Origin of the sequence: Calidithermus chliarophilus DSM 9957 (assembly GCF_000430045.1) — a bacterium.
GTDB classification, from domain to species: Bacteria; Deinococcota; Deinococci; order Deinococcales; family Thermaceae; genus Calidithermus; species Calidithermus chliarophilus.
In genome coordinates this window covers 349,901-463,688 of the sequence record NZ_KE387027.1, presented here as the reverse complement: position 1 = coordinate 463,688, position 113,788 = coordinate 349,901, and the positions used below count along the sequence as shown (strand labels likewise).

The following is a 113,788-nucleotide window of genomic DNA, read 5'->3' as shown; positions in this document are numbered from 1 at the left end:
CGCCCTCGACGTCCCCGGCACGTACGAGTACATTTGCACCGCCCACGGGAGCTCGATGGGCGGGAAGATCGTTGTAAAGTGAGGTCACCATGAAAAAAATTCTGACGTGGGTCCTGCTGGGATCGGCTACCGTCCTTCTCTCCCTCGCCCTCGCCCGCCCGCCCTACCGCACCCAGGCGGTTCAGCAGTTCCATTTGAGCCCGAGCATCACCTGCCAGTTCTGCCACGTCAACGCCAACGGCGGGGCCCCCTGGAACCCCTTCGGCGAGCTGGTTCGCGCCAACTTCAAGGGCACCATCAACACCGCCCTCTACGAGGCCCTCAAGGCCATGAAGGACTCCGACGGCGACGGCTACCTCGACGCGCTCGAGGTCTTCGCCGGCACCCTGCCCGGCAGCCCCGACAGCAAGCCGCTGGTGGACGCCGCCTTCCTCAAGGCCAACTTCGACAAGGCCGGCGGCGTGGACCTCTACAAGCCCGCGCAGTAGCGCCCCGGCGCGACCCGGAGCACTCCCTTCGGTCGGGTTAGCCCGTCACCGTTCGGTGACGGGCTAACCGAATCGGGCATCAGGCCCGGTGCCAGTCCTGCAAGGAGCACACCTCGAGCCCGCTCTCCCGCGCGCGCTTGACGGCCTCGAGGCTCCAGCGGGCGCCCTCGAGGGTGGTGATGAAGGGCTTGCCGCTCTCCACGGCGCGGCGCAGCTCGGGGTGGGCTTCGAGCGAGATCAGGAGGTCGTAGTCGTCGTCCGAGATCTCGAAGCCCGCCTCCAGCCATTCGGCCCGTAGGGACGACGCGCGCGTCGTCCCTGCAGCATCACCGATAATCCGCACTTTCCCGGAAAGCGGCAGCTTCTGGTTCACCCCCACCTCGGCACGGTAGTAGGCCAGGTAGGGGTCGCGGTCGATGCCCATGCTCTCGCCGGTCGAGCGCATCTCGGGGCCGAGCACCGGGATCACGCCGGGGAACTTGAGCCAGGGGATCAGCACCTCCTTGACCGAGTAGAAGTCGGGCGTGGGGTCTTGGGTGAAGCCCAGCTCCTCGAGGGTCTTGCCCACCGCGATCAGGGCCGCGTACTTCGCCAGCGGGTGGCCGATGGCCTTGGAGACGAAAGGCACGGTGCGCGAGGCGCGGGGGTTGGCCTCGAGGATGTAGACGGTGCCGTCCTTGAGCGCGTACTGCACGTTGATGAGCCCCCGCACGCCCACCGCCAGGGCCAGCTTGCGGGTGTAGGCCTTGACGGTCTCGAGCTGCTCCGGCGTGAGGCCGATGGGCGGCAGCACGGTGGCCGAGTCGCCCGAGTGCACCCCGGCCCGCTCGATGTGCTCCATGACGCCCGCCACCACCACCCGGCTTCCGTCGCACAACGCGTCCACGTCGAGCTCGAGGGCGCCCTCGAGGTACTGGTCCAGCAGGATCGAGGGGCGCTCGGCGAGCGCGGCGTAGATGCCGCTCAAGTACCACTGCAGCTCCTCGGGGCCGCGCACCACCTGCATGGCCCGCCCGCCCAGCACGTAGGAGGGTCGGGCCATCAGCGGGTAGCCGATCTGCTCGGCGAGCTTGAGGGCCTCGTCGGGGGTGCGGGCCACCGCGCCTTTGGGCTGGGGGATGCCCAGCTCGGCGCACAGGGCGTTGAACTCGGCGCGGTCCTCGGCCTTGTTGATGGCCTCCCAGGAGGTGCCCAGCAGCCTCACCCCGGCGTCGGCGAGCTTCTTGGCGAGCTTGAGGGGGGTCTGGCCGCCCAGCGTGGCGATGACGCCGACGGGGCGCTCGTGCTCGGCGAGGTTGAGCACGTCCTCGAGCGTCAGCGGCTCGAAGTAGAGGCGGTCGGCGGTGTCGTAGTCGGTGCTCACCGTCTCGGGGTTGGAGTTGACCATGATGGTCTCGTAGCCCTGTGCCCCGGCCTCGCCGGGCCGCTCAGGCGGTATCACGGCCTCGCGCAGCGCCCACACCGCGTGGACGGTGGCGTAGTCGAACTCGACGCCCTGCCCGATGCGGATGGGCCCCGAGCCCAGGATCACCACCTTGGGCTTGTCGGTGGCGCGCACCTCGTCCTCGAGCTCGTAGGCCGAGTAGTGGTAGGGCGTGTAGGCCTCGAACTCGGCGGCGCAGGTGTCCACGGTCTTGTACACGGGCTTCGCGCTCGCCGCCACGCGCTCCTTGCGGGCCACCGCCTCCGAGACGCCCACCAGCTCGCCGATGCGGGCGTCGGAGAGGCCCAGCCCTTTGGCGTAGCGCCAGTCCTCGCGGTCCTCCAGCCGCCACTCCCCCTTCCCCAGCGCGCGCTCGGCCTGCACGACCTCCTCGAACTGGTGCAAGAACCAGCGCTCGATCTTGGTGGCCTGGTAGAGGTCTTCCACGCTCACGCCCCGGCGCAGCAGCTCGAGCACTGCATAAATTCGCGTGGGGCTGGGGTAGAGCTTGGTGAAGAGCTCGGCGTCGGTGAGGTGGGCGAACTCGGCGCGCACGTCGCTCTCGAGGCTGCGCAGCGCCTTGCCGAAGGCCTCCTTGAAGGTGCGGCCGATGGCCATGACCTCCCCCACGCTCTTCATCTGGGTGCCCAGCCGGTCGGAGAAGCCGCCGTGCACGTTGGGCAGGGTGTTGAACTTCTCGAAGGCGAAGCGCGGGATCTTGACCACCACGTAGTCGATGCTGGGCTCGAAGGAGGCGGGGGTCTTCTGGGTGATGTCGTTGGGCAACTCGTCGAGGCGGTAGCCCACCGCCAGCAGCGCGGCGATCTTGGCGATGGGGAAGCCGGTGGCCTTCGAGGCCAGCGCCGAGGAGCGCGAGACGCGGGGGTTCATCTCGATGACGATCATGCGCCCGCTCCTGGGGTCGACGGCGAACTGGATGTTCGAGCCGCCCGTCTCCACGCCGATCTCGCGGATGATGGCCTGCGCCGCGTCGCGCATCTTCTGGTACTCGACGTCGGAGAGGGTCTGGGCGGGGGCCACGGTGATGGAGTCGCCGGTGTGCACGCCCATGGGGTCGACGTTCTCGATGGAGGTGATGATGACCACGGTGTCGTTGTGGTCGCGCATGACCTCGAGCTCGAACTCCTTCCACCCCACGATGCTCTCCTCCACCAGCGCCGAGTGGGTGGGCGAGAGCGAGAGCCCCCGGCTCAGGATCTCGACGAACTCGGCCTCGTCGGCGGCGATGCCGCCCCCGGTGCCGCCGAGGGTGAAGCTCGGGCGCACCACCACCGGGTAGCCCGTGACGCTGCGGGCGAACTCCAGGCCCTCCTCGAGGCTGTGCACCATCTTGCCGCGCGGCACGTCGAGCCCGATCTTGAGCATGGCCTGCTGGAACTCCTCGCGGTCCTCGCCCTTCTTGATCGCCGCCGCGTTGGCCCCGATGAGCTCGACGCCGTACTTCTCGAGGATCCCCTGCTCGTAAAGCTGCATCGCCAGGTTGAGCGCGGTCTGGCCGCCCAGGGTGGGCAGCAGCGCGTCGGGCTGCTCCTTGGCGATGACCTTCTCCAGGAACTCGGCGGTGAGGGGCTCGAGGTAGGTGCCCTCGGCCAGGTCGGGGTCGGTCATGATGGTGGCCGGGTTGGAGTTGACCAGCACCACCTCATACCCCACCGAGCGCAGCGCCTTGACCGCCTGGGTCCCCGAGTAGTCGAACTCCGCCGCCTGGCCGATGGTGATCGGGCCAGAACCGATGATCAGGATCTTCTTGATGTCCGTGCGTGCTGGCATCGCGTCCTCAGCTCTCCAGCCGGTCAGCCTACCACCTTTGGCCGCACGCGGCTCTAAGCGGCCATGCTACCCGAATAAAGATGCCCAATTCAAGCATAAAGTCGCGGGCCGGGCGTGGGTGGGTGCTGGCCGTACGCAAGGAGCGTGTGGCTCGCGGCAGACGGCGGTAAGCCGTCAGCTTTCAGCCCTCAGCCGTCAGCTTGTGACCTGCGGTGCCCCCTCCCCGCCAGCATCGAGGGCCAAGGGGTTTTACGTTTTACGTTTTACGTTTTACGTTTTGCGTTTTGCGTTTTACGTTTTGCGTTTTACGTTTTGCGTTTTGCGTCTTGCGTTTTGCGTCTCGCGTCTTGCGTCTTGCGTCTTGCGTCTTGCGTACGACGTACGACCTGCATCAGACGTACGACCCGCGTTAGGCGTTCAGCTATCGGCTATCGGCTATCAGCTATCGACCACCGACATCCACCATATAAACTGCCGTGCGAGTGAGAACCTTCGCCCTCGCCACCTTCTGCGCGGCTACCGTGCTGCTGATCCCCCTCGAGGCCTGGCTCCCCGGCACGATCGCCTTCGGCCTGAGCGGCTGGGCGGTCTGGCAAAGCCGTGACGCGGCCTTCCGGCGGCGCATGGGGGTGCTGCTGGGCTGCATCCTGCTGCTGGCGCTGGCCCCCATCAGCACCGACACCCGGCCCGTCAAGTTCCTCACGCTGGGGCTCCCCTTCCTGGCGGTGATCGCCCTGCCGCCCCTGCTGCTGCGGCGCAGCGACCCCGGGTTGCTCAGCTTTCACCTGTGGCCCCGGCACTTTAGCTGGCTCGAGTTCGGCTACGTGCTGCTGTCGGTCCCGCTGGCCTGGGCCGCCTTCCGGCTCTACTTCGGGGTGCTCTCGCCCGAGGTTCCCTTCAACTGGAAGCTGCCGCCCGAGCCCGCGAGCGGCCCGCTGCTCACCCTCTTCGCCGGGATCAACCTGGTGGGCGTCTGGGACGAGCTGTTCTTCATCAACACCTGCTTCGCCGTCCTGCGCTCGCTCTTCCCCTTCTGGAGCGCCAACCTGGCGCAGTCGGTGGTGTACACCTCGGTGCTCTACGACATGGCTTTCCAGGGCTGGGGGCCGCTGTTCGTGTTCTTCCTGGCCGTCACCCAGGGCATCATGTTCGAGCGCTCGAGGGTGCTGGTCTACGTGCTGGTGGTGCACCTGATCGTGGACTACTTCCTGTTCCAGGAGATCGTGGAAGCCTACTACCCGGCCTTCTCGGTGTGGTGGCACCCCTGAAGCTCGATAATGGCCCCATGAAGCACTGGATGCTGGCGATACTGGCCGCACTGGCCCCCCTTGGCCTGGCGCAGAAGCCCTTGCAAACCCTGTCCTGGGGCGGCTACGGCGTGCGGATCGAGGGCAAGAGCGAGGGGGAGCAGGTAGCGCGGGTCATCTCGAGCGGGCGCACCCGGCTCGAGGTGCGGGGCTGGCGGCTGGAGGCCTCGCTGGTCGAAGTCACCGGCAAAGCCCCCAAGGAGCTGCTGCTCACCGACTACTCGGGCGGGGCACACTGCTGCTTCACCCACTACCTCTTCACCCAGGAGGGCGGGCTGCGCAACCTGATGTTCGAGGAGTGGGGCGACGGGGGCATCCAGGAGGTGCGAGACCTCGACGGCGACGGGCGGGCCGAGCTGATCACGCTGGGCGTGTACTCCTACTTCGCCGGCCTCTCCTTCGCCGACTCGCCCGGCGTGACCCGCGTCTACGCCTACGACGGCATCCAGTTCTACGACGCCACCCGGCAGTTCCCCGCCCGCAACCTCCAGGAGATGCAGCGCTACCAGAGCGCCTTCCTCGAGGCCCGCAAGTCGGGCGACGCCTTCGGCATGAAGGGCAGCGCGATGGGCTACTGGGTCAACGCCCTGGTCATCGGGCGCGGAGCCGCCGCCAAGGGCTGGCTGATGCAGAACGCGCCGCTCGAGGTCAGGAAGTGGCTGCTGGACAACGAGGAAGCCATCCTGAACAGCACTTCGGCCGTGCGGATCAGCTATAACCGCACGCTGCCGCCGCCGGAACGGCGTTGAGGAGGCCAGTGGCTCGTGGCGCGTAGCCCGTAGTGAACCGGCCTGGAGCCTAAGCACCTCCGACGTATGTTTGTCGTTTGCCGGGGCCCCACGGTGAGCGCAAGTCCTTGCTGAAGCCCTCGAACAGCTTTGCCTCGGTATGGCTATGCGACAAGCTCACCGTGGGGTGACTTAAAACCCCAGCTCCACCGCGGCCTGCTTGAGGACTTGGGCGCTGTGCCCCAGGGCCTGGCATTCGGAAGGGGAAAGCTGGGGCTCGAGGGTCCTGAGTACCCCGCTCGCCCCCAGGATGCGCGGCAGGGACAGGGCCACCTCCCTCACGCCCTCCACCTCGGGGGTGAGGGTCGAGAGGGTGAAGGCCGAGCGCTCGTCGGTGAGGATGGCCCGCACCAGGCGGGCGAGCCCGGCCCCGATGCCGTGGTAGGTCGAGCCCTTGCCCTCGATGATGCGGTAGGCGGCGCGGCGAACGCCGTCGTCGATGCGGCGGCGCACCTCCTCGTCCAGGCTCTTCCCGCTCTGGCGGGCGAACTCCTCCAGCGCCACCCCGCCCACCTCCGCCCCCGACCACACCAGCACCTCCGAGTCGCCGTGCTCGCCCAGCACGTAGGCGTGCACCGACTGCGGCGAGACCTCGAGCCACTCCCCCAAGAGGGCGCGGAAACGCGCGGTGTCGAGGATGGTGCCCGAGCCGATCACCCGGCTCTCCGGCCTGCCCGAGATGCGGGTGGCGACCTGGGTCATCACGTCCACCGGGTTGGTCGCGATCAGCAGGACGGCCTCGGGGGCGGCCTCGAGGACGGCGGGGATCACCTGCTCGAAGACCCGCGCGTTGCGGCCCAGCAGCTCGAGGCGGGTCTCCCCCGGCTTCTGCCCCACCCCCGCCGCGATCACCACCACCGCCGAGCCCTCGAGCGCCCCGTAGTCCCCTGCCCGCACCCGCACCGCGCGGGCGAAGGGGGTGGCGTGCAGGATGTCCTCGGCGTGGGCCTCGGCCAGCTTGGGGTTGTGGTCCACCAGCACCAGCTCGCTGCCCACCCCGCCCAAGGCCAGCGCGTAGGCCGCGCTGCTGCCCACCATCCCCACCCCCACCACCCCGATCTTCATGCCTGCCATTGTGCCACGGGGCAGCCTCGAGCCGGACCCCGGCGGTAGACTCCGCTCAGGAGGCCCGCATGAATTACCGCTACATGGGCAAAACCGGCCTGCGGGTGAGCGAACTCTGCCTGGGGGCCATGACCTTCGGGCGCGAGTCCAGCGAAGAGGAAAGCGTACAAATCCTCGACCGCTTCGCCGAGGCCGGGGGCAATTTCATCGACACCGCCGACGTTTACGGCCAGGGTACCTCCGAGGAGATCCTGGGCCGCTGGCTGGGGGGCCAGCGCCGCGAGGACTGGGTCATCGCCACCAAGGTGCGCTTCGCCATGGGCAAGGGCCCCAACGACGCCGGGCTCTCACGCAAGCACATCCTCGACGGGGTGGCCGCCAGCCTGAAGCGCCTGGGCACCGACCACATCGACCTCTACCAGGTGCACGGCTGGGACGCGAGGACGCCGCTCGAGGAGACCCTCTCCACCCTCACCGACCTGGTGCGCCGCGGCTGGGTGCGCTACGTGGGGGCCAGCAACCACACCGGCTGGCAGTTGCAAAAGGCCATCAGCACGGCAAAACACCACGGCTGGGAGCCCTACACCTGCCTGCAGCCGCAGTACAACCTCCTCAGCCGGGGCATGGAGTGGGAACTGCTCCCGGTCTGCCTCAACGAGGGCGTGGGCATCATCCCCTGGAGCCCCCTGCGCGGCGGCTGGCTCAGCGGCAAGTACCGCCGCGGCATGAGCGCCCCGCCCCCAGGCAGCCGCGTGGACGAGGCCGAGCGCAGGAACTGGGGCGAGAAGTGGAGCAACATGAACAAAGAACCCACCTGGCTCGTGCTCGACGCCCTGCACGAGGTCGCCGAACAAAGCGGCAAGCACCCCGCCTCCGTCGCCATCAACTGGCTCCTCCAGCAGCCCGGCGTCACCGCCCCCATCATCGGCGCGAGGAACCTAGAGCAGCTCGAGCCCCTCCTCCAGGCCACCGGCTGGACCCTAACCCCCGAACACCTCCAACGCCTCGACGAAGCCAGCCGCCCACAGCCGATCTACCCCTACGACATCGCGGATTGGGCGATGGCGGGGCGGTAGGGGTCGATGGTCGATAGCTGATAGTCGATAGCCGATAGCCGATAGTCGATAGCCGATAGCCAAACGCCCTTCGGGATTAATGTGCCCGCCCCATAGGCCGACTACAGCCCCACTTCCCCGCGGAAGGGCGCTCGGTGGTCGCTGCCGTGCCCCGGCCGGGGTGTGCGGCTCACGCGGGAGGGGGTGGGCGGGGTGGCGCAGACGGGCATGCCGCCGGGCCTCAGTGCCCGCGTGTGCGGGGGTGCGGGCCGCACCTTGACCCGGCGGCATGTCCGCGAGGGGGTGGCCGTAGGCCATACCGGCTCTGCCGGTAACCTGGAGTCCCTCGGAGGGTGAGAGGGGGAGCAGGTTTCCGGCGTATGCCGGGTCGCGTACCGCGATGCCCCCGCCACGTGGAATGGCCTCCCCCTCCGGCCCCTGACGGCGGAGCGGGGGACACCAAACCAAAGCACCACAAACCAACCCCTCCCCACGGAAGACACAGCAGGAGCGTTAAGCTATCCCCGTATGGTCGAGGTACGCTCGCGCTTCGTGACCTTTCACCCCCCCGCCAACGCCCGCTTCCTGGTAGGCGATTTCACCGACTGGGACAAGCGCCCCATCCCCATCTCAGGACCGCTCACCCTCGAGTTCCCCCCCCACGCCTACGTCGAATACGCCTTCCTCGACGACCAGGGCAAGCCCTTCCCCGACCCCGACAACCCCCACAAGGCCCAGAACCCCTGGTGGACCTACCCCCGCGCCGTCGAGCTCCCCGGCTTCCGCTACGAGGCCCCGCCCCAGGCCAGCGGCGAGGGCAAGGGCGTGCACCGGCACCGGCTCGAGTCGGCCACCTTCGGCAGCACCCGGCGCTACTACGTCTACGAGCCCTCCCAGACCCCCCGCACCACGCTCTACATCCAGGACGGCGTGGCCTACTACCGCACCGCCCAGTTCGCCGACATCGCCGAAGCGCTGTGCGAGCACGGCGAGATCGAGCCCGTGCGCATGGTGTTCATCGAGCCCGAGGACCGGCGCAGCGAGTACTGGTTCAACCCTAAGTACGAGCAATTCCTGCTCCGGGAGATCATCCCCGCCGTGGAATCCCACTACGGCAAGACCGAGCGGAAGGGGCTTTGGGGCGCCAGCCTGGGCGGGGTGGTCTCGGCCTGGCTGGCCTTCCGCAACCCCCAGCTTTTCCAGGTGGTGGGCACCCAGTCGGCCTGCCTGACCCTCGAGCCCGGCGGCGACGACAGCTACACCGCCCCTGAGTGGCTTACCCAGCAGTACGCCGGCGCCGAGCGCCTGCCGCTGCGCTTCTACTGCGAGACGGGCCAGATCGAGTGGCTCTTAGCCCCCAACCGCCGCTTCGCCGCGATGCTGCAGGACAAGGGCTACCCCCACGCCTACCTCGAGCGCCCCTCCGGCCACAATTGGATGACCTGGCGCCAGGGGCTGGCCCCGGGCCTGCGCTACCTCTTCGGCAAGGCCCGTTAGAGCAGCAAAAAGCCGTCTGGGACAGCAAAACGCGGTTCGCCCCCACTCGCCGTTTTTTTAAGCGCGGTTACCACTGTAGCAGATTTTCGCCTTGGCGTCACCAGGGCGTAGCTCGCGGTGCGCCGCGGGGTTTGGGGCTACCCTGGTACGGATGGGACTTGCCGAAGCTATCCTCGCGATCGTTATCATCGTCGCCCTCGAGGCGATTCTCTCCGTCGACAACGCCATGGTGCTGGCGGTGATGGTCAAGCCGCTGCCCCCTGAATTGCGCAAGAAGGCACTGCTGTACGGCATTATCGGGGCCTACGTGCTGCGCGGTCTGGCCCTGCTGTTCGCCACGGTGATCATCAACATCTGGTGGATCCAGGTGCTCGGCGGCGTCTACCTGATCTACCTCGCGGTGAAGTTCTTCCTGAGCCGCCAGTCCGACGAGATCCGGTCCCCCGAGGAGGAAGTCAAGGCCTCCGTCCAGCAGTCCTTCTGGCGCATCGTGGTGATGGTCAACGTCGTGGACCTGGCCTTCGCCATCGACTCGGTGCTGGTGGTGGTGGCCTTCAGCAAGGTGTTCTGGGTGATCTTTACCGGCGTCGCCATCGGCATCCTGCTGATCCGGCTGGCCGCGGGCTGGATGGTGCGGGTGATGGAGAACTACCCCCGCCTCGAGCAGGTCGCCTACGCGGTGGTGGGCTGGGCCGGGCTCAAGCTCACCCTCGAGGGCTGGAACCTGGGCGCTGAGGTGTGGCTGCACAACGAGGCCCTGGCCCTGCACCTGCCCAAGGAGCTGTTCCTGGGCGTCACGCTGCTGATCCTGGTGGTGGGCACGCTGTGGGCGCTGCGCTCGAGCGACCGCTCCCCCAGCAGCACCTGACCCCCTCCCCCTCGCTTCGCCCCTTTCCGCCGCCACGCCTTCCGTGGCGGCTTTACGTAAAGCCGTGCCTTTGGGAGGTTCGACGTGGAAATCGGACAAGCGCTGACGGTAATCGGCATCCTGATCGTGCTCGAGGCCATCCTCTCGGCCGACAACGCCATGGTGCTGGGGGTCATGGTGCGCAAGCTGCCCCCGCCCTGGCGGCAGCGGGCCCTGTTCTACGGCATCGCCGGGGCCTACGTGCTGCGCGGGCTGGCGTTGGTCTTCGCCGCGCTGCTCATCGAGTTCTGGTGGGTGCAGGCGCTGGGCGCGGTCTATTTGCTCTACATCGCCTTCAAGCACTTCTTCGGCAAAAAGGCCAGGCCCGCCCACGCCCCCGAGGAGCTCACCGCCGGCGGGGTGCTCAAGAGCGTCACCCCCCGCCAGTTCTGGACCATCGTGGCCCAGATCGAGCTGGCCGACCTGGCCTTCGCCGTGGACTCGGTGCTGGTGGCAGTGGCCCTCTCCGACAACATGGCGATCATCTTCACCGGGGTCTTCGTGGGCATCCTGGCCCTGCGCTTCGTGGCCGGGGTCTTCGTGGGGCTGCTCGAGCGCTTCCCCCGCTTCGAGGCGGTGGCCTACGCCATCGTGGCCCTGGCCGGGGCCAAGCTGGCCCTCGGCGGCTGGGACAAGTTCGCCAAGGAGGTGCTCAGCCGCCCCGAACTCGTCAGCGGCATCGACAAGACCCAATTCTCCTTCTTCATCCTGGGCGCTTTGGTGCTGGGCACGATCTGGGCGGTAAGCCAGCGGAGGGAGCGGTTGGGGAGCGAGGAACGGGTCTAGGGTAATGGGGGCTCGTGGCCTGTGGCTCGCAGTTGCCCCTCCCCGGTCCTCCCCGCCCGCAGGGAGGGGTATCCCCCCTAGCCCCCCTTGCTAAGGGGGAACAAGGCGTCTTGCGTTTTGCGGTTGGCTATCGGCTATCGGCTATCAGCTATCAGCTATCGGCGTTGGGCGTTCGGCTACCGGCATTCAGCGCCCGGCATTACCCCACCCCACCTGGAGTATCTTAGTGCCGTGATCGTCGTGCTAGGCATCCTGGCCTACCTCATCGGCTCGCTGCCGCTGGGGTACTGGGCCGTTCGCCGTCTGAGCCATCAGGAACCGCGCTGGGCCTCGGCCTACAACCTGGGCCTCGAGAACGCCCTCAAGCAACTGGGTGCGGGGCCGCTGGTGCTGGCCTCGAGCCTCGACTTCCTCAAGGGCCTGCTGGCCGTGCTGCTGGGAAGGGGGTGGGGGCTCGAGGGGGGCCTGCTGCTGGCCCTGCTGGCTTACCTGGGCCACCTCTATCCCCCGCCCGCCCTCACCTCGGGCACTACGCTGCGCGGGCGCGGCGGGTTCGTTCTGCTGGGCATCCTGGTGGGGCTGTCCTTCGCGGGGCTGCCCTACTGGGCCACCGCCCTCCCTCTGGTCGTCGCCGCCGCCGCGCTGGTCGCTACAGGTTGGATGACCCTGGCCGGGTTATCCGTGGTGACGCTGCTGGCGCTGGGGGTGCTGGGGCTGGGCATCGCCGCCTGGGCCAAGGTGGCCGCGCTGGCGCTGCTGGGGCTGGCGCTGTGGCGCTACAAGGAGAACATCGGGCGCATGCTCGAGGGCACCGAACCCAGGCTGGGCGAGCCCCTGCCCCTCCCGTCGGAGAAGCAGGCGGTGTGCGCCTTCATGATCCACCCCCTCACCCTCGACGACCTCTTCCAGAGCCCGCGCTTCCGCTGGTTCAAGCCCCTGGTGGACCGGGGCTGGGTCTCGCAAAGCCTGCTCGAGCGCTTCACCGCCCTGATCCGGCCCATGAAGAACGGCGAGCTGCGCGGCATCAAGACCGCCGACGGGCGCGAGATCCGCTGCTACCTCATCTCGGCGCCGCTGCTGCCGCACCAGATCACCTCCAACCCCGAACTCGCCACCCAGAAGGCCATCCAGGCCGCGCGGCTGGCCAAGGAGCTCGGCTGCACGGTGCTGGGGCTGGGGGCCTTCTGGAGCGTGGTGGGCGAGAAGGGCAAGCGGGTGCAGGAGGCCGTGCCCGAGATCGAGATCACCAACGGCGGGGCTTACACCTCCGGCACCGTCAAGGCCGCCATCCCCGGCATCATCGCCCACTTCGGCCAGACCGGCCGCGACCTGCGCCAGACCACCGCCGCGGTGGTGGGCGCCAACGGCGTGGTGGCCTTCGGCATCGCCCGGCAGATCGCCCCGCTGGTGGGGAAGCTGATCCTGGTGGGGCGCAACATGGAGCGCCTGGAGAAGAGCGCCGAGAGCCTGCGGAAGAACCTCGAGCGCAAGGGCCAGGTGCCCGATCTCGTCGTCACCACCGACATCGCCGCCATCAAGGAGGCCGACCTCGTCTTCAGCGCCACCTCCGACCCCCAGGCCGTGATCTTCCCCGAGCACGTCAAACCCGGCGCCTGGATCTACGACGAGGGCGTTCCCCCCGACGTCCACGAGAGCGTGAAGAAGCTCCCCGGCGTGCGGGTCATCCCCGGCGGGGTGGTGCGCCCGCCCGGCGCCATGACCGGCAACCTCAACCTCCACTTCGGCGAGGGCGCGGTGCCTGCCTGCCTGGCCGAGACCATGATCCTCGCCGCCGAGGGGGCCTTCGAGCGCAAGAGCCTGGGCGGGGAGACCAAGAGCGAGAACATTCAGTTCTTCGTCGAGCGGGCCGAGGCGCTGGGTTTCAAGGTGGTGGATTAACGCGCCTACGGCCTTTGCCGGGCTGGGGCGGCAGCAACGGCGTGACCACCGCACACTGCTGATCGTTCAGCCGGGTGTCGTCCACCCCTTCAACTCAGCCCATTCCTGCATTCTTGGACCACTTGATGTCAATCCCAATCCCTCAATGACTGGGATAGGGGCGAGCATCACGGTTTTAAGGCTGGGGCGAAGCCAGAAATATGCAGCCGAGAGGGTAGAAGTCGCGATCCGCAACAGCGTATGCGAGTAGCATATGGATAATATGCGCCGTTTTATCCCTGGGGTGGCTCTGATCGTTTGCATTACGTTGTTGGCACTGCTGTGAGAGTCGACTTACGATGTTTCTGAGTTTTGGGATTTAGGGGCATATGGAGAAGTACGCGTGATCACCCAGCCTCGGATCCCGCAACTATCTCCGTTAACCGCGAGGGTTGTATTTCAGTTCAGACCGTCTAAAGATTCCAAGTGGCAGGAGATCTTCCGGCAACCGATCACGTACCTCGCCGAGGAAACACTAACCGAGCGCTTACTTCTCGAGCGGGTCGTAGATGCCCTGGATGACGGGAGAATAAGGATCACCTTCAACCATACAGTTGCGATCAGCAGTTCTAACCGTACGGATTGGACTGTTACCCACTTCAAGGAACCGGTGGACCCATGACATAAGGGCACTATAGGAGACCAATGCACCACACGATTGTAGTTCTGGGGCTGCAACCTAGACCGGGGAGGTGAGAATGAAGCTCAATTAGAGCATCAAGAATCCCAGAGGGGCGTATGTGCAAGACTGGTGAACGAGGCGTCAGCGACTCTGGAGGGTTCCGTGCGCATAATGGGTGATCAACCAGCCAAAGTTATCGACGTACTCGGGACGCTATCCCTTGGCGCGAGTCTGTTGATGATGGTACTCATCCCCTTCAATGAGTATTTCCCGTTTGTCGGCAGAACTTTCTTTACAGACGCCTATCTATTCCTTGCTGTCCCGTTTCTCGTCTATTGCGGCTGGGCGTGGGGTGACCTGTTACGGCATGGGTCATTCTCTATGGCCTTGAAGGTTATGTTCGCGGTTATCATAGCCATCATCTTGCTGCTCGGCCTCCCTACCGCGATAAACCCCTTCCCCCATCGGCTGATATGGCAAATGCCGGCATTTGCCGAAACTGGGCTGGGCTGGGTGATAACTGCGGTGGTTCTTCTGACCCCTGCTGTGCTTGGAGTAAGGGTCTATAAGAAATTGAGATGGGGGTGGCTCGCGGCCATCCTCGTGTTCGTAGTTTCTCCTGTAGCTATCTTCGGACTTTGGTACTTTGGCCCGTGGGAGCTGCAATAGCGAACCCGCCATGTTACCGTGGATTCCTAGCTGTATATATTGCGCCGTAAATACACTCCTTCATAGACCTCTCCTGGCTTTAGATCTCTAGCGGTCATCGGAGGTATCACCGTGGCATCCCGACAGGGGCTGAACATGAAATGCCTTCAACACCACATCACCGCATCATTCGTGAGAGCGTGAGGTGATCGGTGTTATAGCGTCGGGAATCCCGGAGGGCCGTATGCACGACTAGTGAACGAGGTGTCAGCAACTCTGGAGGGTTCCATGCGCACAGTAGTTGATCAACTGACCAAAGCTGTCGACATGATCGGGATATTGTCTCTCAGTACGAGTCTGATAGTACTGATACTTACTCCCTATAATGAATATTTCCCGTTTGTCGGCAGAAGTTTCTTTTTAGATGTCTATCTACTCCTCTCTGTCTCGTTTCTGGTCTATTGCGGCTGGGCATGGGGTGACCTTTTACGGCATGGGTCATTCCCTGTGGCTGTAAGGGGCGTGTCCGCGGCTACTATAGCCATCGTCTTGCTGCTCGGCCTACCCAATGGGATCAATCGCTTCCCTGAGCGGCTGATACGGCAAATGCCACCAACCGTTGAAACTGGGCTAGGCTGGGCAATAGCCGCGGTGGTTCTTCTGACCCCTGCCGTGCTTGGAGCAAGGGTCTACAAGAAGTTGAGATGGGGGTGGCTCGCGGCCATCCTCGTGTTCGTAGTTTCTCTTATAGTTATCTTCGGACGTTGGTACGTTGGCCCGTGGGATCTGCAATCTGCGTCGTGAATACGCCCCTTCATAGACCCCCTCCCCGCTTTAGATATCTAGTTCGTGATCATCGGAGGTATTACCGTGGTATCCCAATACGGGCGGAATATGAAGTGCCTTCAACATCACATCGCTGCATCTCTGTTTGCGGTCTTAGCAGTCTGCTACCCCAGCGACGGCTCAGCCCCCTAGGTCGAGGTCCAGTCCCCCGCTAACGGCGCCACCGTCTCAAGCACCGTGGGCGCGCTGCCCTTGGGTATGGCCCCGGCAACCTGGAAAAGCGCCCTGGTAAACTGCTCGAGAGCTTATTTAACGTCAACTCGCCGACCTCGCGGAAGAAGAAATCCGTGACCTTGTAGCCAAAGTAGAGGAGTTTATCCGTGCCACCGAACCCTTCCTTACTCCTGTTGAGCCCCACGAGGTTTGAAGCCGCCTTCCTCGAGGGCAAAGGCAAGCCCTTCAGCTACCGGGGCCGCGCCGGGATCAGGGGGCAGGGGTGGGTGTGGCTCGAGTGCGGCATCGGCAAGACCAACACCGCCATGACCCTGGCCGCCTACGCCCAGCGGCACAAGGTCGGGCGGGCCCTGCTCTTCGGGATCGCCGGGGCCTACGCCGAGTCGGGGTTGCAGGTCGGGGACGCGGTGCTGGCCGAGCGCGAGATCCAGGCCGACCTGGGCATCAAAGACGGGGGGATGAAGGGGATGGGCTTCCCGACGCTCGTCGTGGGGGGCCCTGAAGCGCCGCCCCTGCACTTCCACAACCGCTTCCCGCTGGACAAAGCCTTCACCGCGGAGCTCCGGGCCACGCTGGACCTTCCGGTGCGGAGCTTCCTGACCCGCGACCTGGTGTCGGAGAACCCCACCGAGGCCAGGGAGCTCTCGCGCAAGTGGGAGGCCGACGTGGAGAACATGGAGGGCGCGGCCTTCGCCCAGGCCTGCTTGTGGCTGGGGCTGCCCGGGGCCGAGCTGCGCGCGGTGTCGAACGTGGCGGGGGTGCGCGACAAGGCGCAGTGGCGTGTCCGGCAGGCGGTGGAGGCCCTCGAGGCCGCCCTCGCCCGGCTCCTCCGGTAACATCGGACCATGATCGACATCACCCGCCGCCTCTACGAAGGGCACCCCGTCTGGCCCGGCGACACCCCTTTCACCCTCGAGCCCGTCTCCAAGATCGCCGAGGGCGACTCGGTCAACGTGAGCAAGCTGACCACGACCACCCACCTGGGCACCCACCTCGACGCGCCCTACCACTACGTGGAGGACGGGGGGAAGCTCGAGAGCGTGCCGCTCTCGGCGCTCATCGGCCCCTGCCAGGTGATCGACGCCCGGGGCCAGCAGGCCCTCGACGCGCCTTTCCTGCACTCGCTCGAGCTGCGCGCCGAGCGCGTGCTGTTCTACACCGGCCAGCCCGACGAGTGGCGCGACTTCCCCCGCGAGTTCACCCACGTCCTGCCCGCCGCCGTGGACTACCTGGCCGAGCGGGGCGTCAGGCTCTTCGGCACCGACTGCCCCAGCGTGGACCCCCTCACCTCCAAGGACCTGCCCGGCCACAAGGCCTTCGCCCGCAACGGCATCTACATCGTCGAGGGCCTGGCGCTGGGGGCGGTGAGGCCGGGCGAGTACGAGCTGATCGTGCTGCCGCTGCGGCTCGAGGGGGCCGACGCCTCGCCGGTACGGGCAATTCTGCGCTAGAACTTCAGGACCGCGCTCACCCGGGCTTTGAGCGCATACCCGGGGGCGTTGATCGCGCGGCGGTATCGCTCGTAATCCGGGTCACCGGGGCACACCGGGTAAGCCGGAGCACCCTCGGAATAAATGCAATTGTCCGGGTAGAAGTCCAGGCCGATGTCCGTCCGGACGAAGAGTACGCCCGAGACCAGGTAATCCAGCAGGAAGCCTGCCCCGTACCCCAACGCCGGAGTCTGTCCGGGGCCTGCCCGGCCCATGCTCGTCGCGTGGCTGCCGTTGGCTACGACCTCCCCGCCGTACCAGTTGAACCGTAAGCCCACGTAGGGCGAAACCTGGAGGGGAAGCTCGGGGGTCACTAAAGCCCACAGCAAGTCCGCCTCGGCGCCCATGCTAAAGGCATAGTCCGTGCCCATCCCGCCGGACTCGCGCACTGAACGCTTGTACTCGCCCCAGGTCATCGTGGAGTCGTAGGGGGCGTCGTCGTTGACGAGTTGGCCTACGGCGCCGTGCAACCCGAGCCGCATCCCCAGCGGCGAACCGCCGATGCGCTCAAGGCCGAGGCTGAGGTTGCCGCTCCAACCGGTGTAGAACCCCGCCCCCAGCTCGAGCGAAAACTGCGCCAGCGAGGGAGCTGCCATAGAAGCCGTCAGGGCGATAAGAGAAATCAACAACTTCCGCATCGTGAAACCTTTCAGGGTGCCATTCCCAGAAGCACCCTGAAAACCACAGCACTGGGCCGGACCTGCGGGCGTTCATCTGTTACAGGCGCCGCTCGAGGAAGTCCGCCAGCAGGCGGTAGGTGCGGATCTTGCCCTGGATGTCCCCGCCGGGGCCGTGGCCCTCGTCGCCGAACTCGTGGTACTCGAAGTCCTCGCCCTCGCGCTTGCCCAGTTGCAGCAGCCGGTCACGGAAGACGCGGGCCTGGCTGATGGGGCAGCGCGGGTCGTTGGTGCCGTGGACGATGAGGAGCTTGGCCTTGAGCTGGTGGGCGAACTCGACGGCGCTGCGGTCGCGCCACAGGGCGTGGTCCTTCTCGGGGTCGCCCATCTGCTGGCGCAGGTAGTACTTGAAGTGCTCCATGTCCTCCTCGTAGAGCAGGTGCAGGTCGGTGATGCCCACCCAGGGCACGCCCACCTTGAAGACGTCAGGCTTCTTGGTGACGGCGATGAAGCTCATGAAGCCGCCGAAGGAACCGCCGAAGATGCCCACCCGCTCGGGGTCGACGTAGGGCAGCGACTTGAGGTAGTTGGCCCCGGCCACCACGTCCTCGAGGTCTCCCCCGCCCCAGTCCTTGAGGTTGGCGTCGCGCCAGGCGGTGCCGTAGCCGGTGGAGCCGCGGATGTTGGGCTGGAGGATCACGTAGCCGCGGTCCGCGAGGAACTGGGCGTAGGGGTCGAAGCCGCGGAAGAACTGGGCGGTGGGGCCGCCGTGGACGATGACGAGCGCGGGCAGCCTGGCCCCCGGCGCCACGTCGCGCGGCCTGTAGAGGATGGCCGGGACCTGCTGGCCGTCGAAGGTGGGGTAGCGAACGTACTCGTCCTCCACGAACACGGCGGGGTCGATGGAGCCGTACTCAGCGGGCAGCAGCACCTCGCAGGCGTCGGTCTGGAGGTCGTAGAGCAGCAGCTCGGGGCGGCGGCGGGCCGAGGAGTGGGCGATGAGCAGCTTGGTGTCGTTCAGCACGAAGCTGGTGCCGAAGGCCATCCCCCCGGGCAGGCGCAGGGTGCGCTCCTCGCCGGTGGAGACGCGGTAGAGCACCGGGAAGATGCTGGAGTCCTGGTTGCGCAGCGTCACCAGCCACTCGCCGCTCTTGGAGAAGCTGCCGGCGTACTCGTCGGCCTGGTCGGTGCCCGGGCCCAGCCAGCGCACCTCGCCGGTCTCGAGGTTGAGGATGCCGGGGCGGTTGTTGCCGCTGGCGTCGGAGGTCACGGCCACGTGCACGCCGTCGGGGTGCCAGTCGGCGATCTGGTCCTGCGAGCCCTCGCGCACCGAGAAGACCTTGCGCACCTCCGAGCCGTCGTCGCGCACGAGGTAGCCGTCCTGGTTCTTGAGGTTGGGCGACTCGTTGGAGGCGAAGGCCAGCCACCTCCCGTCGGGGCTCCAGCGGCCCGCGAAGGCCGGGGCCTTGAAGCGGGTGAGCTGCTTCCACTCGTGGTTCTCGCTGGCGAGCTCGAGCACGAAGACGTTCATCTGCCCGGCGCGGTTGCTCATCACCGCCATGCGCCGGTTGTCGGGGTGGACCTCGCCGGCGTACTCCTGGGTCTTGGGGTCGTGGTTCATCTGGATGACCCGGCCGGTGGCGAGCTCGAGCTTGAAGAGGTTGTTCTGCTCGTCGCCCTGGTGGTCCTTGGCGAAGATGATCTCGCGGTCGTCGCGGGTCCAGACGAAGCCGGCCCGGAGCTGGCGCGGGGCCTGCCCGTCGGTGAGCTGGCGCACCTCGCGGGTCTGGAGGTCCATCACGTAGAGCTCGAAGCGCCCGGTCTTGTCCCAGTAGAAGGCGATCCGGTCCCCACTCCAAGAGGGCGTGACCGCGGCGAAATTGGGCAGGCGAGCCAGTTCTTCCAGCGGGATTCGTTCTTTGACCATGGCTCAGGCTACCGCCCGCCCTACTTGAAAAACAATCAGACTTCCTGCGGAAATCGTCGGTAACCGGTAGCCACGGCAGACATGGCGCTTCACGGTAGCTGGCGGGTAATTTCGCGAGAGGTCTATTCCCTTACCAACGTTCACCCTGCCGCGCGGCCTTGACGCGCTTGAGCTGGGCCACGATGAGGAAGCTCACGATGAAGAGCAAAAACCAACTGGTGAACTTGCCGGGGTGCACCAGCGTCCACTGGGTGGCCTGGTCGGGGTACTGCCAAGCGCCCAGGTAGGTGGCGATGTTCTCGGCCAGCCAGATGAAAAAGCCCACCAGCGCGAAGCCCAGCTTGAGCGGCAGCCAGAAGGACACGCCGCCTACGGTGAAGTAAACGCGGGTGCGCCAGTAAGCCACGAACACCGCCAAAATCAGCACGTAGCGCAGGTCGAGGGTGTAGTGGTGGGTGAAGAAGTTGAGGTAGATCAGCGCGGCGAGGACGACGTTGAGGCCGGAGGGCGGGAAGTTGGTCAGGCGCAGCTCGAGCCGCCGCCAGGCCTGGGTGATGTAGCTGGCGACGCTGGCGTACATGAAGCCCGAGTAGAGTGGAACGCCCAGGAGCTTGCTGTAGGCGAAGTCGGGGTAGGCCCACGAGCCCATGGCGATCTTGAAAACCTCCATGGTGGTGCCCAGCACGTGAAAAAGCGTGATGACCTTGAGCTCGTCCACGCTCTCCACCCGCAGCCACCACACCATCGCCACCTGCATCCCGACGCAGGCCAACAGCATGAAGTCGTAGCGCGGCAGCCCCGGGATCTCCACCACCTTCGACAGCACCAGCATGGCGAAGATGAAGGCCGGGAAAAGGCAGGAAGCGGCTTCCTGATAGGCGAAGTGTAGCAGCAGGGACAGAGGACGGGGGATGACGCGGCCCCGGAGCATGGCAACCAGCCTAACAGGCCTCGAGGCCGGGGCGTGGCGCAAATGGCTAGCTCGAGGCGTTCGTACCCACCAGCGCGACCTGATCCAAGAAAGCCGTGATGGCCCGCTCGAGCATCGCGTACACCTGCTCGAAGGCCTCGAGGTCGTCGTAGTAGGGGTCGGGGACCTCTCCCCCGCCCGCGAGGTCCATCACGGGTCGGATCTTCGCGTGCGCCTGGGGCAGCATCCGGCGCAGGGTTGCCAGGTTCTCCCGGTCCATCACGAAGATGTGGTCGTACTCCGCGTCCCTGGCGCTCACCTGCCGGGCGCGGTGGGCGAAGGAGGCCCCGTGGCGCTCCAGCACGCGCCGGGCTCGAGGGTCGGCTTCCTCCCCCGCGTGCCAGCCCCCGGTCCCGGCGGAGTCCACCTCGAAGCGCCCCTCGAGCCCCCGCTCCCGGACCAGCTTGCGAAATATCCCCTCCGCCATCGGCGATCGGCAGATGTTGCCCATGCAGACGAACAGGACTCGGGTCATACGGGGGTCATTGTACGGCGGGGGTTGATAGCCGATAGCCGAACGCTAAACGCAAGACGCCCTTTCCTTACCCCCCTTAACAAGGGGGGCCGGGGGGGATACTCCCTCCCCGTGCGCGGGGAGGGTGGGGGCGGGACTCCCGGACTACTCGCCACGAGCCACTAGCCGCTAGCCACGAGCTGACCGCTGACGGCTGAAGGCTGACCGCTTCACTTCAGCTTCACGATTACGCCCTCGTCCGGCCGCAGCTCGAGCACCCCGCCCACCGCGCCGTAGCGGTCCAGGTGGGTCGAGACCAGGATTTCGCCGGCGGGGACCGAGAGCTGCTTGGGTTCGGGGGTGAAGTTGAGCGCCACCAGCACTTCGCCGCCGCGCAGGTAGGCGAACACGCCCTCGGGGCTCTTGTAGGTCTGGTAATTGCCCTCGAGCAGCGCCGGGGTTTCGCGCCGTACCACCAGCAGGGTGCGGACCAGCGCCAGCATGGACTCGCTGTCGGCGTCCTGGGCCTCGACGTTGCGCCCCGCCCCTGCCGGCGGGGGCAGGTAGTCGGTGTTGACGGGGAGCCAGGGCTCGGCGGTGCTGAAGCCGGCGTGGGCGTGGGGGGTCCACTGCATGGGGGTGCGCTCGGGGTCGCGGCCCGGGTCGAGGCCGTGCTCGCCGTGGACGTTCTTCTGGCGCAGGGCGGCGGGGTCTTGGATCTTCTCGGGGGGGATGATGCCGTCCACCATGCCGATCTCGTCGCCGTAGTACCAGGTGGGCGAGCCGCGCAGGCTGAAGAGCATCATGGCCGCGACGCGGGCCTGGGCGTGGCCGATGCGGGTCGCCAGGCGGTGCTGGTCGTGGTTGCCCAGCACCCAGTTGGGCGTGGCCCACGGCGGGAGGCTGGCCTCGTACTCCTCGACGATGTGGCGGATGTTCTCGGCGGTCCAGTGGTTCATGCCCCGGAAGATGAGGTGGAAGTTGAAGGGCAGGTGGCAGCCGGGGCGCTCGGCGGTGCCGTAGTAGGGCATGAGCTGGTCGTAGGGGAGGTAGATCTCCCCCACCATCATGCGCTCGTTGCCGGGGGTGGTGAACTCGTCGAGGACGGCCCGCATCTCCTGCACGATCTCGCGGGTCTCGGGCTGGTCCTCCATGTAGATGTGGACGTGCCGCCCGCGGTCCCACTCGCCTTCCTTCCAGAAGGGGTTCTCGGGCTCGTCGCGGAATTGCTCGTCCTCGACCAACAGCCACATCACGTCCACGCGGAAGCCGTCCACGCCGCGCCGCAGCCAGAAGCGCATGGCCTCGTAGGTGGCCTGGCGCACCTCGGGGTTGCGCCAGTTGAGGTCGGGCTGCTCGGGGAGGAACTGGTGCAGGTAGTACTGGCCGGTGCGGGGGTCGAGGGTCCAGGCCGGGCCGCCGAAGTAGGCCATCCAGTTGTTGGGGGGGCCGCCGTCCGGGGCCGGGTCGCGCCAGACGTACCAGTCGCGCTTGGGATTGTCCAAGCTTGAGCGCGACTCCTGGAACCAGGGGTGCTGGTCGGAGGAGTGGTTGGGCACGAAGTCGATGATCACCTTCAGCCCCAGCCGATGGGCCTCCTCGAGCAGCCGGTCGAAGTCGGCGAGGGTGCCGAAGATGGGGTCTACGTCGCAGTAATCGGCGACGTCGTAGCCGAAGTCCTTCATGGGCGACTTGTAGAAGGGCGAGAGCCACACGGCGTTCACGCCCAGGTCGCGCAGGTAGCCCAGCCGGCGGCGCACGCCCTCGAGGTCGCCGATGCCGTCGCCGTTGGAGTCCTGGAAGCTACGGGGATACACCTGATAGATCACCGCGGTCTGCCACCACAACCGTTCGCTCGTCACGCCCACAAGCATATCCTTTGTCTCTCATAAATAAACCCCGGCCCGCGCGGGGGTCGGGGCCGGGTCGAAAGGCGGGTCAGAAGGCCGCCAGGCAGACGAGGGCGAAGGCCGCCAGGGCGAACGCCAGGAACAGCCAGGCCAGCTTGCCGGTAGGGACTGAGGGGACGTTGTCGGTGAACTTCCAGTCCATGCCTCCAGGGTAGGGCGGGAGGAACTCGAGGCCGGGTCATTTGGCGCGGGTTCCACCGTCCGGTGGAGGCCCCCCGGCAAGGCGGTGGAGCGGGCCGGGGCAGCCCCCGACAGGACTATCCCCGGCGGGCGGCGCGGGATTGAGAGGCCCGGCCCAATTTTCACTCCCGCGATACTGCGGGGGTGCGGGCTCGAGGCGGGGCCGGGGGATAAACCGTCCATGAGGGTTTTTCCGTTCGCAATACAGAACCAAGCCAGCGACCCGATTAAGGATGCCTCAAGCTGCGCCCTCTGGCGCGTGTGCTAGGTTCGAACATGAGCGTAAGGGGGAGACGATGAGCAAAGGCGTGAACTTGACCCTGGCCGCCGGGCTGCTGCTCGTGCTGGCCGCCTGTACCGGCGGCTTCGGCAGCAACGAGCGGCCCCCGTCGGTGGATAAAGGCGGCGTGGTGCACCCCATAACCACCCAGTACGGCATCCAGCCCACCCTGCTGGCCCGCTACTACCACGTCAGCGAGCACAAGGATGAGGACGGCACGCTGAGCCTCGAGGCGGGCTACGGCGGCGTGCGCTACAAGCCCCGGCAGTCGAGCTTCAAGGGCTTCGAGGGCTGGGACGAGCTCGCGGTGCCCTCCTCCGAGAGCATCCGCGCCGACTGGCTGCGCCTGACCCTCAACCGCGACGCGCGGGTGGCGGTGGTCTGGAAGATCGACCCGGTGCCGCTGTGGCTCATCGGGTGGGAGCGGTCGCCGATGCCCGACGGGCTCACCGCCTTCGTCAAGGACTTCAAGAAGGGCGAGGTCGCCTTAGGCGGCCCCGGCAAGAACAACGGCAAGTACACGGTGCTCCTCGCGGAGGCGGGCGGCAAGCCCTCCGCCGCGCCCGCCCTACCGCCCGGCGTCAGCGAGAAGCCCCTGCCCAACACCGACTGCCCCTCGTGGCTGCACGACACCTGGCGCGTGGTGGGCCCCGACGGCAACGAGTTCCAGGGCTGGCACCCCCAGATCGACCCCGTCTACTGGTGCTACTACCGCCACGAGCACAACTCCGACCCCGGCCTCATCGGCTACAAGGCCGCCTTCACCTACGTGGCGCTGAAGAACCAGAACCAGCCCGAACGCGGCGAGGGCTTCAAGGGCTTCGCCATCCGGGACGAGGCCAAGCAGATCGGCTGGTACATCAACCTGCACTCCGAGACCAGCACCAGCCAGCGCGTGTGCGCCCGGGTCCACACCGTCACCCTGGCCGCCACCGACCTGCGCACCGGGCAATTGCTGCTCGAGCTCGGCTACAAGGGCGACTTCGGCTTCTCGAGGGAGAACGACGACTCCGAGCAGTTCATCACCCCCGACGCCTGCCCCGACCAGGCCAAGATCGCCCAGGAGACCGACGCCTCCAAGCGCATCCGCGTCGCCAGCGACGGCAACGGCGGCTACGAGCAGTGGGACGGCGGCTGTGAGCCCGCCTTAGGCATGGAGTGCGGCGACCGGGTGATCGGGGTCGACATCCAAAACCCCGCCACCAGTTGCGCCGACTACAAGTGCAGCAGCCTCATCATCAACGACGGCTCCTCCACCCGCCGCACCATGAGCGTCCGCAACCTCAAGGTGTCCTACGTCGAGTCCCTCGACCTCTCCGACGGCAAGAAGGACGGCTACTTCTACACCGACGTCTACGGCCTCAACCCTGGCCTCGACCCCGCCAACCCCGGCGCGGTGCGGCAGTACGTCAAGCCGGGCCTCTCCATCAGCCTCGACGGGCACTTCACCACCGAGGACGCCTGGCGCGGGCTCTACGTGCGGGACGGGAACAACAACGACGTGGAGCTCGAGGGGAGCCTGGGGTCGATCAACTAAAAATGGTCGATGGTCGATAGCTGATAGCCAAACGCCGAACGCCTTTGGTAGGGCCGGGTCTTGGACCCGGCCCTTTCGACGATCGGCGGCTTGTGCAGGGAGTCTTGTCGCTCGAGGGGGCTAGTAGCTCCACTGCACCCGGCAGTCTTTCTGCGGCATCCCGGAGGTGCGGTTTTCGCTGTTCATTCCCCGGCCGTAGATGTAGAAGAAGGGCTTGTTGTCGGTGATGCCGCTCTTGACCGAGATGGTGAACTGGGCGCTCCCGGCCCCTTCCACCACCTGGGTCAGGGGGGAACCATCCACCCCCACGGTGCCGCTTTCGAACTTGAGCTGGACCTTGGCCACCTGCCCCTTGAGGTTTTCCACGGTCACGGTCAGGGTGGCCTGCCCTCCTTTAGGCACCGAGAACGGGCTGGGGGTGCAGGTCATGGTGAAGTCGTTGGTCACCACCCCACCGCCCCCGCCGCCCGGCCCCCCCGTCCCGCCACAGGCCGCGAGCGCCACCACCAGGGATAGCCACAACCACTTGCGCATATCCCTCAATCTAGCCAGGCCACGGGCTCGAGCACGCCAGGGTTAACGAAGGCTCAAACGATAGGCCAGGTTTAGGAAGGGGGCTAGTGGCCCGTGGTTGCCCCTCCCCGTCCCTCCCCGCGTGCGGGGAGGGGGTATCCCCCCAGCCCCCCTTGCCAAGGGGGGTGAAGAAGGGACGTCTCGCGTTTCGCGTCTGGCGTTTCGCGTCTGGCGTTCGGCTATCGGCTATGGGCTATCAGCTATCGGCGTTGGGCATCCCGCGTTCGACCACCCCCCGACCATCAAGTACACTGTTGCCTTGTATGGCTTTAGGAGTCGGCATCGTCGGACTGCCCAACGTGGGCAAGTCCACCCTGTTCAACGCGATCACCAAGGCGGGCGCGCTGGCCGCCAACTATCCCTTCGCCACCATCGACAAGAACGTGGGGGTGGTGACCCTGCCCGACGAGCGCCTCGAGGCGCTCGCCAAGCTCTTCGTCAAGGGCGACCGTAAGCCCCCCATCGTGCCTACCTACGTGGAGTTCGTGGACATCGCGGGGCTGGTCAAGGGCGCCCACAAGGGCGAGGGGCTGGGCAACCAGTTCCTGGCCAACATCCGCGAGGTGGCGGCCATCGCCCACGTGGTGCGCTGCTTCGAAGACCCCAACGTGGTGCACGTCTCGGGCAAGGTGGACCCCCTCGACGACCTCGAGACCATCAACACCGAGCTGGCCCTGGCCGACCTGCAAGCCCTGGAGAAGCGCCTGGACAAGCTGCGCAAGACCGCCCGCGTGGACAAGGATGACAAGGCGCTGCTGGAAGTGCTCGAGCCCCTCCTCCCCCACCTCTCGCAAGGCCAGCCCGCCCGCACCTACGCCCCCGCCGACCCCGAACTCTTCGCCAAGGCCGCCCGCGAGATGGGCCTGATGACCGCCAAGCCGGTGATCTACGTCGCCAACGTGGCCGAGGAAGACCTGCCCGACGCCACCGGCAACCCCAACGTCGCCAAGGTGCGCGAGCGGGCTGGGGCCGAGGGGGCCGAGGTGGTGGTGGTCTCGGCCAAGATCGAGGCCGAGCTGGCCGAGCTCGAGGACGCCGAAGCCCAGGAGTACCTGGCCTCGCTAGGGCTCGAGGAGTCCGGCCTCGACCGCCTGGTTCGGGTAGCCTACCGCGTGCTGGGCCTCATCACCTTCCTCACCGCCGGCGAGAAGGAGGTGCGGGCCTGGACCATCCGCCAGGGCACCAAAGCCCCCCAGGCCGCCGGCGAGATCCACTCCGACCTCGAGCGCGGCTTCATCCGGGCCGAGGTCATCGAGTGGGACAAGCTGGTTGCCGCCGGGGGTTGGGCACAGGCCAAGGAAAAGGGCTGGGTACGCACCGAGGGCAAGGAGTACGAGGTTAAGGACGGGGACGTGATGTACATCCTCTTCAATGTGTGAGGGTGGTCGATAGTCGATAGCCGATAGCCGATAGCTGAACGCCGAACGCCCTTTGTTTACCCCCCTTAGCAAGGGGGCCAGGGGGGATACTCCCACACGCCACGAGCCACGAGCCACAAGCCACAAGCTGATCGCTGACGGCTGACGGCTTCCCCGGAGCCGTCTTGGCACAAAAATCACAATGAATTCCATAGCGCCCCGATAAGCTCTACAACCGATGATCACGATGTACACCACCGCCTGGTGCTCCGACTGCAAGGCGACCAAGGCCGCCCTCGAGCGGCTCGGCCTGAGCTACACCGAGGTGAACATTGACCAGCACCCCGAAGGCGAGCGCCTGGTGTTGCAGGTCAACGCCGGTCGCCGCAGCGTTCCTACCCTGGTCTATGGCGACCAGGCGGCCTCGATGAGCCGCTTCTCGGTGATGAAGCTGCAGCAGTGGCTCGAGCAGGTGGGGTTGCTCGAGCCTGCGCGGAACTGAGCGGGACCTGAGACGCCGGGCGCGGGTCGTACGTCGTACGCAAAACGCAAAACGCGAGACGCAGGCCACGAGCCACAAGCTGCTTCAGTACGGCAAAGGCCAGGTGCGGAAGTAGTCGCGGATGCGGCCCCACAGGCCGACGAGGCCTAAGGGCTCGAGGATCAGGAACATCAGGATCAGCACCCCGAAGACCACGTTGCGCCAGGCGGCGAAGGACGGGGCGAACTGGGGGCCGAAGGCGCCCACGATGGCGTTGAGCACCTCAGGGATGAGCACCACGAAGGTCGCGCCGAGCACGGCGCCGAGCACGGTCCCGGCCCCGCCCACGATCACCATGGCGAGGTACTGGATGCTGAAGGTGAGCACGAAGTTCTCGGGGGTGATGGACTTGTAGAGGTTGGCGAGCAGGCCCCCGGCGATCCCGGCGTAGAAGGCCGAGACGGCGAAGGCGGTGAGCTTGGCGCGGGTCAGGTCCACGCCGGAGAGGCGGGCCGAGAGGTCGTTGTCGCGTACGGCGTACCACAGGCGGCCCGCGCGCGTCGAGAGCAGGCGCTTGGCGTAGAAGAAGAGCGGGATGGCGAAGAGCAGCACCAAATACCACAGCGCGTCGGCGCCAGGCAGGGGGATGCCCAGGAACTCGGCGGGCGGCAGGGTGCGCCCCCGGATGCCGCCGGTGACGGCTTCCCAGCGCTTGAAGACGTAGTCGGCCAGGAATTGCAGGGCCAGGGTGGCGATGGCGAGGTAGGCCCCCTTGATGCGCAGCGAGGGCAGGCCCAGCACCACGCCGATCAGGCCCGCCAGCACCCCGCCCAGCAGGATGCCCACCACCGCCAGCGGCCCGGCCAGGTGCGAGGCGGTGTAGGCCCCGATGCCCAGGAAGGCGGCGTGGCCCAGCGAGATCTGCCCGGCCCCGCCCACCAGCAGGTGCAGCCCGAGCGCGCCCACGGCGGCGATGGCGATGAGCACCACCACGTACATGGGGTAGGGCGGCAGCAGCAAGGGCAGCAGCAACAACAGGGCCAGGGCGACCCACAGCCAGAAGCGGCCCATGGGGGTGCTGGCGTAGGCCTCGTCCTGGCGGTAGGTGGCCCGCACGGTGCGGGCGAAGGTGCGGCTCCAGCGGTCGGTGAGGGTCTGGGAGAGTCGGAACAGCATGGCTACCTCCCCACCAGTTCGCCCACTTCGGCGATCGAGACGGCGGCCTCGAGCTTGCCCTCGCCCTCGAGGTAGCGGATGGGGAGCTCGAGCACGGCCTGGTCCTTGCCCTCGTAGAGCGCGGCGATCAGCGAGGCGTAGCGCTCCTCGACGGTCTTGCGCTTGACCTTGCGGGTGCGGGTGACCTCGTCGTCGTCGGGGTGGAGTTCCTTGGGCAGTATGGCGAAGCGGCGCACCCGCAGCTCCTCGGGCAGCGCGGCCGAAGCCTGGGCGATCTCCTCGGAGATCAGGCGGTAGACCTCGGGGCGGGCGGCCAGGCTCTGGTAGGTGGTGAAGGCCAGGCCGCGGCGGCGGGCCCAGTTCTGGGTGTTCTCGGGGTCGAGCTCGATGAGCGCGGTGACGTAGGGGCGCTTATCCCCGATGATGACCACCTCGCGGACGTAGGGGGAGTACTTCAGGCGGTTCTCGAGGAACTGCGGCGAGAAGCGGGTGCCGCTGGCGAGGGCCCCCACCTCCTTCAGCCGGCCCAGGATCACCAGGTGCCCGCGCTCGTCGAAGAAGCCGGCGTCGCCGGTGCGGAACCAGCCGTCGGGGGTGAAGGTCTCGCGGGTGGCGGCCTCGTTGCCGAAGTAGCCCACGAAGACCTGCGGCCCCCGCACCTGGATCTCCCCCTCCTCGCTGATGCGCACCTCGGTGTTGACCAAAGGCTGGCCCACGGTCTCGGGCGGGGCGTCGCCCGCGCGGTGGGCGCAGGTGTTGGCGGCGGTCTCGGACTGGCCGTAGTACTGGCGGATGTCCAGGCCCAGCGCGCGGTAGAAGGTGAAGACCTCCGGCCCCAGCGGGGCGCCGCCGGTCACGGCCACCCGGCAGGCCGCCAGGCCCATGCGGGCGCGGATGGGGCGGGCCACCAGGGGATAGGCGAGGGAGCGGGCCAGGTCCAGCCCGAACCCGACGCGCTCGCCACGGAACTCGAGCTCGGCGGCCTTGAGCAGCACGCCCATGCCCCAGCGGTAGAAAGCCTTCTTGAGCCAGTGCGCGTCCTCCATGCGGCTGCGCACGAGGGCCAGGGCGTCCTCCCACAGGCGCGGGGGGGCTAAGTAGAAGTCGGGCTGGACCTCCTTGATGTCGGGGATGACGGTGGCGGGGTCTTCGGGGAAGTGCAGCACCACGCCGCCGAGCAGGCCCTGCACCACCGAGAGCATCTGCTCGCCGATCCAGGGCAGGGGCAGGTAGCTATAGACCCACTCCCCGCCCCGCAGCTCGAGCGAGTGGTCCACCGCGTGGTAGCCGGCCTCGAGCTGGGCGTGGGTCAGCATGGCGAGCTTGCTGCGGGCGGTGGTGCCCGAGGTGGGGGCCAGCAGGGCCACGGTGCCGGGGCCGATCTTCTCCAGGGCCGCCTGCACGACCTGCCGGGCCTCGGGCGCCTCGCCCTGCGCGACCACGCGGGAATAGGGCCAGATCTTTTCGCCCCAGTAGCGGCTCATCCCGGCCTCTTCCCACACCACCACGAAGCGCAGCCGGTGCAGGTGGGGCAGCACCTTGTCGAGCTGTTCCTCGTCGGAGACCACGATGCCCTGGGCGTTGGTGAACTCGAGGAAGTAGGCCACCTCCTCGGGCATGGCGTCGGCGTAGATGCCCATGGGCATGGCCCCTAGAGCCTGGGCGGCCATCTCGGCGGTGACCCACTCCGGCGCGTTGTGCCCCAGCAGGGCCAGCACCCCGCCCGGCTCGAGGCCCAACTGCCCCATCCCCCCGGCCAGGCGCTGCACGTTATCCCAGAACTGCGCCCAGGTGGTGGTCTCCCACACCCCGTAGCGCTTGACCCGGTGGGCGGGCAGGCCGGGGGTGGTCTGGGCCCGGCGGGCCAGGGCCTCCAGCAGCGTCCCCCGCATCTAGGCCGACCTCCCCAGGTAGGCTTCGGCCACGCGCGGGTTGTCGCGCACCCCGCCGGGCTCGCCCAGGTAGAGCACCTCGCCGTACGACATCACCAGCACGCCCGTGGAGAGCTCGAGCACCGCCTTGAGGTCGTGCTCGACCAGCACCATCGTCACGCCCCACTCGCGCCGCGCGTCGAGCAGGAAACGGGCGAGGTCCTGCTTCTCCTCGAGCGAGAGCCCGGCCATGGGCTCGTCGAGCAGCAGCAGCTTGGGCTTGCCGGCCAGGGCGCGGGCCACCTCCACCCGCTTCTGCAGGCCGTAGGGCAGCGCCCCGGCGTGCTTGTGGCGGTGCGGGGCGAGGTGCAGGTAGTCCAGGACTTCCTCGGCCCAGCGGCGGATGGCCCACTCCTTGCGGGTGTCGGGGGTGAGGGCGCTGTAGGCCCCCATCGCCAGCTCGGCCCCCAGCTTGACGTTGTCCAGCACGCTCATGCCCCGGAAGAGCTCGAGGTTCTGGAAGGTCCGGCCCAGCCCCCGCCGCGCCCGCTCCTGCGGCGAGACCCCGCTCAAATCCTCCCCCAGGAAGCGCACCGTGCCCTGCTGGGGCCGGTAGAGCCCCGAGAGCACGTTGAGCAGGCTGGTCTTCCCCGCCCCGTTGGGCCCGATAACCGCGAAGAAGTCGCCGGGGTTGACGGTGAAGCTGACCCCGTTGAGGGCGCGCACCCCTTTGAAGGCCAGGGCCAGGTCGTGGGCCTCGAGGATGGGGGTCATGGGGCCCTCCGGAATGCCGATAGCTGATAGTCGATAGCCGATATCCAAAGATGAGAGGCCAGTGGCTCGTGGCGCGTGTTTCGTGGCCTGTAGTGAAAAGCTTTCGACCACGGACCACACACCACCGGCCACGAGCAGTCTTTTCGCGCTCGGCGTTTAGCGTTTAGCGTTTTGCGTTTTGCGTTCGACGTTCGGCGTCGGGCGTACGACCTCTTCACACCCACCTCTTCCTCCTGCGGTAGCGCTTGGCCTCGGCGAAGCCGCCGGAGGCCCCGGCGCCAAGGTAGAACTCCATCACGTCGGCGTCGCCCTGGGCGGCCTGGGTGCTGCCCTCGAAGGCCACGCGGCCTTGCTCGAGCACGTACACCCGCTCGACGAGGCTGAAGGCGGCGCGGGCGTTCTGCTCGACCAGAATCAGCGTCAGGCCCTTGTCGCGGCGCAGCTCGCCCAGCACGCGCATGACCTCCTCGACCAGCTTGGGCGAGAGGCCCAGGCTGGGCTCGTCCACCACCAGCACCTTGGGCTCGGTGAGCAGGGCCATGCCCAGCAGGAGCATCTGCTGCTCGCCGCCCGAGAGGTAGCCGGCCTGCTCGCGCCGCCGCTCGTAGATGCGGGGGAAGCGGGCGAAGACCTCCTCGGTGATGGCGCGGGCCCGCGCCGCGGGGAGCTTGTGCGCCGCGGCGGTGAGGTTCTCCAGCACGGTGAGGTAGCGGAAGACGGGGCGGCCCTCGAGGATCGGCGTGAGCCCCAGCGCCGCCACCTTGAGCGCCGAGGCGTGGGTGATGTCCTGGCCGCTGAGGGTGATCTTGCCGTCGAGCACGCGGCCCTCGTACTGGTGCAGCAGCCCAGCGATGGCCCGCACCAGCGTGCTCTTGCCCGCGCCGTTGGGGCCCAAAAGCCCCACCGCCTCGCCGGGCTCGGCCCGCAGCGAGACGCCGTTGAGGGCGAGGATCACGCCCCGGTAGACCACCTTGAGGTTTTCGACGTTGAGGGAGGCCATAGCTAGGTCTTACGTCTTACGTCGTACGTGGGAAGATTGAGGATGTCGGTAGCCGATAGCCGAAAACAGAAACAGGGTGTAGGGGCAGGCCCCTGTGCCTGCCCTTTGGGTCGCAGTCGGTGCCACTTTCTGCTTCCTCCGCCTAAACCCGCTCGATACGGCTCTGGCCGAAGAGACCGTAGGGCCGCAGCAACAGCACCAGCAGCACGATCACGAAGGGCAGGGCTTCGGTGATGCCGGGGAGGGGGCCCTCGAGGTAGGCCGTCGAGAGCGCCTGCACCACGCCCAGCAGCAGCCCGGCGATCACCGCGCCCGGCACCGAGTCCATGCCGCCCAGGATCGCCACCGGGAAGACCATCAGGCCCAGCGCGATCACGTGGAAGCCGGGCCCGCTGGCCGAGGCCAGCAGCACCCCGCCCAGCGCGGCCAGCGCCGCCGAGAGGCCCCACACGATGCCCACCATGCGCGGCGCGTTGATGCCCAGCGCCAGCGCCGCCGTCTCGCTCTCCGACACCGCCCGCACCATCACCCCGTAACGGCTGTAGCGCAGCAGCGCGATCAGCAGCAGCGCCACCCCGATTCCCACCGCGATGCCCCACATCGAGCGGGCGGTGAGCACCAGGCTGCCCAGGACGATGGGCTGGCCCGGCAGTTCGCCGTTGTAGGCCTTCTGGTCGGCGCCCCACACCAGTTGGGCCGCCCCGTCCAGCGTCGCCACCAGCCCGATGGTCGCCATGATCACCGCCACCACGTTGCGCCCCAGCAGGGGCCGCACGAAGCCGCGCTCGATCAGAAGGCCGAAGAGAAAAGCCACCGGCAGGGCCACCAGCATCGCCAGGGGCAACGGGAAATTGAAGGGCGGGACGTTGAAGGTGTAGACCAGGTAGGCCCCCACCAGCAAAAACTCGCCGATGGCGAAGTTGACCACGCTGGTCGCACGGTAGACCAGCACGAAGCCCAGCGCGATCAGCGCGTAAAGCGCCCCGGTGGCCAGGCCGGTGATGAGGAACTGCGGCAGGAGGGATAGGTCCATCGCGGTGTGGTTTGAGGAAGGTTCTCCTACGGGCGAACCCCGCCCCTTCAGGGGCCGGGTCGCCGCCGGGCGCGCCCGGGTTCAGGCCAGCGACACCCAGTCGGTGATGGCGTCGAAGCGGCCGGTCTTGACGTTGGCGCGGTAGAGCTTGGTGTAGGGCAGGCGGTGGTTGACGAAGCGCATCGAGCGGATCAGGCCGCCGGTGTCCCAGTCGCCCATGTTGTTGAGGCTCTCCACCACCCCGGCGCGGTTGAGCTTGCCCGCGGCCCCGGCGCGGCGGTAGGCCTCCCAGATGGCCGAGCAGGAGGTGTAGGCGCCGACGTAGTAGGTGGTCTTGTAGGCGTTGTCCTTGCCCTTGCCGGCGCGGAACTTCTTGAGCCGGTCGATGCCCGCGGCCAGGTTGTCGTACCAGTAGGGGTTGTGGTAGGCCACGATGAAGCCGTCGGCGGCGGCGCCGGCCCGCTGCATGAGGGCGAGCTCGGCGGAGTAGTAGGTGCCCATGAAGATGGACTTCATGCCCTGCTCCCGCGCGGCCTTGACCAGCACCGGCTCGACGGTGAGCACGTAGCCGTGGCAGATCACGAAGTCGGGGTTGGCCTGCCGCAGCTTCAGCGCCAGGGCGGTGGCGTCGGGGACGGCGAGCGGGGTGACTTCCTCGGCCACGATCTCCATGCCCAGCTTGGGGGCCTGCTCCTTGACGTAGGGGATGGGGTCCTTGCCGAACTCGGAGTTGGAGTAGGCCAGCGCGACGCGGGCCTTGCCCTTGGTGCGGCGGATCTGCTGAAGGAGGGCGGCCATCATGTCGTTGTAGGTGGGGCCGAAGACGAAGATGGTGGGGTAGGTCTTGGGGTCGGCCAGCTCGGTGGAGAAGGAGGTGGCGGTGTAGGGCAGTTGCAGGCGGGCGATCTCGGGGGCTAGGGCCTTGGAGAGGCCGGTGGAGTCGCCGTAGACGAAGAGCAGCTCGTCCTCACGCTCGCGGGAGATGATGCGGTTGAAGGCCGCCGTGCCCTTGGAGACGTCGTAGCCGGTGTCCTCGACGATGAGCTCGACCTTGCGCCCGCCCACCCCGCCGCGCACCTCGTTGAAGTAGTCGGTGGCGTCGCGCAGGCCCTCGAGCCCGGCCTGCCCCGCGAAGGCGAAGGGGCCGGTGAGGGGGTAGAGCACCGCCATCTTCAGCGGGCGGCTCTGCGCCAGGCTGATCGCCAGCGGGGAAAAAACCGTCGAAGCCGCCAGAGCCGATTTGAGAACTTGCCTGCGAGTCGTCTTCATGCACGCCTCCTTGACCGTACCCCAGCCGGAAACCCAACACCGAGCCCACTTCCCCGACCGAGGCTTTAGTTGTGACGTGCCGCAAGCATATCAGTTTTTGGCGCGGTGGGAAGAGGGGGGTAGCCTACACACCTACACCAGTCTCCCCCTCCGGATTGCACGCTGACATACCCCCTGCGGGGCCCCGCGGGATAAGAATGTTGGGGACTCGAGGAGGTCGCTATGAGCATCAAGGACGTCGCGTTCAACACCAAGGCCCTCGTGGGCGGCGAGTGGGTGGGGACCCCCCGGACCTTCCCGGTGAGGAGCCCCTACAGCGGGGAGGTGATCGCCGAGGTGGCCGACTGCGGCGAGGCCGAGGCCCGGCAAGCCGTCGAAGCTGCGGCACAGGCCTTCGAGAGCTGGCGCAACACCACCGCCTACGAGCGGGCCGCGCTGATGAAGCGGTGGCACGCCCTGATCCTGCGCGACGAGCAGGACTTAGCCCGCACCATCGCGCTCGAGATGGGCAAGCCCGTGAGCGAGGCGCTGGGCGAGGTGCGCTACGCGGCGAGCTTCATCGAGTGGTACGCCGAGGAGGCCAAGCGCGTCTACGGCGAGACGGTGCCCAGCCAGTTCGCCCACAAGCGGCTGTTCGCCCTGCGGCAGCCGGTGGGTCCGGTGTACGGGGTCACGCCCTGGAACTTCCCCGCCGCCATGGGCACCCGCAAGATCGGGCCGGCCTTCGCCGCGGGCTGCACCTTCATCCTCAAGCCCGCCGAGCAGTCGCCGCTCACCGCGCTCAAGCTGGCCGAGCTGTGGCTCGAGGCCGGCGGGCCGCCCGGGACCCTGCAGGTGCTCCCGACTTCCGACCCCGTGGCCCTCACCCGGGTCATGATGGCCGACGAGCGCGTCCGCAAGGTCACCTTCACCGGCTCCACCGATGTGGGCAAGATCCTCACCCGCCAGAGCGCCGACACCCTCAAGCGCATCTCGATGGAGCTCGGCGGGCACGCCCCCTACTTGGTCTTCGAGGACGCCGACCTCGAGCAGGCCGTGCGGGACGTGGTGGCCTGCAAGTTCCGCAACGCGGGCCAGACCTGCGTGTGCACCAACCGCGTCTACGTGCACTCGAGCATCGCCGAGCCCTTCAGCCGCAAGCTGGCCGAGGCCGCCTCCGGGCTCAAGGTGGGCGATCCCCTCGACCCCAGCACCCAGATCGGGCCGCTGGTGGACGCGCAGGGCCTCGAGAAGGTCCGTTCGCACGTCGAGGACGCCAAGGCCAAGGGCGCCACCGTGCTCACCGGCGGCGAGCCTGCCGGCGGCCTGTTCTTCGCCCCCACCGTGCTGTCGGGCGTGAGGGAGGGCATGAGGATCCTCACCGAGGAGACCTTCGGCCCCGTGGCCCCGGTGATCACCTTCGAGACCGAGGAAGAGGCCATTCGGGCCGCCAACGACACGCCCTACGGCCTCGCCGCCTACCTCTGGACCCGCGACCTCGGCCGCGCCATCCGGGTGGCGGAGCGGCTCGAGTACGGCATCGTCGGCGTCAACGACGCGGTGCCCTCCACCGCCCAGGCCCCCTTCGGCGGTGTCAAGCAGAGCGGCTTCGGGCGTGAGGGAGGGCACTGGGGGCTCGAGGAATACCTGTACGTGAAGTACGTCTCGGTGGGGGTGGGTTGATGGGGTCGAGGGTCGATGGTCGATAGCCGATAGCTCATAGCCGATGGCCGGACGCGGGGCGCGGGTCGTACGTCGTACGTCCTACGTCGTACGCAAGACGCAAAACGCAAGGCGCCTTGTCACCCCCCTTAGCAAGGGGGGCTGGGGGGGATAAACCCTCCCCGCCGATGGGCAGGGATTCCTTTCGCCACAAGCCTTTAGCTGACGGCTGATAGCTGACGGCTTACAGCTTACGACTCGTCGTTTACCGCCAGCTTGCGGCTCAACAACTCCTGCAAAAGCTGCGGGTTGGCCTGGCCCTGTGTCTCGCGCATCACCTGGCCGACGAAGAAGCCCATCAGGCCGGTCTTTCCGGCGCGGTAGGCGGCTACTTTGTCGGGGTTGGCGGCGAGGACGCGCTCGACGACGGGCTCGAGCGCTCCGGCGTCGCTGAGCTGGCGCAGGCCCTTGCGCTCGACGATGGCTACGGGGTCTTCACCGCCCTGCTGGGCCTCGGCGAGCACGTCCTTGGCGATGCGGGTGTTGATGCTGCCCTCCTCGAGCAGCCGCAGCAGCGCGGCGAGTTGGGCGGGTGCTACCCGGACCTGCTCCTCGCGGATGGCGCTGCCCAGGTCGTTGACCACCCAGCTCGCCAGGGAGCCGATCTTGCCGTGCCGGGCCGCCTCACTCAGGTAGGCCTCGAGCCGCGGTTCCCGCGCCAGCACCAGCGCCTCGGCCTCCCCGACGCCCTGCGCCTTGAGGCGCTCGAGGCGCTCCTGCTGCTCGGCGGTGAAAGGACGAGCGCTCGTCCTCGTGAGGTCGGGGGCCTCGTGCGGGTGTTCGGCCTTCGGGGCCTTCGGGCGTTCGGCTTTCGGCGCCTGGCGCTCGGATTCCTTGCCCCAGGTGTCCTTCAGCGTCACGATGCGGTTGAAGACCAGGGCTTCGGGGTGGGAGTCCAGGGGGTCGCGCCAGAAGTAGCCGCTGCGCTCGAACTGGTAGCGGGTGTCGGGGGGGTCGGCGGCCACGCTGGGCTCGACGTAGCCGTGCACGACCTCGAGGCTCTTGGGGTTGACGAAGCTGAGGAAATCCCGCTCCTCCTGGGGCCCGGGGCCCGCCCCCTCCTCTTCCTCCTCGTGCTCCTTGGCCTCGGCCTCGGGGTGGGGCACGCTGAAGAGCCGGTCGTAGAGGCGGAACTCGGCCCTGAGGGCGCGCGAGGCGCTGACCCAGTGGATCACGCCCTTGGCGCTGGCCCCCTCGCCCAGCAGGGTGCAGTGCAGCTCGACGACCTCCCCGGCGTCGTCGGTCTGGTAGCCGTCGCAGCGGATGATGCCCGCGCCGCGCAGGCGCACCGTGCCGCCGGGGGTGAGGCGCTTGAAGCCGGGGGGCGGCTGGAGGGCGAAGTCGTCGTGCTCGATGTAGAGCTCGCGGGTGAAGGGCACCGCGCGGGTGGCCCCCTCGGGCCGGACGCGCCGCCCGTCGGGCAGGGCCACGAGGCCGTCGGGGGATTCCTGCACCACGTCGTGGGGCCAGTAGGCCAGGTGCAGGGTCTCCTCGTGGCCGTCGGGAAGGTTGGTGAGCACCACCTTGAGGGGGCGGGTCACGGCCATCACCCGGGGGGCGCGGCGGTTGAGGTCGTCGCGGATGGCGTGCTCGAGCAGCCCGATGTCCACGGTGCGGTTGGTGCGGGAGATGCCCACCTGCGAGGCGAAGGCCCGGATGGCCTCGGGGGTCACGCCCCGGCGCCGCTGCCCGGCCAGGGTGGGCATGCGCGGGTCGTCCCAGCCGCGCACGTAGCCGCCCGCGACCAGCTTGCGCAGCTTGCGCTTGGAGACGACGGTGTACTCGAGGCTGCGCCGCCCGAATTCATACTGGTAGGGGCGCTCTGCTCGCTGTTGGTCCTGCTGGGGGCGCTCTGCTCGATGTTGGTCGCGGATGCCTTCCCACAGGTGCTCCATCAGCCAGTCGTAGATGGCGCGGTTGTCCACGAACTCCAAGGAGCACAGGCTGTGGGTCACGCCGTCGAGGGCGTCGGCGGTGGCCTGGGCGAAGTCGTAGGAGGGGTAGATGCACCACCGGCTGCCGGTGCGGTAGTGCTCGGCGTGGACGATGCGGTAGAGCACCGGGTCGCGCAGCTTCATGTTGGGGCTGGCGAGGTCGATCTTGGCCCGCAGGACGTGGGCCCCGTTGGGGAATTCGCCCGCGCGCATCCGGGCGAAGAGCTCGAGGTTCTCCTGCACGCTGCGCTCGCGGTAGGGGCTGGGGGTGCCGGGCTTGTCCACGCTGCCGCGCAGGCGGGCCATCTCCTCGGGCGAGACGCTGTCCACGTAGGCCAGGCCGCGCTCGATGAGGCTCACCGCCATGCGGTAGAGCTCCTCGAAGTAGTTGGAGGCATAGCTGGTCTCGCCCCACTGCCAGCCCAGCCAGCGCATGTCCTCGATGATCGAGTCCACGTACTCCTGCTTCTCGGTCTCGGGGTTGGTGTCGTCGAAGCGCAGGCGGCAGCGGCCGCCGTAGTCGTGGGCGATGCCGAAGTTGATGTAGCTGGCGATGGCGTGGCCTAGGTGGGCGTAGCCGTTGGGCTCGGGGGGGAAGCGGGTGACCACCCCGGCGTAGCGGCCGGCCTCGAGGTCAGCGTCGATGATCTCGGTGATGAAGTTGGGGCTGACCATGCGGCGTCCGGGTTCGGGGGGGCTCTCAACGGTGCTCATACGTCACTGAGTTCAAGCATACACGCTGCCTTGGGCGGCGAAAGAGACGCCCGTAGCCAAAGCTCAGAACCGCTTCAGGCCATCCACAGCCGCCGGGCGCAAGGTGAGGCCATGAAGACCAGAGCCACCCTCCCCAAGCCCCAGCACCCCGACCCCCGCCGCCAGCCGCCGGAAATCCCCGAGCCGCCCGGCAAGCCCGGCACCCCCGAGCAGCCCCCCCAGAAGCCGCCCGGGCCCGAGATCCCCGACCCGCCGCGCCACCCGGACCTGCCCGAGGTGCCCGAACCCCCGACCAACCCCGACCTGCCGGACGTTCCCGAGCCACCGAGAGACCCCACGCAACCGCCGAGCCCGGGGGAGCCCCAAGCGCCGGTGACGGAGCCTGAGCCGAAGCCAGTTCAGAGGTGAGGGGGGCGGTAGCCGGGCGCTGGGGGCGGGTCGTACGTCTCATGGAGGTCGTACGTCGTACGCTGAACGCCGAACGCAAGACGCAATACGCCCTACTACCCCCCTTAGTAAGGGGGGCTGGGGGGATATCCCCTCCCCGCACGCGGGGAGGGACGGGGTGGGGTCACCACAAGCGACGAGCCTTTCGCTGACGGCTGCCCTCACCTGCCACGCACACCCCCATACCCGCTATGCTCTGCCTTGTGCAGCAAGGGCTCGAGCGCAAGGGCTGGCGGGCGGTGGCCGAGGTGTTCGGGGTGTTCCTCCGGCTGGGGCTTACTTCCTTCGGCGGGCCGGTGGCCCACCTGGGGTACTTCCGCGAGGAGTTCGTGCGGCGGCGGGGCTGGCTCGACGAGCAGGGTTACGCCGACCTGGTGGCGCTTTGCCAGTTCCTGCCGGGGCCGGCCAGTTCGCAGGTGGGGATGGCGGTCGGGATGTACCGGGCGGGGCTGGGGGGCGCGCTGGCGGCGTGGGCGGGCTTCACGTTGCCCTCGGCGGTGCTGCTGGTGCTGTTCGCGCTGGGGGTGGCGCGGCTGGAGGAGTTGGGTTCGGCGGGTTGGCTGCACGGGCTGAAGGTAGTGGCGGTGGCGGTGGTGGCGCAGGCGGTGTGGGGCATGGCCCAGAGCCTCACCCCCGACCGGCCGCGCGTCACGCTGGCGGTCGTGGCCGCCGCCGTGGCCCTGCTGTGGCCGGGCTCGCCGGTGCAGGTGGCGATCATAGCGGCCTCGGGCGTGGTAGGCGCCTGGCTGCTGCGGGGGCCGGTGAACGCGGCCTCGAGCCCCCTCCCCCTGCGGCTGGGCGCTCGAGCGGGCGCGCTGTTCCTCGCCCTGTTCTTCGCGCTGCTGCTCGCCCTGCCCCTGCTGCGCCAGACCCCGGCCCTGGCCCTCTTCGACAGCTTCTACCGCTCGGGGTCGCTGGTCTTCGGGGGCGGGCACGTGGTCCTGCCGCTGCTGCAGGCCGAGGTGGTGCCGCCCGGCTGGGTCGCGGAGGAGGCTTTCCTGGCCGGGTACGGGGCGGCGCAGGCGGTGCCGGGGCCGCTGTTCACCTTCGCGGCCTACCTGGGCGCGGTCAACCGGGTGGGGCTCGAGCCGCTGGCCGGGGCCGCCATCGCCCTGGTTGCTATTTTCCTGCCCGCCTTCCTGCTGGTCGCGGGCACGCTGCCCTTCTGGAACCGCCTGCGAAGCTACGCCGGGGTGCAGGCCGCCCTCCGGGGCGTCAACGCCGGGGTGGTGGGCATCCTGCTGGCCGCGCTCTACACCCCGGTCTGGACCAGCGCCGTCCACAGCCCGGCCGACTTCGCCCTGATGCTGGGCTGCTTCACGCTGCTGATGCACTGGAAGGCCCCGCCCTGGCTGGTGGTGCTGCTGGCGGCGGGGGTGGGGGTGCTGCTGGGGTTGTAGAACGCCGGGCGTGGGTCGTACGTCGTACGTCCTACGTCGTACGCAAAACGCCAAACGCAAGACGCCTTGTTCCCCCCTTAGCAAGGGGGGCTGGGGGGATAAACCCTCCCCGCGGGCGGGGAGGGACAGGGAGGGGCAAACCACACGTCATGAGCTTTTCGCTGACGGCTGACGGCTTACCGCTTCCCGCCCCACGCCTTCAGCTCCCCACTCCCGCCCGGTATTCTTGAACCATGCGCCTGCACCCCGAAGTTCAGCAAGCCCTCGCCGACAACCGGCCGGTGGTGGCCCTCGAGTCCACCGTCATCACCCACGGGCTGCCCCGCCCTGCCAACCTCGAGCTCGCCCGCAAGATGGAGCGGGCCGTGCGGGAGGAGGGCGCGGTGCCCGCCACCATCGCCATCCTGGACGGGGAGATCTACGTGGGGCTCACCGACCAGCAGCTCGAGGCCGTCGCCTTCGCCGCGCAGGTGGAGAAGGCCAGCCTGTGGAACCTGGCGGCCATCATGGCCCAGCGCAAGCACGGGGGGACCACGGTGGCGACCACGGCCTTCCTGGCGCACAAGGCCGGGATCTCGGTCTTCGCCACCGGGGGCATCGGCGGGGTGCACCCCGCGGGCAGCGGGCAGGCCTCCTACGACGAGTCGGCCGACCTGTTCGAGCTCTCGCGCACGCCCATCGTGGTGGTCTCGGCGGGGCCGAAGAGCATCCTCGACCTCGCGGCCACCCTCGAGCGCCTCGAGAGCTTCGGCGTGAGCTTGCTGGGCTACAAGACCGACAAGCTCCCGGCCTTCCACACCCGCGAGTCCCCCTTCGAGCTGCCCGCGCGCGTGGAGAGCCCCGAGGAAGCCGCCGCCGTGTTCGCCCAGGCCCGCCGCCTGCTGCCCAGCGCCACGCTGGTGATGAACCCGGTCTCGCGGGGCCTCGAGTGGGCCCAGGTGCAAAGCTGGGTCGAGCAGGCCAACCAGGAGGCGGCCCGGCGGGGCATCTACGGCAAGGCCCTCACCCCTTTCCTGCTCTCGAGGCTCGCCGAGCTCTCGGGCGGGGTGACGGTGGAGGTCAACCTGCGCCTGCTGGAGGAAAACGCCCGCCTGGCCGCGCGCATCGCCGGGGCACTGGCCCAGCTCATCGCTTAGCGGCTTAGAATATTCCGAGATGTGCGAACTGGGATACCGTCTGCGCCAAGCCCGCGAAGAGCAGGGGCTCGACCTCACCCAACTCGCCGAGCGGCTCAAGGTGCGGCGGGCCATCCTCGAGGCGCTGGAGGAATGCCGTTACCAGGAACTGCCTGAGCCCCCGCTGGCCCGGGGCTACCTCAAGCGCTACGCCCAGGCGCTGGGCCTCGACCCCCAGCCCCTGCTGATGCTCTACCCGGCCAGCCCGGGCATGAACCGCACCGTCGAGGTGCCCCCCAAGAGCCGCATCCCCACCCGCACCCCCCGCCGGGCCTGGCTGTGGGTGCTGCCCCTGCTGGCGATCCTGGCGGCAGCGGCCTTCTGGTGGTACTCCACCCGCCAGGAACCCCGCGGTGAGGCCGCGCCCGTCGCTCCCGTGGCCCCCGCCCCCAAGCAGGTCATGCTACGGGTGAACAGCGAGCCTGCGGGCGCGCGGGTCTACCTCGACGGCTTCCTGCTGGGCAACGCGCCCATCCAGGCCCCGGTGGAAGTGGGCGAGCGGGTGCTCCGGGTCGAGGCCCAGGGCTACGCGCCCAAGCAGCAGACCCTCAACCTGCTCACCGACCAGAACCTCACGGTGCGCCTCGAGGTCGCCAAACCCCCGGCCGCCCCCCAGGCCACCCGGCCGGCCGGGACCACCCCCGCGCCCACGGCCCAGCCTAGCGGCAATACCCTGGTCCTGCGGGTCGAACAGACCTCCTGGATCCGGGTCACCACCCTCGACGGCCGCCAGCTCTACGAGGGCACCGCCCGCCCCGGGACCCAGCTCTCCTTCCCCCTGCCCGTCAACGTGCGCACCGGCAACGGCGGCGGGGTTCGGGCCGTCGTGCAGGGCCAGGACCGCGGCCTGATGGGGGGCGTCGGGCAGGTGGTGCAGCGCCGCTTCGGCAACCCGCCGGCGTCCAACCCGTAAAAGCGGGGCGCGCCCTGCGAAGGTGAGCAATTTCCGGTCTGGCGGGTGAGCACCCTCCCGGGCCACACTTGCCCCGTACAGGAGGCAAGCCATGGCCGTTCCCGGACAGGTGCTCAGCGACCCCACGACCCAAACCCGGCTCATCGTGCGCCGTACCGCCCGCGACAGCGGCGGGCGGGCCCTCGAGGTCGAGGTCTTCTACCCCCCCGGCGCGGGCCGGGAGGCCAACCGGCCCCACTTCCACCAGACCTTCGAGGAAGGCTTCGAGGTGCTCGCGGGCGCGGCGACTTATGTGCTGAACGGGAAGGAGCACACCGCCCGGGCGGGCGAGCGCTTCCGCATCCCCCGCGGGGCGGCGCACCTCAACCCCTGGAACGCGGGCACGGAGCCCCTGCACCTGCGGCAGCTCATCGAGCTCGACTCCCCCGACCGCCGCACCCTTGAGGCCTTCGAGGACTTCTTCGAGACGCTGTTCGGGCTGGCGCGGGAGGGCAGGACCGGGGCTAAGGGGCAGCCGCGCTTCTTCCAGGCGGCGGTGCTGCTGCGCTCGCTCCAGCCGAGCTCCTACGCCGCCGGGGTTCCCGTCCCGCTGCAGCAGGGCCTGTTCGGCCTCTTGGGCGGGGTCGGGCGCCTGCTGGGCTACTCCAGCCGCTACGCCCGCTTCGCGGTGCCGGGTGAGGAGTACGAGGCCCCCGGGCCCGCCCGGGCCAACGACTACCACTTCCTCGACCGCTGGCTCGTCCCGGCCCCCCTCGAGACCGCCTGGCGCTACGTCCAGAACGCGGAGGACTACCCCCGCTGGTGGAGCTCGGTCTACGACCGGGTGACGCTGCTGGCGCCCGGCGACGCCGCCGGCGTGGGCAAGCGCTACGCGATCGTGGTCCACGGCGCCCTGCCCTACAAGCTGCGGATGCGCCTCGAGAGCACCCGCGTGGAGGAGCCCTACCGCCTGGAGGTGCGGGCCGAGGGCGACCTGGAGGGCCGGGGCATCTGGCGCCTGCGCGCCGTGCCCGGCGGCACCGAGGTGACCTACGACTGGAAGGTGCGGGCGACGTACCCCCTGATCCGGGCCCTCTCGCCCGTGCTCCGGCCGGTGTTCGAGTACAACCACACGTGGTGCATGACCCACGGCGAGCGCGACCTGCTGCGGGAATTGTCGGCCGTACCCGGGTCGGTGGTGGCGCAGGAGAGTTAGGGGACATGCCGGGCGTCCTCGAGCCCGTGGCCGACGAGGTGCGGTAAGGGATTCTGGGCCGAGTTGTCAGCCCAGTGGACTTCAGCGCAGCGCCCCGACCACCTCGGGGAGGGTGACGTCGGGCTCGAGGTAGGAGAAGTGGTCGGAGCCCACGGTGAGCAGGGCGGGCTGGGGCTGGCGCTGCGGGTCGAGGCTGTGGACGCTGGCGACGGAGGCGGCGAGGTCGTTGGGCTGGCCCAGGAACACGCTGGGGGCCACGAAGCGGATGGCGTTGGGGAAGTTGTCGAGGATGCGCTTGACCAGGCTCTTGGCGCTCGAGCCGCGCTTGACGGAGGCGGTCCCGGCGATCACGGTGTAGGGCAGCGCGGGGTCGGGGCTGTGGCCCAGGGTCTTGAGGAACTCGGAGCCCGGCTGCATCTCGTCGAGGGAGTTGTCCACCGCCTCGATGGCCCCCAACAGGCCCCCCACCAGCCGCAGCGGCCAGGCCAGGGCCGCCGCGCCGTTCATGCCCAGGGCCAGCGCGGTGGAGGCGAACTGCTGCACGCTGGCCCAGGGGGAGCCGCCGCTGGGGGTGCCCATCACGATGAGGTGGTCCACGAAGGCCTTCCCGCCCTCCTGCTCGATCATCCAGCGCGAGACCAGCCCGCCCATCGAGTGCGCGACGACGTGCAGGGTCTTGCCGTCGTCGGGGCCGAAGCCGGCGGCCTCGAGCTTCTGCCGCAGCAGCCGCCCGTTGTCCTTGATCGAGGTGTGGATGTTCTCGTAGTCGAAGGCCAGCAGCAGGTCGTAGCTCTCCTGCAACGCCGCCTCCCCGTCGCCTAGCCGGACCTTGCTGCTCGCACTGTAGGCCAGGTCCTTGGTGTGGCCCAGGATGCCGTGCACGTAAAGCAGCACCTTCTTGGCCCCGGCCACCTTGGCCCGGACCTTCGCGGCGTCGGGCTCGTACTCCACCTTGCCCAGCTCGGGCACGGTGATGGCCGAGAGGCGGGGGTAGTCGAAGGGCAGGCCCAGCTTCTGGCCCACCAGCTTGAAGAGCATCAGCTTGACCGAGTCGATGAGGCCGCGCTCCCCGGCCAGCGGGGCGGGCGCGGGGGTGGGGAGGCGCTCAAGCCGCACGTAGCTGCCCCCGGCCTCGCCCTTGGTCTGGAGCGGGCCGCCGAAGCCCAGCGGGAGCCAGAGCTTCTGCTTCGCGTCGTAACCCACCGCGATCAGCCGGTCGCGCTCACCCAGGGGGAGGTCGAACTCCAGCTCCAGCGGCTGGGCCTCGCTCACGGCCTTGGGGTCGTTGATCTCGCTGAGCTCGAGCGCCCCCAACCCCGCGTCGCGCCCCTGGGGCGGGGTGAGGCGGAAGGGCTCCACGCCCTCGAGGTCGGGGAGGTAGGGCGGCAGGTTGGCCCCGCCCCGCGTGGCCTGGGGCAGCCCGATCAGGCGGGCGCGGGCCTGCAGGGCCGGGTGGGGCCGCACCCGCACGCCGTTGCCCAGCTCGGCCACCTGCTTGCCGACCTCGGCCTTGGGTGTGGGGCGCAGGGTGGTGACGCTGAGGGTGAGGGCGGCCCAGTCGGAGAGCTCGGCCTCGCCCTCGGGCTCGAGCCCGATGTGGCGGGTGCCCACCCGGCGCATCAGGCGCTCGAGGGAGTTGCGCGAGGAGCGCGTGGCGGCGGCCTCGCGGTCGAAAGGCGAGTCCAGGGGGGGCTGGGCCAGCAGGGTGGCGTCGAAGGGCCGGTCGCTGACGACGAGCTTGATGAGGTCCTGGGTCTGGGTGATCCCCGCCTCCCACCACTCCTTGGGCACGCGGGTGTAGACCGGCTGGCCCTTGTTGTACCAGAGTTCCTGGCCGGGCTCGAGCTTCAGCACCCCCCCGCCCTCCTCCAGCGGCACCACGACCTCGAAGGACTCGCTGAGCACCAGCAGGCCCACGTAGAGGGCCTGCTGCGAGGCGTTCTTGAGGCGCAGCTTGAAGGCGGGCTGGAACCACTTCTCCCCTTCCAGGCGGTACTCCAGCCGCAGCTCGTGGCCCCGGACCCGCTCGAAGCGCTCGCTGCCGGGCTTGCGGGTGGTGGGGCCGCTGAGCGAGCGGTAGAACTCGGCCGCGACGGCCCCCTCGAGCCCGCTGCCGGGGTTGGCGAGCGCCGCGGTGGCCTGCCAGCGGGCGATGTGCTCGAGGCGCTCGGCCAGCTTGCGCGCCGCGTCGGGCTCGTCGAAAGGCAGGGGCCGGATCAGGGGGCGCTCGGAGTGGGGGCGGGTGAGGGTGTAGGCGCCCCCCTGGGCCAGCAGCCGCAGGCCGGGCTCCTGCTTGCCCCTGGCCTCCGCCACCAGCAGCGAGGCTTTGCCGCCGGGGCCCTGGGTGGCGAGGGCCCCCCGCACGGGCTCGAGCCGGGCCCCCTCCCCCTCGAAGGCCACCGCCAGCGGCGGCAGGGGCGTGGCGATCACCTGCGCGGGGTAGGTGAGCTTGGGGTCCAGCCTGGCTTTCCCTACCTCGAGCCTCGAGCGCGCGGGCCAGACCTCGACCACCGTGGCCTCGCCGAGGGCCTTGTCCGGCGAGCCCCACTCGGCGGGGGTGCTGCCCGCCGGGAAGACCGCCATCACGGTGCGCTCCTTGCCCGCACCCTCCGCGATGCCGTGCACCGCGCCCCCGTCCATCACCCAGCCCAGCTCCTTGTCGTGGCTGAGGGTGTAGTAGGCCGGGCGGGGCTGGACCGCCTCGCCCAGGAACAGCCGGTCGAGGGCTTGGGGGGGCACCTCGAGCTGCGGGGTCTGCTGCCGCACGGTCTGGCTCAGCTCGGCCCCCGCCCGCTTGACGAGGTCGCGGTAGGTCAGGCTCCCGCCCGCCAGGGCCTTGAGCAGCGCCACGCTGAAGGCCCCCCGGTCCTTGCCCTGGTGCTGCACCTCCTTGGCCGTCTCCGAGGCGTGGCAGGCCGCCAGCAGCAGGTGCCGCTGCGAGAAGCCCAGCCAGTCGGCGGTCTCGTCCCCCGGCTGGTTGGCGAAGGCTTTGCCGACCTCGAGCACCCCCTCGAGGTAGGTCTGGAGGGGCCGCGCCCGCACGTCGAGCGGGGCTCGCCGCACCCGCAGGCCGTCCTCGAGGGCCGCCCGGGTGCCGCTGCCCGAGTGGCAGCAGTCGAGCACCACCACCACCTCGGCCCCCTTGCCTGCCACCTCCTCGATCAGCAGCGCCAGCTCCTTATCCGCGAGGTCCTGGCCGCTGGGCGTGCGGCTGTCGTAGCACACCAGCGTCTCGTTGCGCCGGTCGGGCTCGACCTTCCAGAACTTGGCGTCGGCCATCTCCTGCGAGCCGTGCCCGCTGTAGTAAAACAGCGCCAGGTCGCCCGGCCCGGCCTGGCCCAGGTACTCCCGAAACCCCGCGATCACCGCCTGCCGCCCGGCCTCCCGGTCGAGCAGCTTGCGCGGCGTCTGCAGGGCATAATCCCCCCCGACCCGCTGGCGCAAAAACTGCTCGACCGCCTCGATGTCGTTGACACACCCGCCCAGCTTGGGCACGGGCGAAGGGTAGTCGTCAATTCCCACCAGCAATGCGAAGAGTTTTTTCGCCATGGTTCACCTCTTGAGTGGGTCGATAGCTAATAGCTGATAGCCGATAGCTGAACGTCCAACGCCGGGCGCGGGGCGTACGTCGGATGCGGGTCGTACGTCGGATGCGAGACGCCAAACGCCAAACGCCGAACGCAAAACGCAAGACGCGAGACGCCCTAGACCCTCGACGCCGGCGGGGAGGGACGGGGAAGGGTCAGCCACGGGCCACGAGCCGCATGCCGCCGGCCACCCACTGCCCCTCACCGCACCACCGCCCCCGGATAGGCGTAGAGCACGTAGGCCAGCCAGGTGGAGTTGTCGCGGTTTTCGGGCTGTGCGTCGCGCACCTTGAGGCGGGCGCGGCGGAAGCTCTCGGCGACGGGCTGGTTGTTGCGCAGCAGCTCTTCGTAGAAGGCCTGGGTGAAGCCTAGGGCCAGGTCGTCGCGCACCTCCCAGGCCGCGCCAACGAAGGCGGCCACCCGCGCCGAGCGGACCAGGCGCTCGGCCCAGCCGCCCAGGCCGGTGAGGGTCTGGCCCAGGCGGGCGCCCTCGCAGGCGTTGATGAACACCAGGGGGCGGGGGCGCTTGTGGCCGAACTCCACCTTGATCTCGGAGGGTTGCAGCCTGCCCCCCTCGAGCACGATGGCCGAGTCGTCGGCGTCCTGGGCGTCGAAAATGCCATGGGCCGCGACGTGCATGAGGGTGAAGTCGAGGCCCTCGAAGGCGGCCAAGGCCTGCTCGGAGGTGCGGCAGGGGGGCAGGGCCTCGAGGCCGTCGCGCAGGGTGGGGAGGGTCTGGTAGAAGTATTCCTCCTCGTCCTCGAGGAAGGGCAGGGGCGGCTGGACCTTCTCGGGGTCGGGGGCCACCGCCACCACCTTCTGCACGCTGAGGTTGGTGGCGGGGCCGCCGCTGTCGAGCCAGCGGGCCATGCTGAAGCGCTCACACCAGAAGGGCTCCTGCTCGGGCACCCCGTCCACCTTGCGGTAGGGCTTGACGATCTCCCAGGGGATGTGGGGCTCGCTCGAGCGCACCAGCAAAAACCGCACCTTATCGCGGAAGTCCCAGTAGGCCGCCTGGAGTTCGGGCGGGATCAGCAGGTCCCACAGATCGTTGCCCAGGTGCTCCAGCGCCTCGTGCTGGCGGTCCTTGGCCTCCCGCGCCATCTTGCTCAGGCGCTCGTACACCTTCGCCATCTTCTGCTCGGGGGCCTGCCGCAGCGTCACCCGGCCCCGGGGCCCGGTGAGGTGGCTGAGGCTGTCCTGGTAGCTCTCGAGCTCGAACTCGAGCACCTTGGGCTGGGTGGGGTGGATGCGCACCCGCAGGATCAGGTCGGGCTCGGGGCCCTCGGGGTCGCTGAGGTCGGCGGTGTCCGTCACGCGCACGGTGACGGCGGCCACCGGGTTGGGCATCACCTCGATCCGCCCCTTGACCGTGGCGACCGGGCGTTTCTTGTACCAGAACTCGGCCATCAGGCTCAGCGGCCCCACCTTGAGCGGGATGAGGGTGAGGGTCTCGAGCGAGTCCTGGCCCGCTTGCAGGGTCAGCGGCTTGGAGTCGCCCTCGGGGAACAGGCAGTCGGTGGCCCGCACCACCACCTTCACCGGCTCGCCGGGGTCGTCGAAGCTCACCCCTTCGCCCCCGCCCTCGGGCGGCTCCTGGCGCAGGGCCAGGGTGAGGGTGAGGGGGGTGTTCACCAGCGCCACGTTGGGGTATTCCATCCCCGGATAGCGCAGCAGCGGCCCCTTGCCCGGCGGCTCGGCCCTGGGACCGTTGGCGAGCTCCAGCGGACGGCTCTCCAGGCGGGGCGGCAGCTCGGGCAGGGGCATGGGCGGGGCATGGGGCGGGCTGGAGCGGTCGGGTATCCCCTTGGTCTCCTCGATGACGGGCCTCAAGAACTCGAAGTCCAGCCCCTCGAGCCGCCGCAGAAAGTCCCGCGCCGCCGTCTCCGGCCGCTGTGGCACCCCCGCGAGAAACTGTGCGTAGATCTCCTGCAGCCGCTCCTGCAGCTCGGGCGGCATCTGGCCGATGTAGCACTCGAGCAGCCGCACCACGTCTGGCACGGCGTAGATCGCCTTCGACTTCAGAATGACCCTCCCCACCCCCCACCCCCCGGCAACGACGGAAGCGAAAGCGAGACGGCTTGCCTGTGCGAACTACGCTCGAGTGTAGCCCAGGCACGTTACACCGGCGTTACGGCAGCCGACCCGTGGCCTATGGCTCATGGCGTGCGGCTCGTGGCTGACCCCTCCCCGTCCCTCCCCGCCGGCGTCGAGGGTCTAGGGCGTCTCGCGTCTTGCGTCTCGCGTCTTGCGTCTTGCGTCTTGCGTCTTGCGTCTTGCGTTTGGCGTCTTGCGTCTTGCGTTCGGCGTTTGGCGTTTGGCGTCTCGCGTACGACGCACGACCCGCGCCCGGCTATCGGCTATGAGCTATGGGCTATCAGCGCTCAGCTACCCCGGCACCAGATGCAGATACTGCGGCTTGAGCGACACCTCGATGGTCCGGCCCACCTCGAGCCCCAGCCGCTCCTGCACGTGGCGCGGCAGCAGCAGGTCGAGCTCGAGCGGGCCGCTGAAGCGCCCGCGCAGGCCCAGGCCCTCGGGCTTGAGGCTCAGCAGGGTGCCGCTGAGGAGGTTGTCCTGCACGGGCAGTTCGGGGCGGCGGTCGGGGCGCACGACGATCACCTCGTCGGAGCGCACGCAGGCCACCACCGGCTGGCCGGGGCGGGCCCAACCCGGGCGCCTGGCCCGCAGCCGCACGCCGCCGCAGGCGATCCAGGCGTTCTCGCCCTCGAGGCCCTCCACCACCCCCCGCAGGAAGTTGCGGAAGCCCACCAGCCGGGCAGTGCCCAGGTCTACGGGGTGGGCGAAGACCTCGGTGCTGCTGCCCTGCTGGATGAGGCCCCTAGCGCTCAGCACCGCCACGCGGTCGGCCTGCTGGGCCAGCCAGGGGTCGTGGGAGGCGGCCAGGGTGGGGATGTTCAGGTCGCGCAGCGAGGCCAGCACCTCGGAGAAGACCTCCTCGCGCGTCGCCACGTCGAGGGCGCTGGTGGGCTCGTCGAGCAGCAGCAGTTGGGGCTCGCGGGCCAGGGCCCGGGCCAGGGCCACGCGCTGCTGCTGCCCGCCCGAGAGCTGGCGCGGGTAGCGCGGGGCCAGCGAGGGGATGCCCATGAGCTCGAGGAACTCCAGCGCCTTCGCCCGGCGCCGCGCGGGCGGCAGGTGGGCCAGGGGGAAGGCCACGTTCTCCAGCGCGCTCAGGTGGGGGAAGAGCGCGAAGTGCTGGGGCAGGTAGCCCACCGGGCGCTGCTCAGCCCGCAACCCCGCGAAGGGCCGGCCCCGGGCGGGCAGCAGCCCGGCCAGGGCCTTGAGCAGGCTGGTCTTGCCCACCCCGCTCTCCCCCAGCAGCACGGTGAAGCCCTGCACCTGCAGGGCTATCTCGAGGCGGACGGGGTGCTCGAGGACGTATTCGACTTCCACCTAGCCTCCAACGAACGGATCGCCAGCAGCAGCCCGAAGGCCAGCCCCACCAGCACCAGCGCCACCCGGTTGGCCTCCTCCAGCCGCAGGGCCTGGGTCAGCTCGTAGATGTAGATCGACAGCACCTGGGTCTCCCCCGGCAGGCTCCCCCCCACCATCAGCACCACGCCGAACTCCCCCAGCACGTGCGCGAAGACCAGCAGGGTGCCCGACAGCAGCCCCGGAGCGGCCAGCGGCAGCACCACCTCGCGCAAAACCCGCCAGCGGCCCGCCCCCAGCGTGCGGGCGGTCTGGAGCAGGTCGTCGTCGATGGTGCGGAAGGCCTCGCGGTAGTTCGACAGCGCCAGCGGCAGGTTGAACACCACCGAGCCGATCAGGATGCCCTCGAAGGTGAAGGCCAGGCTCAGCCCGAACCACTGCTGCAAGGGCCCGTTCTTGCCCAGCAGCAACAGCAGGTAGAAGCCCAGCACCGTGGGGGGCAGCACCAGCGGCAGCAGCAGCAGCGTCTCGAGCAGCCCCCGCCCCCGGAACTCCCGCTTCGCCAGCACCCAAGCCAGCGGCCCGGCCAACAGCAGCAGCGCCAGCGAGGTCAGCAGCGCCAGGCGGAGGGTCAGCAGCAGGGGCTCGAGCATCAGAGCGAGGAATCGGGGGTCTGGTAGCCGTAGGCCTTGATGATCCGCGACGCCCCGGGCGAGCGCAGGAAGCCGTAGAAGGCCCGCACCTCGGGGCGGCCGCGGCCCCGCACCACCAGCACCCCCTGGTCGAGGGGGTCGTACAGGCGCTGGGGCACGACGAAGACGCCGCCCTTGCCCTTGAAGGCGGGGGTAAACACCGCCGAGTAGGCGATGAACCCGGCGTCGGCAGCGGTGAGGGTGAGCTGCGCGGCCTGCGCGACGTCCTGGGCGAAGACCAGGCGGCCCTTGAGCAACTCGTAGAGCTTGCTGGCCTGCAGGGCCTGAACCGCCGCCTTGCCGTAGGGGGCCGTCTCGGGGTTGGCGATGACCACGCGCCGGAACCAGGGGTCGCGCAGCGCCTCGAGCCCCTTCACCGCCGCGCCGGGGACGAACAGCGCCAGCTTGCCCCGCGCGTAGACCCGCAGGGTGCCGGGCTCGGCCAGGTTCTGGGCCTCGAGGGCCTTGGGAAAGGTCATGTCGGCGGCCAGGAAGACGTCGAAGGGGGCCCCGTTGACGATCTGCTGGGTAAAAGCCCCCGATGAGCCGAAGCTCGGCACCACCCGGACGCCGGGGTTGGCCTTGGCGAAGGCCCGGACGATCTCGTTGAAGGCGTCGCGGAAGTTAGCGGCCACCGCCGCGCGCACCTCCTGGGCCTGGACCAGCCCCAACCCCAACACCATCGTCAAAATCAGCAAGCGCAGCATGGTTTGTCCCAGTCTAAGCCACCTCGTGACCCGCGTGTGAGGCGGGCGCAAGACCGCGGGGTGAGGCGCTTCGCCAGGTGCGATAGGATGGCAGCCGTGGAAAGCCTTCTGGTCAAGATCGGCGGCAGCCTCAAGGGCGCGGCCGAATTGCTCGACGAGGTCGCCGCCTACCCCGGCCCGCTGGTGCTGGTGCACGGCGGGGGCCCCAACATCGGGGAGTGGCTGGGGCGCATGGGCTTCGAGACCCGCTTCCATAACGGCCTGCGCGTGACCCCGCCCGAGCAGATGGAGGTGGTGGAGATGGTGCTCTCCACGCTGGGCAAGCAGCTCGCCCACGGGCTCAGCACCCGCGGGCGCAACGCCGTGGCCCTCACCGGGCGCGACGCGGGGCTGCTCGAGGCCCGCCTGCTCGAGCCCGAGCTGGGCCGGGTGGGCGAGGTGAGCGCGGTCAAGGCCGAGGTGCTCGAGTGCCTGATCCGGGCCGGCATCACGCCGCTGGTGGCCCCCATCGGGCTCGAGGCGGGGGGCTCGGTCAACATCAACGCCGACACCGCCGCCGGGGCCATCGCGGGCGCCATGGCCCTTCCCGCCGTCTTCCTCACCGACGTGACGGGCGTGCTGCGCGACCCCAAGGACCCCGCCACCCGCTACGCCCGGCTCACCCGCGCCGAAGTGCAGGACCTCATCGCCCAGGGCGTCATCTCCGGCGGCATGATCCCCAAGGTGGAAGCGGCCCTCAACGCGCTGGACAAAGGCGCCCCCTGGGCCGCCATCGCCCGGGGCGAGCGCGGCGTCCTGCAGGGCGTGCTGAACGGGGAGGCCGGGACCCGCGTCGTGCTGTAGCGGCCCCTTAGCCCCCTCCGCTCGGGATGACCCGTGACCGGGTCGCCCCCGGGAAACTTATAATCCCCCCTGATGCGAGCCATCCTGATGGAGAGCCGGGGCGGCCCCGAGGTGCTGCGCTACGGCGAGATCGAAACCCCCCGCGCGGGGGCAGGCCAGGTCGCGGTGCGGGTGCGGGCGGCGGCCCTCAACCACCTCGACGTGTGGGTGCGCAAGGGCACCGCCAGCCCCAAGCTGCCCCTGCCCCACATCCTGGGCTGCGACGTCGCGGGGGTGGTGGAGGAGGTGGGGCCCGGGGTCGAGCACCTGCGGACCGGCGAGCCGGTGGTGGTCAACCCCGGCGTCTCCTGCGGGCGCTGCGAGCGCTGCCTGAGCGGGCGGGACAACCTCTGCCCGCAGTACCAGATCCTGGGCGAGCACCGCTGGGGCGGCTACGCCGAGGTGGTGGTGGTGCCGCAGGCCAACGTGCTGCCCATGCCGCCCAACCTAGGCTTCCCCGAGGCCGCCAGCCTCCCCCTGACCTTCCTCACCGCCTGGCAGATGGTGGTGGACAAGCTCCAGGTGCGCCCCGGCGAGGACGTACTGGTGATGGCGGCGGGCTCGGGGGTCTCGGTGGCGGCCATCCAGATCGCCAAGCTGCACGGGGCGCGGGTCATCGCCACCGCCTCCAGCCCGGCCAAGCTCGAGGCCGCCCGCTCCCTGGGCGCCGACGAGACCGTGAACTACCTCGAGCCCGGCTGGAGCAAGCGCGTGCGCGAGCTCACCGGCGGCAAGGGCGCCGACGCGGTGGTAGACCACACCGGCGCCGACTTCTGGCAGGAGGTCCTGCGCTCGACCGCCTGGGGCGGCCGCATCGCCGTAGCCGGGGCCTCCTCCGGCTACGAGGCCCTCACCCCCATGGCCCACATCTTCTACCGCCAGCTCACCGTCTACGGCTCCACCATGGCCTCCAAAAGCCGCCTCTTCCCCATCCTCCAACTCGTCTCCGAGGGCAAGCTCAACCCCGTGGTCGGCGCGGTGCTTCCCCTCGAGCAAGCCACCGAAGGCCACCGTTTGCTCGAGGAGCGCAAGGTGTTCGGGAAGGTGGTTCTGACGGTGGAGGGGTAGCGAAAAGCGATCAGCTTTCAGCCCTCAGCCGTCAGCTTTCCCACCCACCCCCTGCCCCTCCCTCCAGCCGGAGGGAGGGGATTTTTTTGCGTCTTGCGTCTTGCGTCTTGCGTCTTGCGTTTTGCGTTTTGCGTTTTGCGTTTGGCTATCGGCTATGGGCTATCAGCGTTCAGCGCCCTCACAACACCTTCTCCAAGCACAGCGTCGGGTACATCACCCCCTTCCACCCGAACACCGAGCGCTTGAACTGCCGGTAACCCCGCTTACGGTAGAGCAACTGCGCCCCCACGTTGTCGGGCTCGACCATCAGCGTCACGCGGCGGAGGCCGCGCCCCACCGCCTCCCGCTCCACGCGCGCGAGCAGGGCGCTGGCGATCCCCAAGCGGCGGTAGTCAGGACGCACCTCGAGCGCCTGGATGTAGCCGCTGTGCTCGTCGGCGAGCTCGGGGTCGGGGTGCTCGAAGAGCAATTGCACCGTGCCCACGATGGCCCCGTCCAACACGGCCACCCACAGCACCCGCTGCCCCACGAAGTGCGCCTCGACCTCCCCCTGCACGATCTGGTAGCTCACCTCGTCCTCCCCGCGCCAGGCCAGGAAGTCTTCGGCCTGGTGCGGGTGAAGCGGGGTGATCTCGAGGACAGCCATGGGCGCGCCGGGCTCCTGGGTCAATGATAGGGGGAGGTAATCCGTGGGAAGTTAAAGGCAGGTGACAGCAGCCGAGAGGTCTGTGTCTCGTGGTGAACCCTGCCCCGCAGGCAGGAAGCAGGAAGCGGTAAGCCGTCAGCGGAAGGCCCGTGGCGTGTGGCTCGTGGTTTACCCCACCCCAGCCCTCCCTGCGCACGGGGAGGGGGTATCCCCCCCAGCCCCCCTTGCTAAGGGGGGCGACAAGGCGTCTTGCGTCTTGCGTTTTGCGTCTTGCCTTTAGCTATCGGCATTCGGCATCCCGCCCTCAATAACACTCCTTCCCCACGCAGTTCTCCCGCACCACGTTGGGCCCCTGCACGTACTCCTTGGGGCCGACCAAGCCCACCAGGCCCTCAGGGCCGAGGGTGCGGATCTTGTTGCCCTCGAGGGTGTAGCGCCCCACCTGCCCGAAGGCCCGGTTCTCGCAGTTGCCCGCGGCGGTGTTGGCGTCGATGAGGTGGAAGCCGGTGGCGTAGTTGACGCGGTTGTTGCGGATGATGTGGCCCACGTTGGGGTAGATGAACGTGCCCCAGCGGTTCGAGCAGCGCCCGTCGTTCTGGGTGAACCACTCCACCCGCCGCGTCACCTCGTTGTTCTGCACCAGCACCTGCTCGGCGGTAAAGCCCACGGCGGTGTGGGTGCCGCCGAAGGTGTTGCCCTCGACCACGATGAACTGGCCGTTGCGCTGCTCGTGCTTCTGGATGCCGTTGGCCGGGCGGTCGAGGTCCTGGCTGAAGTCGTCGTTGGTGAGGAAGAGCAGGCCGCCGCTGCCGAAGCTCGAGGCGAACGTCGCCCCGATCACCCCGCCCCCGTGCAGGCCGTCGAGGTAGACGGCGTAGGGCGACTGCCCCTCGAAACTCCCGCCGCGGATCCACACGTTGTCGATCATGGCGTGCCCCGAGACCAGGCCGGGGTGGTGGATGCCGGGGTCGAGGTTGAGGGTGCTGCCGGTGAAGGTCAGGTTGTCGAGCACCACGTCGCGGATGCCCGCTACGGTGAGGAGGGGCGTGGGGATCTCGCCGTAGCCGTCGAAGGTGAGGTTCTTGAGGTAGATGTTGCCCGGGCGGTTCTGCGCGGTGCGGCGGCAGAGGTCGTGGTTGGGGTCGTAGTCCTTGACGATGCAGTTGACGAAGTCGATGTAGGTTTTTATGGCCGGGTTCTTCGCGCCCTTGGGGATGGCCCCGTAGCCCCCGCTCAGCAGGGCCCGGCCCTGGATGCGCACGGTGCCGGGCTCGTCGGCGACGAGCTGGATGTTACTGAAGCCGCGGGTCACGAAGGACTGGCGGTAGACCCCGGGGCGCAGCTTGATGGTCACGCCCGAGTCGCGGTAGCGGTCGATGACCTCCTGGATGCTCTGCTCGGGGCCGATCTCGACCACGCGGGGGAAAGGCCGGACGCCCCCGACGGGGATGCCCCCCGGCGCGGCGGGGTTGAGGGGGTGGTTGGCCCACCAGGCGTCCACCGTGCTGCGGTAGTTCACGGCCACCCGGGGCACCCCCGGCTTGCCGGCGGGCACGGCCTGGCCCAGCACCGCCCTCAGGCCCAGCACCAGCGCCAGAGCGAGGAATATGCAGGTCTTGACGGCGACGCTCACGAGCTAAATCTACAGACACGCCGTCTGAGTTTTGTGGCTTTGGACATAAGCCAGGGCCACCCGGACGCTGTGCGGCTCGGATTCGTCCAAAAGGTACACCTCCACGCCCTGCGCCAGCAGCGCCTTGAAGAGCTCCTCCTTCGCGCGCCAGTCTGCCGCCGAAAATAAACTCAGTTCATAGTGTGGCAACCGCCCGCCGAGTGCCCCGGCCCCCTCGAGGCTGCTGAACAGCAAGGCCGCCCGGTCGTCCTCGGCTGGCCCCAGCCGCAACAGGGGCTCCTCGAGGCGGCCCGCGTAAAACAGCGGCGCGTCCAGGTGATCCACGACTTCCACATTACCGCCTCATGACCCTGTTATGATGGAATTTGTGAAAGTTGCCCTGTTCATTGACGGATCGTATATGTACAACGCCGCCAAGCGGCTGGGCTGGAACGTGGACCACCGCCGGGTCATCGCCCAGTTTGGTCCCGCTGATGACCTCTACAACGCCTTCTACTACGCCCCCCTGACCGACCCTGACGACGAGCGGCAGCAGAAATTCCTCGACGCCCTCATCTTCATGGGGTACACGGTGCGTAGCCGGGAGGTCCACGGCGAGCCCCGCTTCGAGGCGCTGCTGGCTACCGACGCCCTCACCACCGCCCCGCGCTGGGACCGTGCCATCGTGGCCACCGGCGCCAGCGAGCTCTCCCACACCTTCTCGGCCCTGCGGGCCATGGGCAAGGAGATCCACCTCCTCGGCGTGCCCGAGCTCACCGACCTCGAGCTGCGCAACCAGGCCGACCGCTACCTCGACCTGCGCGAGATGCGCGAGCAGCTCGAGCGCCAGGGCGGCGGGCGACGGGTATACCCCAGCATCGAGCCCCTGCCCGAAGGCCAGGGGGAGACCCAACCCACCCCCACGCGCGGGGTCTTCGACTCCCTCGAGGAAGAGCTCTAGGCGCCTGAGCCGTGCGGACGCACCCGCTGCCCAGGTCCTGGGCCCGCCCCGTCAACCTCCGCACCCCGGTCGTGGGTGCGGTTTTGCTGGTGTTGCTGTTGCTGCTGGGCCAGGGACGCCCCCTGCCGCTCGTCGAACCCCAGCAGAAGCTGTCCCTGCGCCAGGTGCTGGCCCACCTCGAGCCCTCCCGCCGGGAGGCCGTCGTGCAGGAGTTCCTGGCCCTCAAGGCCTCCGCCGAGATCCTGACGGGCCGCCCGGGCGCCCAGGCCGTCGGCCGCCTGCTGCGCCTGGAGCTCTACAACCAGAGCTACGGCCGCCCCTCGGCCTTCGACGACCCCGAAGGGGCGCTGGCCGCCTCGAGGCGCTGGCTCGAGGTCCTCGGGGCCCTCAAGCGGGGGCAACCCCCCGACACCCGCGACCTGCCGCTGGCCCTGCAGCACGTCCTCCCCCACCGCGAAGCCATCCGCCGGGCTGCCCAGGGCCTGCACTTCCCCTCGGGCGTGCTGGCCGCCATCGTGGACAACGAGCAGTACGGCGGCGACAAGGCGCTGGGCCTCTCCCGCGGCATCCGCTCCCTCGCCGACGGCCTGGCCGAGAGCCTCAGCGAGAGCACCGGAAGCGCCGGTCTGCTCGCACGCACCCTGGGCCTGGCCCAGATGTCCTGGGAAGACGCCCTCAAACAGCAGCCCCGCCTCGCCCGCTTCGCCGCCTGGCCCTACCCCACCTTCCCCCAGACCGAGCTCGAGGCCCGCCAGGCCCTCGAAGACCCCGCCGCCAACCTCCTGCTCACCGCCTCGAGGCTGCGCGGCTACTTCAATGCCGCCTTAGGCCTCCCCCGCGACCACACCCGCTACCTCGCCGGCCACTGGCTCTACTACCTCGGCCCCGCCTGGCACAACTGGCCCACCGGCGCCCAGCAACAAGCCACCTGGCCCTACGCCTTCCACGGCTTCTTCAAGGGGCTGTTCTACCAAGCGCTGTTCGCCACCCGGTAGCACGGCGCAGAAGCCCGTGGCTCGTGACGAAAAGCACCCCAGCCCCACCCCGGCCCTACCCATCGCCGGGTAGGGGGTATCCCCCCCAGCCCCCCTTGCTAAGGGGGGTGACAAGGCGTCTTGCGTCTTGCGTCTTGCGTCTCGCGTCTTGCGTTTGGCGTTGGGCGTTCGGCTATCGGCTATGGGCTATCGACCATCGACGTTCAGCGCTGGACGTACGACGTACGACGAGGGCGGCCCATAGGCCGCCCTCTAAGGAAACCCAGCCCTACTTCACGAACAGCATCTCGCGGTAGCTAGGCAACGGCCAGTGCTTGTCGGCGACGATGCGCTCGAGGGCGTCGGCGGCCTTGCGCACCTCCTGCATGGCCGGCAGCACCTTGTCGCGCATGTGGTAAGCCTTCTCGTGCACGGTGTCGCCGCCGAGGTCGGCGTTGTGGATCTTGAGGCACTCGAGCGCGTCGGAGAGCGCGTCGGCGGCACGGGCCACCTGCTCGAGGGTGCGGCCCAGGGCCTTCGAGTTGGGCACCTCGACCTCGGAGAGCTCGGCCAGGTAGGCCAGGGCCCCGGGCAGGATCTGGGTCTGGGCCACCCACTCGGTGGTCTCGCCCTCGATGTTGACGGTCTTGAAGTACTGGTCGTACATGATCTCCTGGCGGGCCTCGATCTCGCGCTCGTTGAGCACGCCGTACCTGGAGAACAGCTCGACGTTCTTCTCGTCGGTCAGGCGCTCGATGGCCTCGAGGGCGGTGCGCAGGTTGAGCAGCCCGCGCTTGGCCGCCTCCTTGTGCCAGGCCTCGGAGTAGCCGTCGCCGTTGAAGACGATGCGGCTGTGCTTCTTGTAGGTGGACTTGAGCACCTCCTGCAAGGCCGCCTCGAAGCTCTTCTTTTTCTTCATCAGCGCCTCGACCTCGCCGGCGAGGGCGTCGATAGACTCGGCCACGATGGTGTTGAGCACGGTGATGGGCATGGAGATGCTCTGCGAGGAGCCCACCGCGCGGAACTCGAACTTGTTGCCGGTGAAGGCGAAGGGCGAGGTGCGGTTGCGGTCGCCGGAGTGGCGGGGCAGGGCGGGGAGCACCGGGGTGCCCAGGCCCAACAGCCCGGCCGACTTGCCCGCGACGCTCTTGCCGCTGACGATGCGCTCGAAGATGTCGGTGAGTTCGGCGCCCAGGAAGATCGAGATGATGGCGGGCGGGGCCTCGTTGGCGCCGAGGCGGTGGTCGTTGGAGGCCGAGGCCACGCTGATGCGCAGCAGGTCCTGGTGCACGTCAACGGCCCGGATCACGGCCGCGCAGAAGAACAGGAACTGCATGTTCTCGTGCGGGGTGTCGCCGGGCTCGAGCAGGTTGAGCCCGGTGTCGGTGCCCATGCTCCAGTTGCAGTGCTTGCCCGAGCCGTTGATGCCCGCGAAGGGCTTCTCGTGCAGCAGGGCCACCATCCCGTAGCGCCGGGCGGTGTTCTTCAAGGTCTGCATGATGAGCTGCTGGTGGTCGGCGGCGATGTTGGAGTGCTCGAAGATGGGGGCGATCTCGTACTGGCCGGGCGCGACCTCGTTGTGGCGGGTCTTGACCGGCACGCCCAGCGCGTAAAGCTGGTGCTCGACGTCGGTCATGAAGGAGAGCACCCGGTCGGGGATGGAGCCGAAGTAGTGGTCCTCGAGCTCCTGCCCGCGCGGGGGCTTGGCCCCGAAGAGGGTGCGCCCGGTCATGACGAGGTCGGGGCGGCGGTAGTAGAACTCCTCGTCGATGAGGAAGTACTCCTGCTCGGCGCCCAGGGTCGAGGAGACTTTGGTCGCGTCGGTCACGCCGAAGAGCGCCAGCGCCCGCAGGGCGGCCTTGTTGAGCGCCTCGATGGAGCGCAGCAGGGGGGTCTTGAGGTCGAGCGCCTCGCCGGTCCAGCTCGCGAAGGCGGTGGGGATGCACAGGGTGGCCCCGTTGGAGTGGCGCAGGATGAAGGCGGGAGAGGTGGGGTCCCAGGCGGTGTAGCCCCGGGCCTCGAAGGTGGCGCGCAGCCCGCCGGAGGGGAAGCTCGAGGCGTCGGGCTCGCCCTGGATCAGGTCCTTGCCGCTGAACTGGGCGATGGCCGAGCCGTCGCTGGTGGGGGCGAGGAAGGAGTCGTGCTTCTCGGCGGTGGCGCCGGTGAGGGGCTGGAACCAGTGGGTGTAGTGGGTCGCGCCCTTCTCCAGCGCCCAGGTCTTCATGGCCAGGGCCACGGTGTCGGCGATGGCCGGGTCAAGGGGGGCCCCGCGCTCCATGGTGGCCTGCAGGGACTTCCATACCGGTTTGCTCAGGCGCTGGCGCAACTCCTCGGGCGTGAGCACGTCGCGGGCGAACACCTCGGTCACCACGTCGCCGTCAACCTGCCGGGCCATGCCGTCCATGCGCCAGTTGCGCGCCGCCGAAATAACGTCGTAGTCGTGGTTCATGCGCTCTCCGTTCTCCTGTGCTGCGGTGGTCCTAAGCCCCCTCATGGGCAAGCTGCACAGCCCTGGCTCGTTCCGTGCAATTTGTTTTCCCATAGTGTGACTTAAGACGGGATTCCTGCTCCCAAGACGCAGCATATCATGTCACTCGAGCAATTTGTCTAGTGATTTTTGAACATCCGTTCTTTAGGTGGTGAACGCTTTGCAGGTTGTTGGTGTCGATAGTCGATAGCTGATAGCCGAACGCCCAACGCCGAACACAAGACGCCAAACGCAAGACGCCAGACGCAAAACGCCTTTCTCCCCCCTTAGCAAGGGGGGCTGGGGGGGATACCCCCTCCCTGGCGGCAGGGAGGGGTGTCTTTCGCTACGAGCCACGAGCCACAGGCCAAGGGTCATGAGCCCCTAAACCCCATACCCGACCCCCACACTCACCGCATCAGCCACAGGGATGCTGCGGCCCACGCCCCTAGATACCCGAGCACCAGGGCATTTCCCCAGCGTAGGAGGCGGCTCGAGCGCAGCCAGGACCGCAGTCCCAGCACTAGGCCGAGGCCGAGGCCCCAGGAGGCCCAGGCTAGGGGGAGGGGCCAGCCGGGTCCGGCGCGGTGGAGGGGGGTGGTCAGGAACTCGGCGGCGGCCATCAGGCCCAGGCCGGGGAGGGCGGTGCCGAAGAGGGCGACCTGCCCCAGGAACAGCAGCGCGTTGCTCAGCAGGCCGACGACGAATTGCGGGCCCGGCTGCCCGGCGCCCTCGAGCCACCCAAGCAGCCGGGGCAGGACGAAGTAAGGCAGCACGACCAGGGCCAGCAGGCCCCACCACAGCCCGCGCAGGCGCTTCGCCTCGCCGAGGGCCAGCCCGCCCAGGGCGCCCAGGCTCAGCGCGGAGGCGTAGAAGAGCACCGTCGCCACGCTGAGTTCGCCGCTCGAGGCCGTGCGGAAGGACCACAGCGCCGGGTGGTCGAGGAGGGCCCGCAGGCCGAAGGGCTCGCCCAGGCCCAGGCCGCGCTCGAGCGCCAGCCGGTACAGGCCCAGGAAGGCGGCCGTACCCGCCGCGCTCAAGCCCGCGCCGAGCCAGGCCCGGTCGATCCCGGTGAGCCCTTCGCGCAGCGAGAGGCGGACCGGGGCGGGGCGCCGGGACCGAGGCCGGGTCGCACCAGGGGCAGGCGGCCAGGTGCCCGGCGTACCAGTGCCCCTTGGCCTTGGGGCACGGCCGCAGGCGCTCGTACTCGGCCTCCAGCGCCCGCTTCCACTGCGCGGCCGTGGGGCGGCCGCGGGCGACGGGGCGGAAGGCCCGCAGGAACAGCCGCCGCAAGGGGGCGGGGAGGATGCCGGCGCTGGGGGTGCCCACGCCGGGCTCGAGGCCCTCGAGCAGGGAGCGGCCCGCGCGGATGCCCTCCTCGGGGGTCTGCACGCCCTTGCCGGCGTAGGGGTGGCGGCCCTGCATCAAAAGCAGGAAGACCAACACCGCCAGGGCGAAGGCGTCGTGCTCGGGGCGCAGGGTCACGCTGCTGTAGCTCTTGCCCTGGAGCTCGGGCGGGGTGTACTCGGGCTTTTGCACCCGGCAGTGGAACACCCGCCGCCCGGCCTGCACCTGGATGGAGTCGCAGTCGACGAGGGTGACCAGCCCGTCGCGCTGCACCAGGAAGTTGCTCTCGTTGAGGTCGCCCACCACGTAGCCCTTGGCGTGCAACTCTTCCAGCACCACCGCCAGGTTGTGCGCCACGGCCAGGCGGAACTTCCAGGTCAGGCCGCGCTTGCGGGCCTCGAGCGGGTGGTACACCTGGAAGAGCAGGGCGCTGTGCTCGAGCCGCAGCCGCGGCATCACGAAGCCAAGGAAGCGCCGCCCCTCGTCGTAGAGCAGCTCGAGGGGCCAGGCGAAGGCCACGTGCTGGGGCCCCTGCTTGGCGAAGGGGTCGTGGGGAGGGTTTTCCACCATGTGGAGGAGTTTCTGCTCGCGCTCGGCGGTGCGGTTGCGGGGCGCGTAGACCTTGGCCGCCCACTCCGCCTTGCCCTGCACCGCGTACACGTCGCCCTCCCCGCCCGAGCCCAGCTTCTGGGCCAGCAGCAGCGGCTCCCCTCCCCGGGTGTAGCAGCGCAGCACCGCGCCCTGGGCCGCCGTCGCCACGCTAGGCCCCCTCCCCCACCCGCCGCGCGATCAGCAGGGTCTTGTCGTCGTCGGTGCGGGCCTCGATGCGCTCGGAGGCCAGTTCCTCGCGCAGGGCGGCCTCGAGCGCCCCCGTCTCCCCCTCCCGCGCGGCGAAGCGGTGCAGCGCCTCGAAGAAGGGGGCGTGGGGCTGCCCCGCGCGCAGGTTCAAGGCCAGGCCCTCCAGCCCGTCGGTGAGCAGCACCAAAGCCTCGAGGTCGCCGCAGGGGCCGACGAAGCTCGAGGCGTGGCGCTCGGGCTCGGGTACGGTGAGGAACACCGTCTCGTTGGCGTACTCGCCCTCGTTGGGCCGGGTCAGGCGCTCCCAGCACCCCCCGCGCCGCGCCACGACGGCCCCGTCGCCCAGTTGGACCGCGCCCAGCCGCTCCCCGTCGCACGCCGCCAACAACAAGGTGGTGGCGAACTCGCGGAAGGGCCGGCCCCGGTAGTAGGCCTCGGCCTCGAGCACCGCCCGGGCCGTGCGCAGGGCGCGGTCCAGCGCCTCGCCCCAGTCAAGCGATACCTCGACGAGGCTGTCGTGCAGCGCGCCCAGGGCCGCCTCCACCGCGATGCGGGCCCCCTCCCCGCCCAGCAGGGCCGAGCCGGCCCCGTCGGCCACCGCCAGCAGCAGCAGCTCGCCCGCCTGCCGGTGGCCGTGTGCGTCGTCGCAGCCCCGCCCGGCTTGCCGGTGGCTGCTGCCCTCCACCGACGCCCCGATCACCCGCCAGCTCAAGGCCCTGCCCCCGGGGCTCAGGTGTCGATCACGCCCCAGTCCTTGGGGGGCTCGAGGCGCAGTTGGTCGCCCACGCGGCTGCTCGAGACCTGCTGCAGGCTGTTGGAGAGCCAGCGGAACATCTCGGCGAAGTGGCCCACGTCCTTCAGCCGCACCGGGGTGTTCTTGCGCGCCACCTGGCGCAGCACGTCGAAGTTGGCCCCGTCCACGCCCACCGCGAAGACGATCACGCCCTTGGCCGCCTCCTCCTGGGCGAGTTGCTCGGCGGCGGCCTGCCACTCGTCGTTGGGCTCGCCGTCGCTGAAGAGGAAGAGCCAGGGGCGGTAGTAGCTCACGCCGTTGGCCCGGTACTCCTCCTTGCGGGCCTTGATCAGCGCCAGCGCGGTCTGGATGGCCTGGCCCATGGGGGTGTTGCCGCTGGCCTGCAGGGCGGGCGGGGTGAAGTTCTCGACCACGGTGGGCATCTGCGCCACCCGCACCCCCCCACCGAAGGTCACCACGGCGGGCTCGACCCGCTTGGCGGCGAGGGGGTTGGCGGCCAGGTCGTCGCGGAAGCGGCGCAGCCCAGCATTGAGCTCAGCGATGGGGGCGCCCTGCATGGAGCCGGAGCTATCCAGCACCAGCACGCACAAGGCCCTGGGCTCGGGATTGTCGGCGAACTCGTTGCCCTCGAAGATACCGCTCATCACACACCTCCCGGACACGGGGCAGTGCGCCCCGTGGGTTTATGCCTGAGCCTCGAGACGCACGATAGCAGAAAAGCCGGGGCGGTGACGACAGTACCGGTACAGGCCCGATCAGTCGGGGCCAAAGATGTTTTCGTAGTTCCTGATGCCCGCTTCCAGGTGCTTCTTGACGATGAGGAGCATCTGCTCGAGGCGTTCTGGGGATAGCCTGCGCCGGCTATGCTCTTTGACAAACTTACCCACCAGCTCCCAATCCCGGGCCTCTAGTATTAGTTCAACCTCCCGGAGAAAATCCTTCTTGGTTTGTTGACGCTCGGAATGGGCCATTCTGTCGGCAATCGACTCTAGATCTTCAAAGTCCATTCCTTCGTTAAACCAAGTGGTCACAAAAGAATGAAATAGCGGAAACTCAGCTTTATTCATAGCAAACAACCTCATTTCGCAGTTGGGAAGCCCGTGAGTGTATAGAAACCGAGGGGCTCGTCCGGTGCTTTTTTCAACGTTGAGACGGACTGTTTTAGGCCTCCTTGCCCACGTTTCGGGCCTTCTTGCACGCTGCGCCCTGCCTCGAACGAGTGTTAAAACTCTAGCCTTAGTCCAAGGTAGGACAAGGGCTGAAGCTTAATCTTCTTCGGAGAAGGTCCAACAGCTCGAGGAGCCCCGAGGCAAGCGGCGCACCCTCCATCGATTGGCGCAATCCGCTCCACCACTCGTCTGCCGAACAAGGTATTGGCTCCCCTTTTCCTGCGGGCCGCCAGGCTCTATCCTGAACGACAAATGAAAACAACCTCGCCAAACCCGCACCCCGGGCAGGGGCTCTTTTCCGGCTTCGCCAAGTGGCTGGTGGCCGCAGGGCTGGTGGTGGCGCTGGGCGCCGGGACCCCCGCGCAACCCTCCGCCCCCGCCGACCCCTCTTTCCTCGCCCAGACTAACGACGCCGAGCGCCTGCGCAACGCGCTGGGCCAGTTGCGCAACCTCGCGGGGCCGCTCGAGGCCGACCGCCTCCTGCTGGCCGAGTTGCGCAAGAACTTCCCCGACGACCTCGAGGAGGGCCAGGCCTACCTCGAGCGCCTGAAGGAGCTGGCCTTCAAGTCCGACCCGGTGCGCCTGGGCCCGCTGGCCAACCGCATGGTCGAGAAGTCCGGCCCCTACCTCCGGTGGCGCGACAAGGACTACACCACCGCCGAGGAGGCCGCCCGCGAGTACGCCCGGGGCGGCGCGCGCGAGTTCCAGAACCTCTTCAGCGAGTTCAACAACGCGGTCCTGCAGACCGTGGTGACCCACCTCGACGCGCTGCTCGACCAGCTCGAGGCGGTGCGCTGAGCCCGGGTTGGGCCCGGCCGGGGCTCATCCGGCCCGGCCCGCCCGACCGTATAAGCCGTTGTAAGGAAGACCCGAAAACCAGGAGTGCCCGCGGAGGTAGCTGAATGACCAGTCGTCTGCTCAAAATTTTGCTGTGCGCCGGAGCGTTGGGCCTGGGCCTGGGGATGGCCCAGGGCTCCGGCCGGTTCATGGAGGTGCGCGCCGGGAGCATGCCGGGGCCTATCGACTTCCTCAAACCCCTCGGCCCGCACCTCTCCGGGCGGCTGTGGCTGCTGACGCAGGGCATGGAGCCCCGCCTCACGGCGGCGCTGGCGGGCGAGCGCGAGGGCGAGGGGTTCCGCAGCGAGTACCAGCGGGTGATGGGCCTCTTCCGCTCCTTCAGCAACCCCATGCTGCAGGCCCCGGGAGCCGCCGCGCTGGTGCCCTACCGCGAGCCCGGCCCCGCCTTCAGCCGCGGCGTGCTCGTGACGCGCGACCTCGGCGACATCCCCATCCAGACCGAGCCCCACCTGGCGATCAACCCCAAAGACCCCGACCACCTGGTGATGGGCGTCATCGACTACAACATGGCCTCGCTGGTGAGCTATGTCAGCCAGGACGGCGGGGGGAGCTGGGAGGGGCCTTTCCAAGCGCCCTACCTGCTCGACGACCTGGGCACCGGCGGCGACCCGGTGCTGGCCTTCGACCGCCAGGGCCGCCTGTTCATGACCGGCATCTCCATCGGGGTGGAGGAGTTCGAGGTCGGGCCCTTCGTGCTGTTCACGCTGGTCTCGAGCATGTCCATCGCCCGCTCCACCGACGGCGGCTTCAGCTTCCCCGACACCTTCTCCTCCGCCCGCTCCACCGTCAACACCGACAAGCTCTCCACCGACCGCCAGGGCCGCGTGCGCGGGGAGATCTCGGTGGGCTTCCTCGACAAGCCCTGGATCGCGACGGGGCCCAACCCCAAAGACCCCGCCAAGGACATCGTCTACGTGGTCTACACCGACTTCGAGAGCGTGTACGAGCCGCTGTACATCGACGAGATCCTCACCCTCTCCGCCCGCGAGACCCGCACCACCATCCGGCTGGTGAAGTCGGAGGACGGCGGGGTGACCTGGAGCAAGCCCCTCGCCATCAGCCCCACCGTGCGCGAGTCCTACGGCGAGGGCGACGGCAACCCCGGCGACGGCGAGGCGGTGGGCAGCCAGCGGGTGGTGCAGGGCGGCAGCGTGGCGACCGCCGCCGACGGCTCGGTCTACGTGGCCTACTTCGACTCCACCAACGACGAGAGCTTCCGGGGGCAGGGCGAGATCTACCTGGCCCGCTCCACCGACGGCGGCAACACCTTCGCCAAGCCGGTGGTGGCCTCGAGCTTCAACGAGATCCCCTTCCGCCCCCGCACCAACAACTTCCGCTTCTGGGCCAGCAGCTTCCCGCAGATCGCGCTGGGCCCGCAGGGCGACGTGTACCTCGTCTACGCGGCCCGCCCCAGCGGCAAGAACGCCGACGACGCCGACATCTACCTGGTGCGCTCGCAGGACAAGGGCCGCAGCTTCAGCCGTCCCAAGCGCCTCAACGCCGACGACACCTCCCGCCTGCAGTTCTTCCCCTCCATCGCCGCCAGCCCCAAGGGCGTGCTGCACGTGATGTGGGGCGACACCCGCGACGACCGCTCGCAGCTTCGCTACCACATCTACTACACCCGCTCGGAGGACCGCGGCGAGACCTGGGGCTTCGAGCTCAAGGAGCAGAACGTCAAGAGCGGCGACGTGCGCGTGACCGACTTCCCCTCCAACCCCAACAAGGGCTTCCCCGGCGGGCAGTTCATCGGCGACTACTTCTCGATCCAGGCCACCGACGAGGACGTGTACATGATCTGGCCCGACACCCGGCTGGGCGAGTTCGGCGGCTTCAACCAGAAGATCGGCTTCGCCCGGCTGCGCTCGCTGCGCCAGCCCGAGATCTTCGCCTCGCCCTCGGCGGGCCCCGGCGGGCAGAGCGTGACCTTGCAGGGCTTCAACTTCCAGCCCGACTCCACCGTCTTCGTGCTGCTGGGCGACGGGGTGATCGCCAGCACCCGCTCCAACCTCGAGGGCCGCTTCACCACCACCTTCTACATGCCCGTCACCGGCGAGGGCCCGCAGAACCTGCGCGTGGTGGACGCCTCGGGCAACCTCGCCAGCGCTGCTTTCTTCACCGAGTTCGGCTTCAACAACGTGCAGACCCTGCTGCGCCAGCTCCAGCAGCCCGCGCCTGCCGCGAACGCCCCCTCCAGCGACCCCGAGCTTGCCAAGGTGCTCGCGGAGATCCAGAAGAACCAGACCCTCTACCAGCAACTGCTCGCGCAGCTCGCGCAGATCCAGAAGACCAACCAGGAGCTGTACAACCAGCTCATGAAGCGGCTGGAGACCCTGCAGAAGGAAGTGCAGAAGCTGCAACAGGGCCAGCCTAAGCGCTAGGGAGGAGCCCATGCTGCGTAAGACGCTGCCCTACGTGGCCCTGGCCGCCCTCGTCGTGGCCCTGGGCCAGAGCGGGGGCTACAAGCCCCCGCACCAGAAGCCCGGCCCCTCGGCGGAGCGCCTGGTCTTCCGGGCCTTCAACGCCGACCGCGCCCCCCTCGACCTCAAGGCGGGGCAGATGGACCTCTACCTGTTCAGCCTCAAGACCGCCGCGGCCCAGGAGCTGCGCGGCACGCCGGGGGTCAAGCTCTACCAGGCCCCCGCCACCACCCTCTCGCTCATCCTCAACCCCGCGCCCGCGCCGCAGGGGCAGCTCAACCCCTTCGCCCTCAAGGAGGTGCGGCAGGCGGTGCAGTCGCTGGTCAACCGCGAGTTCATCGCGCGCGACATCTTCCGGGGCAACGCCTTCCCCATGGTCACGCACCTCTCCCCGCGCGACTTCGACTTCCTGGCGATCTACGACCTCGACCGGGGCTCGGGCATCCGCTACGACCCCGAGCGCGCGCGCAACGACATCGCCCAGGCCATGCGCAAGGCCGGGGCCGAGCTGGTGGGGGGCAAGTGGCAGTACCGCGGCCAGCCCGTCCGGCTGAAGTTCATCACCCGCGTGGAGGACGAGCGCCGCGAGATCGGGGACCTGGTGCGCGCCGAGCTCGAGAAGGCCGGCTTCACGGTGGCGATGAGCTACCAGACCTTCGCCCCCGCCGTGCTCACGGTGTACTCCTCCGACCCCAAGGCGCTGGAGTGGCACCTCTACACCGAGGGCTGGGGCCGGGGCGCGCCGCAGCGCTACGAGTTCGGCAGCGTCAACAGCTTCTACGCCCCCTGGCTGGGCAACCTGCCCGGCTGGCAGCAGGCGGGCTTCTGGCAGTACCAGAACAAGGAGCTCGACGACCTGGGCAAGAAGCTCTTCACCGGCGACTTCAAAAGCGAGGCCGAGCGCAACCAGCTCTACCGCCGCATGACCCAGCTCGGGCTCGAGGAGTCGGTGCGGGTGTGGCTGGTGACGGCCGTCAACACCTTCCCCGCCCGCGCCGAGCTCACCGGCGTCACCGAGGACCTGGTGGCCGGGCCGCGCAACCCCTGGGCGCTGCGCGAGGCCCACGTGCCGGGCAAGGACCAGGTGACGGTGGGCCACCTGTGGGTGTGGACCGAGCGCACCACCTGGAACCCGGTGGGCGGCCTGGGCGACGTGTACTCCAGCGACATCTACCGCAACCTGGCCGACCCGCCGCTGTGGAACCAGCCCTTCACCGGCGAGACCAAGCCCTTCCGCGCCGAGTTCAAGGTGGAGACCGCCGGCCCCTCGGGCAAGCTCGAGGTCGCGGAGGGCGCCGTGACCTGGGACGCCTCCAGCGGCCGGTGGAAGCCCGTGGCCGCCAGCACCCGCGCGACCAGCAAGGTCACCTTCGACTACTCGCGCTACTTCAAGAGCAAGTGGCACCACGGCCAGAGCATCACCATGGCCGACGTGCTCTACTCCATCGCCCAGGGCTACGAGCTGGCCTACAACCCCGAGAAGTCGAAGATCGAGGTCGCCCTCGCCGTCACCAGCCGCCCGCTGCTGGAGACCTTCAAGGGCTTCCGGGTGCTCGACGCCAACCGGCTCGAGGTCTACGTGGACTTCTGGCACTTCGAACCCTCGCTCATCGCCGGCTACGCCTCGCCCAGCGGGCTGGGCACCCCCTGGGAGCTGTTGGCCGCGATGGACGACCTGGTGTTCAAGCAGCGCCGCGCCGCCTACACCGACACCGCCGCCGCCCGCTTCGACGTGCCCTGGCTGAGCCTGGTGCTCGACAAGGACGCGCGGGCGGTGCTGCGCACCCTGCGCCAGTTCAACGAGGCGGGCACGGTGCCCGAGGGCGTGTTCCAGGTGGGCGGGCGCAGCCTGGTGAGCGCCCAGGAGGCCAAGGCCCGCTACCAGGCCTCCATCGAGTGGTTCAACAAGTACGGCCACTTAGTCATCTCCAACGGCCCCTTCTTCCTCGCCCGCTACGACCCCCCCGCCCAGTACGCCGAGCTGCGGGCCTTCCGCGACCCCAGCTACCCCTACAAGCCCGGCGACTGGTTCCAGGGCGAGCCCCCCGACCTCGCCATCGGCCGGGTGGACGCGGGCCGGGTGGCGGTGGGCAAGGCCGCCGAGGTCAAGGCCAGCCTGCGCGGCCCCGGCACGCTGGGCCTGCGCTACCTGCTCTTGGAGCCCGCCAGCGGTAAGGTGGTGGCCCAGGGCCAGAGCAAGACCGGCAAGGCCGGCGACTTCAGCGTGACGCTCGAGGCCAGCGCCACCCGCGCCCTCAAGCCGGGGCTCTACCGCCTCTACCTCGCCGCCTACAGCGACAGCCTGGCCGCCGTGGCCGAGCGCACCGTGGACGTCAACGTGACGCCGTGAAGCGTGCGGGTGGCGCAAAGCCCTAGCCCTGCGCCAAACGCCACCCGCATCCTCAGAGCATGGACCTCTCCCTCCTCCGACCCCTGCTCTTCCGCGCCCTCACCCTCTTCGGGGTGCTCATCACCGTGCTGGTGCTGCTGGCGGTGAGCCTGGGGGCCACGGGCTTCTCCGACAAGATCCTGCAGGCCACGGTGGGTGAGGAATTGCGCGCCCTGCGCACCTCGCTCACCCAGACCATCCGCGACCCCGACCAGCTCGAGGCCGCCCTCGAGGCCCGCCGCCAGGAGCTCCTGGCCTCGTATGGCCTCGACCAGCCCTGGTACGCCCGCATCCCCGGCATGGTCTGGCGGGTGCTCACCCTCGACTTAGGCGAAGCCCGCAACCTGCGCAGCTACGACGGATCGAGCCGCATCGCCGACATCGTGCTCGAGCGCCTGCCCAACACCGTGCTGCTCCTCACCACCGCCACCGTCATCACCGCGGTCATCGGCATCCTGGCCGGGGTGTGGATGTCCACGCGGGTGGGCTCGAGGCTCGACCGCTTCGTGGCCTACCTGGCGGCGGTGTCCTACGCGGTGCCGACGTGGTGGCTGGGCATTTTGCTGGTGCTGGTGCTGGCCTTTGAGCTCGAGCTGCTGCCGCCCGGGGGCATGTACAGCGCCCCGCCGCCCGAGGGGGCCTTCGCCCGCTTCCTCGACCTGCTGTGGCACTCGGTGCTGCCGGTGCTCACGCTGGTGCTCGCCAGCGTGGGCCCCTCGATCTACTCCATCCGCACCCTCACCCTCAACATCGCGCAGGAGGACCACGTCGCGGTGGCGCGGGCCAAGGGGATGCCCGAGCCGGTCGTGCGCAACCGCCACATCCTGCGCGTGGCCGCCCCGCCCATCGTGACCGGGCTGATCCTGGGGCTCGCGGGGAGCCTGGGCGGCTCGATCCTGGTGGAGACCATCTTCGACTGGCGGGGCATGGGGCGGCTGTACTACGACGCCATCGCGGGCACGCCCGACGAGGGCCTGATCGTGGCGCTCACCTTCATGTTCACCCTGCTCTACGTGATCGCGCGGCTGGTGCTCGAGGTGCTCTACGTCTGGCTCGACCCGCGGGTGCGCTACGAGGGGGGCCCGTGAGGCTGGACCTGCGCACCGTGCTGCGCGAGCTGTGGGCTACCGGGGCCGGCCGGGCCGGGCTGCTGCTCTTCGGGCTGCTGGCGCTGGCGGCGCTGTGGGTGGTGCTCACCTTCCCCCGCGACTTCGGCCCCCGGCGCTGGAGCAACCCCGCCCTGTGGGGCGACTACCCCAAGGCCGCGCCCCCGGCCTGGACCAACCTGCTGGGCCCCCGGCGCCCCGAGCACCGCATCCTCGAGACCCGCGCCCCCGCCCGCGAGGACGGCAAGCTCAAGGTCTACGAGCTGGCCTTCGACTTCCAGGGCCGCCAGCCCCCCACCTTCCTCTCCTTCTCCCTGGCCGACGTGACCTACCGCTCGGGACCGCCCACCGTCGAGGCGGTGCTGATCCGGCCCGACGGCGGCGAGGTCCCCCTCTTCCGCACGGTGATCTCCGGCCCCTTCCCCGGCGAGGCCCCGCCCTACCGCCGCCACCAGGACGAGCCCTTGCGGGTGGCCCTCGACAGCGACCCCAACGCCGTCGAGGCCACCTACGGCTACCTGCTCGAGCAGGAGCCCGGCGTGGACTACGACGCCGTGCAGCGCCAGTTGCCCCTGGCCCTGTTCGGGCGCTGGGTGGACGGGGGCTTGGTGCCGCTGGAGGGGCGCTACCGGCTCGAGGCCCGCGTGCGGGTGGAAGACCCCGGCGACCGCGTGGGCCGGGTGCGCTTCGTGGCGGGGGGCGCGGTCTACGGGGCCATGGGCACCGACGCCCAGGGCCGCGACCTGGCCCAGGGCCTGCTGTTCGGGCTGCCCATCGCGCTGCTGATCGGGCTGGCGGTGGCCACGCTGAGCACCCTGCTGGGCACCGCGCTGGGCCTGGTCAGCGGCTATGCCGGCGGGCGCACCGACCTCCTGATCCAGCGGGCCGCCGACGTGGTGAACAACGTGCCGGTGCTGCCCCTTCTGATCTTCATGGTCTTCGTGCTGGGGGCGCGGCTGTGGCTGATCCTGCTGGTGCTGGTGCTCTTTAGCTGGCCCGGCCTCACCATCCTGGTGCGCTCGATGGTGCTCTCCCTGCGCACCTCGCCCGAGGTCGAGGCCGCCCGCGCCCTGGGGGCTTCGCGCGGCCGCATCATCGTGCACCACGTCTTCCCCCACATCGCCCCCTTCATCTTCGCCACCCTGATCTTCTCGGCCCCCTCCGCCATCCTGGCCGAGGCCGGGCTGAGCTTCTTGGGCCTGGGCGACCCCACCCTGCCGACCTGGGGCCAGATCCTCGAGCAGGGCTTCCGCACCGGCGCGGTCTACCTGGGCTACTGGTGGTGGATCCTCCCGCCGGGGCTCTTGATCGTGCTCACCGCCATCGCCTTCATGCTGATCTCGCTGGGCCTCGAGCCCATCGTGAATCCCCGCTTGCGGAGGGGGCAGTGAGAACGCCCAACGCCAGACGCAAAACGCCGAACGCGAAAAGACCGCACGTGGCACGTGGATCATGGCTCGTGGTCGAAAGCGTTTTCCCAAAGGCCACAGGCCGCGAGCTACAAGCCTTTCGCTATCGGCTATCGGCTATCGGCTATCGGCCATCGGCGCTTTTGGCGTCCGACGTCCTGGAGGGAGGCCTATGCCCCTGCTAGAAGTCCAGGACCTCATCCTTCACTACGCCACCCCCAAGGGCCCAGTGCGGGCGGTGGACGGGGTTTCCTTCGCGCTCGAGGCCGGCGGGGAGGTGCTGGGGCTGATCGGGGAGTCGGGGAGCGGCAAGACCAGCCTGGGCGTGGCGCTGATGCGGCTGCTGCCCAAGAACGTCGCGCGCTACCAGGGCAGCGTGCGCTTCCAGGGGCGCGAGGTGATGACCCTCCCCGAGGCCGAGCTGCGGCGCAGCGTGCGCTGGAAGGGCGTCTCGATGGTGTTTCAGGGGGCCATGAACGCCTTCAACCCGGTGCTGCGGGTGGGCGAGCAGGTGGCCGAGCGGATGCTGCTCGAGGGCGTCCCCAAGCCCCAGGCCAAGAAGGAGGTCGAGCGGCTCCTGGAGCGCGTGGGGCTGCCCGCCGAAGTGTACGGGCGCTACCCGCACGAGCTCTCGGGCGGGATGAAGCAGCGTGTGGTGATCGCCATGGCCCTGGCGCTCAAGCCCCCGCTGGTGATCCTCGACGAGCCCACCAGCGCTCTCGACGTGATCGTGCAGGCCCAGATCGTCAACCTGCTCAAGGAGCTCAAGCGCGACCTGGGCCTGTCCATGCTCTTCATCACCCACGACCCGGCGCTGGCCGCAGGCCTCTGCGACCGGGTGGCGGTGGTGTACGGCGGGCAGATCCGCGAGCAGGGGAGCCTCGAGGCCCTCCTCACCCGCCCCCTCGACCCCTACACCCAGGGGCTCCTCGCCAGCATCCCCCGCCTGCACTCCGACCTCCTGCCGGGCTTCCTGCGCGGCGCCCCGCCCGACCTGATCCACCCGCCCGAGGGCTGCCGCTTCCAGGAGCGCTGCCCCTACGCCTTCGACGCCTGCAAGCGGCCCCCGCCGCTGCTCGAGCCCACCCCCGGCCAGCAGGTGCGCTGCTGGCTCTACCACCCCGACCACCGCGCCAGGCTCCCCCAGCCCGCGCCCCCGGCGGGGACCCCGGCCCCCGTGCGCCCCGGCCCCCTTCCCTCCGCTCAGCCCATCCTCAGCGTGCGCGACCTCAAGGTACATTTCCGCGCCCGCAGCGGCTTCTTCAGCTCCACCGCGGTAAAGGCGCTCGACGGGGTGAGCCTCGAGCTCGCCCGGGGCGAGACCCTGGCCGTGGTGGGCGAGTCGGGGAGCGGCAAGACCACGCTGGGCCGGGCCACGCTGCGGCTGCTCCGCCCGACCTCGGGGCAGATCCTTTTCGACGGCCAGGACATCGCGCGGCTGCCCGAGAAGGGCCTCAAGGCCTTCCGCCGCCGCGCCCAGGCCATCTTCCAGGACCCCTACGCCGCGCTCAGCCCCTACATGAGCGTGCGGCAGATCGTGGAGGAGCCCCTGCTGGTGCACGGGGGCTTGGGCCCGCACGAGCGCGAGGCGAAGGTGCTCGAGGCCCTCGCCCAGGTGCGCCTCTCCCCCGCCGCCGAGTTCGCCGTCAAGTTCCCCCACCAGCTCTCGGGCGGGCAGCGGCAGCGGGTGGGCATCGCCCGCACCCTGGTGCTCTCGCCCGAGTACGTCGTCGCCGACGAGCCGGTCTCGATGATCGACGCCTCCTCCCGCGCCGAGATCCTCTACCTGCTCAAGGAGATCCAGCGGGCGCGGGGCCTGAGCTTCCTCTACATCACCCACGACCTGGCCTCCAGCCGCCACTTCGCCGACCGCATCGCGGTGCTGTACCTGGGCCGGGTGGTGGAGGTGGCCCCGGCGGTGGAGCTGATCGACCGGCCCCACCACCCCTACACCAAGGCGCTGCTCGAGGCCGTCCCCGAGCCCGATCCCAAGAACCGGCTCGAGCGCCGCGCCGTGGTGCAGGGCGAGCCGCCCAACCCGGCCCGCGTGCCCCCCGGCTGCGCCTTCCACCCGCGCTGCCCCGTGGCCATCCGGGGGGAGTGCGAGCGGGTGGAGCCCGAGTTGCTGGAGGTCGCCCCCGGGCATTGGGTGGCGTGTCATCTTTTTCCCGCCCCGGCGGCGGATAATGCGAGACAAGCGGAGCAAGGGGTGAAGCCATGAAGCGATTGCTGGTGCTGGTAGCGCTGTTGGCCGTGGCCTTCGGGCTGGGGCAGAACCACAACTCGGGCGGGCAGGCGCAGGCCCAGCCCCCCGCCCAGGACCCCCCCTGCGGCTCCATCGACAACTCCGGGGTCAGCGCGGAGAACACCACCGGCTTCCCGCAGGTCCTGCAGAAGCCCGAGGACCGCGCCGACGTGCTCGACCTGCTGCTGGCGAAGATCTGGTTCTACTACCTCGACCCGGGCTTCGAGGGCAAGGACTGGGAGAAGGTGAGCGCCCAGTACAAGGCCCAGGCCCTGCAGGCCAGGAGCGAGCGGGCCTACTACGACGCCATGCGCGGCCTGGTGAACGAGCTCGACGGGGTCTTCCTCAGCGCCACGCAGCTCGAGGCGCAGTCCAAGCTCTCGCAGGCTCGAGCCGGGCTCAGCGGCATCGGCACCCTGATCTCCTCCACCGACCCCCGCGACGGGCTCACGGTGCGCTGGGTGCTGCCCAACAGCCCCGCCGCCCGCGCGGGGATCAAGGCCCGCGACCGCATCCTGGCCGTCAACGGCCGCGACTGCCCCTCCACCGACCGCATCCGCGGCCCTGAGGGCAGCACCATCACCCTCAGCGTCAAGTCGCCGGGCCAGCCCCCGCGCGACGTGACCGTGCAGCGGGCGCGGGTCAACTACCCCGAGACCATCCTCGAGGCCCGACGCCTCGAGGCCAACCCGCAAGTGGGCTACCTCTGGGTGAGCGAGCTCGGCGAGGAACAGATGCCGGCTGCCCTCGAGAAAGCCCTCACCGAGCTCACCTCGAGCACCCCCCTCAAGGGCCTCGTCCTCGACCTGCGGGGCACCGGCGGCTCAGGGATGCGCACCATGCGCTACCTGCTGGGCCACTTCATCAGCGGGGTCAAGTACGGCTTCGAGGGCCCCGAGTTCTACGAGCGGCGCAACATCCCCGCCCGCAAGCCCGACCTGAGCCAGATCCCCTTGGTGGTGCTCGTCGACCGCGGCACGACCGGCTCGGCCAACATGAGCGCCGCCATCCTGCAGACGCGCCCCAACACCACGCTAGTCGGCGAGAAGACCGGTGGCGGCAACCGCTACTACCAGGGCCACGAATTGCCCGACGGCTCGGTGTTCTTCATCGCCCAGGGGCGCTTCGTGCTGCCCGGGGAGAAGCCGATGGAGAGCGAGCAGGTGACGCCGAACGTGCTCATCAGCCAGGACTGGCTCGAGTTCGCCGAGGCAGACGACCCGTACATCAAGGCGGCGTTGGAGCAGGTCAAGTAGGGTCAAAGGTCGATAGTCGATAGTCGATAGTCGATAGTCGATAGTCGATAGTCGATAGTCGATAGTCGATGGTCGATGGTCGATGGTCGATGGTCGATGGTCGATGGTCGATAGCTGATGGCCGATAGCCGGCATTTTGGGCTGTGCCCGGTTCACTCGAGCCAGCCGTGCTCGAGCAGTTCCCGGGTCTCCTCCACCGCCACCTGCCACAGCGCGAGCATTTCCTCGTCGGGGCGCTGGTAAAGCCCGGCGAAGTTGCCGTCGCCCAGCTCCTGGCGGGTGCGTTCGGGGCCCATCAGGCGCAGGCGGGCGAGGTCTACGGGGGCTTTGGGCCCGGCGGGCTGCGCGACGCCCGGCAGGCGGGTCCATGGGAAGTTCTCCATCCAGCTCGCGTGGGAGGCCACCGGGTCGAGGGCCTGCACCTTGGCCCACACCCTGGGGGCTTGCCACCAGTCGTGGAACCTGACCTGGGCCTGCGGGTTGTCGGCCAGCCACTCGCGCACCAGGCCCAGGGCCGGGGTGTTGCCGCCGTGCCCGTTGACGACGAGGAAGCGGCGGAAGCCCTGCCGCAGCAGCGAGTCGAGCACGTCGCGCAGCAGCGCCATGTAGGTCTGCACCCGCAGCGAGACGCTGCCGGGGTAGGCCAGGAAGGAGGGGGTCATGCCGAAGTTGAGCGGCGGCAGCACCGGTACGCCCAGCGGCTCGGCGGCCTCGAGCGCCACCCGCTCGGCGAGGATGGAGTCGGTGCCTAGCGAGAGGTAGGCGTGCTGCTCGGTGCAGCCCAGCGGCCACACGATCCGGTCGTCGCGCTCGAGGTAGGCCTCGAGCTGCATCCAGTTGAGGTCGTACAGGCGCATGGGCCCATGCTACCTAGCGATAAACCCAGAAGTAAGCCAGCAGCAGCGTGGAGAGCGTGATGGGCAGGCCGAAGCGGAGGTGCTCGAGGAAGCTCAGCCGGTAGCCCTCGCGCCGGGCGGCCTCGGCCACGATCAGGTTGGCGACCGAGCCCAGCAGGGTCAGGTTCCCGGCCAGGGTCGAGGCGGCGGCCAGCAGCAGCCAGCCCTGGGTGTCGCCCTGAGGGATCAGGGGGTGCAGCAGCAGCACGGCGGGCACGTTGGAGATGAGGTTGGAGAGCCCCGCCGTGACCCACAGCAAGCCCCAGGGCGCGGCGGCCAGGGGTTGCAAGGGCTCGAGCAGCCCCAGCAGCTTCACCGCCTCCGTGACCATGAACAGCCCCGCAAACAGCACCAGCAACTCCCAGTCCACCCGCAGGAAAAAGCGCTCCGAGCGCAGCCGGCGGCTCCACAGCAGGATCCCGGCGGCCACCAGCGCGGCCTGAGCCAGCGGGTAATCGAGCAAGAACGCCACCAGCAGCGCCAGCGTCACCCAGGCGCCTTTGAACAGCAGGCCCCGGTTCAGGCGGAAGCGCATCTCGGGCAGGGGCGGCAGAGCCCGGGTGGAGCGCACCGCCGGGTAGAGCGCGTAGAGCAGCACGACCTGGAGCAGCAGGCCCGCCAGGGCCACCGGGGTGAGGGCGGCGGCGAAGTCGAGGAAGGAGATCCCGGAGAAGGAACCCACCAGGATGTTCTGCGGGTTGCCCGTGAGGGTGGCGACCGAGCCCAGGTTGGTAGCCCCGGCCAGCGCCAGCAGGTAGGGCACGGGGGGCAGGCGCAGTTGCCGGGTCATCTCGAGCACCAGCGGCGTGAACAGGATGGCGATGGTGTCGTTGAGGAACAGCGCCGAGAGCACCCCGGTGGCGAAGGTCAGCCACACCAGCAGGCCCAGCGGCGTACGGGCCAGGTGCACCAGCCGGTTGAGCACGAGCTGGAAAAAGCCCGCGTAGCCCAGGTGGGCGTTGAGCACCATCACCCCGAACAAAAAGGCCAGCGTGTTGGGGTCGAGGGCCCCCCAAGCACGCTCGAGGTCGAGCACCCCCACCACGATCAGCAGCGCCGCCCCCGTGAGCGCGATGGCCGCCCGGTTCATGCGATACCCCGGCAGATAGCCCAGCCCCAGCCCCAGATAGGTCAGGAAGAGCGTGATATAGGCCAGCCCGAGCAACACGGCGTCCATACGACTGTGAGAAAGCATGGAGCAGGCCTCGAGGGCAAGTCAAGAGCGGGGGTTTTGGGTAACGGGTGACGGGAGGCTCGTGGTAACCCCTCCCCGCCAGCGTCAAGAGTCGAGGGTCGAGGGCCAAGGCGTCTTGCGTCTTGCGTCTTGCGTTTGGCGTTTGGCGTTTAGCGTTCGGCGTTCGGCTATGGGCTATCGACTATCAACCCCATACCCCAGCCTCTCCTCGAGCCCCACCCTCACCCGCGGCCAGTCGTCGTCGGTGATGGAGTAGACCACCGAGTCGCGGATGAAGCCGTCGGGCGTGATCGCCGCCTTGCGCAGCACGCCCTCGCGCACCGCGCCGAGTTTCTCCATGGCGCGCTGGGAGCGCTCGTTGCGCACGTCCACGGTGAACTGCACGCGCACCGCGCCCAGGTCCTCGAAGGCGTGGCGCAGCATGAGGTACTTGCTCTCGGGGTTGACGAAGGTGCCGTGGTAGGGCTTGACGATGAAGGTGCCGATCTCGAGCTTGCGGTGCGCGGGGGTGATGCCCACGTAGGAGATGCGGCCGGCGAAGTCCTCGCCCACCCGGATGGCCCAGTTCATGCGGCCCGGCTCGGCGTTGAGGTACTCGATGTACTCGGCGTAGCCCGCCGCGTCGCCCCCCTGCGGGGCCCCGCGCGACATGTAGGCGAAGAGCTCGGGCTCGTGGTGGCGGGCCCACAGCGGGGCGTGGTCGGCGGTGAGGGGCTCGAGGCGGAGGTGGCGGCCTTGGAGCACGACGGGCTTGACCCACATACGCCCCTCAAGCTACCACCCGGCCCCGCCTGCATGAAGGTGAGCTAAACTCCGGGCCCGCCAAATCACCCCGGCGCGCCTGGGGATGCCCTAGACTTAGGGCAAATGATCCGAATCGGCATCCTGGCAGTGACCGATCGGGGCGCCATGAACGGGCGCCTCGAGCAGGTGCGCGGCGTGATGGACGAACTGCTCAACCAGGCCCCCTACTCGGTGGCCGCCTTCGAACTCGTCCCCGACGAGCCCGCCCAGATCAAGCGGATCCTGCGCCTGTGGGCCGACCGCGACCGCCTCGAGGTGGTCTTCACCACCGGCAGCATCCGCCTCACCCCCCGCGACCACACCCCCGAAGCCACCCGCGAGCTGCTGGAGAAAGAAGCCCCCGGCCTCGCCGAGCTGATCCGCCGCGAGTGCTTCAAACACAACCCCGCCGCCGCCCTCTCCCGCGGCGTCGCCGGCCTACGCGGCCAGAGCCTCATCGTCAACCTCCCCGGCGGCCCCGAAGGCGTCCGCCAAGCCCTCAACGCCCTCCTCCCCCTCCTCCCCTCCGCCGTCGAACAGGCCACCGGGCGAGCGCTCGAGGTGCAGCAGGCCGAGTTTTAGAGGAACCACCAGCGGCTGAAGGCCCGTAGCTCGTGGCCTGTGGCCCGTGGTTGCCCCTCCCCGTCCCTCCCCGCGCGCGGGGAGGGTTTATCCCCCCTAACCCCCCTTGCTAAGGGGGGAACAAGGCGTCTTGCGTCTTGCGTTTGGCGTTTGGCGTTTGACGTTTGGCGTTTGGCGTTCGGCGTTCGGCGTTTGGCGTACGACGTACGACGCACGACCCGCACCCTGCGGTAATTTAGGGCATGTTCCGCTCCAACCGCACCCCACAACCCGGCGTTTTCCTCCAGATGGACGCAGCCAAGGCCGCGGCGCGCGCCTCCGGCCTGCGGGTGATCGACCTCTCCATCGGGGCCTCCGACCTGCCCCCGCCGCCTGAGGCCCTGCGGGCCCTGCGGGAGAGCATCGACGACCCCAGCACCTACGGTTACTGCCTCAAGAGCGGCACGCTGCCCTTCCTCGAGAGCGCCACCCGCTGGTACGCCCGGCGCTACGGGCTCGAGCTCGACCCCAAGCGCGAGGCGCTGAGCCTGATCGGCTCGCAGGAGGGCCTGGCCCACCTGCTCATGGCCGTGGCCGACCCCGGCGGGGTGCTGCTGATGCCCGAGGTGGCCTACCCGGTCTACTTCGGCGCGGCCAAGGTGGCGGGCCTGGAGATCTTCCCCATCCCGCTGGGCCCCGACCGGCTCCCCGTGCTCTCGGCCATCCCGGCCGAGACCGCCGCGCGCGCGAAGGTGCTGCTGCTGAACTACCCCAACAACCCCACCTCGGCCGTCGCGGGCGAGGAGTTCTGGCTCGAGGCCCTGGCCTTCGCGAAGCGCCACGACCTGCTGCTCGTGCACGACAACCCCTACCTCGACCAGGTCTACGCGGGCAAGGCCGTGTCGCCGCTGGCCCTGCCGGGCGGGCGGGAGCGGGTGGTCGAGCTCTTCAGCCTCTCCAAGAGCTTCCACCTGGCCGGGTTCCGCCTGGGCTTCGCCCTGGGCAACGCCGAAGCGCTGGCCTCGCTCGAGGCCCTCAAGGGCCCCATCGACTTCAACCAGTACCTCGGCATCCAGCGCATGGGCATCGCCTGCCTCGAGCTGCCCGAGGAGCGCCTGCGGCAGGAAACCCTCGTCTGGAAGGCCCGCGCCGAGGCGATGGCCGACGCGCTCGAGGCCATCCGCTGGCACTTCGAGCGCCCCCGGGCCTGCATGTACCTGTGGGACCGGCTGCCCGCCGGGCTGGCGATGGACGACCTCGAGTTCTGCCAGCGCCTGGTCGCCGAAACCGGCGTGGCGCTCAACCCCGGCCGCAGCTTCGGCCCCGGCGGCGTGGGGCACGTGCGCTTCGCCCTGGTGCAGCCCGAGCCCGTGCTGCGCGAGGCGGCCGGGCTCATCGGGGAGTTCATCCGGCGGCACGCGCGGGATTGAGTCGAGGGCCGATAGCTGCTAGCCGATAGCCGAACGCGGGTCGTACGTCGTACGTCCTACGTCGTACGCCGAACGCCGAACGCCGATAGCTGATAGCCCATAGCCGATAGCTGATAGCCGGGCGCGGGTCGTACGTCTGATACGGGTCGTACGTCCTACGTCCTACGTCGTACGTCGTACGCATTAGCCCTCGACCCTTGACCCTCGACGCCGGCGGGGAGGGGCGTCGTCAGCTTTTCCTACCTCCTACCCCCAGCGTTTACACTTCCCCCATGTCCCCCTGGGCGGTGCTCGCGGCTGCTATGACGGCTGGGTCGGCCATCTCGGCCATCGGCTTTCTCTACCCTACCCTCACGCCCTACCTGCGTGACGACCTGGGGCTCTCGCTCACGGCGGTGGGGCTGCTGAACACCTTCATCTACCTGGGGACCATGCTGGGCGCGCTGCCGGCGGGCTGGCTCACCGACCACTTCGGCAGCCGCCGGGTGCTGATCCTGGCCGCGCTCACGGCGGCGGGCCTCACGGTGCTGGTCCCGCTGGTGGCCCACGCGCAGGCGCTTTTCCTGGCGCTGCTGGTGCTGGTGGGGCTGGTGGTGGCCTGCTCGACCCCCGCGGGCTCGCAGGCGGTGGCCCAGGCCTTCCCTCCCGAGCGGCGGGGGCTGGTGATCGGGCTGCGGCAGATGGCGGTGCCGCTGGGAGGGGCGCTGGCCTCGGGGCTGCTGGTCCCGCTGGCCGAGTTCCTGGGCTGGCGCTGGGCCTCGGTGGCGGCAGGCGCCATAGCGGTGCTGGCGGCGTGGGCGACCTCGAGGCTCTACCGCGAGAACTCCCGCCCGGCTTCGCGCCCTCCCACCGGACGCTCCGGCCTGCGGCGCGTCCTGCGCGAACGCAACATCGTCCTCGCGGCCGTGGCCGGGGTCACGCTGCCCACCGGGCAGTTCATCATGATCACCTACCTGATCCTCTTCCTGCGCGAGCGCTTCGGCATCCCGGAAGTCCAGGGCGCCGCGCTGCTCACCGCCGCCAACCTGGCCGGGGCGCTGAGCCGGGTGTGGTGGTCGTGGCTCTCCGACCGCTTAGGCGGCCGGCGCAAGCCCCTGCTGCTGGGCATCGTCGGTCTGGCCGCGCTCTGCGCGCTTCTGCTGAGCGCGCTGCCCGTGGGCACCCCGCTGTGGCTCAAGGCCGGGGTCGTGGTGCTCTACGGCGCGACCGCCCTGGGCTGGCAGGGCCTTCACTTCTCCCTCCTCACCGAACTCTCCCCGCCGGGCCTCGAGGGCCGCGTGGTCGGCCTGGGCCTGGTCTTCACCTCCCTGGGCATCGCCTGTGCCCCTCCCCTCTTCGGCCTCGCCGTCGAGCGCAGCGGCGACTACACCCTGGGCTGGCAATTGCTGGCCGGAGTCTTCGCCCTCGGCCTGACGCTGCTGGCACTGGTGCGGGAGAGAAGGGTACCGAGTGACGAGTGAAGGAAGGGTAGCTCGTGGGAAACCCCTCCCCGCCAGCGTCGAGGGTCAAGAGCCGAGGGTCGAGGGCCGAGGCGTTTTGCGTCTTGCGTTTTGCGTCTTGCGTTTGGCGTTTTGCGTTTAGCTATCGGCTATCAGCTATCGGCCCTCGACCCTCGACCTATGACACACAACCCACGCCCCCACCGCCATCCGCGCTAAGCTGGAGCCAATACCTCCACGCTTATGGCACCCCGCTTCCTCTACCTCATCCGGCACGGGCAGTACGAGACTGCCAACGCACCCGACGACCGGGGCGGGGGGCTCACCGAACTGGGGAGGTTGCAGGCCCAGCACACCGCCGAGCGGCTGCGCTGGCTCGAGGTGCGCTGCATCCACCACTCCAGCCTGCGGCGGGCCAGCCAGACCGCGCGCATCCTCGCGCGCAGCTTCCCCGACGTGCCGTTGCGGCCCTCGAGGCTCTTGTGGGAGACCATCCCCGTGATCCCCCCCGGCTACGAGGCGCAGTTCGGGGATAGGGTGCCGGAGGGCGCCGAGGAGCAGGCGGCCCAGGCCTTCGAGCGCTACTTCAAGCCGGCGCGGGAGCCGCGGCTCGAGCTCATCGTGGCCCACGGCAACCTGATCCGCTACTTCGTCTGCCGCGTGCTGGGGCTGCCGCCGGAGGCCTGGCTGCGCATGGAGATGCACCACTGCGGCATCAGCCAGGTGGTGGTGCTGCCCGACGGGCGTGCCCACCTCATCGCCCACAACGACACCGGCCACCTGCCCTACGCCATCCAGACCCTTTCGTGAGAGGCGGGCCACGAAGGGCTCAAGGGCGGCGCCGTGCTTCTCATCACGGTCTGCGGGCGCAGGGTGGCTAGACTGTGGGCGTGCGCTTAGGGGTCGTGGCTTACGCCAGCTTGGGGGGCAGCGGGATCGTGGCCACCGAGCTCGCCCAGCGTCTGGCCCGGCGCGGGCACCAGGTCTGGCTCTTCGCCACCGAGCGCCCCTTCCGCTTCGACGAGGCCAGCGGGGTGAAGTTCTGGAAGGTGGACATGCCCTACTACCCGGTGTTCCCGGGGCCGCTGTACGAGCTGGCGCTGGCGGGCACCCTCGAGCGCGCGGTGCGCGAGGTGGGGCTCGAGGCCATCCACACCCACTACGCCATCCCCCACGCCGCCGCGGCGTGGCTGGCGACCGAGGGCCAGATCCCCACCGTCCACACCCTGCACGGCTCCGACGTGAGCATCCTGGGCCAGGACAACGTCTACCGCACCATCACCGCCAAGGCCCTGCGCCGCGCCTGCGCGACCACCGCTGTCTCCTGGGACCTGGCGCTGCGGGCGAAGTGGGCCTTCGGGGTGCGGCCGCGGGTGATCCACAACGCCGTGGACGTCGAGCGCTTCCGCCCCTTCCCCGAGCGCCGCGGGGAGTACGCCGCCGACGACGAGTACCTCATCGTCCACGCCTCCAACTTCCGCTCGGTCAAGCGCGTCCCCGACATCGTGCGGGCCTTCTTCAAGATCCGGCAGCGGGTCAAGGCCCGCCTGCTGCTGCTGGGCAAGGGCCCGGAGGAGGCCGAGGCGCGGCGGGTGGTGGAGGAGCTGAACCTGGGCCGTTACGTGAGCTTCCTGCCGCCCAGCCCCCACCCCGAGTACGTGCTGGGGGCCGCCGACCTGTTCATGCTGATGTCGGAGGAGGAGTCCTTCGGGCAGGCCGCGCTCGAGGCCCTCGCCTGCGGGGTCCCCGTGGTGAGCACCCGCGTGGGCGGCATCCCCGAGCTCATCACCCCCGAGGTGGGGCGTCTGGTCGAGCTGGGCGACCTCGAGGCCTACGCCAGCGCCGCCGCCGAGCTGCTCACTTCCGACGACCTCCCCCGCATGCGCGAGGTCGCCCGCCGTTACGCCGCCGAGCGCTTCCACCCCGACCACATCACCGCGCAGTACGAGGCGGTGTACCACGAAGCCCTGGCGACGCGGCAGGTGAGCTGAGCTCCCGCTCGGCACGCCCGGACGAACCTACCTTGGACCGGGGCGATGCTCCCCCTCGGATTGCGCTAGACTGTTTACATGGGAAACGCATTGTCCAAAGTTACCCTGTACCTCGGACTGCTCCTTCTGCTGCTGGCGCTAGTTTTCCTGATTTGGAACGCCATTGACCTCAACAACCTCGCCACGGCGGCCTCGGTGCTCAACCGCCCCTACCACAACCCCATCGGGCGCGTCCTGCTGACCGCCCTCCTCACCCTGGGCGCCGGCTTCCTGCTCGGCCTCAGCGTGCGCGGCGGCGGCAGCCGCCCGCCGGCCTGAATTGCCCCGCGTCCCAGCCCCCGTGCTGGTGCGGGGGCTTTATTTGTCGTGGTACGCCGATGGCTGATAGCTGAGAGCCGGGTGCGGGTCGTACGTCGTACGCCAAACGCAAGACGCCAAACGCCAAACGCAAGACGCAAGACGCCTTGTTCCCCCCCTTAGCAAGGGGGGCTGGGGGGATACCTCTCCCCGCACGCGGGGAGGGACGGGAAGGGGGAAACCACGAGCCACGAGCTGATGGCTGACGGCTGACCGCTTATCGCTCTCCACCGACATCTGTCCCCGCCCTCCAGCCCTCGAGGGAGTACAGTGTAGAAACGATGCTCGTAAAAGACGTGATGCACAGCCCGGTTCTGACCGTGCCGGAGGGGCTGAGCCTGCAGGAGGCGCACGACCTGATGTACGCCAACCGGGTGCGCCATCTCCCGGTGCTGCGCGAGGGGCGGTTGGTGGGCGTGATCACCGACCGCGACGTGCGGCTGGCCTGTAGCCCGCTGGCAAGGGGCACGGTGGCCTCTCCCGATACCCCGGTGGCCCAGGTGATGAGCCAGCCGGTGATCACCGCCGATCCCCTGGACCCGGTGGAGGAGGCGGCCCGCACCATGCGCACGCGCAAGATCGGGTGCCTGCCGGTGCTCGAGAACGACCAGCTCACCGGCATCGTCACGGGCATCGACCTGCTCGACGCCCTGCTCAAGCTCACCGGGGTGGAGAAGCCCAGCGGGCGCCTCGAGCTGCGCCTGCCCGACGAGCCCGGCCAACTTGCCCTGCTCACGGGCTACCTGGCCGACCAGGGGGTGAACGTGCACTCGCTGCTCACCTATCCCGAGGACGCCCTCACGGTGCGCAGCGTGCTGCGGGTCAACACCCAGAACACCCGCGCCCTGGCCGAGGAGCTGCGCCAGCAGGGGCTCGAGGTGCTGTGGCCGCCGGAAAAACCCTGGGTGTAAAGGCATGGGCACGACGCCGGTCGTCTACCACCCCGGTTACTTGCGGTATTCCTTCGGCCCGCAACACCCCTTCAGCCCGCTGCGGCTCGAGATACTCCTGGACCTGCTGGCGAGCCTGGGCCACCCCGCCAATTTCCACGCGCCCCCGCAGGCCACCCGCGAGGACGTGCTGAGCGTCCACGCCGAGCGCTTCGTGCGGCGGGTGGAGGCCGCCAGCCAGGGCGAGGAGCCCTCCGACTTGGTGCACTATGGCCTGGGCACCGGCGACACCCCGGTCTTCCCCGGCATGGACGACGCGGCCCGCTGGCTGGTGGGGGGGGCGCTCGAGGCCGCCCGCCTGGTCGTGGGCGGGGCCCGCGAGGTGCTGCACCTGGGCGGCGGCCTGCACCACGCCCAGCACGACCAGGCCTCGGGCTTCTGCGTCTACAACGACCTCTCCGTAGCCATTCGCCACCTCACCAAGGCCGGGATGCGGGTGGCCTACCTGGACGTTGACGTGCACCACGGCGACGGCGTGCAGTGGATCCACTACGACGAGGCCGAGGTGCTCACCCTCTCCTTCCACGAGTCCGGGCGCTACCTCTTCCCCGGCACCGGGGCCGTCCACGAGATCGGGCGCGGCGCGGGCGTGGGGCGCAAGCTCAACGTGCCGCTCGAGCCCTTCACCGAGGGCGAGAGCTACCTCGAGGTCTTCCAGCAGGTCAGCGAGGCCGCCCTCTCCTGGTTCCGCCCCGACGCGCTGGTGATCCAGTGCGGCTCCGACGCCCACTTCCAAGACCCCCTGGCCGAACTGCTGCTCACCACCCACACCTACGCCAAGGTCTTCCCCCTGCTGCGCCAGTACGCCCGGGACTTCGCGGGCGGCAGGGCCATCTTCACCCTGGGCGGCGGCTACAGTTTCGACGCGGCGGTGCGGGTGTGGGCCCTGCTCTACCACGTCCTCCAAGACCTCCCCCTCCCCGACACCCTGCCCCAGGACTGGCAGGACCGCTGGACCCCACGCCTGCGCGAACCGCTGAGCCCCACCCTCCACGACCCCGACCGCTGCTACCCCGAAATCCCCCGCAAACCCCAGATCGAACAACACAACCGCCAGATCGCACGGCGGCTGCTGGAAACGGTGCAGCCGTATTGGAAGTGAGGTTAGCGGTCAGCCGGCAGCTTTCAGCCCTCAGCGGTCAGCTATCAGCTATCAGCCGTCAACTCGTGGCTCGCACCCGCCGGCGGGGAGGGGTATCCCCCCAGCCCCCCTTGCTAAGGGGGGTAAACAAAGGGCGTTGGGCGTTTGGCGTTTGGCGTCTTGCGTACGACGCAACGCGTACGCCCGCTACAAGCCATACCCCCCCTGATACACATTCACTCCCGCCCCTCCTGCATAGCCTGGAGCTTGGTCGTGCCGGGTGGGTCCGGCAGGAGGGAAGTATGCACGGGGAATATAAAACTCCGGGGGGAAAGCTGGTGGTGGTGGACCTCGAGCTCGAGGACGGCCACCTGGCGCGGGTGCAGGTGAGCGGGGACTTCTTTTTGGAGCCCGAGGAGGCGCTGGAGGCCATCAACGGGGCGCTCGAGGGGCTGCCGCGGGAGGCCACCGAGGCCGAGATCGCAGGCCGGGTCCAGGCCGCGCTGGGGCCGGAGGTGGTGATGCTGGGCTTTTCGCCCGAGGCCGTCGCGGTGGCGGTGAGGAAGGCGCTGGCATGAGCCGCACCGGCTGGAAGGACTACGACTGGCAATTGCTGCGCGACGGCCCGATGAGCCCTGCGCTGCACATGGCGCTCGACGAGGTGCTCATCTACGAGGTGGGGGCGGGGCGGCGCCGGCCCACGGTGCGCATCTGGGAGTGGGGCGGCCCGGCGGTGGTGATCGGGCGCTACCAGTCGGTGAAGAACGAGGTGGACCCCGAGGGCCTCGAGCGCCACCGCATGAGCGTGGTGCGGCGCATCACCGGGGGCGGGGCCATGTTCATCGAGCCGGGCAACACCATCACCTACTCCCTCTACGCGCCGCAGGAGCTGGTGGCGGGGATGAGCTTCCAGGAGTCCTACGCCTTCATGGACGCCTGGGTGCTCGAGGCGCTGAAGTCGCTGGGCGTCAAAGCCTGGTACCAGCCCATCAACGACATCACCAGCGAGGGCGGCAAGATCGCCGGGGCCGCCCAGACCCGCCGGGGCGGGGCGGTGCTGCACCACGTCACCATGGCCTACGACATCGACGCGGCCAAGATGGTGCAGGTGCTGCGGATCGGGCGCGAAAAGCTCTCCGACAAGGGCCAGACCAGCGCCCAGAAGCGGGTGGACCCCTTGCGCTCGCAGACTGGCCTGCCCCGCGAGGCGGTCATCGACCGCATGGTCGAGACCTTCGACAGCCTGCACGGGCTGCGCCAGGACGCCCTGAAGCCACAGGAGCTCGAGGCCGCCCACGCGCTGGTGGAGAGCAAGTTCGGCACCCGAGAGTGGGTCCACATCATCCCCTAGGAACAGCGGTGAAGCCCAGGGCCTACAGCGCCGCGCTCAGCCTGCCCCTCGCACCGGGCTTTGCCCCCCTGTGGAACGCGATGCGTGAGGGGCTGGAGGGGGTGCTCGAGCTCCACCCCGCGCCCGCCGTGCTGCGTGAGGAGCTGGCCCTGGCCCACCACGAGGCCTACCTGCACCACGTCTTCAACGACGGGCTCACCCGCGCCGAGACCCTGCGGCTGGGCCGGCCCTTCGGCCCGGAGACGCTGCAACGCGCCCTGTACTCGGCGGGGGGCACGCTGGCGGCGCTCGAGGACGCCCTGCAGGGGGGCCTGGGCCTCAACCTGGGCGGCGGAACCCACCACGCCTACCCCGCCCACGCCGAGGGCTACAGCCTGTTCAACGACGTGGCGGTGGCCGTCGCCAAGGCGCGTGCCAAAGGCTTCACCGGGCGGGTGCTGGTGGCCGACCTCGACGTGCACCAGGGCAACGGCACCGCCGTCTTCTTCCAGGACGACCCCTCGGTGTTCACCCTCTCGGTCCACGCCCAGCACAACTACCCCCAGGCCAAGGAACGGAGCGACCTCGACGTAGCCCTCCCGGACGGCACCGGCGACGCGGACTACCTGGCGGCGCTCGAGCCCGCCCTCGAGCACGCCTTCGCCTCCCGCCCCGATCTAGTCTTCTTCAACGCCGGGGTGGACGTGCTGGCCGGCGACCGCCTGGGCCGCCTGGCCCTGAGCCTGGAGGGCCTGGCCGAGCGCGACCGCCGGGTATACCGCAGGGTACGGGAGAGCGGCGCCGCGCTGGTCGTGGTGGGCGGCGGGGGCTACCACCGCGACCTGCGGCTACTGGCCGCAGCCAGGGTCCAAACCTACCGCCTGGCCGTGGCCGAGCTGCGCGAGCAGGCCGGGAAGCTCTAGAAAAACTCGTCCAGCAGACGGTAAAACTTGATCCTCTCCCAGTCGGGCTGGGGGATGCCGTAGGCCTCGAGAAACACCCGGTCCCAGCCTTCGCCAAACTGCGGGTTGAGGTCAGAGGTGAGGCTGCGGGTCATCAGGGCGAGGTCTTGGTAGCGGTCAGCAATCCCAGCCCGTCCCAGGTCAACCAACCCGCTGAGCTTGCCCTGCTCGAGTAAGACGTTGGGCAGGCAGTAATCCCCGTGGCAGACCACCCAATCCTCGTCGGCGGGCCGCGTCTCGAGCAGCACCTCGAGCAACTCCTCCGCTGACTTGCCCTGCCACCTTTCGTCGAAATCCTCGAGGTTCACCAGCCCGAGTTCGGTGCGCCGCCGGGCCTGGGCGATCTTGGTCTCGAGCCGCTGATCGAAGGGACACTGCTCGACGGGGGTCGAGTGAAGCCGCTTGAGCGCCTCGGCAATTGCCACGACCACTCGAGCCCGCTCCTCCGACGGCCAGTCTTCGGCCCCGCTACGCCCCGCGACTTCGCTCATCAGCATGTATTCCGAGCCGTCCTGCTGGCAGAACTCGAGCACCTGTGGCACCGGAACCCAGGCCGAGAGCCAGCGCATTTTCTCTGCTTCTGAAGCCAGTCGGAACCCCGGATCGGGGTCGTCCGATTGGGGTTGCACCTTGAGGATCAAGCCGGTCGCACCCGGTTGACGCAGCCGGTAAACGCCTGCGCCGGACATTCCCATCGAGATCGGCTCGGCTTGGTATCCCTCGAGCCGTCGCGCTATCGCCTCAGGAAGTTGCTCGAGCATCACACCCACAAGCTCACGAAGCCGAACTTCTCCACGTCCACCAGCCCCTTGTCGGTGAGCTTGAGCTTGGGGATGACCTCGAGCGGCAGGAAGGCCACGTGCATCATGGGGTCGTGCAGGGTGGTGCCGAGTTGCTTGGTGGCGGCCAGCAGGCGCTCCATCTGGGCGCGGACCTCGGGCATGGGCCTGTCGCTCATCAGCCCGGCGATGGGGAGGGGGGTGAGGGCCAGCACCTCCTTGCCCAGCGCCACCGCGTAGCCCCCGCCCACCTCGGCCAGGGCCCGCATGGCGGTGCGCATGGACTCGTCGTCGGCGCCGGCGCAGGTGAGGTTGTGGCTGTCGTGGCCCACGGTCCCGGCGATGGCCCCGCGCCGCAGGCCCAGCCCGTGCACGAAGCCCAGCCCCACCCCCTGCCCGCCGTAGCGGTTGACCACCGCCAGCTTGAGCAGGTCGTTCTCGGGGTCGGCCTGGGCCAGCCCGTCCACGATGCGGGCCGGGCGGACGCGTTCCTCGGTCACCACCTTCCGCGGGATGACCCCGATGGCCCGCACCCCCCTCCCCTGGGCCGGGATGTCCAGCGAGATGCAGTCCAGGTCGAGGCGCACGGTGTCGGACACCCGGCGCGGGTCGGCCTGCGGGCGCAGCCACTCGCCCACCGGCTCGCCGTGCTCGGCCACCCAGCGCCCCGCCGAGTAGACCCGCTCGGCGCGGAAGTCCTCGAGGCGGCTCGTCACCACCAAGTCGGCCCGCCGGCCCGGCGCGATGGCCCCCCGGTCGCGCAGGCGGTGGGCGTTGGCGGCCCCCAGCGTCGCCATCTGGATGGCGGTGACCGGGTCCAGCCCGAGCTTGACCGCCCGCCGCACCACGAAGTCGAGGTGGCCCTCGTCGAGCAGGTCCTCGGGGTGGCGGTCGTCGGTGCAGAAGGCCATGCGCGGGGCGGTCTTCTCGTTGATCACCGGCAGGAGGGCCTCGAGGTCGCGGGTCACGGTGCCCTCGCGCACCAGCACGTGGATCCCGGCCCGCAACTTGCCCAGCGCCTCCTCGGCGCTCGTGGACTCGTGGTCGGTTGCGGGCCCGGCGGCGGCGTAGGCCTGGAGCCACTTCCCGCCCAGGCCGGGCGCGTGCCCGTCGATGCGCTCCCCCTGGAAGGCCATCAGCTTGTCGAGGCACTGCGGGTCACCGAGCACCGCGCCGGGCACGTTCATGAACTCGGCCAGGCCCAGGATGCGGGGGTGGGTGCCCCACAGCTTCAGGAGGTCGGCGGCCTCGAGCACCGCCCCGCTGCTGGAGAACGGGCTCGCGGGCACGCAGGAGGGCAGCATGAACAGGCAGTCCAGCGGCAGGCCCTCGGAGGCCTCGAGCAGGAAGCGCACGCCCTCGAGGCCGCACACGTTGGCGATCTCGTGGGGGTCGGCGACGAGCGTGGTGGTCCCCTTGGGCACGATGACCCGGGCCAGCTCGTAGGGCAGCGTCAGCGTGGACTCGATGTGGATGTGGGTGTCGATGAGGCCGGGCACCAGGAAGCGCCCGCCCAGGTCGTGCACCTCGCGGCCCACGTAGCCCTCCCCCACCCCGGCGATGAACCCGCCGGCGATCGCCACCGCAGCCGGGTAGACCTCCCCGGTGAACACGTTGAGCACCCGCGCGTTGCCCAGCACTAAGTCGGCGGGGGCGTCGCCCCGCGCGACCTCGAGAAGACGGATCAGCGTTTCGCGCTGCATAGCGCATTCTAACGGGAGACTCCGGCCCGGAAGTAGCTCGGGGCCAAGCAGGCGGCCCGGGCGAATGCCCCTGGCCCAGGGGCTAAAATCGGGGCATGGTCACGACCCCCAGCGGCACCCAGATGCTCGACTACCTGGGCCTCTTCGAACTCCTCACCCCCGAAGAGCGCGAGATCCAGCGCTCCTCAAGACGCTTCCTCGACGACGTAGCCCTGCCCCACATCGGGCAGTGGTGGGAGGAGGGCACCTTCCCCACCCACCTGATCCGGCGCTTCGGGGAGATGGGCTTCTTAGGCCCCACCATCCCCGCCGAGTACGGCGGGGCGGGGGTCTCGAGCGCGGCCTACGGCCTCATCGCCTACGAGCTCGAGCGCGTCGATTCCGGCCTGCGCAGTTTCTGCAGCGTGCAGAGCTCGCTGGTGATGTATCCCATCTACGCCTTCGGCTCCGAGGAGCAAAAGCGCGAGTACCTGCCCCGGCTGGCCACGGGCGAGATGGTGGGCTGCTTCGGCCTCACCGAGCCCGACGGCGGCAGCGACCCCGACGGCAACATGAAGACCCGCGCCCGCAAGGACGGCGACGGCTACGTGCTCAGCGGCACCAAGATGTGGATCACCAACGGCAACCTGGCCCACCTCGCCATCGTCTGGGCCAAGGACGACGCGGGCGTGGTGCGCGGCTTCATCGTCCCCACCGACACCCCCGGCTTCAAGGCCAACGAGGTGGGGCACAAGGCCTCGCTGCGGGCCTCGGTGACGAGCGAGCTGGTGCTCGAGGACGTGCGCGTCCCCGCCAGCGCCATGCTGCCCGGCGTGCAGGGGCTCAAGGGGCCGCTCTCCTGCCTGACCCAGGCCCGCTTCGGCATCGCCTGGGGGGCGCTGGGGGCGCTCGAGGCCGTCTACACCGAAGCCCTGAGCTTCGCCCAGACCCGCACCACCTTCGGCAAGCCCATCGGCAGCCGCCAACTGGTGCAGGAGAAGCTGGTGCGCATGCTCAGTGACCACACCAAGGGCCTGCTGGTGGCCTGGCGCTTAGCCCAGCTCAAGGACGCGGGCAAGCTGCGCCCCCAGCAGGTGAGCATCGGCAAGCGCGACAACGTGCGCGCCGCCCTGAACGCCGCCCGCTCGGCGCGGGAAATCCTGGGCGGCAGCGGCATCACCCTCGAGTACCACGCCATCCGCCACATGCTCAACCTCGAGACCGTGGACACCTACGAGGGCACCCACGACATCCACACCCTGATCCTGGGGCGCGACATCACCGGCCTCAACGCGCTCGAGTAGAGACATAGGCCCTCCACGAACGCTTTGGCATGAGGCGGGATGAGCAGTTCTACGGTTATGACCTGGTATTCTAGCCGCCGATGGACAGAGCCGAACTCCGGGCGCGCGTTGCGGGGCGGATCACACGGTGCGACTGGCAGGACTTCCGTGAACTGGCTGAAGCGTATGGGTTTACACTGCTCATTGGAAAGGGAAGCCGCAGGCGCTTTGTGCACGAGTCTGGGTTCGTGGTAAGCGTCCACGAGCCACATCCCGCCAAACGTCCCGTCCACCCGGAGGCCGTGAAAGCGCTCCTACGTGCAATAGATCAACTGGAGGTACGATGAAAGTGCGGATTAACGTCGAATACCACCCCGAATACGAAGGGGAGTTCGAGCCGTACGTGGCGAAAATTCTCGAGTACCCCGAGCTTCAGGGTTACGGCAGCACTGCGGAAGAGGCGATTCAGGACGCGCTCGGCTTCCTCGAGGAGCACCTGGGCAAGCGGCTGAAGGTCGTGAGGGAAGAAGTGGCCCTCGAGCTGGCCAGCTAGACCGTGGGTGCGCTCACCGGCCTCAAAGTCCTCGACCTCTCCCGCATCCTGGCGGGCCCCTTCTGCACCCAGATGCTCGCCGACCTGGGGGCGGAGGTCTGGAAGGTCGAGCCGCCTAGGGGCGACGACACCCGCACCTGGGGGCCGCCCTTCCTCGAGCCCGCCGAACCCGCCGGCTGGAAGCTGGGAGCGGCGGGGGAAAGCGCCTACTACCTCTCGGCCAACCGGGGCAAGAAGAGCGTGGCGGTCAACCTCAAGGACCCGCGCGGGCAGGCGCTGGTGCAGGCGCTGGCCGCCCAGGCCGACGTGCTGGTGGAGAACTACAAGACCGGCGACCTGGCCCGCTATGGCCTGGACTACCCCTCCCTGGCCCGGCTCAATCCCCGCCTGGTCTACCTCTCCATCACCGGCTACGGGCACACCGGCCCCCGCGCCCAGGAGCCCGGCTACGACGTGGCGATCCAGGGGCTCATCGGCATCATGTCGGTGACGGGCGAGCCGGAGGGGCCGCCGGTGCGGGTCCCGGTGGCCTGGGTGGACCTCATGACCGGCATGACCGGGGCAGGGGCAGTGCTGGCGGCGCTGCTCGAGCGCGAGAGAAGCGGCCAGGGCCAGCACATCGACCTCGCCCTCTTCGACACCGGGCTCTCGGCCATGGCCAACCTGGCCCAGAGCTACCTGGTCAGCGGCACCAACCCGGCCCGGCTGGGCAACGCCCACCCCCAGATCGTGCCCTACGGGGCCTTCGAGGCCAGCGACGGCTGGTTCATGCTCACCGTGGGCAACGACGAGCAGTACCGCCGCACCTGCGAGGCCATCGGCCACCTCGAGCTGTGGGAGGACGAGCGCTTCCGGACCAACCAGGGCCGCGTGCTCCACCGCGCCGAGTTGCTGGGACGGCTCGAGGCCGTCTTCAAGACCTGCCCGCGGGCCCACTGGCTGAGCGCCCTCCAGCAGGCCGGCGTGCCCGCCACCCCGGTCAACTCCCTGGCCGAGGCCTTCGCCGAGCCCCAGGCCCAGGCCCGGGGGATGCGCGTCGAGGCCCACCACCCCACGCTGGGCCCGCTCCCCCTCATCGGCTCCCCCCTCTCCTACTTCTCCCGCACCCCGGCGCAGGTCCAAAGCGCCCCGCCCCTGCTGGGCCAGCACACCCTCGAGGTGCTCACCGGCGTGCTGGGCCTGAGCGCCGAGGAGGTGGCGGGGCTCGAGGCGGAAGGGGTGGTGGTGAGGGCGGTGGTCGGTAGCCGGTAGCCGGGCGCGGGGCGTACGTCCTGCGTCGTACGCCGAACGCTGAACGCTGATAGCTGATAGCCGATAGCCCATAGCCGATAGCAAAACGCTAAACGCAAAACGCAAAACGTGGGTCGCTATGCCGTACGCAAAACGCAGGACGCAAGAGGCCTTGTTCCCCCCTTAGCAAGGGGGGCTAGGGGGGATAATACCGGATTCAAAAAGATAATCATCCAAACCAAAGACCCCCAGAGGCTATCTTTTTGAATCCTAGAGCACACCCCTCCCTGACGGTCGGCGAAGAAAGCGTATCCCTTCCAAGGGGCGGTATCGCCCTCCGCTACGCGGATAACTTCGGTCGGCCGCCCCGCCAAGGCGGGGCGGCGCCGCCATCCGGCGCCGAACTAACCGAATCTGGTATAAACCCTCCCCGCCGACGGTGAGGGACGGGGAGGGGTTTAGCACGAGCTACGGGCTCATCGCTGATGGCTGACGGCTGACCGCTTCCCTTACCCCTCAAGACCCCAGCACCGGCGCCTGGTGTACGTAGGCGTTCTCCTTCAGCTCGCGCAGGATGAAGTCGGCCACGTCGGCGCGGGGGATGCGGCCGCGGCCGGGGGTGCCGACCTTGTAGCGGCCGGTGCGGGGCTCGTTGGTGAGGCCGGTGGGCCGGACGATGGTCCAGTCCAGGCCGCTGTTACGGATAATCTCCTCCTGGCGCTCGTGGTCGAGCAGGGCCTCGCGCAGGAAGAGCCAGGCCGCGTAGGCCATGAGCCCTTTGCGGCTGTCGCCCACGCCGAAGGAGCTCACGGCGATGAGGCGGCGCACGCCGTGCTCGAGCATGGCCCGCACCACGTTGGCCGTGCCCTCGCTGCGCACCCGGCTGTCCTTGGCGTTCCCGTCGCCCAGCGCGATGATCACCGCGTCCTGGCCCCGGACCGCCCTGCCGACGGCGGCAGGGTCCAGCACGTCGCCGCGCACGACCTCCAGCTCCTCGAAGGGCTCGAGGCGCGCCGGGTTGCGGGTAAAGGCCGTGACCTCGTGCCCCAGCGCGTACGCCTGCTCCACCAGATGCCGCCCCGTGCCCCCTGTGGCTCCAAAGATGACGACCTTCACGGCGACCTCCGGAATTTCGGACCGGAGGCTAGCATACCAAAAAGCCGCTGGGGCGCATCTCGGTGCGCCCCAGACGTTGATCCGGCGGGCAGTCCTATTCGAGGATCTTGACCCGTACCGACGGGCCCTCGCTCTCCCCGGGCCGCCGGACCTGGTAGGTGTGCTCGCCGGGGGCGGGCAGGCTGGGCAGGGTGAGCGACCAGCCGCCGTTCTCGCCCACCGTGACGTCGGCGAGCTTGGTGCCGTTGTCGTAGACCTCGAGGGTCTCCCCCGCGTTGCCGGTGCCCTGCAGGCTGAACTCGTCGGCCCGCAGCTCGGCCCCGTCGGAGGGCGAGGTGATGGCGAAGGTGGCGGGAAGGGCCGCGGGCTGGGCCGCCGCCTGGGAGAGCGCGGCGAAGGGGACCGGGCTGAAGAGCCGGTAGCCCCAGCCGGGCAGGATGCCCAGCAGCACCACCAGCGCGGCGGCGACCACCAGGGTGGCCGTGGAGGAGCGGCCGGTGGCCAGGCTCAGGCCGCCCGCGCCCTGGCCCGAGAGCACCGGGGTCCCGGCCAGCCCGGCGGCAACGGGGGCTCCCCCTTCCTCGCGGGCTTCCTGGCGCCGGTCGATGAGCAGGTTGAACAGGCGCAGGTAGTAGTAGGCGGCCACGGCCGAGGTGAGCAACGCCAGCACCAGCAGGCCCCACTGCTGGGCCCGGGCGGCCTCGAGGAAGACCAGCAGCTTGCCCCAGAAGCCCGCGAAAGGCGGCAGCCCGGCCAGCGAGAGCAGGCCGATGCCCATCGCCACGCCCAGCACCGGCTTGCGGTAGAGCAGCCCGCGCAGGCGCTCGTAGGGCACGTCGCCCTGCGAGACGGCGGCCAGCACCGCGAAGGCCAGGCCGGTGGAGAGCGCGTAGGCCAGCAGGTAGAAGCCGATGGCGGGGGCGCCGGTGCCGCTGAAGAGGCCCAGCCCCACGTACCCGGCGTGGGCGATGGAGGAGTAGGCCAGCAGGCGCTTGCTCTCGCGCTGGGCCAGCGCGCCCAGGTTGCCGAAGACCACGGTGAGGGCGATGAGGGCGCCGAGCCCCAGGCCCCACAGGCCCTGGTCCTGCACGTCCAGCACCCGCACCAGCGCGGCGAAGCCCGCGGCCTTGACCGCCGTGGCCATCATCAGCGAGACGGTGGTGGGGCTGCCCTGGTAGACGTCGGGGGTCCACCAGTGGAAGGGCACCAGGCTGACCTTGAAGGCCAGCGCCCCCAAAATCAGCAGCAGCGCGGTGACGTACAGCGGCCCCGAGCCCTCGGCCCCGGCGTTGAAGGAGCCGGTGGCGCCGAAGTGCAGCGCGATGCCGTAGAGGAAGATGGCCGCCGAGAGCGCGCCCAGCAGGAAGTACTTCAGGCCCGCCTCGAAGCCGCGCTCGTCGCGCCGCCAGGTGGCGAGGACGTACAGGGGCAGCGAGAAGACCTCGAGCGCCACCAGCAGCACGGGCAGGTTGGGCGAGGAGGCCATGAAGTGCATCCCGGTGGCCGCGTAGACCAGCAGCAGCGGGAACTCCCACTTCTCGGTGCGCCCGAGGATCAGCGCCCACAGCACGCCCAGCAGGGCCACCATCGTGAAGCCCTGCGACACCGAGTCCACGACGTAAAGCCCGCCGAAGGCGGTCTGCTCCTGGCCCCAGGTAAAGAAGAGGTAGGCCAGCGTCGCCCCGACGCTGCCCACCGCCACCCAGCGGGTGACGCGGGCGGGCACGAAGAAGCCCAGCAGGGTGAGCACGACGCTGGCCGCGCCCAGGAGGTAGAGGGTGATCACGCCCCACCTCCCAGCAGCTTCGCCAGCGCCTCGGAAACCGGGTGGATCAGCTCGGTAAACATCTTGGGGTAGAGGCCCACCAGCAGGGTCGAGGCCACCACCGCCACCCCGAAGACCCACTCGCGCGGGGTGAGGTCGGGGACGGTGCGGTTGGGGCTCTCCTGGAAGAGGGCCTGGTAGGCGGTGAGGGCGTAGGCCGCCGCCGCGATCACCGCGGTGAAGGCGACGAAGGTGAGCCAGGGGCTGGCCTTCCAGGCGCCCAGCAGCGCCATGAACTCGCCGGGGAAGCCCGAGAGGCCGGGCAGGCCGATCATGGCCATCACCAAAAACATCGTCAGCACGCTCAGCGCGGGGGCGCTCTTGGCGATGCCCCGCACCGGGCCGATCTCGAGCGTCTCGGTACGCTCGGCGATGCGGCCGACTACCAGGAATAGCCCGCCGGTGTAGACCATCGAGGCCGCCAGCAAAAACAGCGCCCCGGTCACCCCGTCGGCGTGGCCGCTGAAGAGGCCCAGCGCGCCCAGGCCCATGTGGCTCACGCCGCCGTAGGCCAGCAGGCGCTTCCAATCGCGGGCCGCGAAGGCCAGCCAGGCCGCGTAGATCGCGCCGAAGGCCGCCAGGAGCAGCAACAGGCCCTGGAACTGCGCGAAGCCCTCGGGGGCCAGGGGGATGGCCCACTTGAAGAAGGCGAAGAGGCCCACCTTGTACAAGGTGCCCATGGCGTCGGCCAGGCCCGAGGGGTGGTTCTCGGCGTGGAAGGAGGGCAGCCAGGCGTGCAGCGGGAAGAGCGGGGTCTTGACCGCGAAGGCGACCAGGAAGCCCAGGAAGACCCAGGTAGCCGCGGCCCCGCTCACCGGGTTGGCCGCCAGGTCGGCGTGGAGGAAGCTGGGCGCGCCGCCCAGGTAGCGCACCGCGAAGACCGCCGCCAGCATGGGCAGCGAGCCCACCAGGGTGAAGAGGGCGAAGGTGTAGGCCGCCTTGAGGCGCTCGCGCCCGCCGTAGAGCCCCAGCATCAGCAGCGCGGGGATCAGGGTGGCCTCGAAGAAGACGTAGAAGAGGACGAGGTCGGCGGCGGCGAAGATGCCCAGCAACCCGGTCTCCATCAACAGCGCCCAACCCAGCATGCGGATGGGCACCTGCGCGATGTACACCGCCAGCAGGGTGGTGAAGCTCACGGCCAGCCACAGCATCAGGCCCACGCCGTCAAGGCCGAGGGCGTAGTACATCTGGATGGGCTCGAGCAGGAGGGTCTGCGAGGCGTAGCCCGCGCCCTCGCCCTGAGCCCCCGCGAAGAGCCAGGCCGCGAGCAGGAAGGTCACGCCGGCGGCGGCCACGGCGAAGGTGCGGCCCAGGCTGGGCCAGATCAGCAGGGCGATCCCCGCCAGCAGGGGGAGGAACAGCCCGACGTGCATCAAAGCATCGTAGTTCATCGTTCACCCCCTTCAGGGGCCCCCGAGGCGAGCGGCAGGTTCCGCGAACAACCGGGCCTTGGGGTGCCGGGGAGGGCCTGAGGTTTCGAGCTCGGCTTGGGGTTCACCGGATCACCCCCACGAGGATCAGGAGCACGGCGGCCACCAGCAGGCCGGCCGCGTAGAAGCGCAGGTAGCCGGTCTCGAGCCGCGCCAGGAGCCCGCCCAGCGTCCCGGTGACGCTGCCGAGCCACTGGAAACCGGTGAGCACGCCGTTATCGGCGTCGAAGAGGATCTTGGCCACGCTCTTGAGCGGCTTGACGATGAGGGCGTTGTAGACGTCGTCGGCGTAGAAGCTGCGCAGCGAGGCCTCCTGGAAGCGGACGAACCACGCCGGGAGCCGGCCCGCCGCCTCGGCCTGGAAGAAGCGGTAGCCGTAGTACAAAGCGCCCACCGCCACCGCCGCCGAGACGAGGATCAGGGTCCACTCCTCCAGCACCGGCAGCTTCTCGTGCTCGTGGTGGACGATGACTTTGTTGAGCCAGGGCTCGAGGAAGTTCTTGTACTGGATCACGTAGGGCAGGCCCACGAAGCCGGCGAAGAGCGAGCCCAGGGTGAGGACGTGGTTGGGCCAGGTCATCACCGAGGGGCTCTCGTGCGGGTGTTCGTGGCCGCGGTACTTACCCAGGAACACCAGCACGAACCAGCGCATCGAGTACAGCGCGGTCATGGCGGCCACCAGCAGCATCACGAACCACACCACCGGCGAGTACTCGTAGGAGTAGGCCAGGATCGCGTCCTTCGACCAGAAGCCCGACAACAGCGGCAGGCCGCCCAGCGCCAGCGCGCCCACCAGGCCGTGGATGCGGGTCTGGGGCAGGTAGTTCCACATCCCGCCCATCTTGCGCACGTCCTGCTCACCGCCCAGGGCGTGGATCACCGAGCCCGAGGACATGAACAGCAGGGCCTTGAAGAAGGCGTGGGTCATCACGTGGAACATCGCCACCCAGTAGGCCCCCACCCCGGCCGCCACGAACATGAAGCCGAGCTGCGAGAGGGTCGAGTAGGCCACGATGCGCTTGATGTCGGTCTGGCCGAAGGCGCACAGCGCCCCGTAGACCGCGGTGATCATCCCGATCAGCACGATCCAGAAGGACACGTCGGGCAGGTCGAAGTAGAGGAAGCTGTTGCGGCACAGCAGGTAGACCCCCGCCGTGACCATGGTCGCGGCGTGGATCAGCGCCGAGACCGGGGTGGGGCCCGCCATCGCGTCGGGGAGCCAGACCATCAGGGGCACCTGCGCGCTCTTGCCGATAGCCCCCACGAACAACAGGAAGGCCGCCAGGGCGAGCGCGGCGTTGTTGAGGCCCACGGCCAGCTCGCCCTCGGGGGCGATGGCCTCGCGCAGCTCGGAGATGGAGAGGGTGCCGAAGTTGGCCCACAGCACGCCCATCCCCAGCAAGAAGCCCAGGTCGCCGATGCGGTTGACGATGAAGGCCTTGCGGGCCGAGTCGCCGTTGACGCGGTCGGCGTACCAGAAGCCGATGAGCAGGTAGCTCGCCAGCCCCACGCCCTCCCAGCCGACGAACACCACGGGGAGGCTGTCGCCCAGCACCAGCACCAGCATCGCCGCGATGAAGAGGTTGAAGTAGCTGAAGAAGCGGCTGAAGCCGGCGTCGCCGTGCATGTAGCCGATGGCGTAGACGTGGATCAGGAAGCCGATCCCGGCCACGATCATCACCATCAGGCCGGAGAGGTTGTCGAGGGCGAAGGAGAGGGGGATGCCGGGGAGCCAGTCCTCCAGCCCCCACCGCGCCCCTCCCTGCGCCAGCAGCACTACGCCCAGCACGAAGCTGCCCAGCACCAAAGCGCTGGCGACGATGCCCGGCGTAGGCTCCTGCATGCGCTTGCCCCACAGGCCCAGCACGGCGAAGCCCAGCAGGGGCAGCAGGATGATCAGCGGTAGCAATATGGTCTCTTGCATACGTTAGCCCTTAAGCCCCCTCAGCTCGTCGATGCCGGTGGTCTCCCGGCGGCGGAAGATCGCCACGATCAGCCCCAGCCCCACCGCCACCTCGGCCGCGGCGATGGCGATGACGAAGAGCGTCACCACCTGCGCGTCGAGGCTGCCCCACTGCTTGGCGAAGGCGATGAGGGCCAGGTTGGCGGCGTTGAGCATGAGCTCGATGGAGAGGAAGACCAGGATCGCGGTGCGCCTCGAGAGCACCCCGTAGGCGCCGATGGCGAAGAGGAGCGCGGAAACCACCAGCCAGCTCATCGTTCCACCATCTCCTTCAGCTCTTCCGAAGCGCTCTTGATGACCTTCTCGGGCACGATGCGCTCGGGCTCGACCAGCACCACCGCCGCGATGGTGGCCACCAGCAGCAAGAAGCCCACCACCAGCAGGGCGTAGAGCCACTTCTCGGGGCTATAGAGCAGCGGCCCCAGCGCCTGCGGCAGCCCCCCGCCCAGGGTGCCGGGGTTGGGGGGGGCCGTGAAGCGGGTCACGGCGTAGGTCAGCACCCCGGCCAACCCCAGCGCGCCCACGACGGCGGGGACCTGCAGCCCCGGCAGCATGTCCTTGCCCACGTTGGCCTGGGCGGCCGACAGCAGCATGATCACGAAGAGGAACAGCACCACGATGGCCCCGGCGTAGACGATGATCTGGGTCATCGCCACGAAGCGGGCCTCGAGCCCCACGTACACCCCGGCGATCACCAGGAAGTTGGCGATGAGCGCCAGCGCGGCGTGCACCGCGTTGGAGGCCCGCACCACCACCAGGGCGCTCAGGAGCAGCAAGGCCGCGGCGAGCAGTTCGGCGAAGCTCATTTCTTGCCTCCGGGCTTGTCCACCCCGAGCTGCCGCGCGATGGAGGCGCGCTCGGGGTCCTTGAAGACGGGGGCCTGGAAGCCCTCGAGCTCCGGCCGCACGTAGGGCACCGCGTAGCCGCGCTTGACCTCCTTGCCGGTGTAGGCCGCCTCGCGGCGCTGGGGCTTGGTGCCCTGCACCTCCACCAGCATGTCCTCCTTGGCGTAGACGAGGTCGGAGTAGCGGTAGTCGGCCATCTCGAAGTCATAGCCCAGCACCACCGCGCCCGTCGGGCAGGCCTCCTCGCACAGGCCGCAGAAGATGCAGCGCAGCATGTTGATCTCGTAGACCTTGGCGTAGCGCTCGCCCGCGCTCACCGGGTTATCGGGGTCGTTCTCGGCCGCCTCGACGTAGATGGCGTAGGCCGGGCAGGCCGCCGCGCACAGGCTACAGCCGATGCACTTCTCGAGGCCATTGGGGTGGCGGGTGAGCACGTGCCGCCCGTGCCAGCGCGGCTTGAGGGCCACCGGGGCGTCGGGGTAGGAAACCGTCACCGGCTTGGAGAACAGCGCCCTGAGGGTGATCCCCAGGCTCTGCGCCAATGCAGTCACACTCATGCTTTACCTCCGGGGGTGAACAGCGCCTGGGAAGCGGGCGGCTCCACCGCGCCCTGCGGGGCGGCCTGGGCACTCGAGCCGTTGACCGCGACGTAGAAGGCCACCACCAAGAACCACACCAGCGCCACCGGGAACAAGCGCCCCCAGCCGAAGCGCATGAGCTGGTCGTAGCGCAGGCGGAACCAGGTCGCGCGCACCCAGATGAAGAAGAACAAAAACAGCGCGATCTTGAGGAACATCCACAGGTAGGGGATGTCGGGGATGAAGCCCGGCATCTTCCAGCCGCCGAGGTAGATGGTGGGGATGAGCGCCGAGGCGGTGATGAGGTGCACGTACTCGGCCATCTGGAACAGCGCCCACTTGATCGAGGCGTACTCGGTGTTGTAGCCGCCCACCAGCTCCTGCTCGGCCTCGGGCAGGTCGAAGGGGGTGCGGGCGGCCTCGGCCATCGAGGCGATGGTGAAGAGCACGAAGGCCGGGAACATCGGCAGGATCAGCCAGACGTGCTTATCCTGCCACTCCACGATGTCCTGGAGGTTCAAGGAGCCCACCAGCATCACCGGGGCCAAGAGGCTCATGCCCAGCGCCAGCTCGTAGGAGATGAGCGCGGCCGAGGAGCGCAGCGAGCCCAGCAGCGAGTACTTGGAGTTCGAGGCCCACCCGGCGAGGAAGATGCCGTAGACCGCCATCTCGCTCACCGCGAAGAGGTAGAGGATGCCCACGTCGAGGTCGATGACCCAGGGGTCGAAGCCGAAGAAGGCGCCCTCGGGCCCGAAGGGGATCAGGCCGAAGCCCACCAGCGCGAAGGTGATGGCGATGATGGGCGCCAGCACGAAGACCACCTTGTCGGCCTTGGCGGGCACGATGTCCTCCTTGAGGATGGACTTGATCGCGTCGGCCAAGGGCTGCAGCAGGCCCATGGGGCCCACGCGGTTGGGGCCCCAGCGCACCTGGAAGCGCGCCAGCAGGCGGCGCTCGATCAGGGTCATGTAGGCGAAAGCGGTCAGCAGACCAAAGACCACCAGAAAGGCCTTGATGCCGACCATCCACAGCGGATCAGTCATAGGCGCCCTCCATCGGGACCAGGACCCGGGCCGGCACGCTACGGCCTGACCAGGCTCCCAACGCAGGCAGATACATTACCCCCGCGGGCAGGCCCTCCACAACCTTGACGGTGGCCCGCTCGAGGCCCCCGGGGGTCTCGACCTCCACCGCCGCCCCGTCGACCAGGCCGTGCGCGCGCGCGGTCTCGGGGCTGGCCTCGAGCCGCACCTGCACCACCTTGGCCGCCGCGCCCACCAGTTGCTCGCGCCGCCACATGCTCGGGCGCAGGTAGAGCGGGCCCGCCGTGGCCGGGGTGCCGAAGCTCGCCGCCTTGCCGCTCCAGATCCCGCCTGAGGCGGGCAGCTTGTACTGGTCGTGCAGCGTCTTGGCGGCCTGGCGCACCAGCCGCACCGGGGGCTTGAGCCCGGCGGCCTCGGCCAGCAGGGCCAGGGCGGCCACCGCGCCGTCGGCCTCGCCGTTGTTGATCCCGGCGGGCTCCAGGGGCAGCACCCGGCCCTCGAGGTTGACGGTCTGGCCGCGCTTCTCGTAGGCGGTCTGGTTGGGCAGCACCACGTCGGCGTAGCGCTCGGCCAGCGGGCCGAGGTGGGTCAGGTGCAGCACCCGGAAGCCGGCGGCCTTGAGCTGCTCCTCGCTGGGGAGGTAGCCCCAGTAGGCGGCCTTGAGGCCGCTCTCGTTCCAGGACACGCCGCCCTTGCCGGGGTAGAGGCCCAGGAACTCCAGGCCGCGGGCGTTGGCGGCGGGGGTCATGCACATGACCTTGGCGCCGTACTTCTCGGCCAGGGCGCGGGCCTTGGCGGCGGCCAGGGGGTCGTTGAGCACGGCGGCGCCCAGCACCAGGGTGGCCCCGCCGGCCTCGAGCCTCCCCTTGGTCCAGGCCACGGCCTCGGCGCTGACGCCCTCGGGGAGGGCCTCGCTCTGGCCCAGCAGCGCGGCCAGCAACGCGGCCTCGGCGCCCGGCGCGTGGACCCCGGAGGCCCCCGCCCACTTGGCGATGCGCACCGGGTAGGGGCTGAAGAGCGCGAGCTTGTTGCGGTCGCGCTCCATGCGTTCCTTGATGTTGAGGTTGGCGAAGGGGGTGCCGTGGCTCAGCGGCGCGGCGGGCTTGAGGCCGCGGGTCAGCTCGGAGAGGCGCAGGTGCAGGATGGGGGCTTCCTCGCTGGGGTCGCCCAGCACCAGCACGAAGCTCGAGTCGAGCAGCTCGTCGAAGGTGGCGGCGGCGAAGGCGGTGGCGGGGCTGTTGGTGCGGCCCTCGAAGTCGCGGTGGGGGGTGCCCAGCGCCTCGGCCAGCTCCACGGCGGCCAGGCCCTCCTCGAGGGTGGCGTTGCCGCCGAGGTAGATGCCGATCTCGCCCTTGCTCACCCCGGCCAGCCCGGCCTTGATGGCGGCGAGGGCTTCTTCCCAACTGGCCTCTACCAGCTTGCCCTCACGGCGCACCAGCGGGCGCCGCACGCGGCCCTCGTTGACCCACTCGTGGCCGAAGCGGGCGGCGTCGGAGATCCAGGTCTCGTTGACCTCGCGGCGCTCGGCGGCGCGGATGCGCTCGAGGGCCCCGCTGCGGGTGTCGACGATGATCCCGGAGCCGGTGGCGTCGTCCATCGAGGTGGTCTGGGTGGAGTCGTACTCCCAGTTGCGCGCGCGGAAGCGGGCGGTCTGGTCGAGCAGGGCGCCCACCGGGCAGATGTCGGTGATGTTGCCGCTGAAGTTGGAGGGCAGCCCGTCGTCCTCGGTGTTGATGAAGGTGTGGACCCCGCGCTCGATGAAGTCGAGGACCTCGTCGCCCGGCACCTCCTCGAAGTAGCGGATGCAGCGCTTGCAGTGGATGCAGCGCTCGCGGTCGAGGACGATGAACTCCGAGAGCGAGTGGTGCTTGTCCACGTGCCGCCGCGTCATGTCGTAGCGGGTGTACATGGGCAGCTCCATCGCCTGGGGGTGGTAGAACTTCTCGACCAGCCCGTACTCGTAGGAGCGGTCCTGCAGCTCGCAGGCTCCGCCCTTGTCGCAGGTGGGGCAGTCGAGGGGGTGGTTGAAGAGGGTGAGCTCGACCATCCCCGACTGGGCGTGCTTGACCTCGTCGGAGAGGGTGTCGATCACCATGCCGTCGGTCACGGCGGTGATGCAGGAGGCCGCCAGCTTGGGCATCCAGAAGATCTTGGGCTGGCCGTTCTCGTCGAGGATCCAGTTGCCGTCAGGCCCCTTGCGCGGGGCGCCGGTGCGCACCAGGCACATCCGGCAAGCCCCCACGGGCGAGAGGTGCCGCTCGGCGCAGAACAGCGGCACGTCGTAGCCCGCGTGGAATATCGCGTCCATGGCGGAGGTGCCGTTGGGCACCTCGACCACGCGATCGTTTACGGTCACTTTAGCCATTCACAAACCTCCGTCGAACGCCGAACGTCCAACGCCGAACGCCTAAACCCCCGTGTCCAAGGAGTTGATGAGGGCGTTGAGTTTGGCGTTGATTCTATCCGCCTCTGCCAAGAGGGCTTCGATCTGGTCGAGTCCTGAGAACCCCAGCTTCACCGAGATCTGCAAGGCGCTCACCGACTCGAGCAGGCTGCCCCTCGACTGGTAGAGAAATTTGGCGAAGTCCCGATCGGACCCACGGCCCTTGCCCTCGGCAATGTTGAGCGCGACCGAGGTCGCTGCCCGCCGGAGCTGGTTGGTCAGGCCGAATTGCTCCGACTTCGGGAATGTCTCGCTCAACCGGTACACCTCGGACACAAACCCCAGGGCCAGGTGATAGACCTCGAGTTGCTCGTGTCCGAAGTAGGTCGGGTACAGGGTTTCCATAAGCCTATGGTCTTCGGGCGTTCGGCGTTAGGCGTTTAGCGTTCGGCATATTTATCCCCAGCGGCTTCCCGCACGCTCGAGCACCTTCTTGTTCTCCACCACGTCCACGAACTGGTCGCGGAAGTGCTTTAAGCTGCCGCGCACCGGCCAGCAGGCCGCGTCGGCCAGGGCGCAGAAGGAGCGGCCCTCGATCTGGTTCAGGAGGTCCTCGAGCAACTCCACGTCGCCCTTCTCGCCCCGCCCGGTGCCCATCTTCTCGAACAGGCGCACCATCCAGCCCGAGACGCCCTCGCGGCAGGGGGTGCACTTGCCGCAGGATTCGTGGCCGTAGAAGCGGGTCACGTTCCACATCGCGTCCACCATGCTCATGCTGGTGGGGATGCCGATGACCCCGCCCGTGCCCAGCAGCGAGCCCTTGGCCGCGATGGACTCGTAGTCCATGGGGGTGTCGAGGATCTCGTCGCTCCAGGGCAGCGGCGGGCAGGAGGAGCCGCCGGGGATGATGGCCTGGATGGGCTCGGTGGGGCCCCCGGCCCAGTCGTACAGCAGCTCGCGGAAGGTGGTGCCCAGCGGCAGCTCGTACACCCCGGGGCGCTTGAAGGGCCCCGACACCTGGAAGAGCTTGTGGCCCCGCGACTTCTCGGTGCCCATGCTGGCGAACCAGTCGGCGCCGCGCTGGATGATGTGCACCGCGCTGCACAGCGACTCGACGTTGTTGATGGTCGTGGGCTTGCCCCACAGCCCGGCCTGGGCCGGGAAGGGCGGCTTCATGCGCGGGTTGGCGCGCAGGCCCTCGAGGCTGTTCATCAGCGCGGTCTCCTCGCCGCAGATGTAGGCCCCGGCCCCCCGGTGCACGTAGAGGTCGAACTCGAAGGAGGTGCCGAAGAGGTTCTGGCCCAGGTAGCCGCGCTCGCGGGCCTCCTTGATGGCCGCCGCCACGCGGTCGTAGGCCCGGCGGTACTCGCCGCGGATGTAGATGTAGCCCTTGGTGGCCTGGATGGCGAGCCCCGCGATCATCATGCCCTCGATGAGCTGGTGGGGGTCGTCCTCGAGGAGGTAGCGGTCTTTAAAGCTCCCCGGCTCGCTCTCGTCGGCGTTGCAGACGATGTAGTGCTGCTTGCCGGTGTTCTTGGGCATGAAGCTCCACTTGAGGCCGGTGGGGAAGCCCGCCCCCCCGCGCCCGCGTAGCCCCGACTTCTTGACCTCCTCGATCACCGCGTCTTGGCCCATGGCCAGGGCCTTCTGGATGGCCTGGTAGCCGCCGTGGGCGAGGTAGTAGTCCAGGGTCCAGGACTTGTCCTGGCCCACGTGCTTGTAGAGCGTCACCTCGAAGCGGGGGTCCTTGCCCGACGTAATGGGTCCGTTGCTCATGCGCCCACCTCATCGCCGCGGTTGTGCACGACGTGCCCCGCCTTGCCGGGGAGCTGGATGTCCTCCAGGCGCTTGCCCTGGCGCAGCCCGTCGAGCAGGGCGCGCAGGCGGGCCTTGGTCACGCACTCCACGTAGGGCTCGTCGTTGACCTGGATCACCGGCGCGGTGTGGCACGAGCCCAGGCACTCCACCTTCTGGATGCTGAAGAGCCCGTCGTCCGAGACGTCGCCGCGCAGGATCTGGAGCTCGTTGACCAGCTCGTCCCACAGCTCGTCGGCCCCGCCGATGGCGCAGGAGAGCGTGGCGCAGACCTGGATGTGGTACTTGCCGGTGGGCAAAGCCTGGTAGTAGCTGTAAAAGCTCATCACCCCGGCCACCTCGGTGGCGGTGGCGCCTACGAGCTGCCCGATCTCCTCCTGGCGCTCGGGGCTGATCCAGCCCTCGTCCTGCTGCACCCGGCGCAGCAGGGGCATCAGCGCCGCGCGGCGCTCGGGGTACTGGCTGAAAACCTCGGCCAGCCATTCCTGTTTGTCGTCGAAGAATCCCATGCAACCTCCGGTTGCGCCCAACGCTAAACGCTCGGCGCCCAACGCCTTTCGTGGCGTTCGGCGTTCGACGTGTGGCGTTCGGCGTTTGTCATCGATCCACGTCCCCCATCACCGGGTCCAAGGAGGCGATCACCACCACCATGTCGGCCATCTGCACGCCCTTGCAGGCGTAGGAGAGCGACTGCAGGTTGACGAAGCTGGGGGCGCGCACCTTGACGCGGTAGGGCATCGAGCCGCCGTCGGAGACGATGTAGTAGCCCAGCTCGCCGCGGGCGCTCTCGGTGGGCACGTAGACCTCGCCCAGCGCCGGGTGGAAGCCCTCGGTGACGAGCTTGAAGTGGTAGATCACCGCCTCCATCGAGGTCTCCAGCAGCGCGCGCGGGGGCAGCGAGACCTGGGGGTTAGGGTCGCGGACGGGGCCGGGGCCGATGTCCTCCAGCCGCTCCACCGCCTGGCGGATGATCTTCACCGACTCGCGCATCTCGAGGATGCGGATGACCATGCGGTCGTAGACATCGCCGCCGTGCAGCACGGGCACGTCGAAGGAGTAGGTCTCGTAGCCCGAGTAAGGGTAGGCCTTGCGCACGTCGTAGTTCACGCCGCTCGCCCGCAGGCTGCCGCCGGTGAGCGAGAGGTTGATGGCGTCCTCGGCCGGGATCACCGCCACGCCCTTGGCCCGCTCGTAGAAGATGGGGCTCTCGCGGAAGAGCTTCTCGTACTCGTCGATGCGGTCGGGCATGACGGCGAGGAACTTCTTCATCTCGCTGAGGAACTCGGCGGGCAGGTCCTCCTTGAGCCCGCCGATGCGGACGTAGTTGTGGTGGAAGCGCTGGCCGGAGACCCACTCGAAGAGGTCGAGCACCGCCTCGCGCTCGCGGAAGGCGTAGAAGAAGGGGGTGAGCGCGCCGAAGTCGAGGAGGCCCGTGCCCAGGAAGACCAGGTGCGAGGCGACGCGCGAGAGCTCGTTGAGCATCACCCGGATGGTCTGGGCGCGGATGGGCACCTCGGCCCCCACCAGCCGCTCCACGCACAGGGCGTAGGCCAGGTCGTGGGCGAAGGAGTGGAGGTAGTCCATACGCGGGGTGTAGGTGATGTCCTGCGTATAGGTCCGGTTCTCCATCGTCTTCTCGAAGCCGGTGTGGAGGTAGCCGATGTGGGGGGTCAGGCGCAGGATCTGCTCGCCCGAGAGGTCGACGACCACGCGCAGCACGCCGTGGGTGGAGGGGTGCTGCGGCCCCACGTTGAGGGTCATGATCTCCGACTTCAGCTCCGGGGCGTCGTCGATGTCGGCGCCGAAGCTGGTCTTGGAGTGCAGCTCGTCGTCGGGCCGGATGGGTTCTTTGAGCATCAGTTGCCCCCTTCCTTCGCCACCTTCTGGATCTCCTCGAAGACGTCCTGGTAGCCCTTGCGGCTGCCGCCGCGCCATCCGGTCATGCCGCTTTCATGCCCGGTGAGCCCGGCGCGGAAGGAGTCGGGGTCGATGAAGCGGCCCTCCTTGAAGAGGGTGGGCGTCTCGCCGATGGGGAAGTCCTTGCGCAGGGGGAAGCCCTCGAGGTCTTCGGGGGTGAGGATCTTGCGCAAATCCGGGTGGCCCTCGAACTTGATGCCGAACATGTCGTAGACCTCACGCTCGAGGAAATCGGCGCCCAGCCAGAGGTCGGTGAGGGTGGGCACTACCGGGTTGCTTTCGGGCACGAACACCCGCACGAAGAAGCGGCTGCCGTCGCCGCTCTTGTAGCCGGGCATGGACACCAGCTCGTACACCACGCAGAAGCGCTCCGGCTTCTTCTGGGGGTACTCGAGGTAGTCGAGGCCGACGATGTCGGCGAGGTAGTTGAAGCCCTGGGTCTTCCAGGTCTCCATCTGGGCCTTGAAGAGGGTACGGGGCAGGGTGACCCAGGTGTTGCCGTAGGCCTGCTCCACCGGCCAGCCGTGGTTCTTGGCCTGCTCGAGCACTTGCTGCAGTCGCTGCATCGCTCCTCCTCAGCGCTTCCAGGCCTCGACCGAGGGCAGTTTGCGCCCCAGGTCGTCGCGGGCCTTGCCCTGTACCTTCTTCTGTAGCTGCATCACCGCGTAGATGAGGGCCTCGGGGCGGGGCGGGCAGCCGGGCACGTACACGTCGACCGGCACCACGCTGTCGACGTTCTGCACGATGGCGTAGTTGTTGAACATGCCGCCCGAGGAGGCGCAGGCCCCCATGGCGATGACCCACTTGGGGTCGGGCATCTGGTCGTAGACCCGGCGCATCACCGGGGCCATCTTCTTCGACAAGCGCCCGGCCACGATCATCACGTCGGCCTGGCGGGGCGAGGCGCGGAAGACCTCCGAGCCGAAGCGGCTGAGGTCATTGCGCGCGTCGGTGGAGGCCATCATCTCGATGGCGCAGCAGGCGAGCCCGAAGGTCGCGGGCCACAGGCTGTTGCTGCGCCCCCAGGCCACCAGCTTCTCCAGCGTGGTGAACAGGATGCCCTCGTTCTCGAGCTCCTGCACGTCTTTGGTGAACAAATCGGCGATCGTCGGCATTCAAAGTCTCCCTAGTGCCACTTCATGACGCCCTTCCACCACTCGTAGACGAAGCCCACGAACAGCAGCACGGTAAAGATCAGCAGGCCGATGAAGCCCACGATCCCCAGCGACCCGGCACTCACCGCGTAGGGCCACAAGAAGGCCACTTCCACGTCGAAGATGATGAAGAGCATAGCGATGGCGTAGAAGTGCACCGGGAACCGCTTGACCTCGCCCGCGGGGTCGTTGCCCGACTCGTAGGGCATCAGCTTGGCCCGCCCCGGCTTCTTCGGCCCCAGAGCGGCCCCCACCACCACCGCCAGGATCCCGATCGCCAGGGCGACGGCGACGTACACCAGAACTGCCAGGTATTCACTGCCAGGTGACGCTGTCATCCGTTTCTTGCCTCCTCGCTCGTGCCTCAGTTCACATACTGGTTTACAAACCGAGAGCACTTCGCGTTTTTATCTGGCCTAGTTTACACCTTCACATGCCTCTCACAAGCCGGGGTGGCTTGCAATAACCGGACAGGTGCGGGGGGCAAGTAGGTCCTGCCCCGACTGCCTCTCCCCTGATACCTCCGGGCTCTGCCGCTGGCCCGGATTTTTATACGGTCCGGCTGAGGATACTCGGATCTTTAATCTGCTCGTCCGGCGCAGGCCGGGGGTAGTGCTCAGGTGAACAGTGTAGCGCCTCAGACAGTCCCTAACCTGGACGGGGTTACCTTCAGCCGGCACCCGGAGAGGAGGCGCGGGTAGGGTAAACCCCCACCCTCCGAAGCCGCCTCGTTTTATTTTTGACTTACTCAGAGGCTTCCGTTATGTTATTACAGTAACGAACCTTATCAACGCCCCTTGCTCGAGGAGGAATCATGGGTGGGACTCAGCTTCTGGTATCCACGCAGAAAGGGCTGTACGTGCTCTCGCAGGGTGAGGACGGCTGGGCGCTGGGCCAGCCGCTCCGCTTCGGGGAGATCGTCAACGACGCCGTGGCCGACCCGCGGCCCGGGGGCCGGTTGGTGGTGGCGACCCGCACCGGGCACCTGGGGCCTACGGTGGTGTGGTCGGACGACCTGGGCCAGAGCTGGCAGGAAAGCCGCAAGCCCCCTGCCTTCCAGCCCGGCAGCGGACGCTCGGTGGACACGGTGTTCTGGCTGACCCCCGGCCACCCCCGGCAGCCCGGCGTGTGGTGGGCCGGGAGCGTCCCGCACGGGCTGTTCCGCTCGGAGGACGGCGGCGAGACCTGGGAAGAGGTGACCCCCTTCAGCGAGTACCTCGCCGGGCTCCAGGAGCTCGAGGGCTACGCGGGCTTCCTGGGCGAGACCCCCGGCGGGGCCATCACCCACTCGATCCTCGTTGACCCCCGCGACCCCGACCACCTCTACGTGGGCCTCTCCACCGGCGGGGTCTTCGAGAGCAAGGACGGTGGGAATAGCTGGGCCCCCTTGAACCAGGGCCTCGAGGCCGACTTCCTGCCGCCCCCCGCCGACGGCCCCTACCACCTCTTCGGCCAGGACCCCCACCGCGTCGTGATGCACCCCCTCGAGCCCGACCGGCTCTACCAGCAGAACCACTGCGGGGTCTACCGCCTCGACCGCCGCGAGGGCCTGTGGCACCGCGTGGGCCGCAACCTGCCGCCCGAGGTGGGCGACATCGGCTTCGGCATAGTCGTTCACCCCACCGACCCCGACACCGCCTACGTCTTCCCCATGGACGGCACCCGCGTGTGGCCGCGCACCTGCCCGGAGGGCCGCCCGGCGGTCTACCGCACCCGCGACGCGGGCTGCACCTGGGAGGCCTGCCGCGAGGGCCTGCCGGAGCGGGCCTGGTGGACGGTCTTCCGGCAAGCCTTCAGCGTGTACCCCTCCGACCCGCCCGCCCTCTTCTTCGGCACCACCTCCGGCGAGGTCTGGGGCAGCCTCGACGGCGGGGACCGCTGGAGCCGCCTGGCCGCCCACCTGCCCCGCGTGCTCTCGGTCCGCCCGGTGGGGGCTTATCAGTAACAATCCCACGGCTAAAGCGCGTGGGCTTTCGGGAAGGGACGATGCAGAGTAGAGATTCCCAAAATCGGGGCCGTGTTACGGCGGCCCGCGCCCGTCGAGCCCGCTCTCTGGGCGATGTTGGCGGATGCGTTCAGGTCGGCGTTTTGCTGATACCCGCACCGTTGGCAGCGAAACAGGGCTTGGCTCTTGCGGTTGGCCCCGTCGCAATGCCCGCACCGGCTGCACGTCTTGGAGGTGTCGCGGGGGTCAACGGCGACCACCTGCACCCCCTTGAGCGCCGCCTTGTACCCCAGCAGGGAGCGGAAGCGGGCGTAGGGCCAGAGGTTGTGCAAATGCCGGGCCTCCTTGCCTCGCTTGACAGTGCGACTTCTAAGCCCCGTCAAGTCCTCGATGGCGAGCGTATCGCCGGGTTCGAGGCTGTCCACAATCCGCTTTGCCAGGGTGTGCAGGGTGTGGTCCACGAAGCGCCGCTCTTTACCGCTAAGCCGTTCCCAAAGGGCGCTCAGCCCCTTGGTGCGCCCGGTGTCGAGCTTGCTCCGTACCTCGGCGCGCTTGTTGCGGAGGTGGATGCGCCGAGACTTCACGCCCCCGCCCGAGACCTGGATGCCGCTGGACAGGGTAGCCATGTAGCGCTGCCCCATGTCCAAACCAACCACTTTACCGCCGCCTGTGGGCGGGGTGGGGACTTCCAACCTGAGTATCAGGTTGATGTACCACTTGCCCTTCGGCCCCTTGGTGAGCACCCCGCCCTGGACGCTCTTGGCCCTCGCCAGCATCCCCCGCTGGTAGTTCCCGAGCTTCATCGGGACGATGAGCCG

At 69.0% G+C, this 113,788-nt stretch carries 99 protein-coding genes (1 of these 99 only partly in view); 49 read left to right on the top strand and 50 right to left on the bottom strand.

Features of this window, described 5'->3' with window-relative positions:
- Together MEICH_RS0119255 and MEICH_RS0119250 are read left to right on the top strand one after the other, a co-directional pair.
- Positions 1-82: the 3' end of a plastocyanin/azurin family copper-binding protein gene (locus tag MEICH_RS0119255; protein ID WP_027893946.1), read on the top strand. Its footprint begins 263 nt before the window's first position; only the last 82 of its 345 coding nucleotides appear in the window; its start codon lies off the left edge, out of view; its stop codon occupies positions 80-82.
- Positions 83-89: 7 nt separating this feature from the next.
- Complete coding sequence (locus tag MEICH_RS0119250) at positions 90-488, top strand: hypothetical protein (RefSeq protein ID WP_027893945.1); 399 nt, start codon at positions 90-92, stop codon at positions 486-488.
- Positions 489-567: 79 nt separating this feature from the next.
- Here the strand turns inward: MEICH_RS0119250 and carB are convergent, their stop codons facing one another.
- A complete protein-coding gene (carB, locus tag MEICH_RS0119245) occupies positions 568-3,702 on the bottom strand; it encodes a carbamoyl-phosphate synthase large subunit (RefSeq protein ID WP_027893944.1) in 3,135 nt (1,044 codons plus the stop codon).
- 482 nt (positions 3,703-4,184) lie between these two features.
- Between carB and MEICH_RS27435 the strand changes: the two genes are divergently transcribed.
- Both MEICH_RS27435 and MEICH_RS27430 read left to right on the top strand, forming a co-directional pair.
- A complete protein-coding gene (locus MEICH_RS27435) occupies positions 4,185-4,970 on the top strand; it encodes a CPBP family glutamic-type intramembrane protease (protein ID WP_051304364.1) in 786 nt (261 codons plus the stop codon).
- 17 nt (positions 4,971-4,987) lie between these two features.
- Positions 4,988-5,758 (top strand): hypothetical protein, encoded by a 771-nt coding sequence (locus tag MEICH_RS27430; protein WP_051304363.1) that lies wholly within the window; start codon positions 4,988-4,990, stop codon positions 5,756-5,758.
- Positions 5,759-5,929: 171 nt separating this feature from the next.
- Here MEICH_RS27430 and MEICH_RS0119230 read toward each other — a convergent pair whose 3' ends face one another.
- The gene (locus MEICH_RS0119230) at positions 5,930-6,862 is read right to left on the bottom strand and encodes an L-lactate dehydrogenase (RefSeq protein WP_027893943.1); all 933 of its coding nucleotides are present in this window, start codon (positions 6,860-6,862) and stop codon (positions 5,930-5,932) included.
- Between the two features lie 68 nt (positions 6,863-6,930).
- Here MEICH_RS0119230 and MEICH_RS0119225 point away from each other — a divergent pair, with 68 nt between their 5' ends.
- The 9 genes from MEICH_RS0119225 (at position 6,931) to MEICH_RS0119190 (ending at position 16,786) form a co-directional block, all read left to right on the top strand.
- A complete protein-coding gene (locus MEICH_RS0119225; protein WP_027893942.1) occupies positions 6,931-7,938 on the top strand; it encodes an aldo/keto reductase in 1,008 nt (335 codons plus the stop codon).
- 507 nt (positions 7,939-8,445) lie between these two features.
- Complete coding sequence (locus MEICH_RS0119220) at positions 8,446-9,414, top strand: alpha/beta hydrolase-fold protein (RefSeq protein ID WP_027893941.1); 969 nt, start codon at positions 8,446-8,448, stop codon at positions 9,412-9,414.
- Between the two features lie 151 nt (positions 9,415-9,565).
- A complete protein-coding gene (locus MEICH_RS0119215) occupies positions 9,566-10,282 on the top strand; it encodes a TerC family protein (protein ID WP_027893940.1) in 717 nt (238 codons plus the stop codon).
- A gap of 84 nt (positions 10,283-10,366) precedes the next feature.
- Positions 10,367-11,107 carry a TerC family protein gene (locus tag MEICH_RS0119210; protein WP_027893939.1) on the top strand — a complete coding sequence of 247 codons (741 nt, stop codon included), beginning with the start codon at positions 10,367-10,369 and terminating at the stop codon, positions 11,105-11,107.
- 231 nt (positions 11,108-11,338) lie between these two features.
- Positions 11,339-13,006, top strand: a complete 1,668-nt coding sequence (locus MEICH_RS0119205) for a glycerol-3-phosphate acyltransferase (RefSeq protein WP_027893938.1) — start codon at positions 11,339-11,341, stop codon at positions 13,004-13,006.
- Between the two features lie 823 nt (positions 13,007-13,829).
- Complete coding sequence (locus tag MEICH_RS0119200; protein ID WP_157202917.1) at positions 13,830-14,336, top strand: hypothetical protein; 507 nt, start codon at positions 13,830-13,832, stop codon at positions 14,334-14,336.
- A gap of 267 nt (positions 14,337-14,603) precedes the next feature.
- Positions 14,604-15,119: a hypothetical protein gene (locus tag MEICH_RS28960; protein ID WP_157202916.1), complete on the top strand. Its 516-nt coding sequence runs from the start codon at positions 14,604-14,606 to the stop codon at positions 15,117-15,119.
- Positions 15,120-15,481: 362 nt separating this feature from the next.
- Complete coding sequence (mqnB, locus tag MEICH_RS0119195; protein WP_027893936.1) at positions 15,482-16,171, top strand: futalosine hydrolase; 690 nt, start codon at positions 15,482-15,484, stop codon at positions 16,169-16,171.
- A gap of 9 nt (positions 16,172-16,180) precedes the next feature.
- Positions 16,181-16,786: a cyclase family protein gene (locus MEICH_RS0119190; RefSeq protein WP_027893935.1), complete on the top strand. Its 606-nt coding sequence runs from the start codon at positions 16,181-16,183 to the stop codon at positions 16,784-16,786.
- Here the strand turns inward: MEICH_RS0119190 and MEICH_RS0119185 are convergent.
- The 5 genes from MEICH_RS0119185 to MEICH_RS0119165 form a co-directional block, all read right to left on the bottom strand.
- Positions 16,783-17,421, bottom strand: coding sequence for a hypothetical protein (locus tag MEICH_RS0119185; protein ID WP_157202915.1), 639 nt, complete (start codon positions 17,419-17,421; stop codon positions 16,783-16,785). The genes MEICH_RS0119190 and MEICH_RS0119185 overlap by 4 nt on opposite strands.
- A 121-nt stretch (positions 17,422-17,542) precedes the next feature.
- Positions 17,543-19,369 (bottom strand): S9 family peptidase, encoded by a 1,827-nt coding sequence (locus MEICH_RS0119180; protein WP_027893933.1) that lies wholly within the window; start codon positions 19,367-19,369, stop codon positions 17,543-17,545.
- A gap of 130 nt (positions 19,370-19,499) precedes the next feature.
- On the bottom strand, positions 19,500-20,300 hold the full coding sequence (locus tag MEICH_RS0119175; protein ID WP_218916437.1) for a DUF817 domain-containing protein: 801 nt from the start codon (positions 20,298-20,300) through the stop codon (positions 19,500-19,502).
- 46 nt (positions 20,301-20,346) lie between these two features.
- Positions 20,347-20,814, bottom strand: a complete 468-nt coding sequence (locus MEICH_RS0119170) for a low molecular weight protein-tyrosine-phosphatase (RefSeq protein WP_027893931.1) — start codon at positions 20,812-20,814, stop codon at positions 20,347-20,349.
- Between the two features lie 209 nt (positions 20,815-21,023).
- Entirely contained in the window at positions 21,024-22,640 is a 1,617-nt protein-coding gene (locus MEICH_RS0119165; protein WP_027893930.1) for an alpha-amylase family glycosyl hydrolase, read from the bottom strand.
- A 551-nt stretch (positions 22,641-23,191) separates the two neighbouring features.
- Between MEICH_RS0119165 and MEICH_RS0119155 the strand changes: the two genes are divergently transcribed.
- Positions 23,192-24,700, top strand: a complete 1,509-nt coding sequence (locus tag MEICH_RS0119155) for a hypothetical protein (protein WP_157202913.1) — start codon at positions 23,192-23,194, stop codon at positions 24,698-24,700.
- A 120-nt stretch (positions 24,701-24,820) separates the two neighbouring features.
- Here MEICH_RS0119155 and MEICH_RS0119150 read toward each other — a convergent pair whose 3' ends face one another.
- Positions 24,821-25,234, bottom strand: a complete 414-nt coding sequence (locus MEICH_RS0119150) for a hypothetical protein (protein ID WP_027893928.1) — start codon at positions 25,232-25,234, stop codon at positions 24,821-24,823.
- Between the two features lie 302 nt (positions 25,235-25,536).
- Here MEICH_RS0119150 and ychF point away from each other — a divergent pair, with 302 nt between their 5' ends.
- Positions 25,537-26,652 (top strand): redox-regulated ATPase YchF, encoded by a 1,116-nt coding sequence (ychF, locus tag MEICH_RS0119145; protein ID WP_027893927.1) that lies wholly within the window; start codon positions 25,537-25,539, stop codon positions 26,650-26,652.
- Positions 26,653-26,869: 217 nt separating this feature from the next.
- Positions 26,870-27,133 (top strand): glutaredoxin family protein, encoded by a 264-nt coding sequence (locus MEICH_RS0119140; RefSeq protein ID WP_027893926.1) that lies wholly within the window; start codon positions 26,870-26,872, stop codon positions 27,131-27,133.
- Positions 27,134-27,217: 84 nt separating this feature from the next.
- Here the strand turns inward: MEICH_RS0119140 and MEICH_RS0119135 are convergent, their stop codons facing one another.
- The 6 genes from MEICH_RS0119135 to MEICH_RS0119110 all read right to left on the bottom strand — a co-directional run bounded on the left by MEICH_RS0119135 (position 27,218) and on the right by MEICH_RS0119110 (position 34,235).
- Positions 27,218-28,288, bottom strand: a complete 1,071-nt coding sequence (locus MEICH_RS0119135; RefSeq protein ID WP_420804470.1) for a branched-chain amino acid ABC transporter permease — start codon at positions 28,286-28,288, stop codon at positions 27,218-27,220.
- Positions 28,289-28,290: 2 nt separating this feature from the next.
- Positions 28,291-30,180 (bottom strand): AMP-binding protein, encoded by a 1,890-nt coding sequence (locus MEICH_RS0119130; protein ID WP_027893924.1) that lies wholly within the window; start codon positions 30,178-30,180, stop codon positions 28,291-28,293.
- Entirely contained in the window at positions 30,181-30,933 is a 753-nt protein-coding gene (locus tag MEICH_RS0119125; RefSeq protein ID WP_027893923.1) for an ABC transporter ATP-binding protein, read from the bottom strand.
- 214 nt (positions 30,934-31,147) lie between these two features.
- The gene (locus MEICH_RS0119120) at positions 31,148-31,933 is read right to left on the bottom strand and encodes an ABC transporter ATP-binding protein (RefSeq protein WP_027893922.1); all 786 of its coding nucleotides are present in this window, start codon (positions 31,931-31,933) and stop codon (positions 31,148-31,150) included.
- 142 nt (positions 31,934-32,075) lie between these two features.
- Entirely contained in the window at positions 32,076-32,966 is an 891-nt protein-coding gene (locus MEICH_RS0119115) for a branched-chain amino acid ABC transporter permease (protein WP_027893921.1), read from the bottom strand.
- Positions 32,967-33,047: 81 nt separating this feature from the next.
- The gene (locus tag MEICH_RS0119110; RefSeq protein ID WP_027893920.1) at positions 33,048-34,235 is read right to left on the bottom strand and encodes an ABC transporter substrate-binding protein; all 1,188 of its coding nucleotides are present in this window, start codon (positions 34,233-34,235) and stop codon (positions 33,048-33,050) included.
- Positions 34,236-34,457: 222 nt separating this feature from the next.
- On the opposite strand from MEICH_RS0119110, the gene MEICH_RS0119105 reads away from it, so the two are divergent.
- Entirely contained in the window at positions 34,458-35,897 is a 1,440-nt protein-coding gene (locus MEICH_RS0119105) for an NAD-dependent succinate-semialdehyde dehydrogenase (protein WP_027893919.1), read from the top strand.
- 230 nt (positions 35,898-36,127) lie between these two features.
- On the opposite strand, the gene MEICH_RS0119100 is transcribed toward MEICH_RS0119105, so the two are convergent.
- The gene (locus MEICH_RS0119100) at positions 36,128-38,584 is read right to left on the bottom strand and encodes a glutamine--tRNA ligase/YqeY domain fusion protein (RefSeq protein ID WP_027893918.1); all 2,457 of its coding nucleotides are present in this window, start codon (positions 38,582-38,584) and stop codon (positions 36,128-36,130) included.
- 111 nt (positions 38,585-38,695) lie between these two features.
- Here MEICH_RS0119100 and MEICH_RS28955 point away from each other — a divergent pair, with 111 nt between their 5' ends.
- The 5 genes from MEICH_RS28955 to MEICH_RS27425 all read left to right on the top strand — a co-directional run bounded on the left by MEICH_RS28955 (position 38,696) and on the right by MEICH_RS27425 (position 43,714).
- Positions 38,696-38,992, top strand: a complete 297-nt coding sequence (locus tag MEICH_RS28955) for a hypothetical protein (RefSeq protein ID WP_157202912.1) — start codon at positions 38,696-38,698, stop codon at positions 38,990-38,992.
- A gap of 242 nt (positions 38,993-39,234) precedes the next feature.
- Entirely contained in the window at positions 39,235-40,431 is a 1,197-nt protein-coding gene (chrA, locus tag MEICH_RS0119090) for a chromate efflux transporter (protein ID WP_218916436.1), read from the top strand.
- Between the two features lie 233 nt (positions 40,432-40,664).
- Positions 40,665-41,567, top strand: a complete 903-nt coding sequence (locus MEICH_RS0119085; RefSeq protein WP_027893915.1) for a pseudouridine-5'-phosphate glycosidase — start codon at positions 40,665-40,667, stop codon at positions 41,565-41,567.
- A gap of 19 nt (positions 41,568-41,586) precedes the next feature.
- A complete protein-coding gene (locus MEICH_RS0119080; RefSeq protein WP_027893914.1) occupies positions 41,587-42,519 on the top strand; it encodes a RodZ domain-containing protein in 933 nt (310 codons plus the stop codon).
- A gap of 91 nt (positions 42,520-42,610) precedes the next feature.
- On the top strand, positions 42,611-43,714 hold the full coding sequence (locus MEICH_RS27425; protein WP_051304361.1) for an SRPBCC family protein: 1,104 nt from the start codon (positions 42,611-42,613) through the stop codon (positions 43,712-43,714).
- Positions 43,715-43,795: 81 nt separating this feature from the next.
- Here the strand turns inward: MEICH_RS27425 and MEICH_RS0119070 are convergent, their stop codons facing one another.
- From MEICH_RS0119070 to modA, 5 genes are all read right to left on the bottom strand, one after another.
- On the bottom strand, positions 43,796-47,263 hold the full coding sequence (locus tag MEICH_RS0119070) for a caspase family protein (RefSeq protein WP_027893913.1): 3,468 nt from the start codon (positions 47,261-47,263) through the stop codon (positions 43,796-43,798).
- Between the two features lie 239 nt (positions 47,264-47,502).
- Complete coding sequence (locus MEICH_RS0119065) at positions 47,503-49,341, bottom strand: CHAT domain-containing protein (RefSeq protein ID WP_036219733.1); 1,839 nt, start codon at positions 49,339-49,341, stop codon at positions 47,503-47,505.
- A gap of 348 nt (positions 49,342-49,689) precedes the next feature.
- Positions 49,690-50,715 carry an ABC transporter ATP-binding protein gene (locus tag MEICH_RS0119060; protein ID WP_027893911.1) on the bottom strand — a complete coding sequence of 342 codons (1,026 nt, stop codon included), beginning with the start codon at positions 50,713-50,715 and terminating at the stop codon, positions 49,690-49,692.
- Positions 50,670-51,347: a molybdate ABC transporter permease subunit gene (gene modB, locus MEICH_RS0119055; protein ID WP_027893910.1), complete on the bottom strand. Its 678-nt coding sequence runs from the start codon at positions 51,345-51,347 to the stop codon at positions 50,670-50,672. Before modB ends, MEICH_RS0119060 begins: the two co-directional genes overlap by 46 nt.
- Positions 51,347-52,093: a molybdate ABC transporter substrate-binding protein gene (modA, locus tag MEICH_RS0119050; RefSeq protein WP_027893909.1), complete on the bottom strand. Its 747-nt coding sequence runs from the start codon at positions 52,091-52,093 to the stop codon at positions 51,347-51,349. Before modA ends, modB begins: the two co-directional genes overlap by 1 nt.
- Positions 52,094-52,180: 87 nt before the next feature.
- Here modA and argB point away from each other — a divergent pair, with 87 nt between their 5' ends.
- Both argB and MEICH_RS0119040 read left to right on the top strand, forming a co-directional pair.
- Positions 52,181-52,936 (top strand): acetylglutamate kinase, encoded by a 756-nt coding sequence (gene argB, locus MEICH_RS0119045; RefSeq protein ID WP_036219732.1) that lies wholly within the window; start codon positions 52,181-52,183, stop codon positions 52,934-52,936.
- A 72-nt stretch (positions 52,937-53,008) separates the two neighbouring features.
- The gene (locus MEICH_RS0119040; protein ID WP_027893907.1) at positions 53,009-54,043 is read left to right on the top strand and encodes a zinc-binding dehydrogenase; all 1,035 of its coding nucleotides are present in this window, start codon (positions 53,009-53,011) and stop codon (positions 54,041-54,043) included.
- 178 nt (positions 54,044-54,221) lie between these two features.
- Here the strand turns inward: MEICH_RS0119040 and MEICH_RS26115 are convergent, their stop codons facing one another.
- From MEICH_RS26115 to MEICH_RS0119025, 3 genes are all read right to left on the bottom strand, one after another.
- Complete coding sequence (locus MEICH_RS26115; protein WP_036219731.1) at positions 54,222-54,689, bottom strand: GNAT family N-acetyltransferase; 468 nt, start codon at positions 54,687-54,689, stop codon at positions 54,222-54,224.
- 304 nt (positions 54,690-54,993) lie between these two features.
- Positions 54,994-56,322, bottom strand: a complete 1,329-nt coding sequence (locus MEICH_RS0119030) for a hypothetical protein (protein WP_027893906.1) — start codon at positions 56,320-56,322, stop codon at positions 54,994-54,996.
- 9 nt (positions 56,323-56,331) lie between these two features.
- Entirely contained in the window at positions 56,332-56,655 is a 324-nt protein-coding gene (locus tag MEICH_RS0119025) for a hypothetical protein (protein WP_245587714.1), read from the bottom strand.
- A gap of 34 nt (positions 56,656-56,689) precedes the next feature.
- Between MEICH_RS0119025 and MEICH_RS0119020 the strand changes: the two genes are divergently transcribed.
- Positions 56,690-57,262 (top strand): LabA-like NYN domain-containing protein, encoded by a 573-nt coding sequence (locus tag MEICH_RS0119020; RefSeq protein WP_027893904.1) that lies wholly within the window; start codon positions 56,690-56,692, stop codon positions 57,260-57,262.
- Positions 57,263-57,273: 11 nt separating this feature from the next.
- Positions 57,274-58,257: a hypothetical protein gene (locus MEICH_RS0119015; protein WP_027893903.1), complete on the top strand. Its 984-nt coding sequence runs from the start codon at positions 57,274-57,276 to the stop codon at positions 58,255-58,257.
- 268 nt (positions 58,258-58,525) lie between these two features.
- On the opposite strand, the gene MEICH_RS0119010 is transcribed toward MEICH_RS0119015, so the two are convergent.
- The 5 genes from MEICH_RS0119010 to MEICH_RS0118990 all read right to left on the bottom strand — a co-directional run bounded on the left by MEICH_RS0119010 (position 58,526) and on the right by MEICH_RS0118990 (position 64,669).
- Positions 58,526-60,685, bottom strand: a complete 2,160-nt coding sequence (locus MEICH_RS0119010; protein WP_027893902.1) for a glutamine synthetase III family protein — start codon at positions 60,683-60,685, stop codon at positions 58,526-58,528.
- 428 nt (positions 60,686-61,113) lie between these two features.
- Positions 61,114-61,743: a hypothetical protein gene (locus MEICH_RS29550; RefSeq protein WP_027893901.1), complete on the bottom strand. Its 630-nt coding sequence runs from the start codon at positions 61,741-61,743 to the stop codon at positions 61,114-61,116.
- 1,067 nt (positions 61,744-62,810) lie between these two features.
- Positions 62,811-63,560, bottom strand: a complete 750-nt coding sequence (locus MEICH_RS26110) for a PP2C family serine/threonine-protein phosphatase (RefSeq protein WP_169730708.1) — start codon at positions 63,558-63,560, stop codon at positions 62,811-62,813.
- Between the two features lie 17 nt (positions 63,561-63,577).
- The gene (locus MEICH_RS0118995) at positions 63,578-64,246 is read right to left on the bottom strand and encodes a vWA domain-containing protein (RefSeq protein WP_027893900.1); all 669 of its coding nucleotides are present in this window, start codon (positions 64,244-64,246) and stop codon (positions 63,578-63,580) included.
- 111 nt (positions 64,247-64,357) lie between these two features.
- Positions 64,358-64,669 carry a hypothetical protein gene (locus MEICH_RS0118990; protein WP_157202909.1) on the bottom strand — a complete coding sequence of 104 codons (312 nt, stop codon included), beginning with the start codon at positions 64,667-64,669 and terminating at the stop codon, positions 64,358-64,360.
- 354 nt (positions 64,670-65,023) lie between these two features.
- Here MEICH_RS0118990 and MEICH_RS0118985 point away from each other — a divergent pair, with 354 nt between their 5' ends.
- From MEICH_RS0118985 to MEICH_RS0118955, 7 genes are all read left to right on the top strand, one after another.
- Positions 65,024-65,569, top strand: coding sequence for a hypothetical protein (locus MEICH_RS0118985; RefSeq protein ID WP_027893898.1), 546 nt, complete (start codon positions 65,024-65,026; stop codon positions 65,567-65,569).
- Positions 65,570-65,673: 104 nt separating this feature from the next.
- A complete protein-coding gene (locus MEICH_RS0118980) occupies positions 65,674-68,010 on the top strand; it encodes a sialidase family protein (protein WP_157202908.1) in 2,337 nt (778 codons plus the stop codon).
- A 10-nt stretch (positions 68,011-68,020) separates the two neighbouring features.
- Positions 68,021-70,399 carry an ABC transporter substrate-binding protein gene (locus tag MEICH_RS0118975; RefSeq protein ID WP_027893896.1) on the top strand — a complete coding sequence of 793 codons (2,379 nt, stop codon included), beginning with the start codon at positions 68,021-68,023 and terminating at the stop codon, positions 70,397-70,399.
- 59 nt (positions 70,400-70,458) lie between these two features.
- A complete protein-coding gene (locus tag MEICH_RS0118970) occupies positions 70,459-71,526 on the top strand; it encodes an ABC transporter permease (RefSeq protein WP_027893895.1) in 1,068 nt (355 codons plus the stop codon).
- Positions 71,523-72,935 carry an ABC transporter permease gene (locus MEICH_RS0118965; protein ID WP_051304358.1) on the top strand — a complete coding sequence of 471 codons (1,413 nt, stop codon included), beginning with the start codon at positions 71,523-71,525 and terminating at the stop codon, positions 72,933-72,935. The genes MEICH_RS0118970 and MEICH_RS0118965 overlap by 4 nt, the downstream gene beginning before the upstream one ends.
- A gap of 190 nt (positions 72,936-73,125) precedes the next feature.
- Positions 73,126-75,174, top strand: coding sequence for a dipeptide ABC transporter ATP-binding protein (locus MEICH_RS30610; protein ID WP_051304357.1), 2,049 nt, complete (start codon positions 73,126-73,128; stop codon positions 75,172-75,174).
- A complete protein-coding gene (locus MEICH_RS0118955; RefSeq protein WP_027893893.1) occupies positions 75,171-76,454 on the top strand; it encodes a S41 family peptidase in 1,284 nt (427 codons plus the stop codon). Before MEICH_RS30610 ends, MEICH_RS0118955 begins: the two co-directional genes overlap by 4 nt.
- A 152-nt stretch (positions 76,455-76,606) precedes the next feature.
- Here the strand turns inward: MEICH_RS0118955 and MEICH_RS0118950 are convergent, their stop codons facing one another.
- From MEICH_RS0118950 to MEICH_RS0118940, 3 genes are all read right to left on the bottom strand, one after another.
- Positions 76,607-77,311 (bottom strand): creatininase family protein, encoded by a 705-nt coding sequence (locus MEICH_RS0118950; RefSeq protein ID WP_027893892.1) that lies wholly within the window; start codon positions 77,309-77,311, stop codon positions 76,607-76,609.
- A gap of 13 nt (positions 77,312-77,324) precedes the next feature.
- On the bottom strand, positions 77,325-78,527 hold the full coding sequence (locus MEICH_RS0118945) for an anion transporter (RefSeq protein WP_174422455.1): 1,203 nt from the start codon (positions 78,525-78,527) through the stop codon (positions 77,325-77,327).
- A 192-nt stretch (positions 78,528-78,719) separates the two neighbouring features.
- Positions 78,720-79,307 (bottom strand): GNAT family N-acetyltransferase, encoded by a 588-nt coding sequence (locus MEICH_RS0118940; RefSeq protein WP_027893890.1) that lies wholly within the window; start codon positions 79,305-79,307, stop codon positions 78,720-78,722.
- A 105-nt stretch (positions 79,308-79,412) separates the two neighbouring features.
- On the opposite strand from MEICH_RS0118940, the gene MEICH_RS0118935 reads away from it, so the two are divergent.
- The 11 genes from MEICH_RS0118935 (at position 79,413) to MEICH_RS0118885 (ending at position 89,390) form a co-directional block, all read left to right on the top strand.
- Positions 79,413-79,910 carry a MogA/MoaB family molybdenum cofactor biosynthesis protein gene (locus tag MEICH_RS0118935; protein WP_027893889.1) on the top strand — a complete coding sequence of 166 codons (498 nt, stop codon included), beginning with the start codon at positions 79,413-79,415 and terminating at the stop codon, positions 79,908-79,910.
- A gap of 242 nt (positions 79,911-80,152) precedes the next feature.
- Positions 80,153-81,319, top strand: coding sequence for an aminotransferase class I/II-fold pyridoxal phosphate-dependent enzyme (locus tag MEICH_RS0118930; protein ID WP_027893888.1), 1,167 nt, complete (start codon positions 80,153-80,155; stop codon positions 81,317-81,319).
- Between the two features lie 272 nt (positions 81,320-81,591).
- The gene (locus MEICH_RS0118925) at positions 81,592-82,779 is read left to right on the top strand and encodes an MFS transporter (protein WP_027893887.1); all 1,188 of its coding nucleotides are present in this window, start codon (positions 81,592-81,594) and stop codon (positions 82,777-82,779) included.
- A 222-nt stretch (positions 82,780-83,001) separates the two neighbouring features.
- The gene (locus tag MEICH_RS0118920) at positions 83,002-83,568 is read left to right on the top strand and encodes a histidine phosphatase family protein (RefSeq protein WP_027893886.1); all 567 of its coding nucleotides are present in this window, start codon (positions 83,002-83,004) and stop codon (positions 83,566-83,568) included.
- A gap of 80 nt (positions 83,569-83,648) precedes the next feature.
- Positions 83,649-84,749: an N-acetyl-alpha-D-glucosaminyl L-malate synthase BshA gene (gene bshA, locus MEICH_RS0118915; protein ID WP_027893885.1), complete on the top strand. Its 1,101-nt coding sequence runs from the start codon at positions 83,649-83,651 to the stop codon at positions 84,747-84,749.
- Positions 84,750-84,827: 78 nt separating this feature from the next.
- Positions 84,828-85,067: a hypothetical protein gene (locus tag MEICH_RS0118910; RefSeq protein WP_157202907.1), complete on the top strand. Its 240-nt coding sequence runs from the start codon at positions 84,828-84,830 to the stop codon at positions 85,065-85,067.
- Between the two features lie 320 nt (positions 85,068-85,387).
- The gene (locus MEICH_RS0118905; RefSeq protein WP_027893883.1) at positions 85,388-86,017 is read left to right on the top strand and encodes a CBS and ACT domain-containing protein; all 630 of its coding nucleotides are present in this window, start codon (positions 85,388-85,390) and stop codon (positions 86,015-86,017) included.
- Positions 86,018-86,021: 4 nt separating this feature from the next.
- Complete coding sequence (locus MEICH_RS0118900; RefSeq protein ID WP_027893882.1) at positions 86,022-87,158, top strand: acetoin utilization protein AcuC; 1,137 nt, start codon at positions 86,022-86,024, stop codon at positions 87,156-87,158.
- A gap of 281 nt (positions 87,159-87,439) precedes the next feature.
- On the top strand, positions 87,440-87,715 hold the full coding sequence (locus tag MEICH_RS0118895) for a lipoate-protein ligase small subunit (RefSeq protein ID WP_027893881.1): 276 nt from the start codon (positions 87,440-87,442) through the stop codon (positions 87,713-87,715).
- Positions 87,712-88,488 carry a lipoate--protein ligase family protein gene (locus MEICH_RS0118890; protein ID WP_027893880.1) on the top strand — a complete coding sequence of 259 codons (777 nt, stop codon included), beginning with the start codon at positions 87,712-87,714 and terminating at the stop codon, positions 88,486-88,488. Before MEICH_RS0118895 ends, MEICH_RS0118890 begins: the two co-directional genes overlap by 4 nt.
- Positions 88,489-88,496: 8 nt before the next feature.
- Positions 88,497-89,390 (top strand): histone deacetylase family protein, encoded by an 894-nt coding sequence (locus MEICH_RS0118885; protein WP_027893879.1) that lies wholly within the window; start codon positions 88,497-88,499, stop codon positions 89,388-89,390.
- Here the strand turns inward: MEICH_RS0118885 and MEICH_RS0118880 are convergent.
- A complete protein-coding gene (locus MEICH_RS0118880; protein WP_275052632.1) occupies positions 89,387-90,190 on the bottom strand; it encodes an APH(3') family aminoglycoside O-phosphotransferase in 804 nt (267 codons plus the stop codon). The genes MEICH_RS0118885 and MEICH_RS0118880 overlap by 4 nt on opposite strands.
- Positions 90,190-91,911, bottom strand: coding sequence for an adenine deaminase (gene ade / locus MEICH_RS0118875; RefSeq protein WP_027893877.1), 1,722 nt, complete (start codon positions 91,909-91,911; stop codon positions 90,190-90,192). Before ade ends, MEICH_RS0118880 begins: the two co-directional genes overlap by 1 nt.
- 122 nt (positions 91,912-92,033) lie before the next feature.
- Here ade and MEICH_RS0118870 point away from each other — a divergent pair, with 122 nt between their 5' ends.
- The 4 genes from MEICH_RS0118870 to MEICH_RS0118860 all read left to right on the top strand — a co-directional run bounded on the left by MEICH_RS0118870 (position 92,034) and on the right by MEICH_RS0118860 (position 94,977).
- A complete protein-coding gene (locus tag MEICH_RS0118870) occupies positions 92,034-93,194 on the top strand; it encodes an acyl-CoA dehydrogenase family protein (protein ID WP_027893876.1) in 1,161 nt (386 codons plus the stop codon).
- An 80-nt stretch (positions 93,195-93,274) separates the two neighbouring features.
- Positions 93,275-93,520 (top strand): type II toxin-antitoxin system HicA family toxin, encoded by a 246-nt coding sequence (locus MEICH_RS30750; protein WP_084542427.1) that lies wholly within the window; start codon positions 93,275-93,277, stop codon positions 93,518-93,520.
- Positions 93,517-93,726: a hypothetical protein gene (locus tag MEICH_RS0118865; RefSeq protein ID WP_027893875.1), complete on the top strand. Its 210-nt coding sequence runs from the start codon at positions 93,517-93,519 to the stop codon at positions 93,724-93,726. The genes MEICH_RS30750 and MEICH_RS0118865 overlap by 4 nt, the downstream gene beginning before the upstream one ends.
- Before the next feature lie 3 nt (positions 93,727-93,729).
- Positions 93,730-94,977, top strand: a complete 1,248-nt coding sequence (locus MEICH_RS0118860) for a CaiB/BaiF CoA transferase family protein (RefSeq protein WP_027893874.1) — start codon at positions 93,730-93,732, stop codon at positions 94,975-94,977.
- Positions 94,978-95,472: 495 nt separating this feature from the next.
- Here the strand turns inward: MEICH_RS0118860 and MEICH_RS0118855 are convergent, their stop codons facing one another.
- From MEICH_RS0118855 to MEICH_RS0118780, 16 genes are all read right to left on the bottom strand, one after another.
- Positions 95,473-96,072 (bottom strand): NAD(P)-dependent oxidoreductase, encoded by a 600-nt coding sequence (locus tag MEICH_RS0118855; RefSeq protein ID WP_027893873.1) that lies wholly within the window; start codon positions 96,070-96,072, stop codon positions 95,473-95,475.
- Positions 96,073-96,166: 94 nt separating this feature from the next.
- The gene (locus MEICH_RS0118850) at positions 96,167-97,858 is read right to left on the bottom strand and encodes an NADH-quinone oxidoreductase subunit N (RefSeq protein ID WP_027893872.1); all 1,692 of its coding nucleotides are present in this window, start codon (positions 97,856-97,858) and stop codon (positions 96,167-96,169) included.
- On the bottom strand, positions 97,855-99,273 hold the full coding sequence (locus MEICH_RS0118845; RefSeq protein ID WP_027893871.1) for a complex I subunit 4 family protein: 1,419 nt from the start codon (positions 99,271-99,273) through the stop codon (positions 97,855-97,857). The genes MEICH_RS0118850 and MEICH_RS0118845 overlap by 4 nt, the downstream gene beginning before the upstream one ends.
- A 118-nt stretch (positions 99,274-99,391) precedes the next feature.
- Positions 99,392-101,251: an NADH-quinone oxidoreductase subunit L gene (gene nuoL / locus MEICH_RS0118840; RefSeq protein ID WP_027893870.1), complete on the bottom strand. Its 1,860-nt coding sequence runs from the start codon at positions 101,249-101,251 to the stop codon at positions 99,392-99,394.
- Positions 101,252-101,254: 3 nt separating this feature from the next.
- Complete coding sequence (gene nuoK, locus MEICH_RS0118835; protein ID WP_027893869.1) at positions 101,255-101,545, bottom strand: NADH-quinone oxidoreductase subunit NuoK; 291 nt, start codon at positions 101,543-101,545, stop codon at positions 101,255-101,257.
- Complete coding sequence (locus MEICH_RS0118830) at positions 101,542-102,096, bottom strand: NADH-quinone oxidoreductase subunit J family protein (protein WP_027893868.1); 555 nt, start codon at positions 102,094-102,096, stop codon at positions 101,542-101,544. Before MEICH_RS0118830 ends, nuoK begins: the two co-directional genes overlap by 4 nt.
- On the bottom strand, positions 102,093-102,692 hold the full coding sequence (gene nuoI / locus MEICH_RS26100) for an NADH-quinone oxidoreductase subunit NuoI (RefSeq protein ID WP_036219728.1): 600 nt from the start codon (positions 102,690-102,692) through the stop codon (positions 102,093-102,095). Before nuoI ends, MEICH_RS0118830 begins: the two co-directional genes overlap by 4 nt.
- Positions 102,689-103,756: an NADH-quinone oxidoreductase subunit NuoH gene (gene nuoH, locus MEICH_RS26095; protein ID WP_245587713.1), complete on the bottom strand. Its 1,068-nt coding sequence runs from the start codon at positions 103,754-103,756 to the stop codon at positions 102,689-102,691. The genes nuoI and nuoH overlap by 4 nt, the downstream gene beginning before the upstream one ends.
- Positions 103,749-106,121, bottom strand: a complete 2,373-nt coding sequence (locus MEICH_RS0118815; RefSeq protein ID WP_027893867.1) for an NADH-quinone oxidoreductase subunit G — start codon at positions 106,119-106,121, stop codon at positions 103,749-103,751. Before MEICH_RS0118815 ends, nuoH begins: the two co-directional genes overlap by 8 nt.
- A 42-nt stretch (positions 106,122-106,163) precedes the next feature.
- The gene (locus tag MEICH_RS0118810) at positions 106,164-106,544 is read right to left on the bottom strand and encodes a four helix bundle protein (protein WP_027893866.1); all 381 of its coding nucleotides are present in this window, start codon (positions 106,542-106,544) and stop codon (positions 106,164-106,166) included.
- Positions 106,545-106,595: 51 nt separating this feature from the next.
- On the bottom strand, positions 106,596-107,915 hold the full coding sequence (gene nuoF / locus MEICH_RS0118805; RefSeq protein ID WP_027893865.1) for an NADH-quinone oxidoreductase subunit NuoF: 1,320 nt from the start codon (positions 107,913-107,915) through the stop codon (positions 106,596-106,598).
- Complete coding sequence (locus MEICH_RS0118800) at positions 107,912-108,463, bottom strand: NADH-quinone oxidoreductase subunit NuoE family protein (protein ID WP_027893864.1); 552 nt, start codon at positions 108,461-108,463, stop codon at positions 107,912-107,914. Before MEICH_RS0118800 ends, nuoF begins: the two co-directional genes overlap by 4 nt.
- An 88-nt stretch (positions 108,464-108,551) precedes the next feature.
- Positions 108,552-109,715, bottom strand: coding sequence for an NADH dehydrogenase (quinone) subunit D (gene nuoD / locus MEICH_RS0118795; RefSeq protein ID WP_245587733.1), 1,164 nt, complete (start codon positions 109,713-109,715; stop codon positions 108,552-108,554).
- A 95-nt stretch (positions 109,716-109,810) separates the two neighbouring features.
- A complete protein-coding gene (locus tag MEICH_RS0118790; protein ID WP_027893862.1) occupies positions 109,811-110,437 on the bottom strand; it encodes an NADH-quinone oxidoreductase subunit C in 627 nt (208 codons plus the stop codon).
- Positions 110,438-110,446: 9 nt separating this feature from the next.
- Positions 110,447-110,986, bottom strand: a complete 540-nt coding sequence (locus MEICH_RS0118785; RefSeq protein WP_027893861.1) for a NuoB/complex I 20 kDa subunit family protein — start codon at positions 110,984-110,986, stop codon at positions 110,447-110,449.
- An 11-nt stretch (positions 110,987-110,997) separates the two neighbouring features.
- Positions 110,998-111,363 (bottom strand): NADH-quinone oxidoreductase subunit A, encoded by a 366-nt coding sequence (locus tag MEICH_RS0118780; protein WP_027893860.1) that lies wholly within the window; start codon positions 111,361-111,363, stop codon positions 110,998-111,000.
- 476 nt (positions 111,364-111,839) lie between these two features.
- Here MEICH_RS0118780 and MEICH_RS0118775 point away from each other — a divergent pair, with 476 nt between their 5' ends.
- Entirely contained in the window at positions 111,840-112,970 is a 1,131-nt protein-coding gene (locus tag MEICH_RS0118775; protein ID WP_027893859.1) for a WD40/YVTN/BNR-like repeat-containing protein, read from the top strand.
- An 11-nt stretch (positions 112,971-112,981) separates the two neighbouring features.
- Here MEICH_RS0118775 and MEICH_RS0118770 read toward each other — a convergent pair.
- Positions 112,982-113,788: RNA-guided endonuclease InsQ/TnpB family protein (locus tag MEICH_RS0118770; RefSeq protein WP_027893858.1), on the bottom strand; the 807-nt coding region annotated here is incomplete at its 5' end.

Coding starts and splice junctions, on each gene's coding strand:
- MEICH_RS30750 (WP_084542427.1), top strand. CDS start 93,275: ATGGACAGAGCCGAACTCCGGGCGCGCGTTGCGGGGCGGATCACACGG.
- MEICH_RS0119010 (WP_027893902.1), bottom strand. CDS start 60,685: ATGAACCACGACTACGACGTTATTTCGGCGGCGCGCAACTGGCGCATG.
- MEICH_RS0119040 (WP_027893907.1), top strand. CDS start 53,009: ATGCGAGCCATCCTGATGGAGAGCCGGGGCGGCCCCGAGGTGCTGCGC.
- MEICH_RS0119175 (WP_218916437.1), bottom strand. CDS start 20,300: ATGCTCCGGGGCCGCGTCATCCCCCGTCCTCTGTCCCTGCTGCTACAC.
- MEICH_RS28960 (WP_157202916.1), top strand. CDS start 14,604: ATGCGCACAGTAGTTGATCAACTGACCAAAGCTGTCGACATGATCGGG.
- MEICH_RS0119130 (WP_027893924.1), bottom strand. CDS start 30,180: ATGCGGGGGACGCTGCTGGAGGCCCTGGCCCGCCGGGCCCAGACCACC.
- MEICH_RS0118890 (WP_027893880.1), top strand. CDS start 87,712: ATGAGCCGCACCGGCTGGAAGGACTACGACTGGCAATTGCTGCGCGAC.
- nuoH (WP_245587713.1), bottom strand. CDS start 103,756: ATGACTGATCCGCTGTGGATGGTCGGCATCAAGGCCTTTCTGGTGGTC.
- MEICH_RS0118970 (WP_027893895.1), top strand. CDS start 70,459: ATGGACCTCTCCCTCCTCCGACCCCTGCTCTTCCGCGCCCTCACCCTC.
- MEICH_RS0118900 (WP_027893882.1), top strand. CDS start 86,022: ATGGGCACGACGCCGGTCGTCTACCACCCCGGTTACTTGCGGTATTCC.
- MEICH_RS0119140 (WP_027893926.1), top strand. CDS start 26,870: ATGATCACGATGTACACCACCGCCTGGTGCTCCGACTGCAAGGCGACC.
- MEICH_RS0118830 (WP_027893868.1), bottom strand. CDS start 102,096: ATGAGCTTCGCCGAACTGCTCGCCGCGGCCTTGCTGCTCCTGAGCGCC.
- MEICH_RS0118810 (WP_027893866.1), bottom strand. CDS start 106,544: ATGGAAACCCTGTACCCGACCTACTTCGGACACGAGCAACTCGAGGTC.
- MEICH_RS0118990 (WP_157202909.1), bottom strand. CDS start 64,669: ATGAATAAAGCTGAGTTTCCGCTATTTCATTCTTTTGTGACCACTTGG.
- MEICH_RS0119215 (WP_027893940.1), top strand. CDS start 9,566: ATGGGACTTGCCGAAGCTATCCTCGCGATCGTTATCATCGTCGCCCTC.
- nuoD (WP_245587733.1), bottom strand. CDS start 109,715: ATGACCCTCAACGTGGGGCCGCAGCACCCCTCCACCCACGGCGTGCTG.
- MEICH_RS0118880 (WP_275052632.1), bottom strand. CDS start 90,190: ATGCTCGAGCAACTTCCTGAGGCGATAGCGCGACGGCTCGAGGGATAC.
- nuoF (WP_027893865.1), bottom strand. CDS start 107,915: ATGAGCAACGGACCCATTACGTCGGGCAAGGACCCCCGCTTCGAGGTG.
- MEICH_RS0119135 (WP_420804470.1), bottom strand. CDS start 28,288: ATGCTGTTCCGACTCTCCCAGACCCTCACCGACCGCTGGAGCCGCACC.
- carB (WP_027893944.1), bottom strand. CDS start 3,702: ATGCCAGCACGCACGGACATCAAGAAGATCCTGATCATCGGTTCTGGC.
- MEICH_RS0118995 (WP_027893900.1), bottom strand. CDS start 64,246: ATGAGCGGTATCTTCGAGGGCAACGAGTTCGCCGACAATCCCGAGCCC.
- MEICH_RS0119150 (WP_027893928.1), bottom strand. CDS start 25,234: ATGCGCAAGTGGTTGTGGCTATCCCTGGTGGTGGCGCTCGCGGCCTGT.
- MEICH_RS0118950 (WP_027893892.1), bottom strand. CDS start 77,311: ATGCGCCTGTACGACCTCAACTGGATGCAGCTCGAGGCCTACCTCGAG.
- modB (WP_027893910.1), bottom strand. CDS start 51,347: ATGCTCGAGCCCCTGCTGCTGACCCTCCGCCTGGCGCTGCTGACCTCG.
- MEICH_RS0119080 (WP_027893914.1), top strand. CDS start 41,587: ATGTGCGAACTGGGATACCGTCTGCGCCAAGCCCGCGAAGAGCAGGGG.
- MEICH_RS0118945 (WP_174422455.1), bottom strand. CDS start 78,527: ATGGACGCCGTGTTGCTCGGGCTGGCCTATATCACGCTCTTCCTGACC.
- MEICH_RS0118870 (WP_027893876.1), top strand. CDS start 92,034: ATGCTCGACTACCTGGGCCTCTTCGAACTCCTCACCCCCGAAGAGCGC.
- MEICH_RS0118905 (WP_027893883.1), top strand. CDS start 85,388: ATGCTCGTAAAAGACGTGATGCACAGCCCGGTTCTGACCGTGCCGGAG.
- MEICH_RS0118955 (WP_027893893.1), top strand. CDS start 75,171: ATGAAGCGATTGCTGGTGCTGGTAGCGCTGTTGGCCGTGGCCTTCGGG.
- MEICH_RS0118775 (WP_027893859.1), top strand. CDS start 111,840: ATGGGTGGGACTCAGCTTCTGGTATCCACGCAGAAAGGGCTGTACGTG.
- MEICH_RS0119085 (WP_027893915.1), top strand. CDS start 40,665: ATGCGCCTGCACCCCGAAGTTCAGCAAGCCCTCGCCGACAACCGGCCG.
- argB (WP_036219732.1), top strand. CDS start 52,181: ATGGCAGCCGTGGAAAGCCTTCTGGTCAAGATCGGCGGCAGCCTCAAG.
- MEICH_RS0118815 (WP_027893867.1), bottom strand. CDS start 106,121: ATGGCTAAAGTGACCGTAAACGATCGCGTGGTCGAGGTGCCCAACGGC.
- MEICH_RS0118930 (WP_027893888.1), top strand. CDS start 80,153: ATGTTCCGCTCCAACCGCACCCCACAACCCGGCGTTTTCCTCCAGATG.
- MEICH_RS28955 (WP_157202912.1), top strand. CDS start 38,696: ATGAAGACCAGAGCCACCCTCCCCAAGCCCCAGCACCCCGACCCCCGC.
- MEICH_RS0119070 (WP_027893913.1), bottom strand. CDS start 47,263: ATGGCGAAAAAACTCTTCGCATTGCTGGTGGGAATTGACGACTACCCT.
- ade (WP_027893877.1), bottom strand. CDS start 91,911: ATGCAGCGCGAAACGCTGATCCGTCTTCTCGAGGTCGCGCGGGGCGAC.
- MEICH_RS0119190 (WP_027893935.1), top strand. CDS start 16,181: ATGATCGACATCACCCGCCGCCTCTACGAAGGGCACCCCGTCTGGCCC.
- MEICH_RS0118910 (WP_157202907.1), top strand. CDS start 84,828: ATGGGAAACGCATTGTCCAAAGTTACCCTGTACCTCGGACTGCTCCTT.
- MEICH_RS0118790 (WP_027893862.1), bottom strand. CDS start 110,437: ATGCAGCGACTGCAGCAAGTGCTCGAGCAGGCCAAGAACCACGGCTGG.
- MEICH_RS0118980 (WP_157202908.1), top strand. CDS start 65,674: ATGACCAGTCGTCTGCTCAAAATTTTGCTGTGCGCCGGAGCGTTGGGC.
- MEICH_RS0118935 (WP_027893889.1), top strand. CDS start 79,413: ATGATCCGAATCGGCATCCTGGCAGTGACCGATCGGGGCGCCATGAAC.
- MEICH_RS0119180 (WP_027893933.1), bottom strand. CDS start 19,369: ATGGTCAAAGAACGAATCCCGCTGGAAGAACTGGCTCGCCTGCCCAAT.
- MEICH_RS0119220 (WP_027893941.1), top strand. CDS start 8,446: ATGGTCGAGGTACGCTCGCGCTTCGTGACCTTTCACCCCCCCGCCAAC.
- MEICH_RS0119105 (WP_027893919.1), top strand. CDS start 34,458: ATGAGCATCAAGGACGTCGCGTTCAACACCAAGGCCCTCGTGGGCGGC.
- MEICH_RS0118785 (WP_027893861.1), bottom strand. CDS start 110,986: ATGCCGACGATCGCCGATTTGTTCACCAAAGACGTGCAGGAGCTCGAG.
- MEICH_RS0118895 (WP_027893881.1), top strand. CDS start 87,440: ATGCACGGGGAATATAAAACTCCGGGGGGAAAGCTGGTGGTGGTGGAC.
- MEICH_RS0118865 (WP_027893875.1), top strand. CDS start 93,517: ATGAAAGTGCGGATTAACGTCGAATACCACCCCGAATACGAAGGGGAG.
- MEICH_RS0119250 (WP_027893945.1), top strand. CDS start 90: ATGAAAAAAATTCTGACGTGGGTCCTGCTGGGATCGGCTACCGTCCTT.
- modA (WP_027893909.1), bottom strand. CDS start 52,093: ATGCTGCGCTTGCTGATTTTGACGATGGTGTTGGGGTTGGGGCTGGTC.
- MEICH_RS0119185 (WP_157202915.1), bottom strand. CDS start 17,421: ATGGCAGCTCCCTCGCTGGCGCAGTTTTCGCTCGAGCTGGGGGCGGGG.
- MEICH_RS0118920 (WP_027893886.1), top strand. CDS start 83,002: ATGGCACCCCGCTTCCTCTACCTCATCCGGCACGGGCAGTACGAGACT.
- MEICH_RS27425 (WP_051304361.1), top strand. CDS start 42,611: ATGGCCGTTCCCGGACAGGTGCTCAGCGACCCCACGACCCAAACCCGG.
- MEICH_RS0119170 (WP_027893931.1), bottom strand. CDS start 20,814: ATGACCCGAGTCCTGTTCGTCTGCATGGGCAACATCTGCCGATCGCCG.
- nuoI (WP_036219728.1), bottom strand. CDS start 102,692: ATGAGTGTGACTGCATTGGCGCAGAGCCTGGGGATCACCCTCAGGGCG.
- MEICH_RS0118975 (WP_027893896.1), top strand. CDS start 68,021: ATGCTGCGTAAGACGCTGCCCTACGTGGCCCTGGCCGCCCTCGTCGTG.
- MEICH_RS26115 (WP_036219731.1), bottom strand. CDS start 54,689: ATGGCTGTCCTCGAGATCACCCCGCTTCACCCGCACCAGGCCGAAGAC.
- MEICH_RS0119115 (WP_027893921.1), bottom strand. CDS start 32,966: ATGGACCTATCCCTCCTGCCGCAGTTCCTCATCACCGGCCTGGCCACC.
- nuoL (WP_027893870.1), bottom strand. CDS start 101,251: ATGCAAGAGACCATATTGCTACCGCTGATCATCCTGCTGCCCCTGCTG.
- MEICH_RS0119110 (WP_027893920.1), bottom strand. CDS start 34,235: ATGAAGACGACTCGCAGGCAAGTTCTCAAATCGGCTCTGGCGGCTTCG.
- MEICH_RS0118800 (WP_027893864.1), bottom strand. CDS start 108,463: ATGGGATTCTTCGACGACAAACAGGAATGGCTGGCCGAGGTTTTCAGC.
- MEICH_RS0119100 (WP_027893918.1), bottom strand. CDS start 38,584: ATGAGCACCGTTGAGAGCCCCCCCGAACCCGGACGCCGCATGGTCAGC.
- MEICH_RS0118780 (WP_027893860.1), bottom strand. CDS start 111,363: ATGACAGCGTCACCTGGCAGTGAATACCTGGCAGTTCTGGTGTACGTC.
- MEICH_RS0119225 (WP_027893942.1), top strand. CDS start 6,931: ATGAATTACCGCTACATGGGCAAAACCGGCCTGCGGGTGAGCGAACTC.
- MEICH_RS30610 (WP_051304357.1), top strand. CDS start 73,126: ATGCCCCTGCTAGAAGTCCAGGACCTCATCCTTCACTACGCCACCCCC.
- ychF (WP_027893927.1), top strand. CDS start 25,537: ATGGCTTTAGGAGTCGGCATCGTCGGACTGCCCAACGTGGGCAAGTCC.
- MEICH_RS0118925 (WP_027893887.1), top strand. CDS start 81,592: ATGTCCCCCTGGGCGGTGCTCGCGGCTGCTATGACGGCTGGGTCGGCC.
- MEICH_RS0119125 (WP_027893923.1), bottom strand. CDS start 30,933: ATGACCCCCATCCTCGAGGCCCACGACCTGGCCCTGGCCTTCAAAGGG.
- MEICH_RS27430 (WP_051304363.1), top strand. CDS start 4,988: ATGAAGCACTGGATGCTGGCGATACTGGCCGCACTGGCCCCCCTTGGC.
- nuoK (WP_027893869.1), bottom strand. CDS start 101,545: ATGAGCTGGCTGGTGGTTTCCGCGCTCCTCTTCGCCATCGGCGCCTAC.
- MEICH_RS0119120 (WP_027893922.1), bottom strand. CDS start 31,933: ATGGCCTCCCTCAACGTCGAAAACCTCAAGGTGGTCTACCGGGGCGTG.
- MEICH_RS0118940 (WP_027893890.1), bottom strand. CDS start 79,307: ATGTGGGTCAAGCCCGTCGTGCTCCAAGGCCGCCACCTCCGCCTCGAG.
- MEICH_RS0118985 (WP_027893898.1), top strand. CDS start 65,024: ATGAAAACAACCTCGCCAAACCCGCACCCCGGGCAGGGGCTCTTTTCC.
- MEICH_RS0119230 (WP_027893943.1), bottom strand. CDS start 6,862: ATGAAGATCGGGGTGGTGGGGGTGGGGATGGTGGGCAGCAGCGCGGCC.